At 58.7% G+C, this 115,343-nt stretch carries 95 protein-coding genes and 1 pseudogene (2 of these 96 cut by a window edge); 57 read left to right on the plus strand and 39 right to left on the minus strand.

The window, feature by feature from the left end:
• Positions 1-789: the 5' portion of a glutamine synthetase family protein gene (locus tag AWR36_RS03370; RefSeq protein ID WP_067080911.1), read on the minus strand. It extends 546 nt beyond the left edge of the window; the window shows 789 of its 1,335 coding nt (coding positions 1-789); the start codon lies at positions 787-789; its stop codon lies beyond the left edge, outside the window.
• Between the two features lie 258 nt (positions 790-1,047).
• Between AWR36_RS03370 and AWR36_RS03375 the strand changes: the two genes are divergently transcribed.
• From AWR36_RS03375 to cysB, 5 genes are all read left to right on the plus strand, one after another.
• Complete coding sequence (locus AWR36_RS03375) at positions 1,048-2,355, plus strand: NAD(P)/FAD-dependent oxidoreductase (protein ID WP_067080915.1); 1,308 nt, start codon at positions 1,048-1,050, stop codon at positions 2,353-2,355.
• A 187-nt stretch (positions 2,356-2,542) separates the two neighbouring features.
• Positions 2,543-4,882, plus strand: a complete 2,340-nt coding sequence (locus AWR36_RS03380; protein ID WP_176491088.1) for a TonB-dependent receptor — start codon at positions 2,543-2,545, stop codon at positions 4,880-4,882.
• Positions 4,883-5,025: 143 nt separating this feature from the next.
• The gene (locus AWR36_RS03385; RefSeq protein ID WP_067080921.1) at positions 5,026-5,706 is read left to right on the plus strand and encodes a TetR/AcrR family transcriptional regulator; all 681 of its coding nucleotides are present in this window, start codon (positions 5,026-5,028) and stop codon (positions 5,704-5,706) included.
• A 1-nt stretch (position 5,707) separates the two neighbouring features.
• The gene (locus tag AWR36_RS03390; RefSeq protein WP_096866608.1) at positions 5,708-6,610 is read left to right on the plus strand and encodes a 5'-nucleotidase; all 903 of its coding nucleotides are present in this window, start codon (positions 5,708-5,710) and stop codon (positions 6,608-6,610) included.
• Positions 6,611-6,764: 154 nt separating this feature from the next.
• Positions 6,765-7,736 (plus strand): HTH-type transcriptional regulator CysB, encoded by a 972-nt coding sequence (cysB, locus tag AWR36_RS03395; RefSeq protein ID WP_067080929.1) that lies wholly within the window; start codon positions 6,765-6,767, stop codon positions 7,734-7,736.
• Positions 7,737-7,823: 87 nt separating this feature from the next.
• On the opposite strand, the gene AWR36_RS03400 is transcribed toward cysB, so the two are convergent.
• From AWR36_RS03400 to ppsR, 3 genes are all read right to left on the minus strand, one after another.
• Positions 7,824-8,105 carry a hypothetical protein gene (locus tag AWR36_RS03400; protein ID WP_067080932.1) on the minus strand — a complete coding sequence of 94 codons (282 nt, stop codon included), beginning with the start codon at positions 8,103-8,105 and terminating at the stop codon, positions 7,824-7,826.
• A 151-nt stretch (positions 8,106-8,256) separates the two neighbouring features.
• Positions 8,257-9,612, minus strand: a complete 1,356-nt coding sequence (gene pabB, locus AWR36_RS03405) for an aminodeoxychorismate synthase component I (RefSeq protein WP_067080936.1) — start codon at positions 9,610-9,612, stop codon at positions 8,257-8,259.
• Between the two features lie 74 nt (positions 9,613-9,686).
• Entirely contained in the window at positions 9,687-10,514 is an 828-nt protein-coding gene (gene ppsR / locus AWR36_RS03410) for a posphoenolpyruvate synthetase regulatory kinase/phosphorylase PpsR (RefSeq protein WP_067080939.1), read from the minus strand.
• A gap of 159 nt (positions 10,515-10,673) precedes the next feature.
• On the opposite strand from ppsR, the gene ppsA reads away from it, so the two are divergent.
• From ppsA to AWR36_RS03435, 5 genes are all read left to right on the plus strand, one after another.
• Positions 10,674-13,037, plus strand: a complete 2,364-nt coding sequence (gene ppsA, locus AWR36_RS03415; RefSeq protein ID WP_082679356.1) for a phosphoenolpyruvate synthase — start codon at positions 10,674-10,676, stop codon at positions 13,035-13,037.
• Between the two features lie 384 nt (positions 13,038-13,421).
• Positions 13,422-13,979: a L,D-transpeptidase gene (locus tag AWR36_RS03420; RefSeq protein ID WP_067104455.1), complete on the plus strand. Its 558-nt coding sequence runs from the start codon at positions 13,422-13,424 to the stop codon at positions 13,977-13,979.
• Positions 13,980-14,362: 383 nt separating this feature from the next.
• Positions 14,363-14,845, plus strand: coding sequence for a ribonuclease E activity regulator RraA (gene rraA / locus AWR36_RS03425; RefSeq protein ID WP_067080943.1), 483 nt, complete (start codon positions 14,363-14,365; stop codon positions 14,843-14,845).
• 351 nt (positions 14,846-15,196) lie between these two features.
• The gene (locus tag AWR36_RS03430) at positions 15,197-17,422 is read left to right on the plus strand and encodes an acyl-CoA dehydrogenase (RefSeq protein ID WP_067080946.1); all 2,226 of its coding nucleotides are present in this window, start codon (positions 15,197-15,199) and stop codon (positions 17,420-17,422) included.
• Between the two features lie 21 nt (positions 17,423-17,443).
• The gene (locus tag AWR36_RS03435) at positions 17,444-19,684 is read left to right on the plus strand and encodes an acetyl-CoA hydrolase/transferase C-terminal domain-containing protein (protein ID WP_067080950.1); all 2,241 of its coding nucleotides are present in this window, start codon (positions 17,444-17,446) and stop codon (positions 19,682-19,684) included.
• A 277-nt stretch (positions 19,685-19,961) separates the two neighbouring features.
• On the opposite strand, the gene pta is transcribed toward AWR36_RS03435, so the two are convergent.
• The 3 genes from pta to AWR36_RS03450 all read right to left on the minus strand — a co-directional run bounded on the left by pta (position 19,962) and on the right by AWR36_RS03450 (position 25,204).
• Positions 19,962-22,094 carry a phosphate acetyltransferase gene (gene pta, locus AWR36_RS03440; protein ID WP_067080953.1) on the minus strand — a complete coding sequence of 711 codons (2,133 nt, stop codon included), beginning with the start codon at positions 22,092-22,094 and terminating at the stop codon, positions 19,962-19,964.
• A complete protein-coding gene (locus AWR36_RS03445) occupies positions 22,094-23,305 on the minus strand; it encodes an acetate kinase (RefSeq protein WP_067080956.1) in 1,212 nt (403 codons plus the stop codon). Before AWR36_RS03445 ends, pta begins: the two co-directional genes overlap by 1 nt.
• A 300-nt stretch (positions 23,306-23,605) precedes the next feature.
• Entirely contained in the window at positions 23,606-25,204 is a 1,599-nt protein-coding gene (locus AWR36_RS03450) for an isocitrate lyase (RefSeq protein ID WP_067080959.1), read from the minus strand.
• Between the two features lie 114 nt (positions 25,205-25,318).
• On the opposite strand from AWR36_RS03450, the gene AWR36_RS03455 reads away from it, so the two are divergent.
• Positions 25,319-26,254 (plus strand): LysR family transcriptional regulator, encoded by a 936-nt coding sequence (locus tag AWR36_RS03455; RefSeq protein ID WP_067080963.1) that lies wholly within the window; start codon positions 25,319-25,321, stop codon positions 26,252-26,254.
• A 140-nt stretch (positions 26,255-26,394) separates the two neighbouring features.
• Here AWR36_RS03455 and AWR36_RS03460 read toward each other — a convergent pair whose 3' ends face one another.
• A complete protein-coding gene (locus tag AWR36_RS03460; RefSeq protein WP_082679357.1) occupies positions 26,395-27,510 on the minus strand; it encodes a cyanophycinase in 1,116 nt (371 codons plus the stop codon).
• A 368-nt stretch (positions 27,511-27,878) separates the two neighbouring features.
• Here AWR36_RS03460 and AWR36_RS03465 point away from each other — a divergent pair, with 368 nt between their 5' ends.
• The gene (locus AWR36_RS03465; RefSeq protein ID WP_067080968.1) at positions 27,879-30,056 is read left to right on the plus strand and encodes a malate synthase G; all 2,178 of its coding nucleotides are present in this window, start codon (positions 27,879-27,881) and stop codon (positions 30,054-30,056) included.
• Between the two features lie 2 nt (positions 30,057-30,058).
• On the opposite strand, the gene AWR36_RS03470 is transcribed toward AWR36_RS03465, so the two are convergent.
• The 7 genes from AWR36_RS03470 to AWR36_RS03500 form a co-directional block, all read right to left on the minus strand.
• Positions 30,059-30,580, minus strand: coding sequence for a DUF7931 domain-containing protein (locus AWR36_RS03470; RefSeq protein ID WP_067080972.1), 522 nt, complete (start codon positions 30,578-30,580; stop codon positions 30,059-30,061).
• The gene (locus tag AWR36_RS03475) at positions 30,573-30,998 is read right to left on the minus strand and encodes a GNAT family N-acetyltransferase (RefSeq protein ID WP_067080976.1); all 426 of its coding nucleotides are present in this window, start codon (positions 30,996-30,998) and stop codon (positions 30,573-30,575) included. The genes AWR36_RS03470 and AWR36_RS03475 overlap by 8 nt, the downstream gene beginning before the upstream one ends.
• Positions 30,999-32,216 carry a cupin domain-containing protein gene (locus tag AWR36_RS03480; RefSeq protein ID WP_231745229.1) on the minus strand — a complete coding sequence of 406 codons (1,218 nt, stop codon included), beginning with the start codon at positions 32,214-32,216 and terminating at the stop codon, positions 30,999-31,001.
• Positions 32,217-32,318: 102 nt separating this feature from the next.
• Positions 32,319-33,692: an adenylosuccinate lyase gene (gene purB, locus AWR36_RS03485; RefSeq protein WP_067080980.1), complete on the minus strand. Its 1,374-nt coding sequence runs from the start codon at positions 33,690-33,692 to the stop codon at positions 32,319-32,321.
• Between the two features lie 16 nt (positions 33,693-33,708).
• Positions 33,709-34,344 (minus strand): high frequency lysogenization protein HflD, encoded by a 636-nt coding sequence (gene hflD, locus AWR36_RS03490; RefSeq protein ID WP_067080983.1) that lies wholly within the window; start codon positions 34,342-34,344, stop codon positions 33,709-33,711.
• Between the two features lie 42 nt (positions 34,345-34,386).
• Entirely contained in the window at positions 34,387-35,517 is a 1,131-nt protein-coding gene (gene mnmA, locus AWR36_RS03495; RefSeq protein ID WP_067080986.1) for a tRNA 2-thiouridine(34) synthase MnmA, read from the minus strand.
• Positions 35,518-35,632: 115 nt separating this feature from the next.
• Entirely contained in the window at positions 35,633-36,232 is a 600-nt protein-coding gene (locus tag AWR36_RS03500; RefSeq protein WP_067081885.1) for an rRNA large subunit pseudouridine synthase E, read from the minus strand.
• A 216-nt stretch (positions 36,233-36,448) separates the two neighbouring features.
• Here AWR36_RS03500 and icd point away from each other — a divergent pair, with 216 nt between their 5' ends.
• On the plus strand, positions 36,449-37,699 hold the full coding sequence (gene icd, locus AWR36_RS03505) for an NADP-dependent isocitrate dehydrogenase (protein ID WP_067080989.1): 1,251 nt from the start codon (positions 36,449-36,451) through the stop codon (positions 37,697-37,699).
• A gap of 247 nt (positions 37,700-37,946) precedes the next feature.
• Here the strand turns inward: icd and cspD are convergent, their stop codons facing one another.
• The gene (gene cspD / locus AWR36_RS03510; protein ID WP_067080992.1) at positions 37,947-38,234 is read right to left on the minus strand and encodes a cold shock domain-containing protein CspD; all 288 of its coding nucleotides are present in this window, start codon (positions 38,232-38,234) and stop codon (positions 37,947-37,949) included.
• Between the two features lie 309 nt (positions 38,235-38,543).
• Between cspD and clpS the strand changes: the two genes are divergently transcribed.
• Both clpS and clpA read left to right on the plus strand, forming a co-directional pair.
• Entirely contained in the window at positions 38,544-38,921 is a 378-nt protein-coding gene (gene clpS, locus AWR36_RS03515; protein ID WP_067080996.1) for an ATP-dependent Clp protease adapter ClpS, read from the plus strand.
• Positions 38,922-39,032: 111 nt separating this feature from the next.
• On the plus strand, positions 39,033-41,318 hold the full coding sequence (gene clpA, locus AWR36_RS03520) for an ATP-dependent Clp protease ATP-binding subunit ClpA (protein WP_067081000.1): 2,286 nt from the start codon (positions 39,033-39,035) through the stop codon (positions 41,316-41,318).
• A gap of 116 nt (positions 41,319-41,434) precedes the next feature.
• Here the strand turns inward: clpA and infA are convergent, their stop codons facing one another.
• From infA to trxB, 4 genes are all read right to left on the minus strand, one after another.
• The gene (gene infA, locus AWR36_RS03525; protein WP_067081888.1) at positions 41,435-41,653 is read right to left on the minus strand and encodes a translation initiation factor IF-1; all 219 of its coding nucleotides are present in this window, start codon (positions 41,651-41,653) and stop codon (positions 41,435-41,437) included.
• A 114-nt stretch (positions 41,654-41,767) separates the two neighbouring features.
• The gene (locus tag AWR36_RS03530; RefSeq protein ID WP_067081004.1) at positions 41,768-42,487 is read right to left on the minus strand and encodes an arginyltransferase; all 720 of its coding nucleotides are present in this window, start codon (positions 42,485-42,487) and stop codon (positions 41,768-41,770) included.
• Positions 42,480-43,199, minus strand: a complete 720-nt coding sequence (gene aat, locus AWR36_RS03535) for a leucyl/phenylalanyl-tRNA--protein transferase (RefSeq protein ID WP_067081007.1) — start codon at positions 43,197-43,199, stop codon at positions 42,480-42,482. The genes AWR36_RS03530 and aat overlap by 8 nt, the downstream gene beginning before the upstream one ends.
• Before the next feature lie 87 nt (positions 43,200-43,286).
• Positions 43,287-44,237, minus strand: coding sequence for a thioredoxin-disulfide reductase (gene trxB, locus AWR36_RS03540; protein WP_067081011.1), 951 nt, complete (start codon positions 44,235-44,237; stop codon positions 43,287-43,289).
• Positions 44,238-44,720: 483 nt separating this feature from the next.
• Here trxB and AWR36_RS03545 point away from each other — a divergent pair, with 483 nt between their 5' ends.
• The 7 genes from AWR36_RS03545 to AWR36_RS03575 all read left to right on the plus strand — a co-directional run bounded on the left by AWR36_RS03545 (position 44,721) and on the right by AWR36_RS03575 (position 52,682).
• The gene (locus tag AWR36_RS03545) at positions 44,721-47,063 is read left to right on the plus strand and encodes a DNA translocase FtsK (RefSeq protein ID WP_067081015.1); all 2,343 of its coding nucleotides are present in this window, start codon (positions 44,721-44,723) and stop codon (positions 47,061-47,063) included.
• Between the two features lie 78 nt (positions 47,064-47,141).
• Positions 47,142-47,753 carry an outer membrane lipoprotein chaperone LolA gene (gene lolA / locus AWR36_RS03550; protein WP_067081018.1) on the plus strand — a complete coding sequence of 204 codons (612 nt, stop codon included), beginning with the start codon at positions 47,142-47,144 and terminating at the stop codon, positions 47,751-47,753.
• Positions 47,746-49,110: a replication-associated recombination protein A gene (locus tag AWR36_RS03555; RefSeq protein WP_067081022.1), complete on the plus strand. Its 1,365-nt coding sequence runs from the start codon at positions 47,746-47,748 to the stop codon at positions 49,108-49,110. The genes lolA and AWR36_RS03555 overlap by 8 nt, the downstream gene beginning before the upstream one ends.
• 36 nt (positions 49,111-49,146) lie before the next feature.
• Complete coding sequence (gene crcB / locus AWR36_RS03560; RefSeq protein WP_067081026.1) at positions 49,147-49,521, plus strand: fluoride efflux transporter CrcB; 375 nt, start codon at positions 49,147-49,149, stop codon at positions 49,519-49,521.
• Positions 49,522-49,538: 17 nt separating this feature from the next.
• Positions 49,539-50,828 (plus strand): serine--tRNA ligase, encoded by a 1,290-nt coding sequence (gene serS, locus AWR36_RS03565; RefSeq protein WP_067081030.1) that lies wholly within the window; start codon positions 49,539-49,541, stop codon positions 50,826-50,828.
• Positions 50,829-50,969: 141 nt separating this feature from the next.
• On the plus strand, positions 50,970-52,352 hold the full coding sequence (gene cysG / locus AWR36_RS03570; RefSeq protein ID WP_067081034.1) for a siroheme synthase CysG: 1,383 nt from the start codon (positions 50,970-50,972) through the stop codon (positions 52,350-52,352).
• A 141-nt stretch (positions 52,353-52,493) separates the two neighbouring features.
• The gene (locus AWR36_RS03575) at positions 52,494-52,682 is read left to right on the plus strand and encodes a hypothetical protein (protein WP_231745230.1); all 189 of its coding nucleotides are present in this window, start codon (positions 52,494-52,496) and stop codon (positions 52,680-52,682) included.
• Between the two features lie 59 nt (positions 52,683-52,741).
• On the opposite strand, the gene AWR36_RS03580 is transcribed toward AWR36_RS03575, so the two are convergent.
• Complete coding sequence (locus tag AWR36_RS03580) at positions 52,742-55,099, minus strand: penicillin acylase family protein (protein WP_067081042.1); 2,358 nt, start codon at positions 55,097-55,099, stop codon at positions 52,742-52,744.
• Positions 55,100-55,411: 312 nt separating this feature from the next.
• Here AWR36_RS03580 and AWR36_RS03585 point away from each other — a divergent pair, with 312 nt between their 5' ends.
• The 7 genes from AWR36_RS03585 to AWR36_RS03615 all read left to right on the plus strand — a co-directional run bounded on the left by AWR36_RS03585 (position 55,412) and on the right by AWR36_RS03615 (position 65,996).
• The gene (locus AWR36_RS03585; RefSeq protein WP_231745231.1) at positions 55,412-58,012 is read left to right on the plus strand and encodes a TonB-dependent receptor; all 2,601 of its coding nucleotides are present in this window, start codon (positions 55,412-55,414) and stop codon (positions 58,010-58,012) included.
• Between the two features lie 171 nt (positions 58,013-58,183).
• Positions 58,184-59,470, plus strand: coding sequence for an ergothioneine biosynthesis protein EgtB (gene egtB / locus AWR36_RS03590; RefSeq protein WP_067081049.1), 1,287 nt, complete (start codon positions 58,184-58,186; stop codon positions 59,468-59,470).
• 2 nt (positions 59,471-59,472) lie between these two features.
• Complete coding sequence (gene egtD / locus AWR36_RS03595) at positions 59,473-60,438, plus strand: L-histidine N(alpha)-methyltransferase (protein ID WP_067081052.1); 966 nt, start codon at positions 59,473-59,475, stop codon at positions 60,436-60,438.
• Positions 60,439-60,502: 64 nt separating this feature from the next.
• The gene (locus AWR36_RS03600; RefSeq protein WP_176491089.1) at positions 60,503-61,006 is read left to right on the plus strand and encodes a DUF411 domain-containing protein; all 504 of its coding nucleotides are present in this window, start codon (positions 60,503-60,505) and stop codon (positions 61,004-61,006) included.
• 110 nt (positions 61,007-61,116) lie between these two features.
• Positions 61,117-62,118: a hydrolase gene (locus AWR36_RS03605; RefSeq protein WP_067081058.1), complete on the plus strand. Its 1,002-nt coding sequence runs from the start codon at positions 61,117-61,119 to the stop codon at positions 62,116-62,118.
• A gap of 3 nt (positions 62,119-62,121) precedes the next feature.
• Positions 62,122-63,039 carry a pirin family protein gene (locus AWR36_RS03610; protein ID WP_067081061.1) on the plus strand — a complete coding sequence of 306 codons (918 nt, stop codon included), beginning with the start codon at positions 62,122-62,124 and terminating at the stop codon, positions 63,037-63,039.
• 185 nt (positions 63,040-63,224) lie between these two features.
• Positions 63,225-65,996 (plus strand): cation-transporting P-type ATPase, encoded by a 2,772-nt coding sequence (locus AWR36_RS03615; RefSeq protein WP_067081065.1) that lies wholly within the window; start codon positions 63,225-63,227, stop codon positions 65,994-65,996.
• 307 nt (positions 65,997-66,303) lie between these two features.
• On the opposite strand, the gene AWR36_RS03620 is transcribed toward AWR36_RS03615, so the two are convergent.
• Entirely contained in the window at positions 66,304-66,852 is a 549-nt protein-coding gene (locus AWR36_RS03620; protein ID WP_067104457.1) for a GNAT family N-acetyltransferase, read from the minus strand.
• Positions 66,853-66,982: 130 nt separating this feature from the next.
• Between AWR36_RS03620 and AWR36_RS03625 the strand changes: the two genes are divergently transcribed.
• The 11 genes from AWR36_RS03625 to hypE are packed head-to-tail and all read left to right on the plus strand — an operon-like array spanning position 66,983 to position 76,991.
• Complete coding sequence (locus tag AWR36_RS03625) at positions 66,983-68,104, plus strand: 4Fe-4S dicluster domain-containing protein (protein ID WP_067081072.1); 1,122 nt, start codon at positions 66,983-66,985, stop codon at positions 68,102-68,104.
• Positions 68,101-68,583, plus strand: a complete 483-nt coding sequence (locus AWR36_RS03630) for a cyclic nucleotide-binding domain-containing protein (RefSeq protein ID WP_067081076.1) — start codon at positions 68,101-68,103, stop codon at positions 68,581-68,583. The genes AWR36_RS03625 and AWR36_RS03630 overlap by 4 nt, the downstream gene beginning before the upstream one ends.
• Complete coding sequence (locus AWR36_RS03635; protein ID WP_067081080.1) at positions 68,580-69,398, plus strand: FAD/NAD(P)-binding protein; 819 nt, start codon at positions 68,580-68,582, stop codon at positions 69,396-69,398. Before AWR36_RS03630 ends, AWR36_RS03635 begins: the two co-directional genes overlap by 4 nt.
• A 22-nt stretch (positions 69,399-69,420) precedes the next feature.
• On the plus strand, positions 69,421-70,227 hold the full coding sequence (locus AWR36_RS03640; RefSeq protein WP_067081083.1) for an NADH-quinone oxidoreductase subunit B family protein: 807 nt from the start codon (positions 69,421-69,423) through the stop codon (positions 70,225-70,227).
• Positions 70,214-71,533, plus strand: coding sequence for a Ni/Fe hydrogenase subunit alpha (locus AWR36_RS03645; protein ID WP_067081087.1), 1,320 nt, complete (start codon positions 70,214-70,216; stop codon positions 71,531-71,533). The genes AWR36_RS03640 and AWR36_RS03645 overlap by 14 nt, the downstream gene beginning before the upstream one ends.
• The gene (locus AWR36_RS03650; protein ID WP_067081092.1) at positions 71,530-72,015 is read left to right on the plus strand and encodes a hydrogenase maturation protease; all 486 of its coding nucleotides are present in this window, start codon (positions 71,530-71,532) and stop codon (positions 72,013-72,015) included. The genes AWR36_RS03645 and AWR36_RS03650 overlap by 4 nt, the downstream gene beginning before the upstream one ends.
• Positions 71,997-72,269, plus strand: coding sequence for a hydrogenase maturation nickel metallochaperone HypA (locus tag AWR36_RS03655; RefSeq protein ID WP_067081095.1), 273 nt, complete (start codon positions 71,997-71,999; stop codon positions 72,267-72,269). The genes AWR36_RS03650 and AWR36_RS03655 overlap by 19 nt, the downstream gene beginning before the upstream one ends.
• Complete coding sequence (gene hypF, locus AWR36_RS03660) at positions 72,259-74,619, plus strand: carbamoyltransferase HypF (RefSeq protein WP_067081098.1); 2,361 nt, start codon at positions 72,259-72,261, stop codon at positions 74,617-74,619. The genes AWR36_RS03655 and hypF overlap by 11 nt, the downstream gene beginning before the upstream one ends.
• The gene (locus AWR36_RS03665; RefSeq protein WP_067081101.1) at positions 74,610-74,864 is read left to right on the plus strand and encodes a HypC/HybG/HupF family hydrogenase formation chaperone; all 255 of its coding nucleotides are present in this window, start codon (positions 74,610-74,612) and stop codon (positions 74,862-74,864) included. The genes hypF and AWR36_RS03665 overlap by 10 nt, the downstream gene beginning before the upstream one ends.
• Complete coding sequence (gene hypD, locus AWR36_RS03670) at positions 74,861-75,964, plus strand: hydrogenase formation protein HypD (protein ID WP_067081108.1); 1,104 nt, start codon at positions 74,861-74,863, stop codon at positions 75,962-75,964. Before AWR36_RS03665 ends, hypD begins: the two co-directional genes overlap by 4 nt.
• Positions 75,954-76,991 carry a hydrogenase expression/formation protein HypE gene (gene hypE, locus AWR36_RS03675; RefSeq protein WP_067081112.1) on the plus strand — a complete coding sequence of 346 codons (1,038 nt, stop codon included), beginning with the start codon at positions 75,954-75,956 and terminating at the stop codon, positions 76,989-76,991. Before hypD ends, hypE begins: the two co-directional genes overlap by 11 nt.
• Here the strand turns inward: hypE and AWR36_RS03680 are convergent.
• From AWR36_RS03680 to AWR36_RS03710, 6 genes are all read right to left on the minus strand, one after another.
• Positions 76,988-77,308, minus strand: a complete 321-nt coding sequence (locus tag AWR36_RS03680) for a YidH family protein (protein ID WP_067081116.1) — start codon at positions 77,306-77,308, stop codon at positions 76,988-76,990. The two genes, hypE and AWR36_RS03680, sit on opposite strands and share 4 nt — an antisense overlap.
• A 927-nt stretch (positions 77,309-78,235) precedes the next feature.
• Positions 78,236-79,240 (minus strand): murein tripeptide/oligopeptide ABC transporter ATP binding protein OppF, encoded by a 1,005-nt coding sequence (gene oppF / locus AWR36_RS03690; protein WP_067081123.1) that lies wholly within the window; start codon positions 79,238-79,240, stop codon positions 78,236-78,238.
• Complete coding sequence (gene oppD / locus AWR36_RS03695; protein ID WP_067081126.1) at positions 79,240-80,220, minus strand: oligopeptide ABC transporter ATP-binding protein OppD; 981 nt, start codon at positions 80,218-80,220, stop codon at positions 79,240-79,242. The genes oppF and oppD overlap by 1 nt, the downstream gene beginning before the upstream one ends.
• Positions 80,221-80,230: 10 nt before the next feature.
• A complete protein-coding gene (gene oppC, locus AWR36_RS03700) occupies positions 80,231-81,139 on the minus strand; it encodes an oligopeptide ABC transporter permease OppC (protein WP_067081129.1) in 909 nt (302 codons plus the stop codon).
• A gap of 15 nt (positions 81,140-81,154) precedes the next feature.
• Entirely contained in the window at positions 81,155-82,078 is a 924-nt protein-coding gene (gene oppB, locus AWR36_RS03705; RefSeq protein WP_067081133.1) for an oligopeptide ABC transporter permease OppB, read from the minus strand.
• Between the two features lie 101 nt (positions 82,079-82,179).
• Entirely contained in the window at positions 82,180-83,727 is a 1,548-nt protein-coding gene (locus AWR36_RS03710) for a peptide ABC transporter substrate-binding protein (RefSeq protein ID WP_067104458.1), read from the minus strand.
• Positions 83,728-84,417: 690 nt separating this feature from the next.
• Between AWR36_RS03710 and AWR36_RS03715 the strand changes: the two genes are divergently transcribed.
• The 13 genes and pseudogenes from AWR36_RS03715 (at position 84,418) to zigA (ending at position 97,028) form a co-directional block, all read left to right on the plus strand.
• Positions 84,418-85,080 (plus strand): DUF3299 domain-containing protein, encoded by a 663-nt coding sequence (locus tag AWR36_RS03715; protein WP_067081148.1) that lies wholly within the window; start codon positions 84,418-84,420, stop codon positions 85,078-85,080.
• A 230-nt stretch (positions 85,081-85,310) separates the two neighbouring features.
• Complete coding sequence (locus AWR36_RS03720; RefSeq protein WP_082679364.1) at positions 85,311-86,099, plus strand: DUF1826 domain-containing protein; 789 nt, start codon at positions 85,311-85,313, stop codon at positions 86,097-86,099.
• Positions 86,100-86,126: 27 nt separating this feature from the next.
• A complete protein-coding gene (locus tag AWR36_RS03725; protein WP_067081157.1) occupies positions 86,127-88,601 on the plus strand; it encodes a TonB-dependent receptor in 2,475 nt (824 codons plus the stop codon).
• Positions 88,602-88,633: 32 nt separating this feature from the next.
• The gene (locus AWR36_RS03730) at positions 88,634-89,110 is read left to right on the plus strand and encodes a transcriptional repressor (RefSeq protein ID WP_067081160.1); all 477 of its coding nucleotides are present in this window, start codon (positions 88,634-88,636) and stop codon (positions 89,108-89,110) included.
• A gap of 8 nt (positions 89,111-89,118) precedes the next feature.
• Entirely contained in the window at positions 89,119-89,550 is a 432-nt protein-coding gene (locus tag AWR36_RS03735; RefSeq protein ID WP_067081163.1) for a MerC domain-containing protein, read from the plus strand.
• Positions 89,547-89,972: a phosphoribosyl-AMP cyclohydrolase gene (gene hisI, locus AWR36_RS03740; protein WP_067081170.1), complete on the plus strand. Its 426-nt coding sequence runs from the start codon at positions 89,547-89,549 to the stop codon at positions 89,970-89,972. Before AWR36_RS03735 ends, hisI begins: the two co-directional genes overlap by 4 nt.
• Positions 89,969-91,303 carry a dihydroorotase gene (locus AWR36_RS03745; RefSeq protein WP_067081178.1) on the plus strand — a complete coding sequence of 445 codons (1,335 nt, stop codon included), beginning with the start codon at positions 89,969-89,971 and terminating at the stop codon, positions 91,301-91,303. Before hisI ends, AWR36_RS03745 begins: the two co-directional genes overlap by 4 nt.
• 106 nt (positions 91,304-91,409) lie before the next feature.
• Complete coding sequence (folE2, locus tag AWR36_RS03750; RefSeq protein WP_067081181.1) at positions 91,410-92,315, plus strand: GTP cyclohydrolase FolE2; 906 nt, start codon at positions 91,410-91,412, stop codon at positions 92,313-92,315.
• 155 nt (positions 92,316-92,470) lie between these two features.
• Positions 92,471-92,560 (plus strand): annotated as a pseudogene (locus AWR36_RS16470) (SEC-C metal-binding domain-containing protein); the annotation flags it as partial.
• Positions 92,561-92,951: 391 nt separating this feature from the next.
• A complete protein-coding gene (gene thrS, locus AWR36_RS03760) occupies positions 92,952-94,961 on the plus strand; it encodes a threonine--tRNA ligase (RefSeq protein WP_067081184.1) in 2,010 nt (669 codons plus the stop codon).
• 115 nt (positions 94,962-95,076) lie between these two features.
• Positions 95,077-95,496 (plus strand): TraR/DksA family transcriptional regulator, encoded by a 420-nt coding sequence (locus AWR36_RS03765; RefSeq protein ID WP_231745232.1) that lies wholly within the window; start codon positions 95,077-95,079, stop codon positions 95,494-95,496.
• Positions 95,497-95,524: 28 nt separating this feature from the next.
• A complete protein-coding gene (locus tag AWR36_RS03770) occupies positions 95,525-95,755 on the plus strand; it encodes a hypothetical protein (RefSeq protein WP_067081187.1) in 231 nt (76 codons plus the stop codon).
• 79 nt (positions 95,756-95,834) lie between these two features.
• Positions 95,835-97,028, plus strand: a complete 1,194-nt coding sequence (zigA, locus tag AWR36_RS03775) for a zinc metallochaperone GTPase ZigA (RefSeq protein ID WP_067081190.1) — start codon at positions 95,835-95,837, stop codon at positions 97,026-97,028.
• 120 nt (positions 97,029-97,148) lie between these two features.
• Here zigA and AWR36_RS03780 read toward each other — a convergent pair whose 3' ends face one another.
• From AWR36_RS03780 to AWR36_RS03810, 7 genes are all read right to left on the minus strand, one after another.
• Positions 97,149-99,332 (minus strand): M3 family metallopeptidase, encoded by a 2,184-nt coding sequence (locus AWR36_RS03780; protein ID WP_067081193.1) that lies wholly within the window; start codon positions 99,330-99,332, stop codon positions 97,149-97,151.
• Positions 99,333-99,418: 86 nt separating this feature from the next.
• Positions 99,419-99,904, minus strand: coding sequence for a DUF6702 family protein (locus AWR36_RS03785; protein ID WP_067081201.1), 486 nt, complete (start codon positions 99,902-99,904; stop codon positions 99,419-99,421).
• A 6-nt stretch (positions 99,905-99,910) separates the two neighbouring features.
• The gene (locus tag AWR36_RS03790; RefSeq protein WP_231745233.1) at positions 99,911-102,358 is read right to left on the minus strand and encodes a M1 family metallopeptidase; all 2,448 of its coding nucleotides are present in this window, start codon (positions 102,356-102,358) and stop codon (positions 99,911-99,913) included.
• A 178-nt stretch (positions 102,359-102,536) separates the two neighbouring features.
• The gene (locus AWR36_RS03795; RefSeq protein WP_082679366.1) at positions 102,537-103,538 is read right to left on the minus strand and encodes a CobW family GTP-binding protein; all 1,002 of its coding nucleotides are present in this window, start codon (positions 103,536-103,538) and stop codon (positions 102,537-102,539) included.
• Positions 103,538-104,008, minus strand: a complete 471-nt coding sequence (locus tag AWR36_RS03800; RefSeq protein ID WP_067081210.1) for a Fur family transcriptional regulator — start codon at positions 104,006-104,008, stop codon at positions 103,538-103,540. Before AWR36_RS03800 ends, AWR36_RS03795 begins: the two co-directional genes overlap by 1 nt.
• A 3-nt stretch (positions 104,009-104,011) precedes the next feature.
• Positions 104,012-104,656, minus strand: coding sequence for a ZrgA family zinc uptake protein (locus AWR36_RS16475; RefSeq protein WP_082679367.1), 645 nt, complete (start codon positions 104,654-104,656; stop codon positions 104,012-104,014).
• A 302-nt stretch (positions 104,657-104,958) separates the two neighbouring features.
• The gene (locus AWR36_RS03810) at positions 104,959-105,225 is read right to left on the minus strand and encodes a hypothetical protein (protein WP_141398463.1); all 267 of its coding nucleotides are present in this window, start codon (positions 105,223-105,225) and stop codon (positions 104,959-104,961) included.
• Between the two features lie 276 nt (positions 105,226-105,501).
• Here AWR36_RS03810 and AWR36_RS03815 point away from each other — a divergent pair, with 276 nt between their 5' ends.
• Positions 105,502-106,515: a zinc-dependent alcohol dehydrogenase family protein gene (locus tag AWR36_RS03815; RefSeq protein WP_067081218.1), complete on the plus strand. Its 1,014-nt coding sequence runs from the start codon at positions 105,502-105,504 to the stop codon at positions 106,513-106,515.
• A gap of 8 nt (positions 106,516-106,523) precedes the next feature.
• Here AWR36_RS03815 and AWR36_RS03820 read toward each other — a convergent pair whose 3' ends face one another.
• From AWR36_RS03820 to glsA, 3 genes are all read right to left on the minus strand, one after another.
• Positions 106,524-107,957: an aldehyde dehydrogenase family protein gene (locus AWR36_RS03820; RefSeq protein ID WP_067081220.1), complete on the minus strand. Its 1,434-nt coding sequence runs from the start codon at positions 107,955-107,957 to the stop codon at positions 106,524-106,526.
• Between the two features lie 69 nt (positions 107,958-108,026).
• Positions 108,027-109,667 (minus strand): acetolactate synthase large subunit, encoded by a 1,641-nt coding sequence (locus AWR36_RS03825; RefSeq protein ID WP_067081221.1) that lies wholly within the window; start codon positions 109,665-109,667, stop codon positions 108,027-108,029.
• A 209-nt stretch (positions 109,668-109,876) separates the two neighbouring features.
• Entirely contained in the window at positions 109,877-110,881 is a 1,005-nt protein-coding gene (gene glsA, locus AWR36_RS03830; RefSeq protein WP_067081224.1) for a glutaminase A, read from the minus strand.
• Positions 110,882-111,131: 250 nt separating this feature from the next.
• Between glsA and AWR36_RS03835 the strand changes: the two genes are divergently transcribed.
• From AWR36_RS03835 to AWR36_RS03845, 3 genes are all read left to right on the plus strand, one after another.
• Positions 111,132-111,980 (plus strand): mechanosensitive ion channel family protein, encoded by an 849-nt coding sequence (locus tag AWR36_RS03835; protein ID WP_067081226.1) that lies wholly within the window; start codon positions 111,132-111,134, stop codon positions 111,978-111,980.
• A 138-nt stretch (positions 111,981-112,118) separates the two neighbouring features.
• On the plus strand, positions 112,119-112,712 hold the full coding sequence (locus tag AWR36_RS03840) for an FMN-dependent NADH-azoreductase (protein WP_067081228.1): 594 nt from the start codon (positions 112,119-112,121) through the stop codon (positions 112,710-112,712).
• A 223-nt stretch (positions 112,713-112,935) separates the two neighbouring features.
• Positions 112,936-113,433 (plus strand): nucleoside deaminase, encoded by a 498-nt coding sequence (locus AWR36_RS03845; RefSeq protein WP_067081230.1) that lies wholly within the window; start codon positions 112,936-112,938, stop codon positions 113,431-113,433.
• A gap of 66 nt (positions 113,434-113,499) precedes the next feature.
• Here the strand turns inward: AWR36_RS03845 and AWR36_RS03850 are convergent, their stop codons facing one another.
• Positions 113,500-115,343: the 3' portion of a TonB-dependent receptor gene (locus AWR36_RS03850; RefSeq protein ID WP_197409218.1), read on the minus strand. The gene runs 517 nt beyond the window's last position; 1,844 of the gene's 2,361 nt are visible here — the last part of the coding sequence; the start codon falls outside the window, past its right edge; its stop codon occupies positions 113,500-113,502.

The raw sequence follows: 115,343 nt of genomic DNA on the forward strand, positions 1-115,343 counted from the left end.
CTTGCTGTCCACGACGCTCTGGTGAATGTGCAGGGCGCTGCCCGGCTCCTCTTCCATGGGCTTGGCCATGAAGGTGGCGTAAATGCCATGGCGCAGGGCTGTCTCGCGAACGGTGCGCTTGAAGGTAAACACTTGGTCCGCAAGTTTCAGCGGATCACCATGCAGAAAGTTGATCTCCATCTGCGCGGTTCCGGACTCGTGGATGAGAGTGTCTACATCGAGGCCCTGGGCTTCAGAGAAGTCGTACATGTCCTCGATAATCGGCTCGTACTCATTGGCCGCATCGATGCTGTAAGACTGTCGTGTCTTCTCCGTGCGACCGGAGCGGCCTACTGGCGCTGACAGTTTTTCGTCGGGATCCAGGTTCCGCTTGACCAGGTAGAACTCCACCTCGGGCGCCACGATAGGCTTCCAGCCCATCGCTTCGTATTTTGCCAATACGAATTTCAGGATGTTGCGAGTGCTGATGGGGTGGGGCTGGCCATCCCGGGTGTAGCAATCGTGAATGATCTGGGCGGTGGGCTCATTGGCCCACGGGTTCAGGCGCACAGCGTCGGGGTCCGGAACCAGGAGCATATCGGTATCAGCCGGATCCACCAGTTCATTGTGCTCGTCGACATAGTCGCCGGTCACGGTCTGAACCAGAATGCTCTCGGGCAGCCGGCTGTCTTGGGTGAGGAACTTGTCCGTCGGGGTAAATTTGCCCCTGGCATTGCCGGACATGTCGGGCACCAGGCACTCCACCTCAGAGATGTCGTGTTCTGCGAGCCACTTTGTAATCTTGTCCATGTTACACCTTGGTCGAAGGATTCCCCCTGCTGGGGTCGTTTTAGTATACGCCCGGATCGGCAGGTCTCGCTGCAGCCAACTAACGCAGCTCAGTCTGTCCGTCAACACGACTGGACGCGGATCCGGGAGGCAATTCGGACCATGGGCCTGATTGCGGACTTTGATTATGACAAGAAACCGAATTATTATTCAATTATAAATTGAATCATTGTTCGGTTTTTGGGGTGCCCCGGAGCCATACGCAGTTGGAGAAATATGATGAGAAACGAGGGTACTGTCAGCAAGCTGGTCGGGCATACCGACTCCTACTATGCCGCCAGCGCTAATGTCGCGCCGGTCCATCCGACACTGGATGGCACCGAGGAGGCCGATGTCTGTGTGATTGGGGCAGGTTATACCGGGCTGTCCTCGGCATTGCACCTGGCTGAACGAGGCTACAAGGTCGTGGTCCTGGAGGCGGAGCGTGTGGGCTGGGGCGCTTCCGGTCGCAATGGTGGCCACGTGGGTGTGGGCCAGCGCAAGGGGCAGGAAGACCTGGAAAAGATGCTGGGTTTTGACACTGCCAAACAGCTCTGGGATATGGGTGTCGAGGCGGTGCAGCTGGTCGAGTCTTTGATCGAGAAGCACAACATCCGCTGCGACCTGAAGCGCGGCATCATGCATCTCGCTGCCAAGCGAAGCCACAACAGCGATCTGGAGCAGGAAGTGGAGATGCTCCGCGAGCGCTACGGTTACGACCAGATGCGCTATGTGGGCGAGCAGGAAGCACGCACCCTGGTGGGCTCAGAGCGCTATTTCGGTGCCCAGATTGATAGTGGTTCACTGCATCTTCACCCCCTCAACTATGCATTGGGTCTCGCCGATGCTGCCGCTGACGCGGGGGTGCAGTTCTATGAGCACAGTCGTGTAACCAGCTACCGTGGCGGTAACCCCTGCGTTGTGGAGACGGCAAAAGGGCAGGTCAGGGCAACTAACGTGGTGCTGGCTTGTAACGGTTACCTGGGCAACCTTGAGCCGCGAATGGCCGGCAAGATCATGCCCATCAACAACTTTGTCCTGGCGACAGAGCCGCTATCTGACAGTCTGGCCGAGGAGCTGATCGCCAACGACCATGCTCTCCAGGATACCCTGTTTGTGATCGACTACTGGAAGCTCTCCGGGGATAACCGGCTGATTTTCGGCGGCGGGGAAAACTATACAGCCCGATTCCCGCAGGATATTCGCAGCTTCGTGCGCAAGTACATGCTGCGTGTTTACCCGCAGTTGGCGGATACCCGGATTGACTACGGATGGGGCGGGACCCTGGCGATTACCCTCAACCGTATGCCGCATCTGGGGCGCCTGGAGCCCAATATTTACTACAGCCAGGGGTACTCGGGGCACGGTGTGCCGACGGCCACCTTCGCTGGCAAACTAATTGCAGAAGTGGTGGCGGGCACCGAGGAGCGTTTTGATATACTGGCGCAAATTCCTACACCGACCTTCCCGGGTGGCACGCTGCTCCGGTGGCCGGGACTGGTAGCGGGGATGCTGTATTACAGCCTGAAGGACAAGCTGGGAGCCTGAAACGGCCCAGCTTTGGGTGTCGGAGCGAAAGAATCCACGGAACCGAAATGAAAATTTGAATAATCATTCGGTTTGTGGGATAACGAAGATTCAAGTCTATTACTTGGGTGCTGTCATCGGCGGTATCGGATGAGCAACCCTGCATAAAAACAACACGGGGACGACCATGCCTGTAAACGAGAAAAACTTGTACACCCGAAAGCACGCCCTGGCTTCGGCCGTGGGTGCCGTAGTGATTGCTGTGAGCACTGGCGCTGGCGCCGCTCAGATTGAAGAAGTGACTGTTACCGCACAGATGCGTGCAGAATCACTTAAGGACGTGCCGATGGCGGTCAGCGCCTTCACTGGCGAGACGGTCAAGAACAGCAACCTGAGTGATTTTAAAGACCTGTTTGCCCTCACTCCGGGCGTATCCGGGGAGACCACCGACTCCTACTTTGACTCGGTGTCGGTCCGCGGCGTCAACAACAACAGTTTCGGTAGCGGCAGTGACCCGGCGCTGGGTATTTTCCTGGACGGCGTCTATCAGAGCCGCACCGGTGCTACCCCGAGCATGTATGACCTGGAACGTGTCGAGGTGGTAAAGGGCCCCCAGGGCACTTTGTTTGGTCGCAACACTGCTTCCGGCGCTATCTCCATGGTCGCCCGCAAGCCCGGTGACACCCTGGCCGGTGAGGTTTCCGTCGGTGCCGGCCAGTACGGCCGCACAGAATTTGAAGGCGGCCTGGATATGCCGCTTGGCGACGATCTCTCCGTGCGCTTCGCTGGCAAGCACTTCCAGGAGGATGGCCATGTCGAAAACCTGGCCGGTGGCCGCGACCTGGGTGCCAGTGAGCTGAATGCGATGCGCGTTACCACCGTCTATGATGGCTTCGACAACACTACTGTGACCCTGCTGGCACAGTACGAAGACCGCATCAGCGACGGTACCATCTACCGCGCTTTCGACAATGATGCCGGTTACAACTACCCGATTCCTGAAGGGGATTATGACCAGGTTTACAACGACCAGGTCGGTAAGGACGAGGCCGAGATCGCTGACGTGGTCCTGACCGTAGAGCACGAACTGGCCAGTGGCAGCACCCTGTCTTCCATTACCGGGTACAAAACCCATAACTATACGTATATCGAGGACTTCGACGGTACCGCGGAGCATATCGATACCTATGTCCGAGACCAGACCGGTGATTTCTTCAGTCAGGAACTGCGCCTGACATCCAATAATGCCGGTCCATTCAACTACGTGCTGGGCGCTTCCTATTACGAGGAAGAGGTCAACGCCTATTTCGCCGGTATCGACAACGAGGACTTCATCTGCGACGGCATCTACGCCGACGAGTGGGAAGAGGGCCTGGACAGTTTTGTTACCTGTGATGCTCTCCCGCAGGACGTGCTGGACGAAGCCTTCGGGTTTGAAGGAGATCCCTGGGAGTATGCTCCCGACAACCTCTCTATCGAGGCTGCTGATACTGTGGGCGAGTACTCCGGCTGGGGCGTGTTTGCCAACACGACCTATGACCTGACCGACTCCACCACACTGGGTCTCGGCGTTCGCTACACCGAAGATGAGAAGGTTTACAGCGTCGACTCCCCATGGCCCGATACCTGGACTGGTGGCTGGAATTACCAGGCCATGTACACCAACGGCCCGATTATCGGCGACAACACCTGGGATAACGTTTCCGGCCGTGCCACGCTGACCCAGATCTTGAGCGATGAGCTCACTGCCTACGCCAGCGTTGCTACTGGTTACAAGTCCGGCGGTTTCGACTACCTGTCTTACAACATCACTGATCCGGCCTATGGTACGACCGAGGACAGCCAGTACGAGTGGCTGGACGAGCAGGGCTACGAGGTCGATGCCAGCAATGCCGAGCCGAGCAAGTTCGATGAAGAGAACGTGCTCTCTTACGAGCTGGGCCTGAAAGCACGCCTGCTGGACAACCGCCTGGCACTGAACGCGGCTGCGTTCCAGTACACCTACGACGATCTGCAGCAGGCGTTCTTCGTCGGCGCGGCGGCGATTACCCGCAATGTGGGTGAGTCCCGGGGCCAGGGTCTTGAGCTGGATGCTCGCTGGCTGCTGACGGACAATCTGGATCTTTACCTGGGCATGGCCTGGCTGGATACCGAGTTTACCGGTGCTCCTGCGGAGTTCTGTGATTCCTGTGACGGTAACGAGATGGCGTTCTCCCCGGACTTCTCCTCCGCTGCCGTGCTGACCTACACCCGCTCTACCGGGCTGGGTGAGCTGTCTGTTTCCGGTGAGTACACCTACACCGGCGAGCAGTGGTCCGACCTGGAAAACACGGATGATGTGAAGCTGGATGCGCGCAATGTGGTCAACCTGCGTGTAGCGCTGACTGCGCCGAGCGATAGCTGGACAGCGGGAATCTACGCAGAGAACCTGACTGGCGAAGAGTATTACCACTGGGGTTACGCCGAGGCGTTGTACAACCTGCCGGCCACCAAAACGGATCCGTCTCGCGGCCGTGTGCTTGGGGTCAACCTGGATTACCGCTTCTGATTGCTCTCGGCAAAAGTTGCGAAAACCCAAAAAAAAAACCGGTGCTTTGCGCCGGTTTTTTTTGCCCCGGATTTGGCGGGTCCCGGAGCCGGCAAAGAACATAAAAGGTGATAGACTGGCGGAAACCTAGAGGGGGACGGGAGTTGACCGATACCGACCAGAAAAAGCGCAAAAGCCAACTAACGCCGCGTCGCGAGCCGGTTCAGGCCCGCGCACGCGAACGGACCCGGCAGATCCTCGATGCCACCGGCCGATTGCTGGAAGAGGTCGGCCTGGATGACCTGACGACGATCCTGATTGCCAAGGAAATCGGCGTATCCGTGGGTTCCCTGTACCACTACTTCCCCAACAAGCACGCCATCCTGTATGCCATGGGCGAACAGTGGCTGGCCAGTATGACCAAGGCCCTGGAGCAACTTGGGGAGGCTGATCTCGAGGGTATGACGCTGGAGGGCTTCACTGGTGAGCTACTGGAGCGGCTTCTTATCGTGTATCAGGAGCAGCGCGGCCTGTTACCTTTGGTCCAGGCCATGTGGGGTATCCCGGAACTGCAGGAGCTGGATGCCCGCCACGATGAGCTGGTCATCAAGCATCTCACCGGTATGTTTCACCGCCTCAATTTCCAATGCCCCCCGAACGAGATGAACCGTGTGGCGCGATTGACGCTTGAGACTTTTCACTCGATTTTCCTCGTGATCGTCAACCAGGAGGGTACCCGCGCGCGCCGCACGCGGGATGATCTGCAGCAAATGCTACTTACAATCCTGGTCCGCAATCGGGATGAGGCCAGCCCCTCCGGGCTGGATGACGTGGAGGCCCCCTGAGATGAAGCTTGCCGATAAACTGGTGATTGCCATTTCTTCACGGGCGCTGTTTGATCTGAGGGAGAGCCATCAGGTCTTTGAAGAGCAGGGGCTCGAGGCTTTTTCCGCTTACCAGATCGAGCGGGAGAACGACGTATTGCCAAAGGGGGACGCGTTCCCCCTGGTTGAGAAATTCCTGCAGATCAATCAGCGCCTTGAGGGCGAGCCCAGGGTCGAGGTCATTCTGCTCTCCCGTAACAGCGCCGACACCGGCCTGCGGGTATTCAACTCTATCGAGCACTACGGGCTCAGTATTACCCGCGCGGCTTTCTGTAATGGCGAGAGCCCGTACCGCTACATTGCGCCATTCGGCTGCGATCTCTTTCTGTCCAGTGACGGCAGCGATGTCCGCCATGCACTGGAGCAGGGCGTCGCGGCGGCGACGCTGGTGGCGGGTGGCGCGCGCCAGCGCGCAGATGACACGCTGCGGTTTGCGTTTGATGGTGACGCGGTACTGTTTTCCGATGAGGCGGAACAGATCTTCAAGCGCCAGGGGCTTGAGGCCTTCGCCGCATCAGAGCGCGCCTCGGCTCAGCAACCGCTCGGCGGGGGCCCCTTCAAGGGGTTTCTGGAGGCGCTGCAGCGGTTGCAGGCAGAGTTTGACGCGGATACCTGCCCGATTCGCACGGCGCTTGTCACCGCGCGTTCTGCCCCCGCCCACGAGCGGGTGATAAGGACCCTCAGGGCCTGGAACATCCGGTTGGACGAATCGGTCTTCCTGGGTGGGCTGCCAAAGGGCGAGTTCCTGCGCGCATTCGGGGCCGATGTTTTCTTCGATGATCAGCCCAATCACTGTGCTTCCGCAGCGGAACACGTAGCCACCGGCCACGTGCCGCACGGCATCGCCAATGAGCAGCCGGTCTAAGATCTGTCTTGTCGGCGCCGAATGCCCTTTTCCGACGGTGCCGGCACTTGGCTGGTAGAACCCGTGACTGCTATTCTCTTCTCGCATAACCTTATGGGGTTTTTATAACTGCGCGCTCAAGGCGCATCAGTCGCTGACGAGATAGGGAGAATCCATGAAGCTGCAGCAGCTCCGTTACATCTGGGAGGTGGCCCACCACGACCTCAATGTCTCGGCTACCGCACAGAGCCTGTTTACCTCCCAGCCGGGGATCAGTAAGCAGATTCGCCTACTGGAGGACGAGCTCGGGGTCGAGATTTTTGCGCGCAGCGGCAAACACCTGACGCGGGTGACGCCGGCGGGGGAGGCGATCCTGAAGACCGCCGGGGAGATTCTCAGCAAGGTTGAGAATATCAAGCAGGTCGCCCAGGAGTTCAGTAACGACCAGAAGGGCAGCCTCTCCCTCGCCACCACCCACACCCAGGCGCGCTATGCACTGCCGCCGGTGATCAAATCCTTTATCAGCCGCTATCCGGACGTTTCTCTGCATATGCACCAGGGCACGCCGATGCAGATTTCGGAAATGGCGGCTGACGGCACTGCGGATTTTGCCATTGCTACCGAGGCCCTGGAGTTGTTCAGTGACCTGGTGATGATGCCGGTTTATCGCTGGAATCGCTGCCTGCTGGTGCCCAGGGATCACCCGCTGTGCCAGGTTAGCAAACTCACCCTGGAAGATATTGCCCAGTATCCCATTGTTACCTATGTCTTCGGCTTTACCGGTCGCTCCAAACTGGACGAGGCCTTTCTCGAAAGGGGACTCTCTCCCAAGGTGGTGTTCACCGCCGCGGATGCGGACGTGATCAAAACCTATGTTCGCCTGGGCCTGGGGATCGGGATTGTCGCCGATATGGCTGTGGACGAGGCGGATGAGGACCTGGTCGCACTGGACGCGAGCAGCCTGTTCGAGTCGAGCGTCACCAAAATTGGTTTTCGCAAGGGGATATTCCTGCGCGGATTCATGTACGAGTTCATCCAGCAGTTTGCCCCCCACCTCACTCGTGAGCTGGTGGACCAGGCCGCCCACGCCTCGTCCCGGGCCGAGCTCGACGAGCTCTTTTCGGGCCTGGACCTGCCGGTGTATTGAGCTCTTCCGGTGTTGCGAAACAAGCCCTAACAGGCTGGTCTGTGCAGGGGGTTCGAATTGCGGGCTGCCGGGCTGTGGCCGCGATGGTCAGGCCGTGAGAGGGCGCAGCACCTCTTTGACGAACTTGAAGTACACGGTGTAAACCCGTGGTTCCTGTCCCTCTTCCTCCACGAGAAAAAATGGCGCGCGGGAAACCTGGTGTTCCCGGGCGAGTTCCATGCCCGCGCTGTTGCTATCCCGCTCATCGGCGATGATGGTTTCATTGATCAGCCGGAGCTGGTCATTTTCCCGCAGCTTTTCTTCCACGTCCCGGCACTTGGCGCAGGGGTTACCATCTGCAAGTACTTTTTTGACAAAGGTAATCCGCATCGTCTGTATCCATTCCTCAACTGCTGCTCCGGTGGCTCCTCCGAAATTCTGGCCACGCTGGCACGCAATTTACCAAGGCGCCAGATCAGCGTGAAATATCAATGGGGGATATTTCTATAACCAAAATGCCGGGCCTGTTGCCGGGCCCGGGTCATGGGGCAGGGGAGTGATGGAAAGTTTCAAGAGTGGAAAGGAGAAGACTCACCTTGTCGAGGCACTCCCGATATTCCCCGGCGGGATCCGAGTCAGCCACGATACCGCCGCCAGCAGCGCAGGTGAGCCGCTGGCTGTCGGCTGAGAAGGTGCGGATGGCAATGTTGGTATCCGCGCGCCCACAGCTACTCAGGTAACCGATGCTACCGCAATAGACCCCCCGGGGGCTGGACTCGAGTTCGCGAATGATCTCCATGGCCCGCCGCTTGGGAGCACCGGTGATCGACCCACCCGGGAAACAGGCCTGGAGCAGGTCGGCAAAGCCGCACTCCTCCGGCAGCTCGCCGGTGATTGTGCTCACCAGGTGATGGACGTTGGCAAAAGTTGCCAGCTCGAAAAGGTTGGGAACCCGAACGCTACCCCGCTGGCACCGCTTGCCCAGATCGTTTCGCAGCAGGTCGACGATCATCAGGTTTTCGGCCCTGTCTTTCTCGCTTTGCTGGAGCGCCGCGGCAACCCGCGCATCATCGTCGGGGTCTGAAAGGCGCCGCGCCGTGCCCTTGATCGGCTGGGTCTGCACGTGGGTTCCATCGGCGGAAATAAACCGCTCTGGTGAGAGGCTCAGAACGCTGCCGTGATTGGGGATTGCCATGTAAGCAGAAAATGGACCGGCAACGCTATTGCGCAGCGCCAGGTAGGCCTGGAACAGGTCACCCTCGTAGCCGGCGGTGAACCGCTGGGTGAAGTTGGCCTGGTAGATATCTCCGGCGTTGATGTATTCGAGCACTCGACCCACACGGTGCTCATATTCAGCGGCGGTCAGTTCGTGCAGAAAAGGCTCCTGCAGGCGAAACCGTCCTGTTCTGGGCTCGGTTTGCCAGCGCACGGCGGTAAACCGGGCCACCAGATCTGCAACCTGGACCGGTGAGGAAGCCGGATGAAAAACCAGGTGGCTTGCCTGCAGCTGGTGATCGACGATCAGCGCCCAGGTATAGAGCCCGAAGAAGCCTGCCGGCAACGGCGTTTCGCGCAGGTCTGCCGGGAGGAAATTACCCTCCATGCCCAGTTCATAGCCCGCATAGCCAATGACACCACCGCAAAACGGCAGCTGTGCATCGCTGTCTGCCGGGATCAGCTCGCACCAGAGATCGTCCAGGGCCTCGAATGGCGCTGCACTGTCGGCGGCAAGCTCCAGTGTATTGACCGGGTCGGCGCTGATAATGTCGTAACGGCCGCCGGGTGCCAGCGGTCGGCCGCTGTCCAGCCACACAGGAGCGGGCAGGTCGGCAATAGCCTGGAAGGCAGCCGGCGTATTCAGGGAATAGGGCAGGGATACGATCTGTAGCGATTTCATTCCAGTTTCGTTTACGCCTGCCGCCGGAATCGGTTCACCGGCGGCTCTCCTGTGGGGGATAAAAGGCGGCTACTTTAACCGATACGGCGCTCAATGCCAGCCTGAGACATAAGCCGCGTTGCCAGTTCTTCCACCGAGAGCTGGGTGGCATTGAGGTAGGGGATCTGGGCACGACGCAGCATCTGCTCTACCTGCCGAACCTCAAATTCGCACTGCTCCAGAGAAGCGTAGCGGCTATTGGCCCGCCGCTCCTGGCGGATGCTCATTAAACGCTCGGGATCGATGGTGAGCCCGAACAGCTTGTGGCGATAGGGGCGCAGGATCTTCGGCAGTGAGGTGGAATCCATATCCTCTTCGGTAATGGGGTAATTGGCCGCTCTGAGCCCGAATTGAAGCGCCAGGTAGAGGCAGGTCGGGGTCTTGCCTGAACGGGATACCCCAACAAGGATGACATCGGCGCGATCAAATTCCCGCACGCGGCGACCGTCATCGTTATCCATGGCAAAGTGCACTGCCTCAATACGCTCGCTATAGCGACGATCGTCGGCGATGCCGTGGGAGATGTTGACGCTCTGCGCGGGATCGCGCCCAAAAAGATTGGCCAGCGGAGTCAGGTAGCTTTCAAAGACATCCAGCATCAGGGCCGAGCTCTGGTGCAGTTGCTGGCGAATTTTATCGGAGACGATGCTCGTAATGATCACCGGTTGCAGGCCTGACTCTGTTGCGGATTGCTCGATCCGCTTCAGAACCAGCTCGACCTTTTCCGGTGAGTCCACGTAGGGAATGGTGACCTGCTCCACCTGCTGGTCTCTGAATTGGGCCAGCAGGCTGTGCCCAATCGCCTCCACTGTCAGCCCCGTTCCATCGGAGATAAAAAAGGCTGTGCGTTTGTCTTTCGCCATGGTTCGGTAGTTCCTGGTTTCCCGCCGGCATTACGGCCCCGCAGAGCCCGGTTGCGCTGTTGTAGAAAAACTACATTTTCGCCGATTTTTGCCGGGTATTTTTTACAAAATGCATCCTTATAATCAGCCACCAGATTTCCAGCAGCTGAGGGCAACTGCGTGACGAACTTCACTATCGAATTCGCACACTTGGGCATGGGTGATGTCGACAAGGTCGGCGGCAAGAATGCATCACTGGGCGAGATGATCTCTTCCCTGGCTGGTGCCGGCGTCCATGTTCCGGGTGGTTTCGCCACTACCGCCGAGGCCTTCCGTGCCTTCCTCACCCACGAAGGTCTGGAGCAGCGCATTGCCGATCGCCTGCAGACACTCGATGTTTCAGATGTTACCGCATTGGCAGCGGCGGGGCAGGAAATCCGGCAGTGGATTCTGGACACGCCGTTCCCCGAGGCCCTCGAGGCCGAGATCAGGGCTGGCTATGAAGAATTGGGCGGCGGTGAGACGGCCGTCGCGGTCCGCTCCTCCGCAACAGCCGAGGACCTGCCAGATGCCTCTTTCGCAGGACAGCAGGAGACCTTTCTGAACATCCGCGGTATAGACGCTGTACTGCAGGCGGTGAAGGAAGTGTTCGCATCGCTCTATAACGATCGCGCTATTGCCTACCGCGTGCACACCGGCTATGCGCATGCCGGTGTGGCTCTGTCCGCGGGCATCCAGCATATGGTACGCAGTGAGACTGGCGCGGCCGGTGTCATGTTCACCCTGGATACCGAAAGCGGTTTCCGCGACGTGGTGTTTATCACCTCATCCTATGGTCTCGGTGAGACCGTGGTTCAGGGCGCCGTCAATCCGGATGAATTCTACCTGTACAAGCCTGCCCTCAAGGCGGGCCGCCCGGCAATCTTGCGCCGCAACCGCGGCAGCAAGGCGATCAAGATGGTTTACGATGGCAACGGTGACTGCGGTCGCTCCGTCAAGACCGTTCCGGTGGACGAAGAGGATCGCCAGCGCTTCTCGCTCACCGACGTCGAATTGAGCAGCCTTGCTGAACAGGCCTGCAAGATCGAGGAGCACTACGGGCGCCCGATGGATATCGAATGGGCGAAAGACGGCGATACCGGCGAACTCTTTATCGTCCAGGCCCGCCCCGAAACGGTGCGTTCGCGGGATCAGGGTACAAGTCTTGAGCGGTTCCACCTGCGGGAACGGGGTGAGGTCCTCTGTGAGGGCCGTGCCATCGGCCAGCGCATCGGCGCCGGCAAGGTCCGCGTCCTGGAGTCAGTGGAAGACATGGCGAACATGGAGGACGGCGAGGTTCTGGTTACGGATATGACCGATCCAGACTGGGAGCCGGTGCTGAAAAAGGCCAGCGCCATCGTTACCAATCGGGGCGGACGAACCTGTCACGCGGCGATCATTGCCCGCGAACTGGGAATCCCCGCTGTAGTTGGCTGTGGTGATGCCACAGACAGGCTCGACACCGGTACGCCGGTAACCGTTTCCTGTGCGGAGGGTGATACCGGGTTCGTCATGGCCGGGGAGCTGAACTTCGAGCGCGAGGAGACCGAAGTCAGTGATATGCCCGACCTGCCGTTCAAGATCATGTTGAACGTGGGCAACCCGGATCGGGCCTTTGCCTTCAGCCACCTGCCAAATCAGGGGGTTGGCCTGGCGCGCCTGGAGTTCATCCTCAACCGTATGATCGGCATTCATCCAAAGGCGTTACTTGAACTTGAGCGCCTGCCGGACGATCTGCAGCAGAGTATTCGCAAGCGTATTGGCGGTTATGAATCTCCAGAGAATTTTATCGTTGAGAAGCTTGTCGAGGGTATCGCCACACTGGCTGCCGCATTTGCCCCCAACCGGGTGATCGTGCGCCTCTCCGACTTCAAGTCCAACGAATACGCACACCTGCTGGGCGGGCAACTGTACGAGCCCAGCGAAGAAAACCCGATGCTCGGCTTCCGCGGTGCCGCCCGTTATCGCTCCAAGGATTTCCGCCAGTGCTTTGCCCTGGAGTGCAAGGCACTGAAAAAGGTCCGCGACGAAGTGGGCCTGACCAATGTCGAGATCATGGTGCCGTTCGTGCGCACACCGGAGGAGGCTGCGGAGGTGGTCGAGCTGTTGGCAGCCAACGGCCTGAAGCGTGGCGAGCGTGGACTCAAAGTGATCATGATGTGTGAGCTACCGTCCAATGCCCTGTTGGCAGAGGAGTTTCTGCAGCACTTTGATGGTTTCTCCATTGGCTCAAACGACCTGACCCAGTTGACCCTGGGGCTGGACCGTGATTCCGGACTGGTTGCCGATCTGTTCGACGAACGCAATCCGGCCGTCAAGGTACTGCTGTCCCGCGCGATCCAGGCCTGTAGGAAAGCTGGCAAATACGTGGGTATTTGCGGGCAGGGCCCATCAGACCACAAGGATTTTGCCCGCTGGTTAATGGACGAAGGAATCGACAGTGTGTCCCTGAACCCGGATACAGCCGTGGACACCTGGCTCTTCCTCGCCAATCAGGAAGTCTGATCCTGCATAAAGCGGCCTCCGGGCCGCTTTTCTTTTCATCGTGTTGGTTTGGTGTAGCAAAATAGTTGCTTGTTTTTTTGCTATTTGAAGCTTCCTTCCTTCTACTTACCTTTCATTTAATTGGCTTTTACCCTAAGCAATTTTTCCATCGCTTAACCTCAGGCAGGAAAAGAACAATTCCGTCTAAGCACTTTTTCTTCTGGCAATAGAATCGAAATAGTTCTAGCGCTTTCAAGCATTTTCTCCGGTGTTATGCCGCAGCTGGAACTGAGCCCGGGGCACAGTGGATGGCAACAGGAGCAGGGATTGGTCTCGCGGTCAGATGCGTTCCCCCGTGGGCGATTTCAAGCGATTCGAGTGAGGTGAGCCATGCAAGTGATTAGAATGAATGTACAGCAATGGTATCTGGCGGCTTTGGCAGCCTGTCTTGTCGCTGCGCTTGCCACTCCAACTGCGCAAGCCAATACGAGGGGCGTCAACTGGTTTGACGACCATGCGGCTGCCAACTCATCGGGATCGCCCTCCATCCGCATCGATTTAAGCGAACAGCGGGCCTATTTTTACAAGGGCGGTCGTCTCGTCGGCGTGTCCAAGGTATCATCCGGTAAGCCTGGCTATCGCACCAGCCCAGGGCACTTCCGGGTGCTCTCAAAGCACCCCAACCACCGCTCTACGATTTACGGCAGTTTTGTTGATAAAAGAACAGGTCGAGTCGTGAAAGCGGATGTCAATACCCGTGAGGATCGTCGCCCTCCCGGTACCTACTATCGTGGAGCGAAGATGAATCACTATATCCGATTCAATGGCGGCGTGGGCCTGCATGCCTCAGGGCATGTGCCCAACTATCCGGCTTCCCATGGCTGTGTCCGCATGCCTCCGCACATGGCGCAAAAGTTTTATCGCTTTGCACGTGTCGGCACACCGGTCCGAGTCACCTGGTAAGAGACATCTGGTAAGAGCCATCTGACAGATGCTTGAGCCAATGTTCCTGCAGTGACGGCCAGCACCTGCGCCAGGAGTGATGAACCATTGCACGCCGTGCAAGCATCTCGCTCCGCCATTTATTGCCGGTATCCAGTCTCAGCCCCCTGTTGCAAAGCAGGGGGCTGTTATCATTGACTGGGTAAGCAGAGAGCACTCTGCTGTCCTGAACTTCTTTGCATGCTTTGGTCTGTAGGGCGCTCTCCATTAAAGGAGTGAATAACGACTATTTCTGGTCTTGCAGCGCGTTATCCGTAAAATCAGTAGCTCCATGCAACTTTGCGTTGCGGTAACTTTTCTTGTTCCTCAATCAGATTCCTCTTGCAGCCCAGTAAGGAGTGGCGATGATCAGCACCCCGGATCTCTGCGATGCCCATGGTGACAAGGTGCAAGTACTTGAGCCCATGATGATTAATTTCGGCGGCCGCGAGCGCTTTGGTGGCCAGGTTACCACCATCAAGTGCTTTGAAGACAATTCCCTGGTCCGTGAGCTGGTCGCGGAGCCCGGCGAGGGCAGGGTTCTGGTTGTCGATGCGGGTGGCTCGATGCGGCGCGCTTGTCTGGGCGATATGCTTGCCGAGAAAGCCTGTAACAATGGCTGGGAGGGCATCCTCATGTATGGCTGCATCCGCGATGTTGATGAGATCGGGGCATTGGATATTGGTGTGCAGGCTTTGGGCGCCCACCCGATGAAAACCGAAAAAAAGGGTATTGGTGAAAGGGATGTTCCGGTGCGTTTTGGTGGCGTGACGTTTGAGCCGGGTGCGTTCGTCTATGCCGACAATAACGGGATTATTGTTGCAGACCAGCCATTGCTCCAGGCGTAGCGGGCAAAAACTAATCCATCCAATCCGGCCAAAGGGTGCTTTGGCCCGGAGGCATCTTGCCGGCTCATTCCTCCCCGGCCCGCTACTGGCTGGCCGGGCATGGAGAGCCCTGATTACCCCTGGATGATCTTCGCGCCCCTGTTCTTGTCCTTGTCATTGCCCTTGCCTGGGCAGGGTCCCACCCTCTCATCCAATACAGTCCGATGTTGAACGTCCCGCCATTCCGCCCTGGTGTGACCGGAGCGACGACCATTGACCACCCCGGTCGCCTATTATGTGAGCTGAACGCCTTATCGGCTCGTACCCATTACTGACCCGCATTGAATTCACGCAACATCTGGAACTATCGACATGAGCGACTTGCGCAAAAAGTGGATGACCCGTCCGCTTTTGAAGCTGATCAAGAAGGTTTTGCCGCCCATTTCAGAGACAGAGCGAGAGGCCATGGAGGCCGGCGAGGTCTGGTGGGATGCACAGCTCCTTTCCGGAAAGCCGGACTGGGATCAGTTACTCAACATGGGCCCCCCGAAACTGACTGAAGAGGAACAGGCCTTTATTGATGGTCCGACCGAAAAGTTGTGCCAGATGATTGATGACTGGAAAATCAGCTTTGAGGATCGAGCCATCCCGAAGGAAGTGTGGGAATTCCTGAAGAAGGAGCGCTTCTTCGGCATCATTATCCCCAAAGAGTATGGTGGTCTCGGCTTCTCCCCGACGGCACACGCTGACATTGTCACCAAGATTTCCACCCGCAGCACCAGTGTTGGCGTGACGGTGATGGTGCCTAACTCACTGGGGCCCGGGGAGCTGTTGATGGCCCACGGCACAGACGAGCAGAAGAATTACTATCTGCCACGTCTTGCCGATGGCCGGGACATTCCCTGCTTCGGCCTGACCGGCGTGGAGGCGGGCTCTGATGCGGCTTCCATGACCGATACCGGTGTGGTTTGCTATGGCGACTACAAGGGTGAAAAGACCCTCGGAATGCGGGTCAACTGGCACAAGCGCTATATCACGCTTGGCCCGGTTGCGACCATTCTCGGTCTCGCCTTCAAACTTTATGACCCCGATCACCTCCTCGGCGACGAGGATGAGCTTGGCTTTACCGTCGCTCTGGTACCCACTGACACAGAGGGCGTGACCATTGGCCAGCGCCACCTCCCTGCCATGCAGGCTTTCCAGAACGGGCCGAACTGGGGCGAGGATGTTTTCATTCCGATGGACTGGATCATCGGCGGCCAGGAAAATGTGGGCCGCGGTTGGCATATGTTGATGAGTGCCCTGGCCGCGGGGCGGGGTATTTCCCTGCCATCCCTTTCCACTGGTGGCGCCAAGATGGCGGCCCGCCTGACCGGGGCCTATGCCCGGGTGAGAGAGCAATTCAGTATCCCCATTGGGCGCTTCGAAGGTGTGCAGCGGCGGTTGGCAGAGATCGCCGGTATCGCCTACGTGCTCGACAGTGCCCACAAGACCACGACCGGTGCACTAGACCGGGGGCACAAGCCAGCCGTGGTTTCCGCCATCATGAAAGCCCATGCAACCTATGGCCTTCGCGATGCCATCAACGATGCCATGGATATTCACGCGGGCAAGGCGATCATGGATGGTCCCCTCAACTACCTGGGTAATGTGTACCGCGCGGTACCGGTGGCGATTACGGTGGAGGGGGCCAACATCCTCACCCGAAGCCTGATGATCTTCGGCCAGGGTGCGATTCGTTGCCACCCCTATCTGCTGGATGAGATGCTGGCGGCTGAAAACCCGGATACCGAGGCCGGTGTCGACGAGCTGGACAAACTGCTTCCCCGGCACATGCTGTTCCAGATCAAGACTCTGCTCCGCGGTATCTTCCACGGCTGGACCGTGGGGATTTTCGCCAGTAGCCCCAAGGGTGTGGGTTACGCCGCAAAATACTATCGGCAGTTGAACCGTTACTCCGCCATTCTCACCCTGGCTACCGAAATTTCACTGATGTCTCTGGGCGGAGAGCTGAAGCGCAAGGAGCTGATCTCCGCTCGGCTGGGTGATGTGCTCAGTCAGCTGTACCTGTTGAGCTGCACCCTGAAGCGATTCAAGGACGATGGCTCGCCCAAGGAAGATCGGCCCTTGCTCGAATTTGCGATGCGTGCGGGGTTGCACAAGATCGAGCAGAGCCTGCTCGAGGTCTATCAGAACTTCCCGCGCCGTTTCCTCGGCCACCTGATGCACTTTCTCACTATGCCCTGGGGCCACAGTATCCACACCGCCTCGGACCGCCAGGCGCGTGCCTGTGCCGAGCTATTGATGGAGCCTTCGGAGACCCGCGACCGCCTGACCAAGGGGGTGTTCCTCGGCAACCCCGGTGATGGTGTCGATATCGTCGAACAGGCCTTCCAGAAGGTCAGTGCCAATGAGGCGGCGAGAGACAAGCTGAAGAAGGGCGGCATCCGCATGCTGAACCATGACACCATCAAGGAAGGGGTGCAGCGCAAGCTCATCAGTGAAGAGGAAGCGGAAGAGCTGCGGGACGTGGCAGACGCTGTTTATATGGCGATTCAGGTTGACTACTTCGACGACCTGGGCAAGCAGAAAGGCTGATTCCACGGGAGAGGTACACCCATGGGAAAGGGTAGGGGCGCGCAGCCCCAGCGATTCGATTGCGCGGAGGCCTGTGTCGACGCCGTCATCAAGGCGGTGGGCAGAAAAATCGTACTGGGAGTGCCCCTGGGTATTGGCAAAGCCAACCACTTCGTCAATGCCCTCTATGCCCGGGCTGCGGAAGATCCTTCCATATCACTGACTATATTTACCGCGCTTACTCTGGAGCGGCCACAAGGCAGCAGTGAAATCGAGCGCCGATTCATCCAGCCATTGCTGGATCGGCTATACAGCGAGTACATCGACCTCGCTTACACCCCTGCCAGGCGCAAGAAATTGTTGCCTCCGAACATCGAAGTCTGTGAGTTCTTCCTGCTCAGCGGGGCGTTCCTCCATAATCCGGTGGTCCAGCAGGATTACGTCAGCGCCAATTACACCCATGTACCGCGGGATTTGATGGACCGCGGTCTCAATGTCCTTGCCCAGATGGTCTCCCCGGGAGCAGATGGCGCGCGTTATAGTCTGAGTAGTAATCCGGATCTCACCCTTCCATTGCTCAAAATGGCAAGCCAGCGCAGTGACCACCAGATTTTTCTGGTGGGGGAGAGCAACCCCCAGCTGCCTTACATGCCGGGCGATTCTGAACTGCCCAGCGAAGCTTTCGACTTTGTGCTGGAAGGAGATACCTTCGAGTCGCCATTGTTCCCGGCTCCCGCGCCTCCAGTAGGGTTTACTGAGTACGCACTGGCGTTCCACATCTGCAGCCTGATCAGGGACGGGGGAACCCTGCAGGTGGGCATCGGCGCCCTCGGGGATGCGATCTGCCATGTCCTCGGTCTGCGCCAGGCACACAACAAGACCTACAGTGAAACCCTGCGGGATCTCACCTGTGATGACTCCCTGCAGTTACGCCACCGCTTACCCCTCGAGGAGCAACCATTTGAACGAGGCCTTTATGGTGCGAGTGAGATGGTACCGCCTGGCTTTCTGCACCTGCGGCGCATGGGTATCCTGACCAGGGAGGTCTATCCGGATGTTGCTGTGCAGAAGCTGCTCGACGAGGGAAAAATTACCGCAACTGTGACTGAGGAAGTGCTGCTGGCGTTACAGGAGTGCGGACGAATCAGTAGCCCTCTGACGCCGGCAGATACCGAGTTCCTGCAGCGCCTGGGTGTCATCGATCCAAGTTACTCCTGGCGGGGCCACCGGCTGTTAAGCCCTGAGGGGGAAGAGGAGGAGTGCGACCTGCACAGTGAGAGTGGTCGCCGGCGTCTATTGGGCGCTTGCGCCAACAAGAAGCTGAAAGGCGGAGTATGGCTGCACGGGGGCTTTTATCTCGGGCCCGCTTCGATGTACCAGGAGCTGCGGGAAATGGACCCCGAGGAGCTGGGCGGCATCAATATGACGGCCATCCACTATATCAACGACCTTCAAGAAGATCGGCAGCTCAAGGTCGCACAGCGCAACGAGGCCAGATTCGTCAACTCCGCCATGATGGTCACCTTAAACGGTGCGGTTATCTCCGATGGGCTGGGTGATGCGCAGGTGGTCAGTGGTGTGGGGGGGCAATATAACTTTGTCGCCCAGGCCCATGAGCTGGAGGACGGGTGCTCCATTATTGCCGTTCCGAGCACCCGCATCAGTGGCGGAGAAACCAAAAGCAACGTCGTCTGGGAATTCCCACATACCACCATTCCCCGGCACCTGCGGGATATTGTCGTCACCGAGTATGGGGTGGCAGACCTGCGCGGAAAGACGGACCGGGATGTGATGGTGGCCATGTTGGGCATCTGTGACTCCCGTTTTCAGGGAGAGCTACTCGAAAAGGCGAAGTCTGCGGGAAAAATCGAGCAGGATTACGCCATTCCCCTGGAGTTTACTGCCAACCTGCCCGATCGCGTTCGCGCCGCGTTCAGCGATCCTGAACGCCTGTCCCTGTTGCCCTATTACCCGCTCGGGACAGATTTCACCGATGAAGAGGCTTTGCTGGCTGCGGCACTGAAGCAGCTCAAGGTGCACAGTCGCAAGTGGTGGAAAATGCTCCCCCTGATCCTCTCTGGCCGTGCCGCGCGGAGGGACCAGTCACAGGACGCAGCCTACATCCATCGCTGCCTGGAGCGAATGGCATTTGAAGGGACCGATACCTTCGAGCATCGCCTGGAAGGGTATGCGGTGGCCGGGGCCCTGAAAAAATTCATCAACAGACAGAGGCCGCTGCGGGGGAATATGGCTGCAGGCGTTCAGGGCAAGACACCCGGGTAATGTGCAAGCACCGGACAAACGTCGGAGAGAGGATTTGGCACCGCTCGCCAGCGCTCGGATCCCGTGGATTCAAGAACGCCGTCCAGAGGTTTCCGACCACGCAAGGGGAGGATAAGGGGAGGATAGTGAGAGGGCCTCTCAGGGCATCGCTGCCGCTTGCGGGAATGATGGCGACTTGTAAAATCTCATGCAGTTTTCAAGCTCAGCAGTTACATGGAAGCGGGCAGGATATCCCGAGCCCTGAACAGCCACTCCTTTTCATTCGCCTGCTGGAGAGTCAAAGAGACGCTTGTATGGCCGTCAATGCGATCGTATAGACAATGTCATCCACCAGGGCGCCGCGGGAAAGATCGTTGACCGGCTTGCGCAGCCCCTGCAGCATTGGCCCGATGCTGACGAGCTCCGCACTCCGCTGTACCGCCTTGTAAGTGGTATTACCGGTGTTCAGGTCCGGGAAGATAAACACCGTCGCACGACCGGCCACCGGACTGTCTGGTGCCTTCTTCTTCGCCACATTCTCCATAATCGCTGCGTCATATTGCAGTGGACCATCGATGACCAGGTCTGGTCTGCTCTCCTGGGCAATGCGGGTGGCTTCCCGGACTTTTTCCACATCGGTCCCGGATCCGGAGCTCCCGGTTGAGTAGCTGATCATTGCCACGCGGGGCTCAATGCCAAACGCCTGGGCTGAATCCGCAGACTGTATGGCAATCGCAGCCAGCTCTTCCGCGTCGGGGTCGGGATTGATGGCACAGTCCCCATAGACCAGCACCTGATCGGGAAGCAGCATAAAAAACACTGACGAAACCAGCGGGGTACCCGGTGCTGTCTTGATCAGTTGCAGGGCAGGGCGGATGGTGTTGGCGGTGGTGTGCACGGCGCCCGAGACCAGCCCGTCCACCTCACCCTCGGCGAGCATCATGGTGCCGAGGACGACGTTGTCCTGCAGCTGTTCTTTGGCGACTACCTCCGTCAGTCCTTTCTTTTGCCGCAACGCAACCATCGGTTCGACATACTCTTCACGGACAGCCGCTGGAGCAATGATTTCCACTTTGTCGCCCAGGTGGATGCCCTGCTGTTCGGCGACCCTGTGAATATCCACGGGGTTGCCGAGTAATACCGGCTTGGCAATACCGCGTTCAGTGCAAATCAGGGCGGCACGGATGGTTCGGGGTTCGTCGCCCTCGGGTAACACGATGCGCTTGTTCGCCTGCCGGGCCAGCTCGGTGAGGTGGTATCTGAAGGCCGGCGGCGAGAGCCGTTTCGGTCTTGCAGAGGCGACGCTAAGGGATTGGACCCACTGGTGGTCCAGATGCCCGGCGATAAAGTCCTGGACACGATCGATACGCTCCCGATCGTCGGTAGGCGTCCTGGTATTGAAGTTCTGCAGGCGCATCGCCGTTTGCCAGGTATTACTCTGGACCAGGATAACCGGCAGGCCTGTTTCCAGGGCGGGGGTGCAGAGCTTGCGCACCATTGGTTCCGGATGATAGCCACCGGTCAGCAGCAGGCAGCCGATTTTCACTCCGTTCATCGCTGCCAGGCAGGCAGCAACAATTACATCGGTCCGGTCACCGGAGGTCACCAGCATCGCACCGGGATCAAAACGATAGACCATGTTGCTGAGGGAGCGGGAGCAGAAAGTAATACTGTGTAACCGGCGTGTTTCCAGCTCTCCCCGGCTGAGAACTTCTGCATTGAAATGGCGAGCGAGGTCGACAGCACGCGGCGCAAGTAGATCTGCATTCCAGGGAATGCAGCCCACGATCTTCAGCGGGCTTTTGCCGTAAAGTGAGAGAATATCCAGCTGGCTGTGGCGCTTGGTGGTATGGGTGAAGACACCGGTAATGTCGGCACCCGGGGCATCGGGCATCTCGGTTGGCGCTCCCACCTTGTTGATGATGCAGCCAACTACCTGCGAGGACTTGTCCCCGCCGAAGATGGCCTTGGCGAACTCCAGCCGCTCCCGCAACTGTTGTGTTGAGTCACGGTAGGGGCAGACCACCATCACGATTTCGGCGTCGAGCACCTTGGCAATTTCAAGGTTGAGCTGGTTGGCGAACTGGCTGTCGGTATCAGGTAACACTCCCTCGATGATCACCACATCTGCAGATTCTGTGCCTTCACGGTAGCGGGCCAGTATTTCTTCCAGCAACTCCCCGAGCTTTCCGCTGGAGATCATCGACTCCGCATGTTGAGGGCTGAAGGACTCCAGAATATCCAGGTCCGATGCCTTGCGGAGAATCTCGGTGGAGCGCTCACTGCCACCATCTACGGCCGGCGGTTCCGTTACCGGCTTGAAGAAGGTTACCCCGACTCCATTGCGCTCCAGCGCACGGATGATGCCAAGGCTAATGGACGTGATCCCGACTCTGGAGCTGAGCGGAACCAGCATGATGGTGCGGGACATCAGGTGCCTCTCCCTTCCACAAGCCTCGCCGCATCGCGTGCGATAACCCATTCCTCGTTGGTGGGAATGACCAGCGCGGGAGGGGTGCCAGCGCGACTGATGAGACCCTCTGCACCATACCGCATTTGTTCGTTTTGCTGGCTATCCAGCTCATAAGATATGGCGCCCAGCCAGTGCATTGTTCGGGCCCGTATCCAGCTGGAGTTTTCACCGATGCCGCCGGTGAACACCAGCCCGTGTACTCGCCTTAGCGGCAGCGTATAGGCGGCCACATACTTGGCCAGCCGGTAACAGAATATCTCGAGGGCGAGGAGGGCACCGCGGTGCCCATCCGTTGCTGCCTGCTCGAGTTCCCGGCAGTCATTGCTCAGCTCGGAAATGCCAAGCAGCCCACTCTCCCGGTTCAATACTTGGTTGAGTGCCTCCGGGGAATATTCCAGCGCATCACCGAGGTGGACCAGTACACCGGGGTCGATATCGCCACAGCGGGAACCCATCACAAGGCCCTCCAGTGGTGTCATGCCCATACTGGTATCCACGCTAACACCACCCTTAACCGCAGTTATTGACGCCCCGTTGCCCAGGTGAGCGGTGATGGTATTGGTCTTGGAAAGGGGGCGCTGAAGCAGTGCGGCGGCCCTCTCACTGACAAATTTATGGCTGGTGCCATGCATACCGTAGCGACGGATTTTATGTTCCCGGTAGAGCTGGTAGGGCAGTGCATAAAGGAAGGCATGCTGCGGCAGGGTCTGGTGAAAAGCCGTATCGAAAACCGCCACCTGGGGCAGCTCTGGAAAAGCCTGCTTTGCGGCCCGAATACCCGCAAGCGCTGCCGGGTTGTGCAGTGGTGCCAGGTGAGCGCATTTCTCGATCGCCTCAATGACCTGTGAGTCTATCAGTGCGGAGTCCGCGAACTCCTCACCACCATGAACCACTCGATGTCCGACGGCGACCAGTTGCCCGTGGAGTTCTGGCAGTCCCGCCAGGATCTCCTCGACGAGGACCCGGATTGCATCGCCGTGATTCGCGCCTGTGCTGAGCTGTATTTGCTCTTCATTATCCCGGATCTTCCACTCCAGGGCGGGCTCTGGCCCTCCAAGGGAGTCTGCGATACCGCTCAGGGAGGCTTCACCGGATCCGGGATCCACCACGGCGAACTTCAGCGATGAGCTGCCGGTATTGAAAATCAGAACTTGCCTGGAGTGAGCCATTTAACCCGCCGTTTTCACAGACCTATGCCCTAAGGCTAGACGGGTTTTGCTTCTTTTTGGCCTGGGCCCGTGAAAAGGGGTGAGAAGGAAAAAAAGGGCCGCGTGGCGACCCGAAAAGCGTGAAGCTGTGGGTTGCAGGGCTTGCCACCCGAAGGTGTCACGGCATCGCCGGACTGCGGGCTATCCGCTGGAAATGCCGGCAATCACCTGCACCAGGTACTTCAAGCAGTCAAACGCAAGTGCACAAAAAAGAAAGGCGGCTTGCGCCGCCTTCCTGTTCGGTGCAGTAAGAATCCCTGCTTAACCAAACTGGTTCATGGTGTTGTCTTTACCGGCTGCCTTCAGTGCAGCTTCACCGGCGAAGTACTCCTTGTGATCGTCGCCCATGTCAGAGCCGGCCATGTTCTGGTGCTTGACGCAGGCGATGCCCTGACGGATCTCCTTGCGCTGTACACCTTCCACATAACCCAGCATTCCTTTCTCACCGAAGTACTCTTTGGCCAGGTTGTCAGTAGACAGGGCCGCAGTGTGGTAGGTCGGCAGAGTGATGAGGTGGTGGAAGATACCGGCCTCACGGGAGGCATCCTGCTGGAAGGTGCGGATCTTGTCATCAGCAGCCTTGGACAGCTCGGAGTCGTCGTACTCGGCGCTCATCAGGTTGTCGCGGTCATATGCGGATACATCCTTACCTTCTTCCTTCCAGGCATCGAATACCTGCTGACGGAAATTCAGGGTCCAGTTGAAGGACGGGCTGTTGTTGTACACCAGCTTGGCGTTTGGCACCTGCTTGCGGATCTCGTCCATCATCGCACCGATCTGGCCAACATGTGGCTTCTCGGTTTCGATCCAGATCAGGTCAGCGCCGCTCTGCAGGGAGGTTACGCTGTCCAGCACGCAGCGGGCCTCTCCGGTGCCTTTGCGGAACTGGAACAGGTTGGAAGCCAAACGTTTCGGGCGCAGGAGCTTGCCTTCGCGGTTGATGATAACGTCGCCGTTGGACAGGTCGCCCGGGGCCACTTCTTCGCAATCCAGGAAGGAGTTGTACTGATCACCGAGGTCACCCGGCTCTTTGGTTACTGCGATCTGCTTGGTCAGGCCGGCGCCCAGGGAGTCGGTACGGGCAACGATCACGCCGTTTTCCACGCCCAGCTCAAGGAAGGCGTATCGAACTGCGCGAATCTTGGCCAGGAACTCTTCATGGGGAACCGTCACTTTGCCGTCCTGGTGTCCGCACTGCTTCTCATCGGAGACCTGGTTTTCAATCTGAATGCAGCAGGCACCGGCTTCGATCATTTTCTTGGCCAGCAGGTAAGTGGCTTCCGCGTTACCGAAGCCGGCATCGATGTCGGCAATGATCGGCACGATATGGGTTACATGGTTGTCGATCTTGTCGATTACGGCTTTTTCGGCCTGCTTGTCGCCGGCTTCACGGGCCGCATCCAGCTCGCGGAACAGGCCACCCAGTTCACGGGCATCCGCCTGGCGCAAGAAAGTGTAGAGCTCCTCGATCAGGCCGGAAACGGCGGTCTTTTCGTGCATGGACTGGTCGGGCAGGGGACCGAATTCGCTGCGCAGAGCGGCGACCATCCAGCCTGACAGATACAGGTAGCGACGATCAGTCTTGCCCTCGAAGTGTTTCTTGATGGAAATCATCTTCTGCTGGCCAATAAAGCCGTGCCAGCATCCCAGCGACTGGGTGTACTTGGTGCAGTCCTCATCGTAGGCCGCCATGTCTTTACGCATAATGTCGGCGGTGTACTTGGCGATATCCAGGCCGTGCTTGAACTTGTTCTGCAGGCGCATGCGGGCCACAGATTCCGGGTTGATGGCGTCCCAGCTGCTGCCGTTGGCTTTACAGAGCTTGGCCGCTTTTTCGATCTCTTGAGCGTAAGTGGACATGGCTTGTTTTCCTCGAAAAGGTTACTGCATTTATGTGTTGAGAATCCTAATGCCGATGGCATAATTTGGCTAATTTATTGCCATTATTTCCGCTATCAGTCAGATGAATGCAGTATGAACCTAGAAAGAGCCGACCTGAACCTGCTGGTCTACCTCGATGTGCTCCTGCGGGAGCGCAACGTCACCCGGGCCGCCAACTACCTCGGGCTGTCCCAGCCCGCCATGAGCAACGGCCTCAAGCGGCTGCGCGAGCTGTTTGACGACCCGCTTCTTGTTCGCACGCGGGAGGGCATGATGCCCACTGAGCGGGCCCTGGAGCTGCAGCCGATGGTGCGGGAGGCGCTGGCCTCCATTGACCGCGTGATCCAGCCGAACCGGGATTTCAAGCCCGACGAGACACGACGGACTTTCCGAATCATGGCCAGTGACTATGCGGAATCCACCCTGATCCCGCAGCTCCTGAAGCATCTCAGGGAGCAGGCTCCGGGGATCAGCCTCGACATCATGACCCCCAGCGATGTGAGCTTTGTCGATGTGGAGCAGGGCAAGGTGGATATGGTGATCAACCGCTTTGACAGCATGCCCCAGAGCTTCCACCAGGCTACGGTCTGGCGGGACAGCTTTTCCTGCGTTATGCGGGCCGATAACCCGATACTGAAGGACTACAACCTGGGCAGCTACTTGCGCGCGCAACACATCTGGGTCAGCAAAACGGGGATGGGGGTCGGGGTGGGCGTGAACCCGGAGGATGTCCAGCGCCTCGGCTGGGTGGACGAGGCCATTGGCCGTCTGGGGGAAAAACGCGATATCTCGGTCTTTACCCGGCACTACCAGGTGGCCATGCTACTCGCGGAGCAAAGTGACCTGCTCGTCACAGTGCCCACACGGTTAGCCCAGTTGGCTGAAGGCAACGCCCGTATTGTGCGTCGCGACCCCCCTCTGGATATTCCTCCGCTGGAGCTGAAGATGGCCTGGAGCCCACTACTGCAGCAGAGCGCCCCGCACCGCTGGCTGCGCCGACTGATCCTGGATATCGGGCGGCAACTCTAACGAGACAGGGTCACCGGGTAAGCGGCGCCAGCCAGGGGTGGCCGCTGCCGGTTGGGACTGATGGCGGCTGGCCGAGCGGAACCACCTGCCGTGGTCCCGCTCATTTCCTGTTGGTATCGGTCGCGTAGGGAGAGCAACCGTCAGCAACCCGTTTGGCAGTTGAAGCCGTCATATCCGCTGGTTGTGTGCCAGTCGGTGCTATTGCCCCCGGATCCGCTCCAGGCATTCAGGTCGAAGCTTCCGTTACCGTTATTGTCTCCCTGGATTTTGTAAACAGTGACGGCCTGGCCACTGTTATCCCAGACCAGTGGAGAGCCGGCACTGATCTGTTCGGGAAAACTATTGGGCCGCATGAAATAGGCTGAACCCTCTCCGTACACAGTCGCTACGCCGCTGCCGTCAATCGCCAGGAATGTGGCCTCCTCGAGACCGATTGCCCTGGCAGTCAGGGTTCCCCGGTCCTGGGCGCTGCGGGCCAGGAAGCCGAAGGTGCGTCCATGACGGGTTTCTGAACTTCGCCCTTTACCGGAGACCCGATCGAGATGGCTGTCGGTAATCACTGATGCCAGCTGTGGGTGCAGCAGAAAATCGCCATGATTGATGTCTTGCGTGTTCGAATGGTAGGGATCCTCCAGAATCTCGCGAGAAAGGACGCCGAGGTTAGCCGGGGCGTAATAAGACTGCCCGAGAATCGCCAGTCCGGCACTGGTGCCTGCTATTGGCGCTTTCTTCACATTCAAGTGGTCGTTCAGCGCATCTTCCACCTGAGTGTTTTTCCAGAAGTCCTCATACTCGTTCTGGTCCCCGCCGGCGATAAAGATGATCTCGGCATTCTGGATATAGGCTACGACTGTGGGGTCGTTGGCCGCATTACTGTCGTCGATGGAGAGTTCCGCCGCTGAGCCCAGGTCCGCACCGAAAGTGCTGCACATCCAGTCTGCCTGCCCACCGGTACCGCCGGTACGCAACACCAGGTAGTCACCGCCGGTTGCGTGGTTGACCAGCCATTGTGTCGCAGCTTGCTCGCCGGCGGCGTTTGCCTCAGCGCCACCGATCAATAATGATGCCTGGGAGACGCTGGCACTGTTGGTGGCGGTTCCGCAGGCCTGATAATACTCGTAGCTCGCACCACCGCCGTCATTACCACCGCCGCCTCCGTTGCCGCCTCCGCCGCCCTTGGGTGGTTTTGCGGAGACTTGGGTGCTGAGAAGCGCGGCCAGTAGTGCAGTCGTTAAATGCAGCTTGATTGGTTTCATCGGGATGCCTTTCTGTTTATGAATTTATTCATTCTTGAGCGGTTTCTTCCGTCTTTTAAAACGCGAAAACGCAGTACCCAGAGGCCCCAGCAAACCCATTGCTATAACTACCACTTCGGTACTACAGCAGGGCCTGTTCCCGAAGCTAGCACAGGGGAGCGGTGAGACAATGAGCGACATTGAAATAGATAGATACCGCGGAATACCCGATGACAGGCAAAATTTTGTTCGCGTGAAAGTGTCTGAATCAGTCAATATTCGCTTAATGAATGGTGGGAATAGCGCCTATAGATTGGTGTTATGATTTGCCGACGACTTAAAATCCCCGAACACAAATATCGATAACCAATTCAGCGAGAGGCTTGGATATGACGGAGCGAGTCCAAATCGGAAAACTGCAGGTAGCCGAGGTGCTGCAGCGACTGGTCAACGAGGAGATCATCCCCGGAACCGGTGTGAGTGCCGAGCATTTCTGGGCCGAATTCGAAAAGATCCTCACTGACCTGGCGCCTATCAACCGTCAGCTGCTGGAAAAGCGCGACCAGATCCAGGCCCACATCGACCAGTGGCATCGCGAGAACCCCGGCGCCTACCGCGATCTCGACCGCTACAAGGCATTCCTGCGCGAGATAGGCTACCTGCTCGACGAACCAAAGGACTTCACCGTCACTACGGAAAATGTCGACGAGGAAATTGCCACCATGGCAGGGCCGCAATTGGTGGTGCCCGTCATGAACGCCCGCTACGCGCTGAACGCAGCCAACGCACGCTGGGGCAGCCTCTACGATGCGCTCTACGGCACTGACGTAATCAGTGAAGAGGACGGGGCAGAGAAGGGCGCAGGCTATAACCCGGCTCGCGGCGCCAAGGTGATCGCCTTCGGCCGCGAGTTCCTCGATCAGGCCGCACCCCTGACAAAAGGCAGCCACACGGAAGCGGTGGAGTATCGAATCAACGGTCACCTCGTGGAAGTCCAGCTCTCAAACGGCAAGGTTGCCACCCTGAAGAGCCGCGGGCAGTTCCTGGGTTTCTGCGGGGACAACTGCAACCCGGATTCCATTCTTCTCCAGAACAACGGCCTGCGCTTCGAGATCCAGATTGACCGTGAGAGCCCGATCGGCAAAAACGACAGTGCAGGAGTCAAGGACATTCTGATGGAGGCCGCTCTCACTACCATCATGGACTGCGAGGACTCGGTGGCGGCTGTCGACGCCGAGGACAAGGCATTGGTTTATCGCAACTGGCTCGGCCTGATGAAAGGCGATCTGGAGGAGAGCCTGGATAAGGGCGGCAAGACGGTGGTGCGGAAACTGAATCCGGACCGGAGCTACGTCGATCGGGATGGCCAGACTTTCACACTGCCCGGCCGCAGCCTGATGTTTGTGCGTAATGTCGGACACCTGATGACCAATGAAGCCATCCTCGATGCCGATGGCAATGAGATTCCCGAGGGAATCATGGACGGCATGATCACCGGCCTGATCGCGCTACATGATTTGCACGGTAATGGTCCGATCAGCAATTCCCGCAGCGGCAGTGTCTACATCGTGAAGCCCAAGATGCATGGACCGGAGGAGGTAGGTTTCGCCAACACCCTGTTCAATCGTATCGAGGACGCCCTGGGAATGGAGCGCAACACCCTGAAGATGGGCATCATGGACGAGGAGCGGCGCACCACAGTGAACCTCAAGGGGTGCATCGAGGCGGCAAGGGAGCGGGTGGTGTTTATCAACACCGGTTTCCTCGATCGCACCGGTGACGAGATTCACACCTCCATGCTGGCGGGCCCGATGATCCGCAAGGGTGACATGAAACAGTCCAGCTGGATCAGTGCCTACGAGGATTGGAACGTGGATGTGGGACTGGCCACCGGGCTCAAAGGCCGCGCCCAGATCGGGAAGGGCATGTGGCCCATGCCGGACCGGATGGCGGACATGATGGAGGCGAAAATTGGCCACCCCAGGGCCGGTGCCAACACTGCCTGGGTGCCGTCGCCAACGGCCGCCACGCTTCATGCCCTGCACTATCACCAGGTGAAGGTGGCCGAGCGGCAGCAGGAACTGGCGGAGCGGAAGCCCGCGCAACTGGATGATATTTTGACCGTCCCGGTGGCAGAGAATCCTGACTGGTCTGCGGATGAGATTCAGCGGGAGCTGGACAACAACGCCCAGGGGATTCTTGGCTATGTCGTGCGCTGGGTAGAGCAGGGCGTTGGCTGCTCCAAGGTGCCGGACATCAATGATGTCGGCCTGATGGAGGACCGGGCGACGCTGCGCATTTCTTCGCAGCACATCGCGAACTGGCTCCAGCACGGCATCGTGACGCGGGAGCAGGTCACGGAAACCATGCAGCGCATGGCTGCCGTGGTGGATCGGCAGAACGCGGGAGACCCCGCTTATCGAAACATGGCACCGGATTTTGACAGCAGCGTGGCTTTCCAGGCTGCCTGTGAGCTGGTTTTCGAGGGCGCGGTGCAGCCCAACGGCTACACGGAGCCCGTTCTCCACCGCCGTCGTCGGGAGTACAAGGCGAAACAGGCAGGCTGAGCTTACACCACCAACTGGCGCAGGCTGGCGTCCCGCACTGCGAGGGGCCAGTCCTGCTCGAAAGCTTCGCGCAGCCGTTTGGTACGAACGCGATCATCGGGACAGTAGACACCGATCCACTGCTCCCGGTCCTCCCGCAGCAGGGAAATGCCATCGTCAGCGATGGCGAACTCGCTGTCCGGGGTATCCACCGTGGGTTGTAGCTTTTTGAGTTCAATGCGTGAGGTCAGGCGCTGGATCAGTGTCAGGAGCCGGTGGTGACGCTGCAGCATCGGGTCACTATCCCGGATCAGAATGCGGACCCTGGCATAGCGGCTGCGCCTGGCGAATTCGGATAATGCCTCTACCACCGGTTCCCGGTGATACAGATCCCGATCGAGGTGATGGGAGAAGAGGCAGATTTCACGCCTGGCGCGGTGACACAGGTCAATCAGTGCCCGCTCGAATGCCTCTACATCCGCCAGTCGGATACGCTCCATCTCGGTCAGGCCCACGCCATCAGTGTCGGTTCCAGTGTCAGTCAAAACGCCGCTCCATCTTGATATGGGGAATGCCCGCTTCCTCAAATTGTCCTCCAGTTACCCGGAACCCGCCTCTGGCATAAAAGCCTTCAGCATGGCACTGGGCATGGAGGTATACCCGCTTCAGGCCAACAGAACGGGCGTGGGCACAGATAGCCTCCAGGAGGCAGAGCCCCAGCCCCCGCCCCCTGAACGACGGCAGAACCGCCATGCGCCCGATTTTGCCGTCGCTGGTCATGCGACCGGTAGCGACAGGCTCGCCTTGCCGCTGAACCAGGAAGTGGGTCGCTCGGGTTTCCTGATCGTCCCACTCAATGGCCGGATCGACAGACTGCTCGCGAATGAATACGGCTTCGCGAATCTGGCGGATGGGTTTCAGGTCGCGCTCCCAGTCCGCCACCGCAATTTCAATCTCCGCCATTCAGAAGTCCTCCGGTGGGTAAATCAGTGTCCCCTGATCAACGAGGGTGTCGACCAGGCCTTTAGGGGCCGCAATATCCGGGTAGGTCTCCAGGTCCTCTGTTGAAATTGTCCTCGTGCCACAGAACTGGCGGGCAAAACCCGAATTGGTCGGCAGGGCTTCACCGTCAACGTACAGGATTTCAGGTTTTTCTGAGAAAGCACAGCGGGACGCTGGATTGAGCACCAGTGTACCGCCCTGGGCCAGTTGCTCACGCCAATCGGACGCATCGCCAGCGTCCAGGGCAACCGTCTCGGGGTATTTCGCCTCGGTCATGACGGCGCCGAGCCATTCCGCTATCTGCTCGGGCTGGTCCAGCCACGTGCGAAGCTGGTCCTGCAGGCGACGTACGGAGGCCGGGTCAATTTCGTCCGGATTGTCCGCCGGGGACAACCCCGCGTCGGTGTAGCGCAAGTGATCAGGCAGGTGCATTGCCAGCTCGGCCGCCAGGTCTTCGAGAATGTGGCGGGCTGAGGGCGCCCGAAAGCCCACCGAGATCGTGGTACAGGGGCCGTCGGCAACCCCCCAGTGGCTGTACTGTGGCGGCAGGTACAGCATGTCGCCAGGCTCAAGCAGCCAGCTGTTCTCCGCCTCAAACTCTTTCAGGATGTTGAGGCGCGTGCCCTCGATCCTGGGGCTGGAATCATCAGCCTTGGGGCCCTGATGCCAGAGTCGCTTGCCCTCCGCTTGCAGCAGGAAAACATCGTAATAGTCGAAGTGTGGTCCCACGCTACCCTGGTCCGCCGCGTAACTGATCATCACATCGTCTAGGCGCCACTCGGGGAGAAATCGGAAGAGTCGCTTGAGATCCGCGATCTCGGAAACCCACTGGTCCACCGCCTGGACCAGCAAGGTCCAGTGACTTCGGGGGAGGCCGAGAAAGTCCTCCTCGGTAAATGGTCCCTGGCGAAGCTCCCAGGGGCCCTCATTACCATGCTCCAGGACCAGCCGGGATTCCACGGCTTCCTCCAGTGCCATTCCCGCCAGCTCCTCACCGGACAGTGGCGAGACAAAATCCGGGAAGGCGTTGCGGATGAGCAGGGGCTTTTGTTGCCAGTAATTCTTGAGGAATTCCTCAATCGGCATTTCCCCCAGATGGGTAAGCGGCGTATCCATGGTATTCAGGGTGTCCGGAAGTTTGGCACGAAAGAAGTGGGCTCGGCCTTGTTGATGGTACATAACAGAGCCGGATCGAACAGTGCTCATAGTTAAGCACTACTGGCATTCGCAGGGAAGGCTGGGAGGGGGAGGGCGGCGCCGCGATTGGGCGCCGCCCCGGCATCAGATGCCCTTGGCCTGCGCTACGGCATTGCCGATATAAGAGGCCGGTGTCAGGCCGTGAAGGGTCTTCTTTGCGTCCTCAGGAATCTCAAGTCCGTCGATGAAGGTCTTCAGGGTCTCCCGGGTAATACCCTGGCCGCGGGTGAGCGCTTTCAGTTTCTCGTAGGGCTCTTCAATATTGTAACGGCGCATTACGGTCTGGATCGGCTCTGCGAGCACTTCCCATGCATTGTCCAGATCCTCGGCAAGGCGATCACGGTTGATCTCCAGCTTGCCCAGCCCCTTTAGAGTCGCCGCGTAGGCAATGACTGCATAACCGGCGCCAACGCCCATATTGCGAAGTACGGTGGAGTCGGTCAGGTCCCGTTGCCAGCGGGAGATCGGCAGCTTTGCAGCCAGGTGCTGAAATACCGCGTTGGCAAGTCCCAGGTTGCCCTCGGAGTTTTCAAAGTCGATGGGATTGACCTTGTGCGGCATCGTGGAAGAACCCACCTCGCCGGCGACTACCTTCTGCTTGAAGTAACCCAGGGAGATATAACCCCAGATATCCCGGTCGAAGTCGATCAGGATGGTATTAAAGCGAGCGATGGCATCGAACAGCTCAGCGATGTAATCGTGCGGTTCGATCTGGGTGGTGTAGGGATTCCAGCTCAGGCCCAGGGAGGTGACAAATTCTTCAGCATTTGCTGCCCAGTCTACCTCCGGGTAGGCGGAAAGGTGGGCATTGTAGTTGCCCACAGCACCGTTGATTTTGCCCAGCAGTTCGACATCGTGAATCTGCTTCACCTGGCGACGGAGGCGAGCGACCACGTTGGCGAACTCCTTGCCCACGGTGGTGGGGCTGGCAGTCTGGCCGTGCGTTCTGGAGAGCATCGGCACATCTGCAAATTTCTTTGCCAGGTCGGCAACTTCACTGATGATCTGGTTCATCGCCGGCAGCAGCACCTGGTCACGACCTGAGCGGAGCATCAGGGCATGGGACAGGTTGTTGATGTCCTCGGAAGTGCAGGCGAAATGGATGAATTCGTTCACCTCTGCCAGCTGGGCGTTGCCGCTGACTTTTTCCTTCAGGAAGTACTCGACTGCTTTTACATCGTGGTTGGTGGTCCGCTCGATCTCTTTGATGCGTTCGGCATCCTCGATGGAGAACTTGGCCACGATATCGTCGAGCACCTGGCTCGCCTCATCGTCGAACGCCGGCACTTCGGCGATTTCCGCATGTTTTGACAGCTTCTGCAGCCAGCGCACCTCGACTTCAACACGGGCACGGATCAGGCCGTACTCGCTGAAGATTTCGCGCAGCGGGGCCGTCTTGCTCTCGTAGCGGCCATCAATGGGGGACACCGCGGTAAGGGCGGATAACTCGACTGTCATGGATGTTCTCCGAAAATCAGATATTGGATGATTCTAGTTGCGCGATCAGTTCTTCGGTCGCGGCGAGTAGTTTCTTGCGTTGGAAAATGAGGTGCAGACGGCTCCCTCCAAGCTGTCGCCACAGCGTGGCAGCGCGAACGCCGGCGAAGAGCATGGTGCGAATCTGGTTCGCAATTCGCTGCTGTTGTAAATAATTGAAGTCGCCGAGCACCTGGATACGAAAGCGAAAGGTACTGAGGGTATCGCTGTAGATCGTGGCAAGGTTGGAAAACACATTCTCATGTGTGGGGGAGAAGTGCTCTGCCTGAACCTTGGCCTTTTCGAGCCTGGCGCCGATGATCGATAGCAGGTCTGTGTTTTTGCTGAGCTGTCGCTGCAAATACAAAACGGACAGCACGTAGCGCAGGCTGTCTGTGTACTCGGGATGGCGGCGCGTCTTTAACAACTGTTGCGCGACTTTCAGGCCGGGCAGCACCTTTTGTGCACCACCGAAGACATCTTCAGTGCGCGCGGGGTTCAGCTGGAAAAGGCTGTAAACCGCCGTTTCCAGCTCTTCCTGCGGGGCAGTCCCGGTTTTTGCCAGCCGCTCAACCAGTACCGCAGACTGAAATACGCCCGCTAGCGCTAATGCCTGTTCCCGCCACTTACTCAAGCTCGCTCCTTAATTCTTCGCCGGTTTTGCTGGGCGCACTGCCTAGCGATCCACTTCGACGCCTACGCCGGTGGCGCGCTCAATCACAGCGCCACCCAGGCAAACCTCCCCATCGTAAAGGACCAGTGACTGCCCGGGCGTGATGGCCCGCTGAGGCTCGTCAAAATGCACAGTAAGACCCCCGTCGCTGGCGACCTCCACCTCACAGCCCTGGTCGGGCTGCCGGTAGCGGGTTTTCGCCCTTGCCCGGAATCGCTCTCCGGGGGCTGCGCCATTGATCCAGTGTGTCTGGCTCGCTTCCAGGCCAGTGGCATAGAGCAGGGGATGGTGGGCCCCCTGGGCCACGATCAGCACGTTGCGCTCCAGATCTTTGCCCACGACATACCAGGGTGCGTCGCCTGCGCCCTTGACGCCGCCGATACCCAATCCCTGTCGCTGGCCGATGGTGTGGTACATCAGGCCCGCATGGCGCCCCATGACCTCACCTTCAGGGGTCTCGATATCACCGGGTTGTGCTGGCAGGTATTGCTCAAGGAAATCCTTGAAACGGCGCTCGCCGATAAAGCAGATACCGGTACTGTCTTTCTTGTCGTGGGTGATAAAACCATTTTCTTCGGCGATGCGGCGCACCTCGGGCTTTTCCAGCTCTCCGAGCGGAAACAGGGAGCGGGCAAACTCCGCCTCCCCAACCGCGTGCAGGAAGTAACTCTGGTCCTTGTTGTTGTCGAGCCCCTTGAGCAGATAGGTGCGACCGTCGATATCCTCTCTCCGCACGTAGTGCCCGGTGGCGATCAGGTCGGCACCGAGCATTTCCGCGTATTCGAGGAACACCTTGAACTTGATCTCCCGGTTGCACAGGATATCCGGATTCGGGGTACGCCCGGCCTTGTACTCCCCGAGGAAGTACTCAAATACATGGTCCCAGTACTCCGCGGCGAAGTTGGCAGTGTGCAATTTGATGCCAAGCCGCTCGCAAACGGCCTGGGCATCAGCCAGGTCAGCCTTGGCGGTGCAATATTCGGTGCCGTCGTCCTCATCCCAGTTTTTCATGAACAGCCCCTCCACCTCGTATCCCTGCCGGATCAGCAGCAGGGCGGCAACAGAGGAGTCGACACCGCCGGACATGCCGACGATGACGCGCTTGTCATTGGGAGCGGTGTTGGTAGCTGACATAAGATGAGTCAATTGGGATTGGTACAACGATAAAAATGGGGCGCAATTTTACCTGCGAATGACGTCGGGCACCAACTGTCACCGGAAAGCAGCGCTCGACCCATTTTCAGACTAGCTACCTGCGGCGGGCACGTGGTCGGGTGCCGCGGGGTCTTGTTGCGGTCCGGGTTGGCGAGTGAACCTCGCTGACTGAGGATTCACCGGGTTTCAGGTCGCCCAGTCGCCAGTTGCCAATCGCGACCCGGATCAGCCGCAGGGTGGGGAAGCCCACTGCCGCGGTCATCCTGCGAACCTGGCGGTTGCGGCCCTCTGTGATGGTCAGCTGTAGCCAGGATGTGGGTACAGTTTTCCGCTCGCGAACCGGTGGGTTGCGCGGCCAGGCGGGTGGTGTGGCCAGTCTGCTCGCTTTTGCCGGTGCGGTGCCGCCGTCTTTCAGCTCGACACCTGCCCGCAGTCGGGCCAGCGCCTCGTCGTCGATCCGGCCCTCAACCTGTACCCAATAGGTCTTCGGCAGCTTCTGGCGAGGGTGGCTAATCTGTTGCTGAAGCCGGCCGTCGTCTGTCAGCAGGAGCAGGCCCTCCGAGTCAAAATCGAGCCTCCCAGCCGGATAGACCCCGGGAGCATTGATAAAGTCTGCAAGGGTGGGGCGCCCGCTGCTGTCGGTAAATTGGCTTAACACGCCATAAGGCTTGTTGAGGAGGATGACTTTGCTCAAAAAGCGCTCCGAGTTGTGATGATAATCGGCAGAACTTACGCTTGCCGAACCAGTTTTCACGGCCTTTTAAAGGCCTGGGCATTGTAATTCAACTACAAAAACAGGTAGATGCTGTTATAATCCCGCCGTTTTTCCATCCCGCCCCCACTGCCTGTGGGGAGAGGGGCAGGCAATATCAGACCTAAAAAGTCACAGAGTTTTGGGAGTTTAAGCAATATGGGTCATATCCAGGTGCCGGCAGACGGCCAGAAAGTTACAGTCAATTCCGACGGTTCCCTGACCGTTCCGAATCGCCCCATCGTTCCCTTTATTGAGGGTGACGGTATCGGCGTGGATATCACCCCCGTAATGCGCAAGGTGATCGATGCAGCCGTGGAAAAAGCCTTCGGTGGTGAAAAAGCCATCTCCTGGATGGAAGTCTACTGTGGCGAAAAAGCGGCGGAGACCTACGCTGGCGACTGGTTCCCGGCAGAAACGCTGGAGGCCCTGAAAGAGTACTCCGTGGGCATCAAGGGCCCGCTGACCACTCCGGTGGGCGGTGGCTTCCGCTCCCTGAACGTGGCTCTGCGTCAGGAGCTCGACCTGTATGTATGTCAGCGCCCGGTACGCTGGTTCACCGGCGTTCCTTCCCCGGTCAAGGAGCCGAACAAGGTCGACATGGTCATTTTCCGGGAGAACTCTGAAGACATCTACGCCGGTATCGAGTGGAAAGCAGGTACTGATGAGGCCAATAAGGTCATCAAATTCCTGCAGGAAGAGATGGGCGTCAAGAAGATCCGCTTCCCCGAGAACTGCGGCATCGGCGTGAAGCCTGTATCCGAAGAGGGCACCAAGCGCCTGGTTCGCAAGGCGATCCAGTACGCAGTGGATCAGGATCGCGACTCCGTGACACTGGTGCACAAAGGCAACATCATGAAGTTTACCGAGGGTGCTTTCGCAGACTGGGGTTATGAGCTGGCCCGCGATGAGTTTGGCGCGCAGCCCCTCGACGGCGGCCCCTGGCACAGCTTCAAGAACCCGAATACCGGCAAGGAAATCGTCGTTAAAGACGTGATTGCCGATGCCATGCTGCAGCAGGTGCTGCTGCGTCCGGCCGAGTACGATGTAATCGCCACCCTGAACCTGAACGGTGACTACCTGTCCGACGCCCTGGCGGCCCAGGTTGGTGGTATCGGTATCGCTCCCGGCGCAAACATCTCTGACGAGGTAGCCCTGTTCGAGGCCACCCACGGCACCGCGCCGAAGTACGCTGGTCAGGACAAGGTCAACCCGGGCTCCCTGATCCTGTCTGCTGAAATGATGCTCCGCCACATGGGCTGGAATGAAGCGGCAGATCTGATCATCAAGGGCATGGAAGGTGCCATCGCTGCGAAGACCGTGACTTATGACTTCGAGCGCCTGATGGAAGGTGCCGAGCTGAAGTCCTGCTCCGAGTTCGGCGACGAAGTCATCAAGCACATGGCTTAATGACTGCTCGGGAGGGGTAACTCACCCGCAAAGCAAAAAGGCCCCACCGGTTGGTGGGGCCTTTTTTTTGGCTGGATGGAGCGGTCATTACCTGCTGTCTGCCGCGCCGACCACAGGGCAACCTCCTCCAGGTGTCAGGGTGTGATTGCAGGGGGGCAGGGCCGTAGAGCGCCCCTGCAAGGAGCGCCTGCCCACCTTCCGGGCGGGAAAACCGCTGAGTCCTTTGAGAGGTTGGGGCGGTGGCTGATCAGCTCAGCGCTTCTGCCTCGCGCTCCCGGCGGCTGGCCTCCTCGGCGGAGTCGGAGTCTGCGGGCTTGGAGCGGGTATCGACATCGCCAACACTGATATTGGCGGCATGATAGCCCTTGTCGCCCTTGATAATGTCGAAGGAGACCTGCTGGCCCGCCTTCAGGGTACGGTAACCCTCCATCTGGATTGCCGAGTAGTGGGCAAAAAGATCCTCTCCCCCTTCATCGGCCAGGATGAACCCATATCCCTTGGCATTATTGAACCATTTGACGGTACCGGTAGGCATGGCGAATTCCCTCTAATTGCCGGGGCGACTGCAGGCCGCCTTACAGAGACTGCTTTTATAGTTATCGATTCAGATTCCCCGACTGCGTTCCTGCCCGCGAGTGAACCTGTGGATTGCTTACAACCCTCTTGTAGCCAAGTGCTCTGAGAATGTCAAGCCATGCGCCGCCACCCTGTCGCCACCCTGTGCTGTGGCGCAAATGAGGTTACAATGTCGGCCCGCTGGGCGGGGCGTTCCCCCGGGCGGCGCGATCCCGCGTATTCGCGGATGATGTACTGCATTTCAGGTAATTCTCGATAGAGCTTCACTATGGGTAACTCTCTGGCCATTAAGCTACACTCAGCCGGATCCGACGAGGACTCCTACTCGTATGAAATGGATGGCGATCTGGCCCTGGAGGAGGCGGCTCCCAAGCTGAAGCCGCCCCCCATGTACAAGGTCGTCATGCTCAATGACGACTACACACCGATGGATTTTGTCGTCGAGACACTGGAGACCTTCTTTGGCGCTACCCGCGAGCGCGCCACTCAACTAATGTTGCAGGTGCATACACAGGGAAAAGCCATCTGTGGTGTCTATACTCGAGATATAGCGGAAACAAAGGCCGCGCAGGTCAATCAATTCGCCAGAGAGCACCAGCACCCCTTGCTGTGTGAAATCGAAGCGGACGACAGTGAGGACGATTGACTCCAGGGTCCCGTCGCTTGAAAGGATTCAGGCACACGCAAGACGCCGTCATCCGGCGCGCGCCCAAGTGGAACTGACGGGTGATTTTGGCGAATACGGTTTGAGGTTCAGATGCTCAGCAAGGATTTAGAGGTAACGCTCAATCTGGCGTTCAAGGGTGCGCGCGCCAAGCGGCACGAGTTTATGACCGTGGAGCACCTGCTGCTGGCACTTCTTGATAACGAATCTGCCGCCGATGTGCTGCATGCCTGCGGCGCCGACCTGAGCGCGCTCCGCAGGGAGCTGCTCGAGTTCGTCGACTCAACCACCCCGCTCATACCGGAAGCCGATACAGAGAGGGAGACACAACCCACCCTGGGCTTTCAGCGCGTCCTCCAGCGAGCCGTCTTCCACGTCCAGTCTTCCGGCAAGAAGGAAGTCACCGGTGCCAATGTGCTGGTGGCCATCTTCTGTGAGCAGGAAAGCCAGGCTGTTTACTATCTGAAGCAGCAGAGTGTGGCGCGTATTGATGTCGTCAACTACATCACCCATGGCATTTCCCGGGTTGGTTCCAGTGGCAATAACCACCACCACAATCCGGAGCCATCACCAGAGCAGACAGAGGAAGAGATCGGTCCCGGGGCGGAACCGGGCGGTTCTGACCCGCTGGAAAGCTACGCCACCAACCTCAACCAGGAGGCGATTCTGGGCCGGATCGATCCGCTGGTCGGACGCGCGCCGGAGGTGGAGCGGGTGACTCAGGTGCTCGCCCGTCGCCGCAAGAACAATCCGCTGCTGGTTGGCGAGTCTGGCGTGGGCAAGACCGCCATCGCCGAAGGCCTGGCGCGACGCATCGTCGATGAGGATGTCCCTGAGCCCCTGCGGCAGAGCACCATCTACTCCCTGGATCTCGGCTCGCTGCTGGCTGGCACCAAGTACCGGGGTGATTTTGAGAAAAGATTCAAGGCGCTGCTCGCTGAGCTCAAGAAGCGGGATCACGCGGTTCTGTTTATCGACGAGATTCACACCATCATTGGCGCCGGTGCCGCCTCCGGTGGTGTCATGGATGCCTCCAATTTACTCAAGCCGCTGCTTTCCAGTGGCCAGCTTCGCTGTATCGGCTCAACCACCTTCACTGAGTATCGCGGCATCTTCGAAAAGGACCGGGCACTGTCCCGCCGCTTCCAGAAAATCGATGTGAATGAGCCCAGCATCGAGGAAACCGTGCAGATCCTGCAGGGCCTGAAGAGCTGCTTCGAGGATCACCACAAGGTGCGCTATACTGATGCAGCGCTGGAGGCTGCGGCGCAGCTTTCCAGTCGCCATATCACCGAGCGCTTCCTGCCGGACAAGGCCATCGATGTGATTGATGAGGCCGGTGCTTACCAGGCCCTGCTGGAGCCGGATGATCGCAAGGACGTTATCGGAATCCACGAAATCGAGACCGTGATCGCCAAGATGGCAAGGATTCCGGCCAAGAGCGTTTCTGCGTCTGACAAAGAGCAGCTGGCCAAGCTGGATGACAACCTGCGTATGGTGGTGTTCGGTCAGGAAAAGGCGATTGGTGCACTGAGCACGGCGATCAAACTGAGCCGGGCCGGACTCGGCGCAGAGGAAAAGCCCATCGGCTCCTTCCTCTTTGCCGGGCCTACCGGTGTTGGTAAGACCGAGCTTTGCCGACAGCTGGCGAAAGTGATGGGCATTGAGCTGATTCGCTTTGATATGTCGGAGTACATGGAGCGCCACACGGTTTCCCGTCTGATCGGTGCGCCTCCGGGCTACGTAGGATTTGATCAGGGTGGACTGCTCACAGATGCAGTGACCAAACATCCCCATAGCGTTGTGTTGCTTGATGAAATCGAGAAAGCGCACCCAGAAGTGTTCAACCTGCTCCTCCAGGTGATGGACCACGGCACCCTGACCGACAACAATGGCCGCAAGGCAGACTTCCGCAACGTGATTTTGATCATGACCACCAACGCCGGCGCAGAGTTGATGAGCCGACGCTCCATCGGCTTCACCAATCAGGATCACGCCAGTGATGGTATGGAGGAGATCAAGAAAATGTTCACTCCGGAATTCCGTAACCGCCTGGACAGTATTATCCAGTTTGGCGCGCTGGATCTGGACGTGGTCAAGACGGTGGTGGACAAGTTCATCGTGGAACTGCAGTCGCAGCTCGACGACTCCCGTGTGACGCTGGATGTGGACGACGAGGCCAGGGAGTGGCTTGCTGTGCACGGCTATGACGAGAAGATGGGTGCCCGACCGATGGCGCGCCTGATACGCGACCGGTTGCGTAAACCGCTGGCTGAAGCCGTGCTATTCGGTGAGCTGGCAGAAGAGGGCGGGCGAGTCGAGGTTTGCGTGGAGAACGACGAGCTGGTGATTCGCACTGCGGTGACCGCCAGCGCCTGACTCAAAGCGGATCGCTTTCTGTAAACGACAGCTTGTGTCTAAAACGAAAAAAGCCACCCTCGAGGTGGCTTTTTGCTGTCCGGCCCGCAAACGCAAAACGCGGAGCCGGCGGCCGGTCAGCGCGCGCGGTAGGTGATGCGCCCCTTGGTCAGATCGTAGGGGGTCAGCTCTACCTTCACCTTGTCGCCGGTGAGGATGCGGATGTAGTTTTTGCGCATCTTGCCGGAGATGTGGGCGATGACCACGTGGCCGTTTTCCAGCTTCACGCGGAAAGTGGTATTTGGCAGGGTGTCGATCACCTCGCCTTCCATTTCAATGTAATCGTCTTTTGCCATGCGGCAGTAACCTTTACCAATGCTTTGTTCATACTTCCGCGCCGGCACGGCCGCGGTACGACGGGCGTGCATTTTGCACGAAAAGCCTTCACAGGGCAAAGCCTCCGTTGGCGGTCAGGAGGAGTGCAGGGACCAGCGGTTGTCACGCAGCAGCTCGGTGGGCTCGAACTCCCGCTTGTAAGCCATCTTCTGGCACTCTTCGATCCAGTAGCCGAGGTACAGGCTCGGGAGGCCCAGTCTTCGGGCCCACTCGATTTCATACAGGATGCAGTAGCTACCGAGGCTTCGGCGGGGCTCGTCAGGGTCGAAGAAAGTATAGATCGCCGAAATTCCCCCCGTGAGAACGTCGGCAACGGCCGTGGCGACCAGGCGCCCCCTGGCCCGGAACTCGATATAGCGGGTACTGCCCCAGGCCGATGTCAGGAAGTTGCGGAACTGGTCGCGACTGGGCGGGTACATCTCACCGTCGCGGTGCCGGCGTTCGATATAGCGCGCATAGAGATCGTAATGCTCGTCGGTATCGATACTGTCCACATGGAAAATGTCCAGGTCGCGGTTCCGTCTCCAGCAGCGACGCTGGCTTCGGTTCGGCACGAACAGGCTGACCGGGACCCGGGCGGGGATGCAGGCCCGGCAATTGGCGCATTGCGGGCGGTACAGGTAGGCACCGCTGCGCCGGAATCCCAGCTCTGACAGTCGGCCGTACAGCCGCTGGTCGATGGGTGTCTGAGGGTCCACAAAAACCGTGGTTGCTTCCTGTTCCGGCAAATAGCCACAGGGGTGGGGCAGGGTGGCCAGCAATCGCACGGAATCCAGCTGGGAGTAGTTACTCATGGTTCCACGTCACGCTCCAGGGCTCCGGAAATGGTGGCATGGCGATCGCGGACTTCAATTGCCGCTCGAAAGTCGCCCTGGCCACCTCCACTGCGCCGAGGCTGGTCAGGTGGGGATTGCTCACCTGGCAGTCGATCATCGGGCAGCCCCACAAGTCTAATTGCCGAACCAGGTAAGCAAAAGCGACTTTTGACGCATCCGTGACCCGGTGAAACATGGACTCGCCAAAAAACATCCTGCCGATAGCCACCCCATAGAGCCCACCTACCAGCTCCCCCTTTTGCCAGACTTCCACCGAGTGCGCGTGCCCCAGTCGATGGAGGGCGGCATAGGCACTGCCCATTTCGTCGGTGATCCAGGTCTCGTCGGTATAGGCCCGGGGGGCCCGGCAGGCGTCAACGACCCGGGAGAAAGCCCGGTCAAAGGTGACGGCGAAGTCGCCCTTTCGCAGGGTTTTGCGCAGGCTGCGCCCGATTCGATATTGCGCTGGAAAAATCACGCAGCGCGGGGAGGGGCTCCACCAGAGGATGGGCTGATCTTCGGAAAACCAAGGGAAGATACCCCGACGATAGGCGGCGAGCAGCCACTCGGGCGTCAATTGCCCGCCGATCGCCAGGAGGCCATTCGGGTCAAGCAGGGCGTTTTCAGTGTCTGGAAAGTCGATGTGGTGTTCATCGAGCAGGGTAAGCCTGCCCCCGGAGTTGCCGCTCAAAGTGCACCTCCGGGGAACCGGTTACCTAGAGGGGGGACATAACCCCGGCTAGCCTCCCCTGGGGCCACAACCGGGGGATTGGACTCTTCAGTCAGAAAGGGAGTCGAGAAAGCGCTCTGCATCCAGGGCCGCCATACATCCGGTGCCGGCAGAGGTTACCGCCTGGCGATAGATATGGTCGGAAACATCGCCGGCCGCAAACACGCCGGGAATGGAGGTCTGGGTCGCATTCCCGTCCAGTCCGCTCTGGACGATGATGTAGCCACCGTTCATCTCCAGCTGACCTTTGAAGATGTCGGTGTTCGGCTTGTGGCCAATGGCGATGAACACCCCGGAGACATCCAGCTCCCTGGTGGAGTCATCCTGGGTGCTGCGGAGGCGCACGCCGGTCACGCCATTGTCGTCGCCCAGTACCTCGTCCAGGGTCTGGTGCCAGCAAACGTTGATATTGCCGTTTTCCACCTTGTCCATCAGGCGGTCCTGCAGGATCTTCTCGGCCCGCAGCTCATCACGACGATGGATCAGGGTGACCTCACTGGCGATATTGGACAGGTACAGAGCCTCCTCAACTGCGGTGTTGCCACCGCCAACCACCGCGACTTTCTGATCGCGATAGAAGAAGCCGTCACAGGTCGCGCAGGCGCTGACCCCGCGACCCTGGAAGGCCTCTTCAGATGGCAGGCCGAGGTACTGCGCCGAGGCGCCGGTGGCGATAATCAGCGAGTCGCAGGTATAGGTTTCATTGCCCTTGAGAACGAACGGGCGCTGCTTGAGGTCAACGGAATCGATGTGATCGAAAATAATCTCGGTTTCGAAACGCTCGGCATGCTGTTGCATCTGCACCATCAGGTCCGGGCCCTGAAGATCCGCCACACCACCGGGCCAGTTCTCTACCTCGGTGGTGGTGGTCAGCTGCCCGCCCTGCTGCATGCCGGTGATCACGACAGGCTTCAGGTTGGCGCGAGCGGCATAGATCGCTGCGGTGTAACCGGCGGGGCCGGAACCCAGGATGACGAGACGGTGATGGTTATTGCTCATGAAACACTCTTCAACAAACTGATGAACACAGTGTACGCGGAAACGGCACACCCGGCCCCCGACGCTAATAATCACGGAGGACCTACGAAATCAGCGCGTATCATAGGGGATGGAAGGGGGGCGGCGAAATAGTTTGACTCTATATCCCTGATTAGAGGTGGTGTTTCGACTCCGCGGCGCTCACCGGTGATTGAAAAACGCTCACTGGCGCCAAATTCGACAAAGTTGAAGTGATCTCACAGACCTCTTTATCAAAACAACGTAACTTCTTGATTTGTATTACTATTGATCCAGTCGACCTCCATTCTGGCTGGTCTCCGCGGTAGCATTTCCGCAGGCGCTGTAGTACACAGTCGCCTATACGTTTTGCTGCAGCCACGATCGCTGCGGCGGTGAATCGCTGCTGGAAACGGGCGACAGAAAGAATAGTGGGGGAGTCCCGCGATCAACTGCGGGACCGTAAAGATAACTAGAGGTAAGCCATTGAAGGCCGACAGCGCAAGCGCTCAGAGCAGCCGGGATACCGGCGCTGAACCCGAATCCCTGATTGCCAGATTTCTCCGTGAAGGGGCCCTGATATCGCTCCTCGCTGGAGCGCTCCTGCTCGCCATCAGCCTGCTCAGCTATGACCCGCAGGACCCGGGCTGGTCTCACACGGGAATGGGCGGCGAGATTCACAATGCTATCGGGCCGACCGGTGCCTGGCTGGCGGATGTCTGCCTGTCTCTACTGGGCTGGATGGCCTACCTCTTTCCGGTCCTGATCGGATGGCGGGCTGTAGGCATCCTGCGGGATCGCAACGCTCGCTTCCACGGACCGCTGTTTGCCCTGCGGGTCGCAGGGCTGGTCGTTTTGCTGGTAACTGGTGCGGGCCTCGCAACACTCTGCTTCGCGGAGATGGATCAGCCGCTGCCATTTTCCAATGGCGGTATAGTCGGCGCCGCCCTGGCGACCTCGTCCGAGGGCAGCCTGGGCTATGTGGGAGCGACCATACTGCTGCTGGCCCTGTTCGCCATCGGGATCACAGTGTTTACCGGCCTGTCATGGTTGCGACTGGCGGATGCTATAGGCCGAAACCTGATCGGCTTTATAGGTTGGCTGGGCAACAGGATCCAGCGGGCTCGCCAGCAGCGCGCCGAGGAACGAGCCGCCCGCGAGGCGATCGTGGTACGCAAAGCGGCAGTGCTGGAAGAGAAGCAACGCACAGCCAAGCGTATTCCTCCCAAGATTGAGCCGGCGGCCCCGGCCCCGAAGCCCAGCCCCAGAGCCGCCAAGGAGAAGCAGGGAGAGTTGTTCTCCAGCGGCCCTGTGACCGGCAAGTTACCGCCCCTGGAGCTACTGGATCCGGCGGACCAGAACAAGAAGGCCGGCTTCTCCCGCGAGTCTCTCGAGGCCCTGTCCCGCCTGCTCGAACTCAAGCTAAAGGATTTCGGCGTAATCGCGGAAGTGGTATCGGTGCTGCCCGGCCCGGTTGTGACCCGCTTCGAGATCCAGCCGGCACCGGGCGTCAAGGTCAGCAAGATCAGCAACCTGGCCAAGGACCTGGCGCGGTCGCTCGCCGTGATCAGCGTGCGCGTGGTGGAGGTCATTCCCGGCAAGTCCGTGGTGGGCATTGAGATTCCGAACGAGAACCGGCAGATGGTGCGCCTGACCGAGGTGCTCTCTGCGGATGTGTACGAAAACAGCAAGTCCCGCCTGACGCTGGCGCTGGGGCACGATATCTCCGGCCAGCCGGTCGTGGCCGACCTGGCGAAGATGCCCCACCTTCTGGTTGCCGGTACTACCGGTTCCGGTAAGTCTGTAGGGATCAACGTCATGCTGTTGAGCCTGCTGTACAAGTCGACACCAGAGGAAGTCCGTCTCATCCTGGTTGACCCCAAGATGCTGGAACTCTCCGTGTACGAGGGAATTCCCCACCTGCTCACCCCGGTGATCACCGACATGAACGACGCGGCCAATGGCCTGCGCTGGTGTGTGGGGGAGATGGAGCGACGCTATAAGCTGATGGCGGCCATGGGTGTGCGCAACCTGGCGGGCCTCAACCGCAAGGTCCGTGAAGCTGAGGAGGCAGGTATCCCCCTGACCGACCCGACCTGGCAGCCGGACCCACTGTCGAGTGTGCCCGAGTCCGAGCAAACCCCACCCAACCTCAAGCCGCTGCCCGCCATTGTTGTGGTCATCGATGAATTTGCCGACATGATGATGATTGTCGGCAAGAAAGTGGAACAGTTGATTGCCCGTATTGCCCAGAAAGCCCGGGCCGCCGGGATTCACCTGCTGCTCGCCACCCAGCGGCCGTCCGTGGACGTCATCACTGGCCTGATCAAGGCGAACGTACCCACTCGCATCGCTTTCCAGGTCTCATCCAAGGTGGATTCCCGCACGATTCTCGACCAGGGCGGTGCTGAACAGCTACTCGGGCACGGCGACATGCTGTATCTGCCGCCCGGGAGCGGTGTTCCGGTTCGGGTGCACGGGGCCTTTGTCGACGACCATGAAGTGCACAAGGTGGTCGCTGACTGGTGTCGCCGGGGCGAGCCGGATTACATCGACGGCATTGTCGATGACAGCAACAACAGTATCCCGGTGCCGGGCATGCAGACCGAGGGTGCCGAGGGTGACGACCCTGAGGCGGACGCGCTTTACGACGAGGCAGTGGCCTTTGTCACCAAGTCCCGCAAAGCGTCCATCTCGTCAGTGCAGCGCCAGCTGCGTATCGGCTACAACCGGGCAGCCCGGATTATCGATGCCATGGAAGCGGCCGGTGTCGTGTCTCCCGCTGGGCACAACGGCAACCGCGAGGTGCTGGCGCCACCTCCAGCGTAGATCGGAGCCGCCCTATTCAGGCGGAGTTCACGGTCTGCCAACTAGTCTTTAGGGACAGTCCCGAAACGGAAATCAGTGATGAAAAAGTTCTTACGTAACAGCCTGCTGGCACTGGGCATGGTCTCCGCCGGCGCCCTGGCAGACGCTACCGATGACCTCAGCCGGCTGCTGCAGCCTCTGGGCTCCATTTCCGGAAAATTCCACCAGACCCTTATCGACGAGCGCGGTGAAGTGCTGCAAAAAAGCAGCGGCACCTTCTCCGTGCAGCGCCCGGGCAAGCTTCGCTGGGAAACGGGCGAGCCCTTTCCGCAGCTGCTGGTGACCAATAATCGCAAGCTGTGGTTGTACGATCCGGATCTCGAGCAGGTAACCATCCGACCGGTGGACAATCGCCTCAAGGAAACTCCGGCCCTGCTGCTCGGCGGCAAGGTGGGTGAAATCCGCAGCTCCTTTGACGTGAGCACCAAAAATGGCAGCTATCAGCTGAGCCCCAAACGCGCTGATGCGCCCTTCAAGGCAATGGAGATCCGGTTTAGCGACAGGGGCCTTCCTTCGGGCATGACGGTGCGGGATGGCATGGGCCAGACCACGAAGATTAAGTTCAGCAAGGTGAAGGCCAACCCGAAACTCTCGAACGCCCTGTTCAATTTCAAGCCACCAGCGGGGACGGACATCATTCGCGATGAGTGATCTGTTTTCCAGCGAATCGCGACACCAACCCCTCGCCGCACGCATGCGGCCCGACGCTCTGGCCCAGTATATGGGCCAGACGCATTTGCTGGGGCCGGGCAAGCCATTGCGGGAAGCGGTGGAGCGCGGACAGCTGCACTCCATGATTCTCTGGGGGCCGCCCGGTGTCGGCAAGACCACCTTTGCCCGGCTGCTGGCAAAAGAATGCGATGCCCGGTTCGCGACCCTGTCGGCAGTACTTGCGGGCGTCAAGGAGATTCGCCAGGCGGTGGCGGAGGCCCAGCAGCACAGTGCCCAGTACGGGCGCGGGACGATCCTGTTCGTCGATGAGGTCCACCGTTTCAATAAAGCGCAGCAGGACGCCTTTCTTCCCTATGTGGAAGAGGGGACGGTGACATTCGTCGGCGCCACCACAGAGAACCCCGCCTTCGAACTCAACAATGCGTTGTTGTCCCGCTGCCGGGTGTATTTGCTGAGAAACCTCTCTGAGGAAGAATTGCTGGGCCTTCTTCGCCGCGCTCTCGAGGAGGATGAGATCCTCTCCGCGCGGGAGGTTGCCATTGAAGAGGGCACGCTCGAAAAACTGGCCAGGGCGGCCGATGGCGACGCCCGCAGTGCCCTGAACCTGCTCGAAATCGCCTTTGACCTGGCCACAGAACAGGATGGGCAGTGGCGCATCGACGAATCCGTGCTGACGGAAGTCCTGAGTGCCGACGTGCGTCGTTTCGACAAGGGCGGCGATCATTTCTACGATCAGATCTCCGCATTGCACAAGGCCGTACGGGGCTCCGATCCCGATGCCGCTTTATACTGGTTCGCGCGCATGGTGGATGGCGGTTGCGACCCCCTGTACATCGCAAGGAGGGCGGTTCGCATGGCCAGCGAAGACATTGGCAATGCGGATCCCCGCGGCCTGCAGATCGCGCTCAGCGCCTGGGATGTGCAGGAGCGGCTTGGCAGTCCGGAAGGGGAACTGGCTATTGCTCAGGCCATCGCGTACCTGGCAGTGGCTCCAAAGAGTAACGCGGTTTACACCGCCTACAAGCGCGTCTTGGCCGACATCCGCAGGGAGCCGAGCTACGAGGTGCCCGTACATCTTCGCAATGCGCCCACCAAGCTGGCCAAGAGCCTCTCTCACGGTGCCGAGTACCGCTACGCGCACGATGAGCCCGATGCCTTTGCCGCTGGCGAGAATTATCTTCCGGAGCAAATCTCGACCCGGAGCTATTACCATCCGGTGCCGCGGGGCCTGGAGCTCAAGATCGGAGAGAAGCTGGACAATCTCCGCAAGCTGAACCAGGAGAGCCCGCAGCAGCGCTATTCGTCGGACAAGAACCTACAAAAAAAAGCACAGTAGCGCCCGCCGGCAAGTGCGGCGGGGCAGGGGGACACAATGCAGTGGGTCGCAATCGCTGTGGGTGGCGCTATCGGCGCAATCCTTCGCCACCTGATTACGGTCTGGAGTTACCCGGTCTTCAATGGCAAGTTCCCATTGGGCACCCTGATCGTCAACGTCACGGGCTCCTTCCTGATCGGGGTCGCCTACGTCATGATCGTCGATCGGGGGCTGCTCTCCCCGGAATGGCGCCTGCTGCTGATGACCGGCCTGTTCGGCGCCCTCACAACCTTTTCTACCTTCTCGCTGGAAAGCCTGTTGTTGTGGCACAATGACCAGCCCCTGATGGCGCTTGCCTACATTTTGATCAGCCTGGTGCTCTGCCTGGCTGCCACCGGCGCGGCCATCGCCCTGACCATGAAATATTTATAATGCGGTAACCAAGCACCATGCTCGACCCCAAACTCATTCGCACCCAGATGGACCAAGTGGCCGCGACTCTGAAGAAGCGCGGTTTTGAACTCGACACTGCCCACCTCCAGGAACTGGAGGAACGACGCAAGGAGCTGCAGGTTCGCACGGAAACCCTGCAGAGCGAGCGCAACAGCAAATCGAAGAACATTGGTCGGGCCAAGGCGCAGGGTGAAGATATTACGCCCCTGCTGAAAGAAGTGGAGTCCCTCGGCGGGCAGTTGAGTGAGGCCAAAGAGGCGCTCGGCGAGCTGCAGCAGGAACTGGACTCGATCCTGTCCGCAATCCCCAATCTGCTCGATGACGCAGTTCCGGAAGGTGAGACCGAAGATGACAATGTCGAGGTCCGCACTTGGGGCACCCCCCGCAGCTTTGACTTTGGGGTCCGCGACCATGTCGACCTGGGCGCTCAATTGAATGGCCTGGATTTCGAGGTGGCGAGCAAATTGACCGGTTCCCGCTTTGCGGTTATGACCGGCGGGGTGGCAAAACTGCATCGCGCTCTGGCGCAGTTCATGCTCGATGTCCATATCGAAGAGCATGGCTATCGCGAAGCGAATGTACCGGTTATCGTCAACAGCGATTCACTGTTCGGGACCTCGCAGCTGCCGAAGTTTGCCGAGGACCTGTTCAAGCTGGAAGACGAGCGGGACTTCTATCTGATTCCGACCGCCGAAGTACCGCTGACCAACCTGTACCGCGATGAGATCGTTGAGGACGCCGCTTCACTGCCGCACAAGTTTGTGGCCCACACCACCTGCTTCCGCTCCGAGGCGGGCTCCCATGGCCGCGATACCCGCGGCATGATCCGCCAGCACCAGTTCGAAAAGGTTGAACTGGTCTGGTTTGCCCGCCCCGAGCAATCCGAGCAGGCCCTGGAAGACCTGACCGGCCATGCAGAAACCATCCTGCAGAAACTGAATCTGCCCTATCGCACGGTAATTCTCTGCGGTGGCGATATCGGTTTCGCAGCCCGTAAAACCTATGACATTGAGGTATGGATTCCATCGCAGGATAAATACCGCGAGATTTCCTCATGTTCACTTGTCGGCGATTTCCAGGCTCGCCGGATGAAGGCTCGCTGGCGCAACCCGGACACCGGTAAACCGGAACTGCTGCACACGCTGAATGGTTCCGGTCTCGCTGTCGGTCGCACACTCATTGCGGTGCTGGAAAATTACCAGCGCGAAGACGGCAGCATCGAGATTCCGGAAGCACTGCGCCCGTACATGGGTGGCAGAGAGTTTATCAGCGCAGAAAAATCCTGAGACGGACCGGATTTCCCGCGCTAATCAATCCGTGGAAGCACTGATACAGCCGGCTGTCCCTCGCCGGGACTAGCGGCTGCTCAGTGCAGCCCGTCAGTTTTGCCTGGGCCGCCCGCGGCTAAATCATGGAGACCCCGCTCCGTGCGATACCTACCGCTCGCTTTTGATGTCCGCGATCGCCCCTGCCTGATCATCGGCGGTGGCGCTATCGCCACCCGTAAAGCCCGCCTGCTGCGCAAGGGTGGGGCACGCCTGATTGTGGTCGCACCTGAAGTCGGCGAAGAGCTCAGGGGATTGATCCGGGAAAGCGGCGGCCAGCTGTTCCAGACACGTTACCGGGAGGAGTTTCTCGCTGCCGGTGAGCTGGTTATCGCTGCCACCTCCGATTCGTCGGTAAACGCACAGGTATCCCGGGATGCACAGGCTCGGCGTCTGCCGATCAACGCTGTGGATGCCCCGGCTCTCTGCACATTCACCTTCCCTTCGATCGTTGAACGCGGTCCTATCTCCATCGGCATCAGTAGCGGTGGAGCGGCGCCGGTACTCGCGCGCGGCATTCGCGCGCAGCTGGAGGCTCTGTTGTCGCCGAGACTTGGTGAACTCGCCAACCTCGCGGCAGGAATGCGCGATGCGGTCAAAAAGGCCATGCCGGAAAGCGCGAGACGCGGCTTCTGGGAGTGGGTGTTTTCCGGCCCCGTTGCCGCGGAGGTGGAAGCGGGCAGGGTGAGGGAGGGGGAGCGCGTGCTGGCCGATGCCCTGGGACGACCCGATACGGTTTCCTCAGGTCGGGGTGAAGTCTACCTGGTAGGCGGGGGTCCCGGAGATCCCGACCTACTGACTTTTCGCGCGCTGCGGTTGATGCAGCGGGCAGATGTGGTGCTCTACGATCGACTTGTCTCAGACCAGGTGCTGGAGCTGGTGCGTCGCGATGCAGAGCGCATTTATGTTGGCAAGAAAAAGCAATTTCACTCTGTACCCCAGGACGATATCAATCAACGCCTTGTCGATCTGGCCCTGGAGGGCAAAAAAGTACTGCGCCTGAAGGGGGGCGATCCGTTTATTTTCGGCCGCGGCGGTGAGGAGATCGACCGGCTCGCTGACGCGGGAGTACCATTTCAGGTTGTGCCCGGTATTACCGCTGCTTCCGGGTGTGCCAGCTACGCCGGAATCCCGCTCACCCATCGGGATCACGCCCAATCAGTGCGGTTTATTACCGGTCACCTGAAGGAAGGGGAGCTTCATCTGCCCTGGAGTGAACTGGCCAGTCCGGGCCAGACCCTGGTCTTTTATATGGGGCTCACCGGTCTGGCGACGATCTGCCGGGAATTGGCAGAGCATGGCCTCCCGGCTTCGACGCCGGCCGCACTGGTAGAAAAAGGGACTACCCGCGAGCAACGCGTGGTCGTGGGCGACTTGACTTCACTGCCACAGCTCGCTGAAGAGAAATCTGTCGAGGCGCCGGCACTGACGATCGTTGGCGGGGTAGTTGACCTGCACAGAAAGTTGAGCTGGTTTAAACCCTGACTTTGCCGCCGCTCACCGCCAGGTCCGCATCTATACTGCATTGGAAGCGAGAAAGCGGTGTGGATTATGTGGCTGGCCTGGATCCGGTTTTATTGCACACTTTTAGTGCGCACTTTCCTCCCCAGGGAAAGTGAAATCTGCGTGCCAGATCCCGAGGACTCTCACACCCGGCGTTATACCCGCCGCTATCGTCACAAACAGGGCTGGGTGAAGAGACTCTGGATCGTCGCAGGGGTCTTGATGCTGTGCTTCCCGCTACTGCCTGTCGTGTTGCCCCTGGGGCTTTTCACTTCTTTCATCTCCTTCGCCATTCTCGACGAGACCGCGTGAAAGACCCGCAGACGTTGAAAGTCAGGCGGCTGCTGGCGCGGCAAGCCGCGCCGCTGCCATCAGTGCAACGTCAAGCGAAAAGCTGCGGACTGCTCTTTTAGCGGGGAGGGGCGCCCCTCAACCCAGTCTTTATGCCCGTTTGCGAAAAACGGGGAGAGTGGGTGAGCGCTCTGGCCGGTGGCCATATGGAAGATTGCGGCATCCGTCCTGCCTGGTGAGACCACCATACGCTGCGACGCCCCGTGGGTGGGGGACTGGAAGCGGGGCATATGGGTGTCTCCGTGCAGCTGATCCCCGGGCATGGCAGTGAACCAGTTCACCAGGTCCACCGCCTTGCCCAGCGGATGCTGGATGCGGGCCGTGTTTTGCACCCCCCATGTCTGCTCCTTCAGGGGCAGGCCAGCCTCGGCCATCTCCGCCAGTACCGCATCGAGCGCAGCCAGCTTGAGGGACTGCCAGGACTCAAAGTCCGGATTCAGCAGGTGTGCGGGCTCACGGGTTGTCATTTCCCAGAGGCTGTACTCGAACTGGCGCTTGGTCGGACCGAAGGAAAAGTCCGGCTGGAAGCGGCGCATGTAAGTCAGGATGGGCGCGGTGGTGAGCTCCATGAACTTGAGCCGGTAATTGCGCACAATGCGGTAACCAACGGAATCGGACGACGCGCGACCACCCCAGTTGGCAACCTGCTGATAAACATCCCGGTACTCTTCCACACCCTCAAGCGTGTTCAGCAGCTCGGCCTGCCAGCGGCCCAGAAAGACCGCTTTATCATCCAGCTGCAGGTCGAGAAGATCCTGCTCGGTAAAACTGTCTCGCGCCATCAGCCCATCGCGGATCTGTTGCTGCCGGGCCCCCAGGGCGTAACCATGGTCGCCCATCACGCGCAGAAACTCACCATCCATAGTGCGGGCATTGGCGGTCCAGATCCGGTGGGAGGGCGGGTTGTAAATTTGCGGATGCTCGTCAGGGGACAGGTACCCGTCCCAGAAAGCATCGCCGTCTGCCCAGGACACGGAGCGGTCGCCGGCCAGCCCCACACGGCGGGGAACGGGGCCACCCACGGTCCAGCCGATGTTACCGGCCTTGTCCCCCACCACCAGGTTCTGGTGCGGGATACCGAGTTGCGGACCCAGGTCCAGCGCTGCCCGGGCACTGGTGACGCCCTCCATGCGCAGCAGGTTCAGGTTGGCACCGCGAATATCGTGGGCAACCCAGCGATAGGCGAGGGGAGTGCCGCGGTGGTTTTCCGCCACTACCGGCCCCCAAATGGTTTTGCGGACTTCTATCACCTCGGCAGCGGCATCCTTCACCTCAAGCTGCTCTGAGGCCACTTCAAACGCTCGCCAGCCATCCGGGGTTCGGTAACTGCTGCCATCTTCACTGACCTCCAGCGGAATCAGGTCGCCCCAATCGGCCGTGGTATTGGTGAAGCCCCAGGCGACCAGACCGTTGCTGCCCACAACGGCAATGGGACCGCCGGGGAGGGTGGCACCGCGCATCACCCGCGACGTGCCGGGGATCGTCCAGCCTGCCCGATACCAGATATTGGGTACGTTGAGGCCAAGGTGCATGTCGTCCGCGAGAATGGCTCCGCCGTGGTCGGTGAGCGCACCGCCAACCACCCAGTTGTTGCTACCGTAGATCTTGTCGTCGCTCTCAGTGCGTTGGTAAACCAGAGAGTCCCCTTCATTCAGCAGCGAGGCGATGCTGGTGCTGGGCAGGGAGACCGGGTCTCGGGCTTCGCCGACCAGCGGCGCATCCCACTGGCCACCGTCCGGAAAGTAAAACTGGTAAAGGTCGGCGGGAAGCAGGTCCGCGAGCGCGGTGTCGCGCAGCTCGAACTTGCCGATGGGACTCTGCAGGGTCAGGTACATGCTGAAGATGGTCAGCAGGCTGTCTTCCTCGGTCCAGGGTTCAGGTTTGGTGCCGAGCAGCGTGTATTCCCACGGCGCAGCGTCCAGCTGCTGCAAACCAAGATTCACTCCAGCCACATAACGGCTGAGCACCTGGCGATGGGGTTCCGGCATTGCGGCAACGTTGCGTGCAGCCCGGGCCCGGAACTGGTGAACGCGCACCTTGCGGTCGTGCTTGAGAGCGGCGGGGCCCACCAGTGCAGACAGTTCACCGGCTGAATTGCGGCGCAACAGGTCCATCTGGAAGTAGCGCTCCTGCGCATGAAGGAAGCCGAGGGCAAACGCGATATCGGAGCGATTGCCGGCCTCAATCAGTGGGATGCCCTGAGAGTCCCGGGCAATTTGCACCGGTGCTGAGACGACGCCAGTGTCCAGTTTCCCCTCGAGAATGGGCAGGCTCTGGCGGAGCCAAAGCCACGAGACCGCAACGAGCAGGGCCACAAGCGCCAGTAGCCCAATCAGGATGCGGACCGCAATGCGGCCGGTGAACAGGTTGCGTGACATAACGGTTTCCAACGCTAAGTGCTTAATTTTTATAGAAATCACATCAGGTAGATGGCGCATATTAACAAGTGCCACCGGTACTAAATAGTTACTCGCGGACAAAGCGCAGTCACAGAAAATCATTTAAAGAGGAATCTAATGCCAGTAAAGTGCACCCAAACCCTCGGGATACGAACAGAACTGACTAGTCAGGAGAAAAAAGTCATAACAGGCTTTTAAAACGGAAATTTGCGCCGTAATATGGCGCGGAATAACAAAAAGAACCCGAGAACATCACGCTTTTCTGATAACAACAAACGCGAGGACGCGATGATGCACAACGCCGATCAGACCGGTAAAAACCGGCAGTTCAGCCTGTCCGCACTCTCCGGAGCCATTGCCATTGCCACCGCCGTCAGCGGCACCGCCTATGCGGCGGAAATCGAGGAAGTGGTGGTAACTGCGCAGAAGCGCGCGGAGAACCTGCAGGACGTTCCCATTGCCATTTCTGCCTTTACCGGTGAGAACATGGAAGCGATGGGCGTAGAAAACCTCACCGACCTGGGTAAATTCACCCCGGGCGTTGAGATGAACAACGATACTCCGCTGCAGCCGACCTACAGCATCCGCGGTATCCAGACTGGCGACTTCACTGTGGGTTCCGACCCCGCCGTTGCAGTCTACGTGGACGGTGTATACACCGGCCGTGGCGCTGGCGCTGAAGTTCCGCTGGCCGATATCGAGCGAGTGGAAGTGCTTAAAGGCCCGCAGGGCACCCTGTTTGGCCGTAACGCCACCGGTGGTGCGATCCACATCATCACCAAGAAGCCGCAGGCGGATGACACCACCGAGATCAGCCTGACTGCCGGCAACTATGGCCGCCAGTCCACCGATCTGCTGCTCAACAAGCAGCTGGCGGACAACGTTTACGGCCGTATGACCGTATCCAACAACCGTCGCGATGGCTGGGCCGATAACCTGGCCGGTGGCTTCAATGTTGGCGACCAGGACACCCAGACCTACCGCGTCTCCCTGCTGTGGGAGCCGAGCGCCAATACTGAAGTACTGTGGCGCGCCAACTATGGCGTGATGGACCAGGGCAGCGCACTGCGCTCCTCCATCGTCCCGACCCTGCAAGCCCTCGACGGTGGCAGCGATGTGTTCGGCGACTACGCCCTGGACACCCCCACCATCGAAGACCGTGATGCCTTTGGCACGTCCCTGACCGTCACCAGCGATTTCGAGGATTTCACCTTCACTTCCATCACCTCCTACAGCGGCTTCGACGCCTACCTGCAGCAGGATGAGGATGGTACCTCGCTGGCCGATTACAAGTTCGGCTCTGCCAACTTCGACGACCAGACCCAGTTCTCCCAGGAATTCCGCCTGAACGGTGCCTCGGACACCTTCAAGTGGACTCTTGGTGCCTCCTACTCCCAGGAGAAACTGGAGCACCTGACTGAGGCTTACTTTACCTCAGGCTCCCTCGAGTCCTTTGCCGTTTACGAGGGGTTGAAGAGCAACTCTGCCGCTTTCGGCATTCCCCAGGACGTATTTGACTCCCTGACTCAGACTCAGCAGGAAGACCTCGCTGTTCAGACCCGTCAGGGCATGATTCAGGCTGGCCTCGAAGGCTCCGCAGTATCCGGCTTTGTTTACCAGCTGCTTGCCGGATCTGGCCAGTTGGACCAGGCATTGAATCTGGGCGCCTTTGGGCTGACTGGACTGACGGCTTCACAGAACCTGAATCCGCAGGACATGATTGCGCAGCTGATGCGCGGCATTCAGCCGTGGGTGGCTGCGGACGTTGCCTGGGACGAAAACGTTCTCAATACCGGCGACTATCGCTCTGCCGCAATTTACGGTGACGCGACCTGGAGCCTGACCGACCGTATGGACCTCACCGTTGGCGCGCGCTACACCGCCGACGAGAAAGACTTCACCATCGAGACCGCTTACCAGAACATCCTGCCGCTGACGCTGGGCGGTCCGGTAGAGCTGGTTAACCTCCCGGATGGCTATCCGGTTCAGGGCACCATCTTGCTCCCGACCGTAGACTCCGGCATTCCGCTGGGTCTGGCGTTCTTCAACAACGGTCAGCCGATGCTGGACTCCGACCTGAGTGACAGCTGGAGCGACATTTCCGGTCGAATCGTGCTGGATTACCGCTGGAACGACGACGTGATGACGTTCGTTTCCCTGGCTGATGGCTTCAAGGCCGGCGGTTTCAACTCCCTGAACTTCGGTCCGGGTGTTGAGGCGTCCTTCGATCAGGAAGACGTGGTCAACCTCGAAATCGGTATGAAGAGCAGCCTGTTCGACAACCGTGTGCGGCTGAACACCTCCGTATTCGCCTACGAATACAACAACCTGCAGGAACTGGACCTGGTTGGTACTCCAATCCCCAGCTACAACCTGCGTAACTCCGATGCCGAGGGCACCGGTGCCGAGGTGGAAGTACAGTGGGCCGCGACCGACAACCTGTTCATTGCCGGTAACTACTCCTATCTGGACACCGAGTTCACCCGCTTTGGTTACATCGAGGCGATCGGTGAGACAGCTGAAGACGCCGCAGAGCGCGTTGGACAGCCGCGTGTCTCCACTCCGGAGAACAAGTTCAACCTGATGGCCGAGTACACTGTACCCATGGCCTCCGGCGCTGACCTGGTCTTCCGTGGCGACTACAACTGGACCGACGAGCGCATCGGCTCTATCTCTGACCCGACTCGCATTATCGAGGACTACCAGCTGCTGAACCTGCGTACAGCCTGGAACAGCGCCTCTGACCGTTATTCTGCGGCCCTGTGGGTGCAGAATGCGACTGACGAGGAAATCGCCGGTGGTTACGGTGGTACTGGCGCGGCAATCGGTGCCAGCCCGGGTTGGCGCTACATGCCTCGCATGTACGGTGCGGACTTCACCGTACGCTTCTGATTGTCAGTCACGACAAGCAGAACGAAAAAGGCCGGCTTTTGCCGGCCTTTTTCGTGCCAACGACAAACATGAAAAACCAGGCGCCAGATCGCACTTTTCCTCTGGCAAAATCATAGGATTGCCGCCAAAACTGCGTATGATAATTTGAAGTCTGACGCGGAATTTATAGGCATGACACTCCCGGCGCCTGAGGTATCCAGCGAACTCCAGTCTCACCTCCTCAGCCGCTATCGAAGGATTCGCGCCGAAACGGAGTCACTGGCCGACCCGCTCTCGGCCGAGGATATGCAGCTCCAGTCAATGCCGGACGCGAGCCCCACCAAATGGCATCTGGCTCATACCAGCTGGTTCTTTGAAACCTTTATTCTGCGCAATACCCTGCCGGGATACCGGGTGTTCAGCCCCGGCTACCACGAGATCTTCAATTCCTATTACAACTCATTGGGGCAACCATTCAGTCGGCCGCAGCGTGGGCTGCTTTCCCGCCCCTCGGTGGACGAAATCTTTGAATATCGGCGCGCTGTAGACCAGGCCATGAGCCGGCTACTGGATTGCGGTGCAGTCAACGAGGTGCTGCAGGGCCTGGTGGTGCTGGGACTCAACCATGAGCAGCAGCACCAGGAGCTCCTGCTGACCGACATCAAGCACGCACTTTCCATCAATCCGGCACTGCCCGCTTACCAGGAGGCAAGCGGCGACGAAGAAGAGCGAGCCGAGGCAGCCCCTCTGCGCTGGATTGAGGTGGAAGGCGGGATTCACAGCATCGGCAGCGAGGGCGAAGAGTTCAGCTTTGACAATGAAGGCCCCTCCCACCGGCAGCTGCTGCCAGCTTTTCGTATTGCCTCACGACTGGTGACCAACGGGGAGTTTCGCGAGTTCATTGATGATGGCGGCTATCACCAACCGCGCCTTTGGCTGTCCGATGGCTGGGCCTGGGTCAACGAAAACCGGGCACAACATCCACTCTACTGGCGGGAAAGGGAAGGGGAGTGGTACCAGTTTACCCTCGCCGGGTTGACCCCCCTGGTCGATAGCGAGCCGGCACATCACCTGAACTTCTTTGAAGCGGATGCCTTCGCCACCTGGGCGGGACACCGCTTGCCAACTGAATTTGAGTGGGAAGTTGCAGCCTATCAACTCCGCACCCCCGACCAGCTGGCAACAGCCAATCTACTGGAAAAGCGCAACTGGCGACCTCTTGCATCACGGGGGGAAAGTCAGCTCCTTGGAGATACCTGGGAATGGACTTCAAGCGCCTACCGGCCTTACCCCGGGTTTCGGGCCAGCGCGGATGCAGTTGGCGAATACAACGGCAAATTCATGTGTAACCAGATGGTTTTGCGGGGCGGCTCCTGCATAACCCCGTCCGATCACATACGCATCAGCTATCGGAACTTTTTTTACCCGCACCAGAGCTGGCAGTTTAGCGGTGTGCGCCTGGCAGGAGACGTTTTGTGAATATGGCAGTACAGCCGCCCAGCAGCGGTACAAAAACCGGTACTGAGACGTTTCTCCGGGATGTCATTGATGGTCTCAGTCGTCCCCAGAAGACCCTGCCCTGCAAATACCTCTATGACGAGGCGGGCTCACAGTTGTTCGAGGAGATCTGTGAACTCAAGGATTACTATGTAACCCGAACCGAGGCCGGCATCTTTGCCCACAGCATTAAAGAGATGGCAGAGGCCATCGGGCCAGGGGCTCTGATCATTGAGCCGGGCGCCGGTAACTGTGAGAAAGTCGAGCCGCTTCTGACACAGCTGGACTCCCCAGCAGGGTATATGCCGATGGATATTTCGCCGGAAATACTGCTTTCGGCACGTCGGCGAATCCAGGCACGCTTGCCGGGGCTAAAAATCCACGCCGGCATCGGAGATTTCACGAAAGAGATGGTCTGGGACGAGCTCCCGGCGCTTGAGGCGCATCGCCGGGTAATCTTTTTCCCCGGCTCAACCATTGGTAACTTTGATCCGGAACAGGCCAGCACATTACTGCATCGTTTTGCCAGCCGGCTGGGGCAGGGAGATGCCGTATTGATCGGTACAGACCTCGACAAGGATCCTATCGTGCTGGAGCGGGCCTACAACGACAGCGAGCAGGTCACGGCCCGCTTTAACAAGAACCTGCTCTCCCGAATAAACGTGGAGCTGGATGCGGATTTTGATTTATCCAGATTCTCACACCGTTCCTTTTACCATCCGCTGAGGCGCCGTGTGGAAATGCATCTGGTCAGTCTTGCAGCCCAGACAGTACGGGTTTCGGGCGAGGACTTTCATTTCCGTGAGGGGGAAACCATTCACACCGAAAACAGCCACAAGTACACCCTTTCAGGCTTTGAGAAATTATTGCGCAAAGCCGGCTTCTCCCCGCTCAGGCACTGGAGCGATTCGAGTGACTACTATGCGATCCATTTTGCGGAAGTACGCTGAGCTCTCCTCGGGCCCGGGAAATCGCGCCTTAACAGTGCTAATCGGCCTCGTGATTTGTCTCAGTGTGAGCAGTGCGCTGAACGCGGCTGATGACAGCGAGACTTATGAATCTGAGAGCGGCGAAGCGAGCTTTACTGAAGAAGACATCACAGTCTACAAGCACCGCTTCTGTTTCTGCTGCAAAGACTGGATCGAGCATCTGCAGCACGCCGGCATGAGCCCGGCAGTTGTCAATCGCGGCGATATGGGCGTCATCAAGTCCCAGTGGGCGATCCCCCAGGGCTTTGGCAGCTGCCATACGGCGGTGTGGCGGGATCGGTATGTATTTGAGGGGCATGTGCCGGCGCGCATCATCCGCAAGTTCCTCGCTAACCCGCCGGAGGATGCCATCGGCCTGTCTGTGCCCGGAATGCCCGAGGGCAGCCCGGGTATGTATGATGGAGGCGAGTTCGAGCCATACAACGTATACCTGTTGCTGCCTGGAGGGGACTATCGCTTCTACGCCCGAATTACCCGCGCGGAAGATGGAGAGAGCTCCGAGTCGCCAAAGCACTCCAGCTCCGAATAGGCCAGTTATCAGCACCATCGGAAGCGATTGATCCAGAATACCTGGCGCCGGCTTTTCATTTTCTCTAACCAGCGCTATCGTGTCCCGCCCCTTCAGCCAGATCCGCAACGATGTCAGAGCAGTTTATTCCCGCTACAGGACTCGGCAACTGCCACCTGCAGACGCTTTTCCCGAGAATGCATCGCCCCACGCCCTGGATCAACACGCAGGTCCACTGGTTCGAAACTGATGACGGGGACCGGCTCGCGGTGCATACGCCAAAGCCCCTTTTCAATTCGGTGAAGCATCCACTGGTGCTGTTACTCCATGGCCTCGAAGGTTCTGTTTCCTCTTCCTACATCCAGGGCCAGATGCAGCAGTTACTCAGCAGCGGGTTTCAGGTTGCGGTCATGCACTTTCGCGGCTGCGGAGGTATTCCCAATCGACTCCCCAGGGCATACCACAGCGGTGACAGTGACGATCCACGCTGGCTTGCGAAAAAGCTGCAGCACCTGTATCCAGACACCCCGCTCCTCGCAGTGGGCTACTCCCTCGGCGGTAACGTGCTACTCAAATGGCTTGCCGAAGATGGCGAGCAAAGCTCACTGCTGGCCGGCGTAGCCGTGTCAGCGCCGATGGATCTGCACGCCTGTAGCCGGCGTATCAACACCGGTTTATCCCGTGTATACCAGCGCCACCTGCTGCAAAGCCTGAGGAAGAGCCTGGAAAAGAAGGGCGAGGATCCGCACTTGAAGGCAGCGCTTCCGGACCTCCAGGATCGGCAATTATTTGCGGACTTCCGCCGCTTCGACGATGCCTTCACTGCTCCCCTTCACGGCTTCAGGGACGTGGATGACTATTATACCCGGGCATCCAGCAAGCCCCTGCTGCGTGACATCCGGCGGCCAACCCTGATTATTCACGCCGAAGACGACCCGTTTATCTGTCCCTCGGCCATTCCCAGCCCACGGCAAGTCAGTGATACAGTCGAATTGGCGATCAGCCGCCAGGGCGGGCACGTTGGCTTTATCTCCGGTAGCTTCTGGCAGCCTCGATATTGGCTGGAAGAGCGGATACCGGCTTTCCTTGTGGGTCAGTTGAAGCAACCGACCGCCGATCTGAAGGAGGATTAAAACGTGAGCAACTTGACCCTTGAGGTGGAGCTGGAGTGCCAGGTTGTCCAGGGCTGTGAAGCCGTGGACAAAATCATCGAGCCCCGCGAGCGGGATCTCGGTGGCTTCTCCGTCCGGCGTGTGCTGCCGTCGCACCAGCAGAGGATGGTGGGGCCCTGGATATTCTTTGATCACATGGGCCCGGCCGACTTTCCCGCGGGGCAGGGCATCAACGTGCGCCCCCATCCCCACATCAACATTGCCACGGTTACCTATCTTTTCGAGGGTGAAATCCTGCACCGGGACTCACTGGGCAGCCTTCAGCCCATCCGGCCCGGCGATATCAACCTGATGGTGGCCGGTGCCGGTATCGTTCACTCTGAAAGAGAGCGGGACGAGGTGCGCAGCTTGCCGCATCCGCTGCACGGCCTGCAGCTATGGCTCGCCCTGCCAGAGCGCGACGAGGAGTGCCTGCCTGAATTCCACCACTATCCCTCCGCAGATATTCCCACCATCGATGTGGAAGGCGTGCAGGTCCGCGTAATGATGGGGTCCGCTTTCGGCGTGACCTCACCGGTAAAGACCTTCGCCAAAACCCTCTATGTAGAGGCGCATCTGCAGGCCGGGCAGAGGCTCACTATCCCCCCTGCGGAAGAAAGGGCCATCTATGTGGCCAGTGGAGAACTTCGCGCACGTGACAACCACATCCCCGAATTCGGTATGGCGGTCCTCAAGGATGCAGAGGGAGTCGAAATAGAGGCGGTGCAACCAAGCCGGATTGCCATTATCGGTGGCGAGCATATCGTGGAGCGGCATATCGAGTGGAACTTTGTATCCAGTCGCCGTGAACGGATAGATCAGGCAGTCGAAGACTGGAAGAGTGGCCATTTTGCCAAGGTGCCCGGTGACGAGCAGGAGTTTATCCCCTTTCCTGGCAGCTGAGAGGAAGCTCGCGCTGATCAGAAGCCCAATTCCATTGGTCGCCGGCCGAAGCTTCCAGATACTCAACATTGGCAGAGCAGCTGATGCGTACTCTTCCGGTCGAGGGGCTGTTTGCCGCCGGGCAATTTTCGCAACCAAAGCAAGCCGGTTGTACGATGTCGCTATTCTGAAAATGAGATTGAGCGATGCAAATCGATAAAAGTCATCCAGAATCCAGGATTTGCACTGAAAGAAACTGGCACGTTTTCTCAATTAGCGAGGTGCTGTCCGAAGTCGAGTCGACGCATGAGGGGATCAGCCCAGAGGAAGCGGCGGCGCGACTGGAGACCCATGGACCTAACCGCTTGCCGGCGCCGCCCCGGGCTGGACTGCTGCGGCGCTTTTTCACGCACTTTGACAATATTCTGATCTATGTGCTGCTGGGTGCGGGAGTTATTACCAGCCTGCTTCAACACTGGGTGGATACTGCGGTAATCCTCGCTGTGGTTGTGGTCAATGCAATCATTGGCTTCGCGCAGGAGGGCAAAGCGGAAAAAGCGATGGATGCCATTCGGCATATGCTGGCACCGTGGGCTGCAGTGATGCGCGGCAACCAGCGCTATTCCGTGGAGAGCGAAAAGCTTGTACCCGGTGATATCGTGCTTCTGGAGTCCGGCGACAAGGTGCCCGCAGACCTTCGCTTGCTGAAGACCCACGGCCTGCAAATTCAGGAGGCGATCCTGACCGGTGAATCCGTTCCGGTAGAAAAACACACCGATCCCGTTGACGCCGCCACCGCGCTCGGCGACCGAACCTGCCTGGCCTTCAGCGGCACCACTGTTACGAGCGGGCAGGGCATGGGTGTGGTAGTCGCTACCGGCGCGCAGACCGAAATTGGCCGCATCAGCGGATTGCTCGCCGAGGTAGAGACCCTGACGACGCCATTGGTCGAACAGATGGGGACATTCGCCAGGTGGCTCGCCTTCCTTATTCTGGCAGTTGCCGCTCTGATTTTCGCCTTCGGGTTATTCATTCTCCAGCACGAATTCTCCGAGCTGTTTATGGCAATCGTGGGCCTCTCGGTAGCGGCCATACCGGAGGGCCTGCCCGCTGTCCTTACCATCACTCTCGCCGTTGGCGTGCAAGCCATGGCACGGCGCAACGCCATCGTCCGGCGCCTGCCCGCCATCGAAACACTCGGATCCGTGTCGGTGATCTGCACCGACAAGACCGGAACCCTCACGCGCAACGAGATGAGCATCGCATCGGTGATCATGCAAGGGGACCAATATGTCATCGAGGGGGATGGTTACGAGCCGCTGGGGGCGATAACGCTCGAGGGCAGACCGGTATCCATCGCAGATCATCCGTCTTTGCTGGAACTTGCGCGTGTTGCGACCCTGTGTAACGACGCCGAACTCAGGAAGCAGGAAGAGTCGTGGATTGTAGAAGGCGACCCCATGGAGGGAGCGCTGCTTGCCTTCGCCGCAAAGACCGGCATGGATGGCGGCGAAGCGCGTAATCAATGGACCCGTACCGACATCATACCCTTCGACGCCAAGCACAAGTTCATGGCCACCCTGAACCACGACCATGAAAACCATGCCCTGATCGCGGTCAAGGGCGCGCCGGAACAGATTCTGGCGATGTGCGAGAGCAGCCTCTCCTCAACCGGGGATAGCGCACCACTGGATGAGCCTGAGTGGCGGGAGCTTGTGGAGAGCCTTGCGGCAAAGGGCCAGCGCGTGCTGGCGCTGGCTACCAAACCGGTACAGCCAGAACATACCGTACTGGAGCAATCCGACCTGGGGAATGCGCTGACCCTTTTAGGCCTTGTGGGCCTGATCGATCCTCCCCGCCAGGAGACGATTGCTGCGGTGGAGGAATGCGTGGGAGCCGGCATCCGGGTGAAGATGATCACCGGTGACCATAGTGCAACCGCCAGGGCCATCGGACAGCAGATTGGCTTGCAAAACACCGAAAAAGCGCTGACCGGTGTGGATATCGATAACCTGGATGATGCTGCTCTGGCACAGGAAGTACTGGATGTCGATATTTTCGCTCGCACCAGTCCCGAGCATAAACTGCGCCTGGTGACTGCGCTGCAGGCCCATGACATGACCGTGGCAATGACCGGGGATGGCGTCAACGATGCCCCCGCACTCAAGCGTGCAGATGTCGGTATTGCCATGGGAAGAAAGGGCAGCGAGGCAGCCAAGGAGGCGTCTGAGCTGGTTCTTGCGGACGATAACTTCGCTTCGATCAACGCCGCCGTGCGTGAGGGAAGAACGGTTTATGACAATATCAAGAAGGTGATCAGCTGGACCCTGCCGACCAACGCCGGGGAGGCTTCAACAATTATCGTGGCGCTCCTTTTCGGGATGGTGCTACCAATCACGCCCATCCAGATTCTGTGGGTAAACCTGATTACCGCAGTTACCCTGGGTATCGCACTCGCTTTCGAGCCCACCGAGGAAAACACGATGCGCCGTCCACCCCGGCCCCGCGGCCAGCCGCTGCTAACGGGTGTGCTGATATGGCATATCGTACTGGTGAGCTTCCTGTTCCTTTGCGGCGTATTCGGGGTCTACACCTACGCTATCGATCGAGAATACTCCCTGGACCTGGCACGCACTATGGCGATGAATGCACTGGTGGTAATGGAAATATTCCACCTGTTCTTTATCCGCAATATGTATGGTACTTCCCTGACATGGAAAGCGGTGCGCGGCACCAGGGTCGTCTGGTTGGCAGTACTTGTGGTTACTGCGGGCCAATTCGCCATCACCTACCTGCCGCCCCTGCAGCGAATCTTCACCACCGAATCCGTATCACTGTTGGATGGGGCGCTTATCATCGGTATAGGCGTCGCACTGTTTGTGATCATCGAGATCGAGAAACAGGTGCGGATACGCCTCACCCAACCCGGGGGAAAAGATGGTTCTCATCAGGGGGCAGGTGTTGAAATGCAGGGTTGAGCTTCGGGAATCACGCCAGGTGAGCGCCCTCCCGTGAACGATTGCAGCGATTTTCGAACTTTCGATCGTGGACGCTGTTGTGGCGCATGACCGCTCGAGGCGGTTTGCGCAGACTTTCAGGTTTGGCCGGTAGTGCTGCGCGCCCTACGAACCCTGCCTTCCTACTTCATTTGCATAATTTTCTCGATGATTCACAGGAACGCGTCGAGAATCAGGCTGAAGGTGCCATCGAGGGGAGCGAGTGGGGCAGGCAGTTCAGACTGCCCAGAGATCGCGCGGGGTACACCACAGCGAGAATCCTTGCACCTCAGCCTGCACTCAACTGCATGGAGTAGATGACCTGGGTGGCGTCGCCCGGGTCGGTGTGACACTCCCAGCCCATATTGCGGGCAACTTCCTGCAATTTGTGGTTTTCCGCCGAGTCGATGGAGTAAAGGCGGGAAATTCCCCGGGCCCGCGCCGACTCAATCAACCGATTGATCAACAGTGTGCCAAGCCCAGCCTTCTGCCAGTCATCCGCGACGACCACGGCGCACTCGGCGGCTTTCCCATCTGCATCCAGGGCATAGCGGGAGACGCCAACCTCCTTTTCCTTCGAGTCATCCTCAACGATTGCGATAAAAGCTTCCCGCTGATCGTGATCGATGTCAGTCAGCTGTTCGAGCATTTTCTGACTGGGCTTGCCGACGCCCCCGAGGAAGCGGAAATGCCGGGACTCGGGCGATAGAGCATTGATGAACTCCCGCTCCAGCTCCAGATCACTCCTGTCCATGGGACGAATGGTTACCGTGCTTCCGTTCCGAAGCTTTTCCGTCACTGCCCGTGTCAGTGCTTCATGATGTTCCTGTTGGGACATTGTCACCAGTCTCCTCTCAACCCGGCTGTCGCTTCCTACACTCAGCCTAAATAATAGATGTCTGAGCTTGCGAACAGCCAACCAGACAGATTCATTTACGCGCACGATTGCGCCGGCAGGACGCTCCAACATGGCCAAATTCGTACTGCAGGCAGAGGATCTGGATTTACTCATTCAGGCCATACGCGCCGACGGTTACCAGGTGCTCGGGCCTGTAATTCGGGACCAGGCCATTGCCTATGGCGCGGTGGAAAAGGCCGACGACCTGCCCAGGGGCTGGACCGACGAGCAGGAGAAAGGCCACTACCGCCTCAGGCGTCGCAACGACGACGCCTACTTCGGCTACGCCGCGAGCCCCCAGTCCTGGAAGCAGTATCTGCAACTGCCACGGCGACAGGTCTGGCAGGCGCGCAAAAGCGATCTGGGGATCCAGGTGAGGGAGGTTGTCGATGAGGCGCCGGCGGTAGCGTTTCTCGGAGTGCGAAGCTGTGAACTCCATGCCATCGCCATTCAGGACCGCGTTTTTGTCGATGCGCACTACCGCAACGACAGTTACGTAAACCGGCGTGCTGAGATCTTCACCGTGGCAGTGAATTGCACCTCCGCCGCTGCAACCTGCTTCTGCACCTCCATGCACACCGGCCCGTCAGTGACCCTGCCCAGTGATCTGGCCATGACCGAGGTGATCACCGACGGTGAACACTACTTCCTTGTCGGCAGCGATTCTTACCGGGGCCGGCAGATACTGAAACAACTGCCAGTCAGGCCGGCGACGGCGGAAAACCTGCAGATGGCGGACAAAGCCATTCAGGCTGCCGTGCAGCAGATGGAGGATGGACCGCGCCATTTTGACAGCTCTGATCTCAAGGAGCTGCTTTACCGCAACTTGGACAGCCCCGCCTGGGATGAAGTCGCCGAACGCTGCCTTTCCTGCGCCAACTGCACCATGGCTTGCCCCACCTGCTTCTGCTCTACGGTGGAGGACAGCACGGATCTTGAGGGGGCTGAGGCAGAACGCTGGGAGCGCTGGGATTCCTGCTTTACCGGTGAGTTCAGTCACCTCAGCGGGGGGGCGGTGAGGCCCGATACCCGGTCCCGCTACCGACAGTGGATGACCCACAAGCTGGCGTCCTGGTACGACCAGTTTGGCTCCTCCGGCTGCGTGGGCTGCGGGCGCTGTATCACCTGGTGCCCCGTGGGCATCGATCTTACCGAACAGGTGTCCCGCATCAGGGAGCTCGAGGAGCCATGAAAACCATCGCCGAACTCCTCGCCGAGCATGCTTTCTTTCAGGGCCTGCCAGAGCAGGATCGAGACTTTATTGCCGGCTGCGGGGAAAACCGGGTCTATCGCGAGGGGGAATACCTGGCGCGGGAGGGTGCTCCAGCCGACTACTTTTTCCTGATTCGCACCGGTCGCGTCGCTGTAGAGACGTTTCTCCCCAACCATGGCGCCCTGTGCCTGCAAACCCTGAATGGTGGCGATATCTTCGGCTGGTCCTGGCTGTTCCCCCCTTACCAGTGGACATTTGACGCCCGCGCACTGGAAACCGTCCACTCCATTCGCCTCGATGGCAGATGTCTGCGCGAAAAGTGCGAATCTGAGCCGGCACTGGGCTTCGAATTGCTCAAACGTTTTGCCCGCATCACCACCGATCGACTGAGGGAGACGCGGATACAGCTTCTCGACCTGTACGGAGACGGGCCGCCCCGGGCGCAGGGGACCACGTGATTCCGGCAATTTATCGCATCGACCGGCGCCTCATCGAGCATCCCGGCGCCTTCACCCTGCACCTGTCCGCGACTGGGGCTCTGCCATTGCAGCCTTTCGAACCCGGGCAATTCAATATGCTCTACGCGTTTGGAGCCGGCGAGGTAGCAATTTCCCTGAGTGGCCGCCAGAGAGAGACCGAGGGACAAATCGCCCACACCATCTATACCCGTGGCGCGGTCACTGCGGCGCTCGGGCGGCTTCGGGAGGGCGATCAGCTGGGTGTCAGGGGGCCATTTGGTCAGGGGTGGCCCCTGGGCGAGGCCGAGGGCAAGGAGCTGCTCGTCATCGCCGGAGGCCTGGGGCTGGCCCCGCTGCGACCGGTGATTTACCACCTGCTGGGGCAAGCCAGGGCCAGTTTGATTCCGCGATTCCAGCTCTTTTATGGCGCACGCCGGCCCGGGGAAATGCTCTATGTGCCGGAACTGCAGGCCTGGAGTCGGCAAATGGACGTCACACTGAGCGTGGATCACGCGGATTCTGCCTGGAGCGATCACGTCGGCGTCATCACCAAGCCCCTGAGTGCTGCAGAATTCGATGCCGAGAACTGCGTAGCTTTCCTCTGTGGCCCGGAGCTCATGATGCGATTTTCAATCCAGGTGCTGCTGGAGAGGGGCGTTTCTCCAGAGTCGATCTATATCTCCATGGAGCGGAACATGAAGTGTGGCACCGGTCTCTGCGGCCACTGCCAGTGGGGCCCGAACTTCGTCTGCAAGGATGGCCCTGTCTTTCGCTACGCCGATGTGCGCCACTGGCTTGGCATCCGGTCGCTGTAATGCATGCAAACGGGGAGGTGAAATGAAAAAGGCGAAACTGGCCGTTTGGAAATTCACCTCCTGTGACGGCTGCCAGCTGAGCCTGCTCGATTGCGAGGATGAGTTGCTCCAGCTTGCTGAGGTCGTCGACATCGCCTATTTCAAGGAAGCCTCCAGTCGGGAGGTGGCGGGCCCCTACGATCTCTCCCTGGTCGAGGGCTCGATTACCACGGCTGACGAGAAGCAGAGGATCCGCGAGGTGCGGCGCCAGTCCCGGGCCCTTGTCACCATTGGCGCCTGCGCGACCGCCGGTGGAATCCAGGCGCTGCGAAACTTTGCCGATGTCGAGGAATTTATGGCGGTGGTTTACGCCCAGCCGGAAACGATCGCGACCCTGGAAACATCGACGCCCATCAGCGCCCATGTAGCGGTGGACTTCGAGCTGCAGGGATGCCCCATCAACAAGCGCCAGCTCCTGGAGGTGATCAGCGCATTACTCCACCAGAGACCGCCCCAGGTCCCGGCACATTCCGTCTGCATCGAGTGCAAACTGCGGGGCAATGTCTGTGTCTGGGTGGCCCGTGGCACCCCCTGTATGGGGCCGGTTACCCATGCCGGTTGCGGTGCGCTTTGCCCCTCATACGACCGCGGCTGCTACGGTTGCTATGGCCCCAAAGAGAATCCCAATACCGAGTCACTTTGTGACTGGTGGCAAGGTGAGCTGGAGGCGGACAGGGTCACCGTGATAGAGAACCTGCGCAATTTTAATGCCGGCGCCCCGGCATTCGAGCGGGAAAGCCGGCGCCAGCTGGGCGGAGCAGGGCAGGAGCAAAGTGATGACCCAGAGTAAAACCATCAAGGTTGACTACCTGGCACGGGTAGAGGGGGAGGGCGCGCTCTACATCCGCTATGACGACGGCGGCGTTCACGACGTCAAATTGAAGATTTTCGAGCCACCGCGATTCTTCGAGGCCTTCCTTCGCGGTCGTGACTTTATGGAGGCTCCGGATATCACTGCCCGTATCTGCGGCATCTGCCCGGTGGCCTACCAGATGAGCGCCCTACACGCGATGGAAAATGCGCTGGGACTGGCGCCGACACCAGAATTACGCACGCTGCGTCGGTTAATTTACTGCGGCGAGTGGATCGAAAGCCACGTGCTGCACATTTACATGCTGCACGCACCGGATTTCCTCGGCTACAGCAGCGCGGTGGAAATGGCCCGCGACCATCCCCAGGTCGTACACGACGGCCTGCAGATCAAGAAAGCGGGCAATGCAATTGTCCGATTACTCGGTGGGCGGGAAGTACACCCGATCAATATTCGTGTTGGGGGGTTCTACCGACTGCCGGAAGCGCAACAGCTGGCCGAGTTGCGCGACCAATTACAGGCAGCCAGAAGCCTGGCCACAAAAATGGTGCACTGGGCTGCCTCCCTTCCCACTCCCGCATTCGAACGCTCAGACGCAGAACGGTACGAATTCGTTGCCCTGACACATCCGGATGAGTACCCCATGAATGAGGGGCGGATCACATCAACCCACGGGCTCGATATCAGCGCGCGGGAATACGACCAGCATTTTCGCGAGGAACAGGTACCCCACACCAATGCCCTGCACAGTTTTCTCCGCGCACGCGGCCCCTACATGGTCGGCCCCATGGCCCGCTACAACCTCAACTATGCCAGGTTATCACCACTGACCAGGCAGGTGGCTGAAGCGGCGAGTTTCCCCCCTTTCTGTGCCAACCCGTTTCAGAGCATTGTTGTGCGCAGTCTCGAGGTGCTCCATGCCTTCGATGAGGCAATCGACATCATTGATCATTATCGCGCGCCACAGGAGCCTTATCTGGAAGCGGAAGCACGCTCAGCGACCGGCTATGCGGCCACGGAGGCGCCGCGCGGGCTGCTCTACCATCGCTATAGCCTGGACCCAAGGGGCAAGATTACCGACGCCAAGATCGTGCCACCAACGTCACAGAACCAGAAGACCATTGAGGATGACCTGCGAAAGCTGCTGCCCAAGTACCTGCATCTTCCCGAGGGCGAGCTGCAGGCCCGATGTGAACAGGCCATCCGCAATTATGATCCCTGCATCTCCTGCGCCACGCATTTCCTCAAACTCCACCTGGAAAAAGCCGGGGAGGATCCGCCGTGACAGCATCCGCCATCATCAGTCTCGGCAGCCGCTATCGCGGGGATGACGCAGTGGGACCCCATATCCTCGACAGCCTCAGGGCGCAACGCCTGAGCCTTCCCTGCTGTATCGAGAACGGCGGCGATATGCCGCAGCTGCTGGAGGACTGGAAAGATCGCCGGGTAACCCTGCTGGATGCGGTGATGAGTGCGGAACACCCGCCAGGCACCGTCCTGCGCCTCAATGGCCTGACTGAGGAAGTCCCGCCCAGCCTGTGCAAAACCTCCAGCCATGGGCTCAATCTTGGCGAGGCCCTCGGGCTCGCCAGGATTCTGGATAGGCTGCCCCGCCAGCTGAGCGTCTATGCTGTGTGCGGCTGTAAATTCGATATCGGCGCCCCGCTTTCCGAAACCGTAAGAGCGGCCGCCGATCGCATCACCCAGGAACTCCTGACCCAACTTGCAATGGAAGAGGGTGGCTCCTCATGCATGAGCAATCGCTGATCAACGACCTGGTCGAAAAAATCCAGGAACTTTCCAATGCCCAACAAGGCAAACTTGTCCTTGCGAAGCTGCGACTCGGCGCACTCGCGCACATTTCACCAGACCACTTGCGGGAACATTTCGATCACGCCACTGCGGGCACAGCGCTGGAGGGCTTGCGCCTGGAGATTGAAGAGCTGCCTGATATCAGTCATCCGTTTGCCCAGGACATCATCCTCGAAAGCCTGGAATTCGACCGCAGCCGTGAAAGCTGAACGCTGGCAGCTTGATATCAGCGGGCTGGTACAGGGAGTCGGATTTCGCCCGCATGTCCTGAGACTGGCGCGGGAATTCGGGCTTACTGGTTGGGTAGCGAACAACAGCCAGGGCGTCCAGGTCGAGATTCAGGGTCCCGGGGCAACCCTCGGCAGCTTCGTGCAAAGAATCCGGCAAGAGAGGCCACCACTTTCCCGGATCGACGCACTTCAGATCAGCAAGCTGAGCCTTCAGGAAGAGGGCGCTTTCAGTATTCGCCAGAGCGACGATCATTGTGAAAGAAAGAATGCAGCGGCGACGCTGCTCCCCGACCTGGCTCCCTGCGAGGCCTGCCTGAGGGAGATGACTGACCCCGGGGATCGACGCTTCCAGTATCCATTCACCAACTGCACACACTGTGGCCCCCGCTTCAGCATCGTCGAGCAACTGCCCTATGACCGGGCCAATACCAGCATGAAAGCATTCCCCATGTGCAGTGAATGCGAGCGGGAATACAGGGATACCGGGGATCGCCGCTTCCATGCTGAACCCAATGCCTGCGGCACCTGCGGGCCCAAGCTGCAACTGCTGGACCGCCAGGGCAAATCCATTGTTACCGGTCGCGGCGCAATCACAGAGACCGCTGCAGCCATTCTCGACGGCGCTATCGTGGCGATGAAAAGTGTCGGCGGATTCCAGCTATTGACCGATGCCACCAATGCGAAAGCAGTGCGCCGGCTGCGCCAGCGCAAACAGCGACCGGCGAAACCCCTGGCATTGCTGTACCCGGATCTCGAGACCCTGCGAAAGGACTGCCGGCTAAATAGACTGGAGCAGAGCCTGCTCCTTAACCAGGCGCGCCCGATTGTGCTGCTGGCTGCACGACGCAACCCCGGCAACAGAATCACTGCCGAAGTGGCGCCGGGCAATCCCAATCTCGGCGCCATGCTGCCTTGCTCTGGCCTGCATCATCTGCTGATGGCCGCTGTTAACACGCCTCTGGTCGCCACTAGCGGCAATCTCGCTGGGGAGCCCATCTGCACGGATAACGCTGAAGCACTCGAGCGGCTCAACCACATCGCTGACTACTTTCTGGTGCACGACAGAGCGATTGTCCGACCGCTGGATGACTCGGTTGCACGCGTGCTCCGGGGCCAACGGGTGCTTCTGCGCCGGGCCCGCGGTTACGCGCCGCTTCCGATCTCCATCGCCGGCGGCTCAGCCGGCGGACTACATCTGTTGGCCACCGGCGGTGACCTCAAAAATACGGTCGCAGCATCATGCGGCGAGCAGGTGTTTGTCAGTCAACATATCGGCGACCTGCAGAGCCGGCGATCCCGAGCGCTCTTTGAACAGTCCATTACAGACTTGGGCCAATATTACCGTTTAAAGCCCGATCACATTCTCTGTGACCAGCATCCGGGCTATGCCTCAACACGCTGGGCAACGGAACACGCATTGCCCCATAAGATGATCCAGCACCATGTCGCCCACTTCTTTTCAGTCATGGCGGAACACAATTACCGCGGCAGGGCGCTGGGCATCTGCTGGGACGGCACAGGCTATGGAGAGACCGAAGGCAGCAAGGTTGCAGGTTCAGATCTGAGCGTTGAAATTCGCGGTAGCGAATTCCTGACCTGGGATGGCGCCGGCAAGGTTGAGCGAACCGGTGCGTTGCGACCCTTCCCCCTGGTCGGTGGCGAACGCGCCATTCGCGAGCCAAGACGTTGTGCCGCGGGCCTGCTTTACACCGCTATGGGCACTGGGGCGTTTGGGCATCCCGCCCTTCGCAACCTGTTCCTGCCGGAGGAGCTGCGTGTGATCGAGCAGATGCTAAGACGCCAGGTCAATACGCCGGCCTGTAGTAGTGCAGGGCGCCTTTTTGATGCGGTGGCAGCACTGTTGGGCTTGGCGACCGAAAACACCTTCGAGGGGCAGGCCGCCATGGCGGTTGAATTCTCGGCCCGGGAATCATCCCGGCGCGGGCATTTTCCATTTACGATGGAGCGGCAAGAGGGGTTACTGCGGGTGGACTGGCAACCGATGCTGGTGGAGCTGCTACACGAGCTGGAGCAGGGGGTTGCTCCGGCTGATATCGCGGCGGCTTTTCAGAACACCCTGGTCGAGATGATCGTTACCACCGCCACCGAGGCCAGTTGCAAGCAGGTGTTTTTGTCCGGCGGTGTTTTTCAGAACCGCATCCTGACTGAAACTGCGGCAGAAGCCCTTGAGGCCAGGGGTTTTGTGGTGCACTGCCACCGGGATTTCCCGCCCAATGATGGCGGTATCGCGCTGGGGCAGATTTACTATGCCCATGCCATGGGAATTTGTGACCGCTCGGCAGAGGAGGGCGCCACACAATGTGTCTAGGAGTTCCCGGTCGTATCGAGACCATCCTCGATACCACCCCTCTGGAGCGTAGTGCACGGGTCAGTTTTGGCGGCATTCGCCGCGAGATCAATCTCTGCTATGTACCTGAGGCAGAGGTGGGGGACTATGTCATTGTTCATGTCGGCTTCGCAATCAGTCGCGTGCGCGAGGAACAGGCGCGGCAGATCTTTCAAGAGCTCGAGCGCCTGGCAGAGCTGGAGCATTCGCGGGGCAAAAGCGAATGAAATACCTCGATGAATACCGCCAGCGCGCCAGTATCGAGCAGCTGGCAGCTGAAATCACCAGGATCACCAGCAAGCCATGGAGAATCATGGAGGTATGCGGCGGGCAGACCCACGCCATCGTCAAGTTTGGCCTGCAGCAGTTTTTACCCGATGATATCGAACTGATTCACGGGCCGGGCTGCCCCGTGTGTGTCACCTCGCTGGAGATGATCGACCGGGCCATCGCCATTGCGTCCCGCCCGGATGTCATCCTCTGCTCCTTCGGCGACATGCTGCGGGTTCCCGGTACCGAGCGCGACCTGCTCAGCGTCAAAGCCGCCGGCGGCGATATCCGCACGCTGTACTCGCCACTGCACGCACTGACTGTAGCGGAACAAAATCCGGACCGGCAAATCGTGTTGTTTGCCATCGGTTTTGAAACCACTGCCCCGGCCCATGCCTTGACGGTGCGGCTCGCCCGTGAGCGCGGACTCGAGAACTTTTCCCTGTTGGTTTCGCACTTTCTGGTGCCGCCAGCCATTGAAACAATATGCGCCTCTGGCGCGTCCAGGGTCCAGGGCTTCCTGGCAGCAGGGCATGTCTGCACCATCACCGGCTACAAACACTATCAGCCGCTGGCAGATCACTATCGCGTGCCCATCGTGGTAACCGGATTCGAACCGCTGGATATTCTGGAGGGAATACTGATGTGTGTCCGGCAGCTGGAGCAGGGTTGCCACCGAATCGAAAACCAATACTCCCGCGCCGTTGCCCCCGATGGCAACCATACCGCGCGGGCAATGCTGGAGGAGGTCTTCACCATCAGTGACCAGCAGTGGCGAGGCGTGGGACAGATCGCCAACAGCGGGCTCGAATTGAGCGCCGCATATGCGGACTTTGACGCGCAAAAGAGGTTCTCACTGCCGGCTTCAGCGCACCAGGACACCTCCGGCTGTATCAGTGGCGCCATTATGCAAGGGTTGCAGAAACCCGCGGACTGCCCGCACTTTGGTGATCGCTGCCGTCCGGAGCACCCCCTGGGGGCACCCATGGTCTCTTCCGAGGGCGCTTGTGCCGCCTATTTCCGTTACTGCGCACGGAGCACCGCCAATGAACACTGATTGCCCCATGCCCGTCACCCAGGATGAAGCTATCCGGCTCGGTCACGGCAGTGGGGGCGTAATGATGCAGCACCTGTTGCGGGACGTCGTTTTTCCCCATATCGCCAATCAGTGGACCAGCCAGGGGCACGATAGCGCGACACTCGCGATCGGGAACAGCAAGGTCGTCTTCACAACAGACTCCTTCGTAGTATCGCCGCTTTTTTTTCCCGGTGGAGACATTGGTGAGCTGGCCGTCTATGGCACCGTCAATGATCTCGCCATGAGCGGCGCCCGCCCCCTGTATCTGAGCTGCAGCCTCATTCTGGAAGAGGGGCTGTCGCTGTCAGTGCTTGAACGGGTAATGCAATCGATGGCGCGGGCCGCAGCCGTTACAGGCGTTCAGCTCGTGACCGGCGATACCAAGGTGGTGGAACGAGGGAAGGGCGATGGCCTGTTTATCAATACATCGGGTATTGGCCTTATCGAGCATTCTCTCGAGATCGCGCCTCAGAGAATCGACAGCGGGGACTCCATTATTCTCTCAGGTGATGTAGGTCGACACGGAATGGCGATCATGGCCTCGCGGGAGGGCCTCGAATTTGAGATGCCACTGGCCAGTGATTGTGCGCCATTGCAGTCACCGGTGCTGGAACTGCTGGCAGCCGGAGTTGAAGTGCATTGCTTGCGTGATCTCACCAGGGGTGGCCTGGCAACCGCACTGGTGGAGCTGGCTGAGAGCTCGGGTAGGGAACTAGCCGTGCAGGAAGCGGCAGTCCCGGTTACAGAATCAGTACAAGGGGCATGTGAGCTGCTCGGCCTGGACCCATTTTACGTGGCGAATGAAGGCCGCTTTGTGGCATTCGTTCCGCGGGAGCAGGCGGCTCTTGCCCTGGCAGCCCTGGCAAAGAATCCGCTCACCCGCGGCAGTGCGGTCATCGGTAACGTCACTGAGGGCACCCACGCCCAGGTCATTCTGCAAAATAGTCTGGGGAGCGAGCGGCTGCTCGACCGCCTGCCGGGAGAGATGCTGCCACGGATCTGCTAAATCAGGTGCCGGGCAAAAAAGACAATTAGCGCGAACAGGCTGAACAGCAAGCCAACCAACAGCAAGTCGACTGATCTGGCTTCATCGACCAGACCGGCGTCCCGATCGATCTGCCATCGCTGCCTCCGCATACGCAAGTAGGAGAGCAGGATGACAAACCCTCCGGCCACCACCAGCGCCACCTCGGACCAATAGGATGGAGGCTGGCCGCTGATGCGCCCGGCAGCGAGGCCAAATCCCACCACCGCAATGGCCGTTCGCACCCAGGCCAGGAAAGTGCGCTCATTGGCGGCATGTTCAGTGAAGTGAGTCGCCATCGACGCCTCTAGAGCCAGATTTGCCGCCCGGAACAGCCCGGGCGAGCAATGGGGGCCGAGAGGGGCACAGTCCTGAAGCCAGGGCCCGCATCGGGTCCGAGATTACGTAAATATATGATTTAACATAATCTATATTATGCGAACTTCATATTAGGACAGGGTGGCTGTGAACGCGTGCCCAGTGCACACGGCGGAGCTGGCACCTGCGCCTCTATACGCAGCTGTGCGGGATCTTGCCCGACTAGTTCTTCAGCGCCTCTATCGGGCCGTGATCATCGCAATGCCCATTGTGAACATGATGCAGGCGTCCATCGACGATGTAGTCGGTATGGTCCCCATGTGGGACCGCCTCATGCCCACAATTGGGCCCGTGAACGTGGTCCCCGCAGCTGTGGACGGGCTGGCAACCGTCGGGATTCACGTCACTGACTTCAATAACATGGCCGTCGCAGTGATCTCCATGCGGGTAATGGAGCTCTCCGTCGATCAAGTAGTCCGTATGGTCGCCGTGGCGCACGACGGTGTGTCCGCAACCAACGCCGTGCTCGTGGTCTGGGTGAGATTGGGGATTCGGGCATGCCATTGCTTTGTCCAAGTCCTGTCGGCTTCTGATGGTGCCACTTATCCTAGTACACCGTTCGACAACCCGCAGGGTTGCTGGTCAAGCCGGCCGATACCCGCTTCGCTATTCAGCTTCACAACACAGGGAACAGGTGAAGGCTTCATAACGCGATGTTGTCTGCCGCCTGAGTGGTGTCAGCAGCAGACATCCGCGCCTCCAGGGGAAATTACTGCAAACTTTGAACTGGTTGCACGAAACAAAGCACTGCCATGAACCACCCAAGCGCCCTACCCCTTTGCCATCAGAGCGCCTGACCGTCCTTGTGGCCGAGCCGCATGCCGACGCTCAACCTGGCAGGACGAATTCTATGTTAGTAGTTCTGCAGTTCGAAGGCAGGCACTCTGGTGATCTTGATCGCCCTCCAGCACCGGCACCTGCTGTGCGCATTCTGGGATTGCATGGGGGCAGCGGGTACGGAACACACAGCCCTCCGGCGGGTTGACCGGAGAGGGTAGCTCACCCTCAAGCAATTGAATCTGCTTGTTCTTTTCCTTGTGGGGGTCAGGAATTGGAACTGCAGACATCAAGGCTTGGGTATAAGGGTGCCTGGGTGCAGCGAACAGCTTCTCGGTCGTACCCACTTCAACGGCATTGCCCAGGTACATGACCACAACGCGGTCGGAAATGTGCTTGACCACAGAAAGGTCATGGGCAATAAAAATCAAAGACAGGTTCATTTCCCGCTGCAGCTGCTTCAGCAGGTTGACCACTTGCGCCTGGATGGAGACGTCCAGCGCGGAAACCGGTTCATCGCAGATGATGAGCTTGGGTTCCAGTATCAGGGCGCGGGCAATACCGATGCGCTGGCACTGCCCACCGGAAAACTCATGGGGGTACCGGTTCACCAGGTTGGGTAACAGCCCCACTTTCTTCATCATGGCCTGGACGCGCTCGGTCACATCATGTTTGGCGATATCCGGACGCAAGGTACGTAACGGTTCTGCAATAATATCCCCGATGGTCATACGTGGATTCAGGGATGCCAGGGGATCCTGGAAAATCATCTGAATGTCTTTGCGGGTGGCGCGCAGGGATTTTTCATCCAGCCCGGTGAGGTCCTGCCCCAGCCAGAGCACGTTGCCGTCAGTGGCCTTGATCAGGCCGATAATGGCCCGCGCCAGGGTCGATTTGCCACAGCCAGACTCGCCCACAACCCCGAGGGTTTCGCCAGCATAGAGTTTCAGATCCACACCATTGACGGCTTTCAGGCTCGCCGGCTTACTCCAGGGCCAGGCATTTTCCTTTTTGATGGAAAAGTGCACCTTCAGGTCCTGCACATCCAGCAACAATTCTTTTTCGGTCGTAGTCATTAGCTGGCCTCCAGAATCTCAGTCACATCGGCGTGGCAGGCACGCATACGCTCCCCATCAAAAGTCTCAAGCGCTGGCGCTTCAGAACGACAGCGCTCCTGGACCCGATGGCAGCGTTCCTGGAACGGACAGCCAACCGGAAGATTCAACAGGTTGGGAGGATTGCCCGGAATGGTAGGCAGTGCGCCCTCTTCGGTGTCCAGACGCGGAATGGCCTTGAGCAATCCTTCACTGTAGGGATGGGTGGGCCGGTAAAATATATCATCCGCGCTGCCGTATTCCATGGTCCGCCCGGCATACATGACCAGAACCTTGTCACAGGCCCCGGCAACCACACCGAGGTCGTGGGTAATCATGATGATGGCAGTATTGAAATCGCGCTGCAGCTCATTCAGTAGCGTCAGGATCTGTGCTTGTACCGTCACATCCAGCGCTGTTGTGGGTTCGTCGGCAATCAGCAATTCCGGGCGGCACAGCAGAGCCATGGCAATCATCACGCGCTGGCGCATTCCGCCGGAGAACTCATGCGGGTACATGTTCAGTCGCTTTTGTGCCTCCGGAATTTTGACCGCGTCCAGCATCCTCACGGATTCTGCCAGCGCGGCTTTCTTGCCGATCCCCTTGTGCTTGACCAGAACTTCCGCCAGTTGATTGCCCACGGTCATATACGGGTTCAGGGATGTCATGGGATCCTGAAAAATCATCGCGATTTTTTCCGCGCGAATTTTATTCAGCTCGCGCTCCCGCAACCCCAGGATCTCCTGCCCCTTGAACTGCGCACTGCCGCTGACACGCCCGTTCTTGGCCAACAATCCCATCATGGAGAATACCGTCTGGGTTTTGCCAGAACCGGATTCCCCCACGATGCCCAGTGTCTCACCCGCGTTCAGGGTGAAATTCAAATCGTTGACGGCAGTGACCGACCCTTCTGGTGTAGAGAATTCCACGCGCAGATCTTTAACATTCAATAAATTACTCATGGGTACCCCTCTAGCGATCTTTCGGGTCCAGCGCATCGCGCAGGCCGTCGCCGATAAAATTGAAACAGAACAAGGTCGTGACCATAAAGGCCGCTGGCACAGCCAATTGCCACAGGGCAATCTCCATAGTCTGTGCGCCTTCGTTCATCAGGGAGCCCCAGGAGGTCATCGGTTCTTGCACACCCAGTCCAAGAAAGCTGAGGAAGGATTCAAACAGGATCATTTGCGGCACCAACAGGGTTGCGTACACGGCCACAATCCCAAGGACATTGGGGACGATATGGCGCGTGATCATCGCCCATTTGGACACGCCGTAAACCGTGGCTGCCTCGACAAACTCCTTGCTTTTGATGCTGAGTGTCTGCCCCCGCACAATCCGCGCCATATCCAGCCAGCTGACCGCACCAATGGCGATAAAGATCAGCAGGATGTTACGGCCAAAGAAGGTCACCAGCAGGATCACAAAGAACATGAACGGAAATGAGTACAGAATTTCCAATGTACGCATCATCACGCGGTCAGTACGGCCACCGATAAAACCGGCAGCGGCACCGTAGAGGGTGCCGATCAGGACCGCCACAACGGCACCCATCACACCGACCATCAGAGAGATACGCCCACCCATTGCAGAGCGCACAAATAAGTCCCGGCCGAGTGAGTCGGTCCCGAAGTAGTGACCGGAGGCAAATGAAGGTGCGGCATGCATTGCGCCCCAATCGACTTCGTCATAGGCGAACTGACTGAGCATGGGCCCGACAAAAACAAACATTGTGACAAAGCCGAGAATAACCAAGCTGGTGAGTGCGGCCCTGTTATTGAAAAACCGACGGCGGGCGTCGTCCCACAGGCTGCGGCCCTTGACTTCAAGTTGTTCGGAAAAACTTTCAACCGCTTCTTTATTGGCTGTAGTGGATAACATCTGGTAAGCCTCGAATTATGAGTAGCGGATTTTGGGGTCAACTACGGCGTAGAGAATATCCACGATCGCATTGAAGGTAATGGTCAGGGCACCTACCAGAATGGTCAGCCCCAGGACCATGGAGTAGTCACGATTGAGGGCGCCGTTGACAAACAGCTGGCCGATCCCGGGCAGCCCGAAGATGGTTTCGATCACCACAGAGCCGGTAATGATGCCCACAAGGGCCGGCCCCAGGTAGGAGAGCACGGGAAGAATCGCCGGCCGCAACGCGTGGCGCACAATGATGTAGGGCATGGAGAGCCCCTTGGCCTTGGCGGTGCGTATGAAGTTGGAACTCAGCACTTCAATCATGCTGCCGCGCATGATCCGGGAGATGGAAGCGATGTAGTACAGCGACATGCCGAGTACCGGCAATATCACATACTGGGTCGCGCCATTGTGCCAACCCCCGGCGGGCAGCCACTCCAGCCAGATTGCAAATATCAGCACAAGCAGCGGCGCGAGAACGAAGCTGGGAATCACCACTCCTGCCATGGCACTGGTCATGATGGTGTAATCAAGCCAGGTGTTCTGGCGCAGTGCAGCGATGGTGCCAAAGCAGACACCACAGGTTACCGCGACGATAAAGGCGAACAGGCCGATTTTGACCGAGACCGGCAGCGCCTGGGCAACCAGCTCATTGACACTGAAATCCTTGTACTTGAAGGAAGGCCCCAGGTCACCCTGCAGCAGGCTTCCCAGGTAATTGAAATATTGTTCGTGTACCGGTTTATTGAACCCGTACTTGGCTTCGATATTTGCCATTACCTCTGGCGTCATGGCAACTTCGGCGGTAAATGGATTGCCGGGTGCAAAGCGCATCAGGAAGAAGGAGACGGTAATCAGAATAAACAGTGTGGGAATGGCTTCCAGCACACGCTTGGCGATAAATCTCAGCATACGCAAATTCTTTTATAGCTTTTGTTTGCAACTTACTTGTTCTGAAGCGCTTCCGTAACGAAAAAATGCCCGGAGCCCCCAGTGAGGGTCCGGGCTTACTGTCAGTGTTCGATAATCCACATATCCTTGGAGTAGTAGTTATCTAGTGGATCGGCCGCGTAGCCGCCAACGTGGGGCTTGACCATGTGCTGGATCACGTACTGATAAATCGGTGCGATCGGCATATCCCTGGCCAGAATCTCTTCAGCCTGCGCGTAGTATTCTGCACGCTTGGCCACATCCAGTTCTCTCGCACTTTTTTTGAACAGTTCGTCATAGCTGGAATTGCTGTACTTGGCGTAGTTACTGCCACCGCCTGTCAGCAGCAGCTTCAGCATGGTGGATGGTTCATTGTAGTCACCAATCCATCCGGCACGGGCAACGTCAAAATCAGTGTTGGCCCGAGTATCCAGGTAGGTCTTCCACTCCTGATTCTCCAGCGTTACGTCGACAAAACCGAAAGCTTGCTTCCACATAGCGGTAACCGCTACAGCGACTTTCTTGTGGTTGTCATTGGTGTTGTAAAGCAAGTTGAATTTGAGTGGATTCTGCTCACTGTAGCCAGCTTCCGTGAGCAGCTCCCTGGCAGTGGTCACGCGTTCATTCTGGGTCATCTGGCTCCACTCAGTGAGAGGAGGCTCAAAGCCCTTGACTATGCTCGGGGTCAGGTGAAACGCAGGTTCCTCTCCACGCCCCATCACCTTGTAAGCCATAATTTCGCGGTCGATGGCATAGGCCAGGGCCCTACGGACGCGGGCATCGTCAAATGGCGGACGCGTCGTGTTGAACTCGTAGTAATAGGTACCAATATAGGGCGTGGTTTTCACTTCATCGCCACGCTCTTCTCTCAGGCGGCCGATATGCTCGATGGGAATGGAATAGGCAAAGTCGATCTCGCCCGCTTCGTAGCGTTTCAACTCCGCATTGGGAGAGGCGATCGGCAGGTTGCGCACCTTCTGCAGTTTTACATTGGCGGCATCCCAGTAGAGTTCATTTTTTACGTATTCGATACGTTCATTCACCACCCACTCGGTCAGCTTGAAGGCGCCGTTGCCGACAAAGTTCCCTACCCGGGTCCATTGGTCGCCGTGCTTCTCGACAGTGGCCTGATGCACCGGCGAGGTGGAGGCGTGCACCAACATGGCAACAAAGTAAGGTACCGGCGCTTCCAGGGACACCTTGAGGGTGTGCGGGTCCAGGGCCTCTACCCCGAGGGATTCCGGCGGCCGGGTGCCATCGCTAATTTCCTTGGCATTCTTTAACTTCCCAGCCACCAGGTACCAGGCGTAAGGAGACGCGGTTGCAGGGTCCAACAGGCGGCGCCAGGAGTAGACAAAATCACCAGCTGTGACCGGATCACCGTTCGACCATTTGGCGTCTTTGTGCAGCTTGAAGATGTAGTGCTGGTTATCTGCAGTCTCCCAGCTTTCAGCAACTCCCGGGCGTACGCCACCGTCGGGGGCGGCAATGACCAGTGTTTCCAAAAGGTCCCGCAGCAGCGCGGACTCAACGGTACCGGAGATCTTGTGGGGGTCGAGGGATTCCGGCTCCGAGCCACCGCCCCGCACCAGGGTCTGGTCTGCGGCAAGCTTGGTCGGGTCAAGCTGCACAGCGGCTTGCTTGTTGGCGCCGGGCTCGGAAGGGGCACCGCACCCGACGAGCGAGAAAATGGCCGCAACGACGAGGCCAAGGTACCAGGTGCGGCTAGGACTATGGGGAAGATTGCAAAGCATTATTATTTACCCGATGGTTCTTTTGGAACTTCACTCTGTTGTCATCTTTGTTGAAGAGACCAGAGTCTCGCTTAGAATTTATACAGCAGCTCTTCTGAAAAGGTTCACACGTACGTTCGCACATACGCTCGAAAGTACCGCTCGTGGTACGAAATTACCACACCAGGCCATCCAAGGGGATATCGACAATTCCAGCGCCATGCACCGGTGCGCCCTGCTGTAGCTTCAGGCAGGCAATGTGGGAACTTGCTGCCGCCTCAAATTCATGGACCCGGCCTACCCCGTTGATTGCAGTGGTGACGATGTTCGCGCTCGAACAACCGCTGCACCGACAGCCTGCACAGCAATGCTGATACTCCCAATCCGACTGCAATACCCATGCACTATGGCATACCTGCCAGTGAGGTATGGTCAGGCCGACAGGAGCGGCGCGGGCGCTGCAACCGACCGGCATCACGATCGCAGTCAGGTTTCCGGGCCCCACATTCCCCGTTCCTGAGGCAGTTCCTTCACGTCGAAATAGACTGTACGATACAACATATCGCAATGCACATAGTTTGAAACGCCATGCTCCCTGACACCCTGAAGATCTGCCGCCCACTGTTGCTGACCATGCTGCTCGCGGCCGCTGTGAGCAGTGGCTGCAGCGAGGCTGAAAAGGCTGGTGAGGCAACCGCAGAGCAGGCGGTAAACCCTTCCGCCACTGAACCGGCGGAACAGCAATCCGATGCCGCGACGGTGGAATACCGGGAGGTCCAATGGGAAGAGCTGATTCCCAAAGACGACCTGGACGCCCTGTTGAACCCGCCGGACTACCTCGCGAACATCGTCGAGGGCTCAGAGCAAGACATCATGCCGGCAGGCCCCGCGAGCGGGAGCGAGGTTGGGTCGACCATGGACCGTTACCAGCAGGCGATGATCTCTACCAAAATCAAGCCGGAGTTCGACCGCCAACAGGTCCGCATCCCGGGCTTTGTGGTCCCCCTAGAGTTTGACGACAACCAGACTATCACCAGCTTCCTGCTGGTGCCCTTCTTCGGCGCCTGCATTCACCTCCCCCCACCGCCGCCTAACCAGGTGGTTTACGCAGAGTTCCCGGAGGGGTTTCAGGTAAACGCACTCTACGACCCCTTCTATATAGAAGGTGAATTGCGCACCCTCCTCGAGGAGACGGCCCAGGGAACAGCGGCTTACAGCATGAAAGTGAAAAGAGTCTACCCGTACGACTAATGCGTGGCGCGAGCCCCCGGCAGCACAGGCGCTGGCCGGGCCTGCCGCTAGCTCGAGTACCAGCCTCTCGCCTGCGCCGCCCCACCAACAAACCTCTCTGCACAAGTCCAGCGGGACAGCCCCCCACCCAGGACCCCGAAGAACGCCCACGCGTCCGCACCTGCCCGCCACCCCCCGGCAGTTGTCACAGTCCCTCACGCGCAGTATGATACGTTATATCATCGCGTCAGATGAGGGCATGTTTGTGCCCCGTAACGGAGGAGCCCGTGAGCAATATCAGCGTCCCCCAAAGAGCAACCGGAGCCGCACTAGTGCAGGCTCAGGAGCCAACGCGGCCGGCACCCGCGCCGGCCGACACGACACCCTCGCAAAAGGCTCCCATAGTCCGGCGGGCCGCGTTTGCCGGCACTCCGGAAATCCTCGCTGACCTCTGCAGGGACTCCGTCAACCTGGCAGTCTGGCAACGCCGGCTGAGCCAGGAGCTTATTGCGGAGTGCCAGGGCTTCATGCAGAAGCCGGGGTTCAACAGCCACCGATTGGTGGTGCCTGCGGCCATGGCCGACGACCTTACAGATCTGCTACCGAGCCTCGAAGACTTTCCGCTTTTGCGGGCCGATATCGAATTGCTGGCGGACATGTTCACTTGCCTGTTTGACATCAGTGCCATCGGCCTGAGGCTGACTCCGCTGACAGACACCATGTGCCCGAAATTCCATGTCGACCGCGTGCCCTGCCGGCTGATCACCACCTACGTCGGCCCCGGTACTGAATGGCTTGCCAACGACTGCCTGGACCGCAGCAAGCTGGGTGCCGGCAGCACCGGGCTGAGCGATGCGGAAAGCGGCCTCTACCCCACGACACAACCCGTCCAGTCACTGGCGCCCGGTGATGTGGCTTTGCTCAAGGGGGAACTCTGGGAAGGCAACGAGGGGGCCGGTCTTGTCCATCGCTCTCCCGCCGTCCCGGCCGGCCAACGGCGACTCATTCTCACTTTTGACTTTGCATCCAGCGACCTCTGACATCCAATAATCCAACAGGGAAAGTCAATGAAAAAGACAGCGCTCTCACTCGCCTTGATGACCATGTCGGGGCTGGCTCATGCGGTATCAGGCCAGGTCACCGACGCGTCCGGCAAACCCATTAGCGGTGCAGCGGTAGAGGTTACCGGCAGCCAGTTGCAGGCCCGCACGGATGAGCAGGGCCGCTTTGTTCTCGACGCCACAAATGCGACTGCGAGCGAGCTGCATATCAATGCACCCGGCTATAGCCACAAGACTGTGCTTGTGAATGGCGCCGAGATGGACACCTTGCAAATCACCCTGCGCCGCTCGGCGATTGAGCAGATTGACGTCACCGCCACACCTCTCCACACCTCCACCATGGAGTCCGCACTGCCGGTGACCGTACTGGCCGGTGATAATCTGCGCAGCAAGCAGGCGGCCACCCTCGGTGAGACCCTGAAGAACGAAGTCGGCGTCCACTCCACCTACTTCGGGCCGGTAGCCAGCAGCCCGGTGATCCGCGGCCTGAGCGGCCCACGGGTTCTGATCACCCAGAATAGCCTGGATGTCAGCGACGCTTCCCGCGTCGGCCCGGACCATGTGGTGGCCACTGAGGCACTGACCGCAGAGCAGATCGAAATCCTGCGGGGGCCCGCCACGCTGTTCTATGGCTCTGGCGCCATCGGTGGTGTTGTCAATGTGGTAGATGACCGTGTGCCATCTTCCAGCGAGGCCAAGGGTGCGTTTCAGGTCGGCCACAACACCGTAAACAACGAGGAAGATGCTTCCTTTGCCTATACCGGCGGTGGCGAACAGTTTGCATTCCACGTGGACGGTTTCACCCGCAAGGGAGACAACTACGAGATCCCAGGCGTCGCTGAGCTGGAAATGGATCACGATCACGAGGGCGAAGAGGGCCACGAGCACGAAGAACAACAAGAGCAATCCGCAGGCATACTCGAGAACAGCGCCTCGGAGAGCCAGGGCTTTAACCTCGGCGGCAGCTGGCTGCTGGACAACGGCTATATCGGCCTCGCCTACGGGCGCCTGGAGCGGCTTAACGGCATTCCGGGCCACAGCCATGCCCATGGTGACGAGCATGGAGAAGAGCATGAAGGCGAACTGGCGGAGGAGTCCGGGGCGCATGAGCACGACGAGGAAGTACTCTCCGACCTGAAACAGGATCGCTGGCAACTGATCAGTGAATTGAGCCTGGACAATACCCTGTTGAGCGGCGTCAACACCCGTATTGGTTACACAGACTACGAACACGTCGAGATCGAAAACAACGAGACCGGCACCCTGTTCCAGAACGAAACCGTTCAAGCCCGCGTCGACCTGCTGCTGCAGGAAGTGGCCGGCTGGCGCGGTGCCCTCTCTCTTGAAGGCAAGACAAGTGATTTCGCCGCTGTGGGCGAGGAGGCGTTCACCTCCCCGAGCCGGACCGACACCCTGGCCGTGGCCCTGATGCAGGAAAAACGTGTTGGCGATTTCCTGTGGCAAGTGGGCGGCCGCGTGGAAAAGGTCAGCATCGAGGCCGATCCCATCGAGTGGGAATCCCATGACCACAGCGAAGAACACAAAGGCGAGGAGCACGAGCACGAGGAATCAGCGCTGCTTGAATTCGATACGCTTGACTTCACCCCGTATAGCGTTTCCGCCGGCGTAGTCTGGGATTTCGCCGCCGATTACAATGCCGGACTGTCCCTGACCCACGCGCAGCGGGCCCCCAGCGCATCTGAGCTGTTCTCTTACGGCCCTCACATTGGCACCGGCAGTTTTGAAGTGGGCGCCTTGTTCGATCTGCACGTAACGGACGAGCCACACTTCGACTACAGCAACAGTGCTGAAGAGGAGATATCCAACAATATTGACCTGAGCCTGCGCAAGCACTCAGGCGATATCGGCTGGGTAGTCAACCTGTTCTACAACGAGGTAGGAAACTTCTACTACGAACGCGATACCGGCTTCAGCAGCGAGGAATTCGGCGGTCACGATCATGAAGAACATGCCGAAGGGGAAGCGCACGCAGAGGGCGAAGAACACGAACATTCGCACGATCACGGCGCACTGCCCGTCTATGTATTCGAGCAGGCGGATAGTGTGCTGTACGGCATGGAGGCTCAACTCGCGTGGCAAATCTCCGACCCCCTGACCGTGACGTTGTGGGGCGATAGCATTCGCGGCAAGCTGAAGGATGGTGGCGACCTGCCCCGCATTCCACCAGTACGCCTCGGCGGGCGACTGACCTACGCTCAGAATGGCTGGGAAGCCGGGTTCGGTGTCTCCCACTACTTTGAGCAGGACAAAGTCGCAGAGCTGGAAACCTCCACTGACGGCTACACACTGCTGGACGCCGAGCTGGGCTATACAATCCCGAGTGCCTTCGGTGACATGACTGTCTTCCTCAAAGGCAACAACCTCACCGATGAAGAAGCACGTGTCCATGCATCCTTCCTGAAAGACCGCGCACCCCTCCCGGGCCGCGGCTTCAGCCTGGGCATGCGCGGAACTTTCTAGCAGTAGGCAGTAACGGGGGCCCCACGGAACTGATGAGCGATGTAGAAATCATCATGCAACGCGCAGAACAGCTGTGCAATGCCCGTGGGGTGCGCTTGACGCCCAGAAGAAGACTGGTTTTGAACGGACTGGTCCAGTCAGAAAAGGCTGTATCGGCTTATGAACTGGTGAGTTTTTGCAAGGAGCGGTACGAAGAAAACATACCGGCCATGTCGGTGTACCGCATCCTGGACTTTCTGGAAAAGCACCACCTGGCCCACAAGCTCAAGCTGAGCAACAAGTACCTGGTTCGGGAGGGATTCGGCCAAAATACCGAAGATTCCCTGCTTCTTATCTGCGAAAAGTGCGGCAATGCCCAGGAAACAGCAATCGAGGCAGGGGTCATTGCTGACCTGCACCAAACCGTAATGCAAGCGGGTTTCAACCTGATCAACCCCAAGCTGGAAATCAACTGCCTTTGTGGCCATTGCACCACACAGGCACCCGAACAACATACTCCAACAAAGTAGGAGCCACCTTGAAGAGAACACAAGCAGTAACAGACAAGTTGGCCATTGGCCTGTCCGCCATGTGTACCCTGCACTGTCTGGCGCTCCCGCTAATCCTTGCACTGGTGCCAAGCCTGGCGGCATTGCAGCTGGATAATGAGGCCTTCCATGTCTGGATGGTAGTGGCCGTGATACCTACCAGCATTTATGCATTGACCATGGGGTGCAAGCAGCACAAACGCTACCGCGTGCTTTTACTTGGTGTCGCAGGCCTTACCCTGCTAGCCGCGGCGGTTGTTTTGGGTGAGCAAACCGGGGAACTGGGCGAGAAAATTCTAACAGTTTCGGGAGCGAGCCTGGTTGCGCTCGGCCACCTTTGGAATTTTCGGTTGTGCAGAAAGCCTTCCAACTGCGCCTGCCCTGAATCCAACACCGATAAATCCAAGGCTGTAGCTGGATGATACGCGACTATTTCATTGGGCTGGAGGACCACCCCAACGACTCTCCCGTGGAGCTCTCCAATGTCATCGATCAACTGGCATTTGATGACCAGGGGCTGATTCCAGTGATCACCCAGGATGCGCACAGCAAAGTCATGCTCATGTTCGCCTGGATGAATAGAGAGGCCCTGCTGGAAACCATTGAAAGCCAGCGTATGACTTACTGGTCTCGCAGCCGACAGAAATTGTGGGTCAAGGGCGAGACCAGTGGCCACACACAATCCCTGATTTCCATGTCATTCGATTGCGATGGCGACGCCATCCTGTGCCAGGTAGAGCAGCAAGGAGCGGCCTGTCATACAGGCAGGCAATCATGCTTTTATTTGCAGGTAGATGCAGAGCAGAAAAAGGTCTGGATAACCGGGGAACCTGAATCCACATGATGACGACACTGATCAAGAATGCGCGCCTGGTGAATGAGGGAGAAGTTCTAGAGACTGATCTCCGCATTGTAGGAGACCGCATTGATAAAATCGCCACAGAGATAGCAGCAACGTCAAACGACAAGATTATCGATGCAGCCGGCTGCCATCTGCTACCCGGGATGATCGACGATCAGGTACATTTCCGTGAGCCCGGCTTGACCCATAAAGGCAACATCGCCAGCGAGTCCCGCGCAGCAGTAGCTGGAGGAATTACCAGCTACATGGAAATGCCCAACGTCAACCCGGCCACCACGACGATTGAGGCACTCGAGAAGAAGTTTGCCATTGCCTCCAGGAGCTCTGCAGCCAACTTTTCCTTTTACCTGGGCGCAACCGAAGACAACCTAGAGCAAATCAAGCTGCTCGACCCGGCGAAACATTGCGGTGTAAAAGTATTCATGGGCGCTTCCACCGGCGATCTTTTGGTCGAACACCCCGAAGCGCTGGATGCTATTTTCCGGGAGTCACCGACCCTGATTGTCACGCACTGCGAAAGCAGTCCGATCATCCGCCAAAACCGCGAGGCACTTCTGCGCTCAAGATCGGTATTGACCATCGAGGACCACCCGAGGCTACGCGATACCAATGCCTGCTTTGCCTCTTCTTCCTACGCAGTGGGGCTCGCCAAAAAATACGGGAGCGAGCTACACGTATTGCATATCACCACGGAGAAGGAGCTGGAACTTTTTGAAGCGGGACCGGTACAGAGTAAGCAGATTACGGCAGAGGCCTGCGTTCATCATCTGTGGTTTACCGATCAGGACTACCCGCGGCTCGGCAACCTGATCAAGTGCAACCCTTCGATCAAAGGCCAGCGCGATCGCGACGCCTTGATACAAGCGTTAGATACGAACCAGATCGATATCGTTGCCACCGACCACGCGCCCCACACCTGGGAAGAAAAGCAGGTTGACTATGAGCAAGCTCCCGCCGGTCTGCCTCTGGTCCAACATGCGCTTTTGAGCATGCTTGAACACGTCAAGCAGGAGCGACTCAGCTTGACACAAGTGGTCGAAAAGACGGCCCATAATCCTGCGCTTCGCTACGGGGTGGTCGACAGGGGGTTCGTTCGTGAAGGCTACTTCGCCGATCTGGTGCTTGTCGACAACGAGGCTTCTACCACAGTGACCCATGAGAACAGCTTATACAATTGCGGCTGGTCTCCCTTCGCTGGCCAGGTGTTTTCCTCGAAAATTATCGGAACCTGGGTCAATGGCCAAATGGTGTACGACACTGACGGTATTGCAGCTGGTGAAATGCCAGCTATGCGTCTTGACTTCGCCCGATAATGACACTCCGATAAACAACCCGGCCTCACTTCGACACAGAAGTCTGCCAGTGATCCACTGACGGGCACTGGGTATTATTGAAACTATAGCTTCAGGCACGATTTAAATGCAGTATTCCGGATCTCTCCCTGATATCGCCAAAACCCAGATTGAAACTGGCACATATCCATTGCAATGGGTCGGCATGGAAGGCATTGCCGCACCAATTAACATTGCGACAGCCAAAGATCAGCAGCAGGTTGTCGCCGCCAAGGCGAATGTTTACGTGAGTCTGGACGATGCTGCCGAGAAAGGCATTCATATGTCGCGACTTCATGCCATTCTCAACGAGCTTTCCACCACAGCCTGCGATAAGGATGGGCTCGGCAAAGTGCTGAAAAAAATGGTCAACTCCCAGGCCGGAATCAGCCAGGGTGCAAGGATTGAGCTGGCATTCGACTTGCTGCTGCCGAAGCCATCCCTGCTCAGCAACGAGACCGGCTATCAAACCTATCCCATTGAAATTTGTGGCCAACTTCAGAGTGGTCAGTACGACTACGAACTGAAATTATCCGTGCCCTATTCCAGCACCTGCCCTTGCTCTGCTGCTCTGTCACGCCAGCTGCTGGCAAATGCCATCGACAGCGCCTTTGCTACATCCAGCATTGATAAGCAGACACTGTTGACGTGGGTGCAAGCACACAGCATTGCCACCCCGCACAGTCAACGCTCTTATGCCTACCTGAACCTCAGCCTCGGTGATAACCCCTTGCCATTTCTTCCCCCCCTTATCTTCGGGATTGAAGAAGCGATCGGCACTCCCGTGCAAACGATGGTTAAGCGCAGTGACGAACAGGAGTTCGCACGCCTGAATGCGGACAACCTTATGTTCTGTGAGGACGCCGCGCGGCGGATCAAAGCCATGCTGGAGCAATCGACATGGATAAAGGATTACTGGTTCAAGGTTGAACACCAGGAGAGCCTGCACGCACACGATGCAGTAGTTATCGATCGGAAATTCCCGGCAAGATAATCAAAGCCACTTTCATAAGTTCGCACCCAGCGGCCACAGATACCAGATGTGAAATTCCAATGCCTCAAGAGACTGATCAGAGCCTGAACAGGCAAACCCAGAACGATGACAGCTGTTGCAGCAATGAGAGCTGTTGCCCCAGCCAGAGCCCCATCACCAGAATCGGGCCCAAAGTCGGGCGGAACGACCCCTGCCCATGTGGCAATGGCCGAAAGTTCAAAAAGTGTTGCGGAAAGAACATGTAGTGATCACGATTTCGGTGAAAATATCGCACCCCCTTATCTTCCGGGGCTCACCCATCAAGAAAGTAAACACCCGGTGATTCGCTGACTGTAGAGAAACCGGAGGCGACTTTTCTTCGCGGCATGCGCAGCATGGATGGCTTGATTCCCCCGAGATGTTTCATGTGGCAACCCGCCGATGCTTCCCGAGGCCTAACTGGAAAGCATCAGCAGGTCATCACCCGCATCAGCGATCTCTTCCGAGTTGATAGCCTCCGCAAAACTATTACCCCGAGCAAAGCGATAAGAATCTGGCCAATGCATTGGAAGTGCGCCACTTCCCTGCTACACGCACAGTGCGCTATTGAAGCGTGGAAGAACAAGAAATTTCGACTCTCGCAAGGAATTCTGAACCATGTCATCCCCCACTGAGAACCAAAAACCGTCCACCATTGCCGTAACGCTCCCTGACGGGTCACAGCGTGTGTTCCCACAGCCCACTTCCATCATGGAGGTCGCCACCGCTATTGGCCCCGGATTGGCCAAAAATACGCTGGCCGGGAGAGTAGACGGCAAGCTGGCAGATGCCGTCGATCGCGTCGAACAGGATGCAGCAGTGCAGATCATCACACCAAGGGATGATGAGGGACTGGAGATTATCCGTCACTCTTGCGCACACCTGGTTGGACATGCGGTGAAACAGCTTTACCCGACCGCAAAGATGGTTATTGGCCCTGTTATTGATGAAGGCTTCTACTATGACATCGCCTACGAGCGCCCCTTCACCCATGAAGACCTGGCGGCCATTGAGCAGCGAATGCGTGAGCTGATCGCCACGGACTATGATGTCATCAAACGCGTACTGCCTCGTGAGGAGGTCATTCGCATCTTCCAGGAGCGGGGTGAAGAATACAAACTGCGCCTGATCGAAGACATGCCTGAAGAGCAAAAGATGGGTATGTATTTTCATGAGGAGTACGTGGACATGTGCCGCGGCCCCCATGTCCCGAACACACGCTTCCTGAAACACTTCAAGCTGACCAAGCTTTCAGGCGCCTATTGGCGCGGCGACGCAAAAAACGAGCAACTCCAACGCATCTATGGCACGGCCTGGGCCGACAAAAACCAGCTCAAGTCTTACCTCCAGCGTGTCGAGGAGGCGGAAGAACGCGACCACCGCAAGCTGGGCCGCGAGCTGGATCTATTCCATTTCCATGACGATGCACCTGGCGCTGTGTTCTGGCACCCGAAGGGCTGGGCGGTGTTCCAGCAACTGATCGCGTACATGCGCCGCCGCCAGCAGGATGCCGGCTACGTAGAAATGAACTCACCCGATGTGATGGATCGCACCCTGTGGGAGATTTCCGGCCACTGGCAGAACTATCGCGATCATATGTTTACCACGGAGACCGAGGATGGCCGGGCACTGGCGCTCAAGCCAATGAACTGTCCTGGCAGCGTATTGCTCTACCGGCACGGCCTCAAGAGCTATCGTGACCTGCCCATCCGCATGTGCGAATTCGGCAAAGTACACCGGTACGAACCTTCGGGGGCTTTGCACGGATTACTGCGTGTGCGCCACTTCACCCAGGATGATGCGCATATCTACTGCACCCCTGAGCAGATGGACGACGAATGCCGCGAGATAGTGGACCTGGTCCTGCAGATCTATCGGCAGTTTGGATTTGAAGATGTCCGCATCAAACTTTCCACTCGCCCGGAGAACCGCATGGGTGACGATGCCACCTGGGATCTGCTCGAGGGCGCACTGGTCCGCTCACAGGAAAGCATGGGGCTGGGCTACCAGGTTAATCCCGGTGAGGGGGCGTTCTATGGCCCGAAGCTCGAATTCGTACTGCGCGACGCGATTGGCCGCGACTGGCAATGTGGCACCCTGCAGGTAGACATGAATCTGCCCGAACGCTTCGGTATCGAATATGTCGCGGAAGACGGCGCGCGCAAGCGCCCCGTCCTGCTGCACCGTGCCCTGTTTGGATCACTGGAACGTTTCACAGGCATCCTGATCGAGCACCACGCAGGGAAACTACCCACCTGGCTCGCCCCCGTGCAGGCCGTGGTCCTGTCGATCACCGAAGATCACGCCAGTTATGTGCAGGACGTGGTACGACTGTTGCGCGGTGCCGGGCTCCGGACCGAGTCCGACATACGCAATGAAAAGATCGGCTACAAGATCCGGGAGCAAACCCTGCAGCGCGTACCCTTCCTGCTGGTAGCGGGCGCCCGTGAGCGCGACACAGGAACTATCGCCATTCGCACCCGCGAAGGACAGGACCTGGGCACGCTGCCCCTCGAGCAGGCCCTGGAGCGCCTGTCGCAGGAGGCACAGGCGCCGGATGAAGCCGAGCGCGCGGAGGTGCAGAAGCGCTTGCGTGCCCGGTTCCAGGGACTGGCCCAGGAGCAATAAGAAGAGCAATAAAAAGACCAAGGCAGTGCGCAATATGCGCGCTGCTTCTCCCCTTGCGTGATACAATATATCATTCGCGATGCAAAATAATCATCAGCAGTGACGGATCGCTCCCATGCCACCAATCACCGAACAGGAATTGCTGCAAATGCCAGCGGCTGACTACATGAACGAGCAGCAACTGGACTTTTTCAAACACCGACTGCAGCAACTCCATGAAGAAACGGCCGCCGAGGTCGCGGCCGCCCGCGAGGCTGTTGCCACAACAGACCTGGCTGCGGCCGACGAGCTGGACAGGGCCGCCGCCGAAGAAGAGAACCGCCAACGCTTGCGCTTTGCCGAGCGTAAATACTACTTGCTGCGGAAAATTCAACGATCCCTGGACAAGATCGAGGACGGCAGCTACGGCTACTGCGAGATCAGTGGCGACCCGATCGGGCTCCAGCGGCTACTGCTTCGTCCGACGGCCGAGCTCTCCTTTGAGGAAAAGTCCCGCCAGGAGCAGAAAGAAAAGAGCTTCCGGAAAAACCGATAGCCTTCACCAACACCATAGAGTGAGCCGAATGGAAATGTCATTTATCCCGCAGAACTATGAGGAATGGCGGCACTGCATTACCATCACCTGCGGACAAGAACTGACCGAAGCATTTATCAATAGCCGGATTCAGGCGCTTCAGAATAAATCAGACTACATGACCAAGCGGTTTGTAGAGCTTTATGGCGAAGCGCAGAGGCAGCGAACACTTGACTGGTTTGTGCGCGCGAGTGAAGAACTGAAGCATCCGAGCCACTGAAAACGAGACATTCCCGCGTGACAAACTTCCGTTGCGCAGACAAGCATCAAGAAACAGCCAATTGTTGGAGAAACTCACAATGACCGCGCGGCTGCCCGTTACAGTACTGTCCGGCTTTCTTGGAGCCGGAAAGACTACCCTGCTCAACCAGATCCTCAACAACCGCGCCGACTTACGGGTAGCGGTCATCGTAAATGACATGAGCGAGGTCAATATTGACGCAGCGCTTGTAAACAACGAAGTTCACCTGAACCGCACGGAAGAAAAGCTGGTGGAGATGAGTAACGGTTGTATCTGCTGCACCCTGCGGGAAGACCTGCTGGTAGAAGTGACCAAGCTCGCAAAGGAGGACCGCTTCGATTGCCTCGTTATTGAGTCGACCGGGATATCAGAGCCCCTGCCGGTGGCAGAGACCTTCACTTTTGCCGACGAAGACGGACAGAGCCTGTCTGAAGTCGCAAAACTGGACACCATGGTCACCGTAGTCGACGGTGCCAACTTTCTGAAGGATTACCACGCAGCTGAGTCCCTCAAGGAGGCCGGTGAATACCTTGGCGATGAAGATGAGCGGAATGTCGCCGATTTATTGGTTGACCAGATCGAGTTTTGCGACATTTTGCTGATCAGCAAGGTCGACCTGATCACCAGCCAGCAGCTGGAAGAGCTACAAGCCGCACTTCGCAGCCTCAACCCCCGCGCAGAAATCCTGCCGATGGAAAAAGGCAATGTGCCCATCGAAAAAGTCTTGATGACCGGAAAGTTTGATTTCGAGCAGGCACAACTGGCACCGGGCTGGCTGAAAGAGATGCGCGGAGAGCACACGCCAGAAACAGAGGAATACGGCATTAGTAGCTTTGCCTACCGCGCCCGCCGCCCATTCCATCCGCAGCGGCTGTTTGACTTCTTCAATGACCCCCAGTTGAGCGGACGACTGCTGCGCTCCAAGGGTTACTTTTGGCTGGCCAGTCGGCCGCATTATGCTGGTACCTGGAGCCAGGCCGGCGGTATTGCCCAGCACGGCGCGGCCGGCTATTTCTGGGCAGCAGTACCTCGGGATGAATGGCCGCAAGACACCGAACAGCAACAATACATCCTCGATAACTGGGTGGAGCCGTTCGGCGATCGCCGCCAGGAGCTGGTGTTTATTGGACAGAATCTCCCTGAGGAGTGGATTCGGAAACGATTGGATGAATGCCTGCTCAGCGACCATGAAATGGACGCAGGTGAGATCGTCTGGCGGACACTCCCCGACCCCTTCCCTGCCTGGGACTGAAATCCATAGCAGCTCTGATTCCCCTCGAAATTTTCGTCGATAAAAAAAGCGGGCCTGAGGCCCGCTTTTTTATTCAGGATCAATCCGGGCAGCGCATCCTTGCGCTCCCGCTGCGGAACATCAACCTTTTGGGTTGAGTCCGCGACGTTCCAGCAGAGCCTCAGTGGTAGGCTCCTGGCCACGGAACTTGACGTAAGACTCCATGGGCGGGCGGGAATTCCCCGTTTCCAGGATGTTCTTGCGGTACCAGTCACCGTTCTTGCGCGTCAGACCACCACGCTCACGAATGTACGCGAAAGCATCGGCAGCCAGAATTTCACTCCACATGTAGGCGTAATAACCGGCAGAGTAGCCGCCACCAATGGAGTGGGCAAAATAGGTGGACTTGTAGCGCGGCGGTACTGCCGGCAGATCAACCCCGTGCTTTTTCAGTGCCGCAGCCTCAAACTTCTCGACATCTTGAAGCTCAGCATCACCAGGCAGTGAGTGCCATTCCATATCCAGCAGTGCGGCAGACATATACTCCAGGGTATCAAAGCCCATATTGAAGTTTTTCGCTTTCTGCACTTTTTCAAGCAGTTCCGCAGGAATCGGCTCGCCGGTCTTGTAATGGTAGGCATAGTTTTCAAGCACCTCCGGCAGACCGGCCCAGTCCTCCTCAAACGTAGACGGGAACTCTACGTAATCACGGGATGTGTTTGTTCCTGCAAGGCTCGGATAGCGGACATCGGAGAACATGCCATGCAGGCCGTGGCCCAGCTCGTGGAACATGGTGGTGACATGGTCATAGCTAACCAGGGTCGGTTCGCCTTCCGGGCCTTTGGGAATGTTCATCACATTCACGACTACCGGCTTCTGTTCGAGCAGGCCGGACTGCCCCACAAAGGAACTCATCCAGGCACCACCACGCTTGCCTTCACGAGCAAAGTAGTCCGCGTAGAAAATCGCCAGGCTCTTGCCATCGTGGTCGAACAGCTCATACGCCTGCACGTCGGGGTGGTAGACCGGCAGATCAGGGCGCTCTTCAAAGCGGATACCATACAGACGGTTCATGGTATAGAAGAGACCGTCGTTCAATACACGATTGAACTCAAAGTACTCACGTACCTCTTGCTCATTGAGGTCGTACTTATCCTGGCGGACTTTTTCTGCATAGTATGCCCAGTCCCAGGGCTGTGCTTCGAAGTCACCACCTTCCCGCTCGATCATGGCCTGAATAGCGGCCTGCTCGGCTTTGGTATTGCTGATTACAGCTGGCACCATCGAGCTCAGCATATTCATCACCGCTTCAGGCTTTTCCGCCATGGTGTTGGTCAGCTGATACTCTGCCCAGTTGTCGTAGCCCAGCAGATCTGCTTTTTGAGCGCGGATTTGAACAAGGCGCTGGACAACCGGGCGGTTATCCAGCTCACCGGATGTACCGCGATTGGCAGAAGCTTCCCAGATGCGCTGGCGCAGTTCCCGGTTCTTCAGCGACGCGAGCACCGGCTGACGTGTGGTGTTGGTGATGCTGATCAGGTATTTCCCTTCATGGCCAGCTTCCGCCGCAGCTGCAGCGGCGGACTTGATCGCGCTGTCGGACATGCCGTCGAGTTCTTGTTTGTCGTCGACAACAACGGCGATTTCCTTGGTGATCTTGAGCAGGTTCTGGCTGAACTGTGTGGTCAGGCTGGAGTGCTCTTCATTCAGGGCACGGAGGGTATCTTTCTGCTCGGCAGTGAGTTTGGCACCGGCCTTTACGAACCGATCGTAATACACCTCCAGCAGGCGATCGGATTCCGGGTCCAGCTCCAGTGCGACGCGCTGATCATAGAGGGACGCGACGCGGGAAAAGAGCTGGTCATTGAGGTAGATGCTGTCCCAGTGCGCTGCAAGCTTGGGAGCCAGCTCACTTTGCAGGGCCCGGCGCGCTTCGTTGCTGTCGGTACCGGCAAGATTGAAGAAAACACGGGATACCCGGGTCAGCAATGATCCGGATTTTTCCATCGCCACGATCGTGTTGTTGAAACTGGCAAGCTCAGGGTTGCCGGCGATCGCCTGGACTTCCTGCAGATGTTCCGCCATGCCCTGCTCAAATGCCGGCTGAAAATGCTCATCGCGGATCTTGCTGAAATCCGGAGCCTGGTATTGCAGCGAACTTTGCTGGAGCAGTGGATTGTCTTGCTTTGCGGGGGCAGCTGGATCGGTAGCCAGCTGCGCACCTTGCGCATCAGTGGCGTTTTCAATCTTGTTTGCAGCTGAGTCAGGGGACTCAGAACAAGCAGTGATCGCAACAATTGCCAGAGCGAGCACGGATTTGCGCATGTGATTCTCCAGTGTGTGTCAGTATTTTCAGCTAATGCCGGGGCACATCGCCCTGGAATCAGAAAGTTGGCCCACAATGGGCCTTTTTAAAATTTCAGCGCTTGCCATTTGTCGTTGCGATCAAACACCAGTGATCGCACTGGGCCAAGCCCCTCGACATTGATCTGGTTGACCTGATCGGGCCATCGGTCCTGCAGGGCGTCGAAAGCGAACCACAATTCAGTGACATTCTGCGGCTGCGGCAGTTCCTGGTAGACCCAGATAAACTTGCCGTCTACCTCCTGCCCCACCGCGGTTAGCGTCAGGGGTTCACCTTTGGCCAACCCCATACTGAAGTGCGCCATGACATAGCGGCCAAACTGTTCCTGGGCAACCCGATCCTCAGAAAGATGCACCTGCTCGCCGACGAGCTCACTCAGCGCGTGCTCGGCGTCGTGCACATAAAACCGGTGCATGATCTCAACGTTGCCAGTGCGATCGTTGAACAGCACTCGGGTAATGGCGCTTTTCATCTGGTGGGCCTGTGCAGTACAGGCCACCAGCAACATTAGAACGACGAATAGCTTACGCATGTTCAATTACTTCTTGTGAAAGCCGGGCTTGGGCTCTGCCTCCGCAGTCGTGATGTCGTGCATGATGTCACGGTATACCGGATCCGTCCGCTTCTCATCCTTGAACACTTCCATGCGTGACTTAATGATGCGACGCGGGTAGTGGTTGTTCTCGTTGTCGACATCAGCGGTCTCCCAGCGGGGATCCACAACCACCTGAACCAGCTCCTTTTCAGTCACGATCAACTTGGATACTGCTTCCGGCGATCGGCGCCAGATCTCGGCGGGGATGTAGCGGTCTTCTACGCTGCCGTCCTCAAATGTCAGCTGCAGCAGAATAGGCATGACCAGTCCGCCCAGGTTGGAGAAGTCCATAACATAGTAGTTTTTGTCTTCATCCAGAGCGCGCTTCAGTACATCGCGCTCCCAAGGCTCCAGATCTTCCAACATTTGCGCATACTCATTGCGCTCTTTGTTGGTGACAGTAAAGCGATCATTGGTATCGTAAAAATCGCGAATATCTTGATTTTTTTCCACCCAGGTTTTATTGCCAGCGTCCAGCTCGCGCTTTACGAAAAGCGACTGGGGCTTGTCGGCCTCTTCCTTACGGCGGCGTTCGAAATCAATATCCGGGTTCAAGGTGTCGAGGCGCAGCTGCCACACCTTGTCGAGACTGATATCTACATGATCGGTAGTGTAAAACCAGCCACGCCAGAACCAGTCCAGGTCCACACCACTCGCCTCTTCCATGGTACGGAAGAAGTCGGCCGGAGTCGGGCGCTTGTACTGCCAGCGGGTAGCATATTCCTTGAAGGCAAAATCAAACAGCTCGCGGCCCAGGATCACCTCCCGCAGGATGTTCAGTGCGGCTGCGGGCTTGGCGTAAGCGTTGGGCCCAAGGCGCAGCACGGAATCGGACTGAGTCATGATTGGCACCTGGATATCGGACTTCATGTAGTCAACGATATCGCGCGGCTCAACACCCCAGGGCATCTCTGGATCCCACTCGCGGCCTGCGACGCCATCGAGGAAACTGTTGAGGCCCTCGTCCATCCAGGTCCACTGGCGTTCGTCGGAGTTGACGATCATGGGGAAATAGATATGCCCGATCTCATGAATTACCACACCGATCAGAAAGCGTTTTTCCGCCTGGGTCCAGGTACGGCTGCCGTCTTCATGCAGGGTGGTACGCGGGCCATTGAAAGTGATCATCGGATACTCCATGCCACCCACAGGACCGTTGACGCTCTGGGCGACCGGGTACGGATAGTCAAAGGAGAAACGCGAGTAAACTTCCATGGTGTGGATGACGGACTCGGTAGAGTATTTTTTCCACAGCTCACCGCCTTCTTTAGGGTAGAAAGACATCGCCATTACCTCAGGCATGATATCTCCACCCTGCTGGTAACCGCGGGCATCCCACATGAATTTACGCGATGAGGCCCATGCGAAGTCGCGCACCTTATCAGCCTTGAATTGCCAGGTTTTGGTCTTGCTGGTGCCTTCTTTCTCGTTTTCCAGAGCTTCAGCTTCAGTCACGATAAAAACCGGGCGTTCTGCGGTACGAGCCTGCTCCAGACGCTCGCGTTGGCTCTCCGAGAGCACTTCCCAGGGGTTCTGGAGGCTGCCGGTTGCCGACACAATGTGGTCAGCGGGCACCGTCAGGTTGACCTCGTAGTTTCCGAACTCCAGTGTAAACTCACCTCGGCCCAAGAACTCTTTGTTGCTCCAGGCCTCGTAGTCGGTATAGGCGTGCAGGCGCGGGAACCACTGGGCCAGCAGGAAGATGTCGTTGCCGCCTTTGCGGGCATCATCGGGGAAATGCTCATAGCCGGAGCGCGCCGACACAGCATCCTCCTCCACGATATTGAATGCAAAATCCATGCTGAAGGTGACCTGCTCGCCCGGCTTGAGCGGCTGTGCCAGGTCTACCCGCATGTTGGTCCCTACCACGGTTGCACGCAGTGTATTGCCCTCGGCATCCTTCAGGTTGCTGATGGTATAACCCACCTCGTTATCCGCCAGCCACTGCTGACGGCGCAACTCGCCGAACGTAATACCTGCGGGCGCCTCGTCGGAGACATTGCGGGTACCCGGGCCACGGTTACCGAGCCCACCGAACGTGAGCGTCCGTTCCGCCATGGAGTCCAGGCGGAAACGGTTCTGGTCCAGCTGGAACCAGAGGTACTTCAGGGTATCGGGAGAGTTGTTGGTATAGCGGATGCTCTGACTGGCACTGAGGGCACGCTTGTTTTCGTCCAGCCGCGCGTCAATGCGGTAATCTACCTGCTGTTGCCAGTAGGCATGTCCGGGCTCGCCGGCAGCATTGCGGTATACGTTAGGCGTGGGGAGGAGCTCTTCAAGCTGGCGAAACTTGTCACCAGTGACGTTCAGCGGATCCGCGGCCTGGGACTGGGCAACGCAGGTCATGGCAAGAAGCGCCGCTACCAGGCGGCCGGGAAAATTCAACATCATTACCAACTTCTGATTACAGACGAATGATGTTACATAGTATCATTGAACGACTGGCGCGCAAACTATCCCGTGATAGCCTCATCGCATCAGACCAACCGTTCATCCCGTCGACCAGAAAACGAGCGGAACAGTTTCCCCCAGACCGCTGGAGACGCGACCGACCAGGAGCAGCAAAGAGCTAACCCCTGGTCAACAAGCCCAGCCAGTCCGCCTCCAGACCGGCCCAATCCCGGCGCTCCGGATCGATCACTTCGACACGACTCTCCAGCGCATCATCCAGCTCCAGGACACTCAAAACAGAATCCGCTTTATTGAAGCCAAACACCCCTTCATCTGTGATGAATATTCCCTTGAGCCGCTCTACGGCGCTGCCGGTAATCAGCGCAAGCAGCTGCTTGTAGTCGAACACAAATACGGGGCTGAAGCGCCAGCCACAGCTGTGATAGCCCTCACCACTGCTCTCGGACCGCAAGTAGCCACACTCCGGCAGCGGCTCATCCTCCACTACTGGCGGCGGATGCCGGTGCCCAGCACTCCGGGGTGGGGGCAGGAAGGCGCTGGAAGCGCCCAGCCAGTCAGGGTCAACCCGCCCCCGCACCACCGATTGCAACGGCTTCTCCGCCCCGCCCGGCAGGAAAGAGAGATATCGACGGAGGTTTTCGAGGTCATCAGGGCCGTACAGATCGGATTTGTTTGCCACCACCAGATCCGCGACCTCCAGCTGCTGACGGAAGGTATCACTGCTGAGGTAGCGCTCATCGGAGATTTTGCGGGCATCCACCAGCGTCAGAGTGGCGTGGAGGTCCAGCACGCCCGACTGAACTGATTCGGCCAGAGTCTCAAGCACCTCACGGGGGTGGCCCAGGCCTGTGGGCTCAATCAACAACCTGTGAGGCCGGGCTTTTACCAGCAGCTGGTTCAGCGCGATCTGCATCGGCAGGCCCGCGGTACAGCACATGCAGCCACCCGGCACTTCCCGGACAAACAGACCGCCATCCTGCTGGGAGCCAAAGAGCCCGCCGTCGATGCCAATCTCACCGAATTCGTTAACCAGTACCGCCCAGCGCTCGTCGCGAGGCTTGCTCTCCAGAAGGTGGCGGATTGCAGTGGTCTTGCCAACCCCGAGAAACCCGGTGATAACATTCACCGGTACTGCGCGGATCTCTTCCCTCTTCTGCACTAAGCAGCACTCCGCTCTGCACAGTCTTCACACAGGCAATCAAGCTCCAGTTGCGATGTCTGCAAGAAGAAACCCGCACTTTCGACGGTATCGCGTAGGGTGGCAATCACCTCGGGCTTGATACCGATTTCCCTCACTTTGCTGCAGCGGCCGCAAATCAGAAACTGGGGCGTTTGATGACGATGATCACAGGCGATATGGGCGCAGGCGAGGTACTTGTTTTCCGAATTCAGCTTATGGGCCAGGTTTTCTTCAGCCAGGAAATCCAGCATCCGATAAACAGACATCGCCGGAATGGACTCACCGAACTCCTCTTTGTAGCACTCCACAATCTCATACGCCGACAGCGGCTTTCTGGAGCGTAAAAGGATAGTCAGGACATTCCTGCGCTTATCGGTCAGGCGTGCGCCGGTGGAGCGGCAGGCATCTTCCGCAGCGCTCAGGGTTCGCTTCAACTGGGATGCATTCATGGCTTAATTCAACTGCAGTGCATTTTTTTGTGCGGTGAGCGACACAGCCCCCTGGCGATCGGAGGTAAGCCACTGCACAGCGATTTTGTGAATACCCGGGAAGCTCGAAAACAGGTCCACGTCGATACTGTCGAGCCGCGCCAGATTATCACACTGGAAGCGGTAGCTGGCATTGAAGCTAGCGTGCCCAGCATGATCGACTTGATGTGTGTGACCTGCATGCTCGGCATGCTCGGTGTGATCCGCGTGACCCGTGTGCTCGGCGTGACCCGTGTGCTCGGCGTGCTCGGAGTGATCTGCGTGCTCGGCATGACCTCCCTGCTCAGCATGGCCTCTGTGCGTCGCTGGACTGTGCGGCGCCTGAACCTGCGCCTCCTCAAGGCCACAATTGGTGCCATTGAACCTCAGGTGACGCTGAATCGCTTCCAGCTGCTGTGAGGCCAACTCCAGCGCTCGTCTTCCCCGGGAATCTTGTGGCGCATGCTCAAACCCAACCAGGTTGACTGCCGGAGACTCGAACTCGACGTGGAGATACTCGCCAACCGCGGCAAGAGTGAGAGTTGCCTCGCCGTGCACATGAGGGGCATGCTGCCCGGACGCCACTGTAGATAGAAGAAGAGAGGAAAAGAGCAACAACTTCGGCTTCATAGTCACTTTATATGCACCTACCTTGATGTTTGCCGAGTTCCGGCATCCGCAACCACTAGCCAGTGCAGGGTCGCGGCCCCGGCCTCAAGATGTTACATCATATCATTCGCATCAAAAGACAAGCAATGCAGACAAATCAATGACCGAGAGGACTCAGAGCGCGGCTTCGGCTCCGCTATAGCGGCAGGCCAGTACGCCCGGGGTGGTGAACGACTGGACAGCACTGCCCGGGCAACCAGAATCCGGTCAAGGGACCAGAGCAGCGACTGGATGCTGCACCTGGCCCCCGCGGAAAGAACGGATCAAACGTCGTCGATATCCATCTGGCCATCCAGGCCCTGAACACGGCGAACCAGTGAAGGCTTGACGATGCGGTGCAGGCAGTGGTCACGGACTATCGCAGTCAGCCCCTTTGTTGTGTACAGCGTGGCCATATAAGCCCTGATCCAGCTGCGCGCCTCGGCTTCGGAGGTGAAATCTGCGCAAACAAGCTGCCAGAGAAACGCATCCAGGCTGATAGAAACCCGCCTGGCGTCTGCATTTCTGCCGTCAATGATCACTGAGGCCATGCCCGATACCCGCCACATAAATATTTATGGGCAGTCTACATAAATATTTATGCGGGGCAACCTCAATCATTTACGCGACCATGTAGCATAAATATTTATGGTGAGAGGATTCCTCCCCGGCAATCAGAACCAGAAAAAACGTCTTGCTCTCCGGCCTCACGTCGCATGTACGTACTGATCTGCCCGCCCAACGAGAAACCCGCACCACAGCGTGAAGCTCCGACACCTAAACTTGGGGCTCAAGGTAGCTTCGCAACTGACCCGAGAGCCCGAGCGATGAAAGCATTTGTAGTCTCCGCCCCCGGGGGCCTCGACAAGCTGACAATAAAGACCCTTGCCAACCCCGGAGACCCGCCCCCGGGGCAGATCAGGGTGGCCATCCATGCGACCTCACTCAACTTCCACGATTACCTCGTGGCTGCCGGCCAGATACCCACTGACGATGACCGGGTGCTGATGTCAGATGGTGCCGGTGTGGTGGAGGCTGTCGGAGAGGGTGTTACGGAGTTCGCCCCCGGGGATCACGTGGTTTCCTGCTTCTTTCCCCAATGGATTGATGGCGCGCCCTTCCCTGCCGTCGCTAACTTTGCCGGCACCCCTGGCGATGGCATGGACGGTTATGCCCTGACCCACGCAGTCCGGGATGCAGGCGCATTTACACATGCGCCTTTGGGCTGGAGCCACAGTGAGTCGGCAACCATCACCACGGCCGGCCTGACCGCCTGGCGGGGACTGGTGGCAGATGGCAACCTCAAGGCTGGCGACACCGTGCTGCTACTGGGCACAGGGGGCGTTTCCATTGCGGCGCTGCAGATCGCCAAGGCGATGGGGGCGTCGGTCATCATCACCTCCTCATCGAACGACAAACTCGAACGTGCGCGGGCGCTGGGGGCCGATTGCACCATCAATTACCGACAAGAAGAGAACTGGGGCGAAAAGGTCTGTGACATCACCAATGGCCGAGGCGTCGACCATGTCGTTGAAGTAGGCGGCCCGGGCACACTGGCGCAGTCGATCAACGCCGTGCGTGTTGGCGGGCATATCGCCCTGATCGGTGTGCTCACCGGCATGGCCGGCGAGATCCCAACCGCCACCCTGATGGCCAAGCAGGCGCAACTTCGGGGGCTGATTGTCGGGAGCCGCCGCATGCAACAGGAGTACATTGCCGCGCTGAACCAGACCGGTATTCGCCCGGTTATCCACCAGACTTTCGGCTTTGATGAACTGCCGGATGCCTTCCGCTTACAGGAGAGCGGCGGGCACTTCGGGAAAATCTGTGTGGAGTGGTGAGCGCCCCCTCAAGCCCGGGGCGTGCGAATTACCATCAATCGCTCCTCGGTCATGTCGGCAATTGCCCAGCGAACACCTTCCCGACCGAGACCTGAGTCCTTCACACCCCCGTAGGGCATATTGTCCACGCGCCAGCTTGGCACGTCGCCAACGATGACGCCGCCAACGTGCAGCTCGTCCCAAGCTTGCTGGGCGCGATAGAGGTCGCGGGTAAAGACACCCGCCTGCAAGCCAAAAGCACTGTCGTTGACCTCGACCAGCACTGCCTCAAAATCATCAAATGATTCCAGTACAGCCACCGGCCCGAAGGCCTCCTCTTCAATCACCGCACAGCCCTTGGGGACATTTTCCAGCAGGGTTGGATCCAGCATGGCGCCATTGCGCTCACCACCACAGAGCAGTGCGGCCCCCTGCTCTACGGCGTCATTAATCCAGCCGTGGAGGCGCCTCGCTTCCCCCTCGGAGATCATCGGGCCGATAAACGTGCTCTCATCGCTGGGGTCGCCCTTCTGTAACTGCTCCGTGCGCTCCACCAGCCGTCGCTTCAGTTCGTTATAGATTTTTGTATGGCCATAAATGCGCTGTACGCCGATACAGCTCTGGCCCGACTGGTAAAAGGCACCGAAAATCAGGCGCTCGACGGCATCATCGAGATCCGCATCCTCATCCACCACACAGGCGGCGTTGCCACCCAGCTCGAGCACCACCTTCTTGCGCCCTGCACGGGCCTTCAGGTCCCAGCCCACTGCTGGCGAGCCGGTAAAGCTGAGCAACTTGAAACGGTCGTCAACGGTAAACAGGTCGGCGCCCTCGCGGTGGCACGGCAGGACCGAGAAAGCGCCTTTCGGCAGGTCGGTTTCAGCCAGGACTTCGGCAATGATCAGTGCACCGATGGGTGTACGGCTGGCCGGCTTGAGCACAAATGGGCAACCTGCAGCAATCGCCGGGGCCACTTTGTGTGCTGCCAGATTGAGAGGGAAATTGAATGGGGAAATAAACGAGCAGGCACCCACCGGCACCCGCTTCACGAACCCCCGGTAACCGCGGGCGCGAGCAGATATCTCGAGGTTGAGCACCTCTCCGTCAATGCGCACAGCCTCCTCAGCGGCCACCCGGAAGGTATCGATCAGGCGAGAGACTTCACCGCGGGAGTCCTTGATCGGCTTGCCAGCCTCGATACAGAGCGCCTCGGCCAGTTCTTCAAAGCGCTCTTCAAAGCGTTTGACACAGTGATTAAGCACAGCTTGCCGCTCATAGGGTGGCATCTTCGCCAACGGTTTTTCGGCTTTTACCGCCCAGTCGATTGCCTCGTCGATCACGGCGGTATCGGCCATGGCCACACGCGTGGCTACCTCACCGGAGTACTTGTCGGTGACTTGCAGATCGGTATTGGCATAGACAGCCTCGTTGGCGAGATAGTAGGGGTAAGTTTCCCGCAGCACGGTGCTCTCCTTGATTACCGTTAGTGATCGTTAGTTGTCGAGCTTCGCCTCTAAAGGTCGGCCGGAAGGTCAGAGCTTGCGCGAGAGCTCGCGTATTTCGCGGTTGAGGATGCGATCGTTGTCGCTGTAATTCACCGGCACGTCGATCAGATGCACGCCGCCTTCGGAAAAGCATTTTTCGACCAGAGGTTTCAGCTCTGCCGTGGCACTGACCCGATGCCCCTGGGCACCATACGCCCGGGCGTAGGCGACAAAATCCGGGTTGCCGAAGTCCAGGCCGAAGTCGTGATATTCCATCTGGGATTGCTTCCACTTGATCATGCCGTAAGCGTCATCGCGCAGCAGCAGGATCACCAGGTCCTGCTGCAGGCGCACAGCAGTTTCCAGCTCCTGGGAATTCATCATGAAACCCCCATCCCCACAGATCGCCATCACCTTGCGGTCCGGGTACACCAGCTTGGCAGCCATGGCCGACGGCACCCCGGCACCCATGGTGGCCAGCGCATTATCCAGCAGCACCGAATTGGGTGAGTGGGCCGGGTAATTTCGCGCAAACCAGATTTTATACATGCCGTTGTCCAGGGCGATGATCCCGTCCCTGGGCATGGCGTCGCGAACCTCCTTGACCACACGCTGGGGGCGAATGGGGAAGCTGTCGTCACCACAGCCCTCGGTGATATGTTTTCTCAGGGCATCGCGGATGCGATGCGCATCGGTAAAGCTCCAGTGTTGCTGTGGCTCCAGTCGCTCCTTGAGCTGCCACAGGCTGTTGGCAATATCACCAACCACCTCGATCTGCGGGAAATAGACCGGATCCACCTGGGCGGAGTTGAAGTTGATGTGCACCACCTCTGCGCCGCCGGGGCGCATAAAGAACGGCGGCTTCTCAACCACGTCGTGGCCGACGTTGATGATGAGATCTGCCTGGTCGATGGCCCGGTGGACAAAATCCCCGTCTGAAAGGGCGGTGTTGCCAATAAAATGCGGGCCGGACTCGTCGACGACGCCTTTGCCCATTTGCGTGGTGATGGCGGGAATGCCAAGTTTGGCGACAAACTCCCGCAGCATTTTCGATGTCAGCTTGCGGTTGGCGCCGGCACCGATCAGCAGTAACGGTTTGCGTGCCGCGGCGATGGCCTCCGCAGCCTGGCGGATGGCTTTCTCTTCTGCGATGGGGCGGCGGGTGTAGCTGGGTTCCAGCACGGGCATGGTGGAGTGCTCGCGAGCTATGTCCTCGGGCAGCTCCAGATGTGCCGCCCCCGGGCGCTCCTCCTCCGCCAGGCGGAAAGCTTCACGGACATGGGCGGGAACATTGTCACCACTGACAATGGTGCGGGTGAACTTGGTCAGGGGCTGCATCATGTCGACGACATCGATGATCTGGAACTGCCCCTGCTTGGAGCTTTTAATCGGCTTCTGCCCGGTCACCATCACCATCGGCATAGCACCCAGCTGCGCGTAGGCGGCCGCCGTCACCAGGTTGGTGGCGCCCGGCCCAAGGGTCGACAGGCAAACACCGGAATGCCCCGTCAAGCGGCCGTAGGTGGCAGCCATGAAGCCCGCCGCCTGTTCATGGCGCGTGATGACGAGCTTGATCTTTGAGCCGCGCAGGGACTCGAGCAAATCCAGGTTTTCTTCTCCCGGAATGGCGAATACGTACTCGACGCCTTCTGCTTCCAGTGCACGCACGAACAAATCAGATGCTTTCATTAATAGCTACCCCACCCTCTCTGGTTATCTTGCCCGCGGCATTTTCGTGATTTCCTGACACCTACTCATTGTCGCCTTGCACAGATGAAACGCAAGCATCGACCACCGAGGGGTGAGAGCGTGCACTTCTTACACATTCGAATGATGAGGAGCGTCAACAGGAGACAAAAGCAAAAGATACGGAATATCAGGCTGCCGCAACTTCGACCTTAACGAATCGGCTTGGATGCAAACAGGCTCAGGGCCAGGCGCTCGGAAAGGTAGCGTGTCACCTGTAGGCCCCTCACGCTGTTGCCGGCCTCGTCCAGGGGCGGCGCAAAAGTCGCCAAGCCGCCTTTGCCGGGAACCACCGTAATCAGCCCGCCACTCACACCGCTCTTGCCGGGCAGGCCCGTTTCAAATAGCCACTCCCCACTGAGCTCATAGAGTCCGGCCGTGGCCAACACTGCCAGCACCCGCTTGCTGACGACGGCATCGACCACCCGCTCACCGGTGATGGGATTGACGCCACCACTGGCCAGGGTGGCGCTCATTACCGAGAGATCCTGCGCTGTGATGTTAATAGAGCACTGACGGGTATATACATCCGTGGATTCCAGCCCATCGAAGTAGAGCCGCTGATAGCCCTCGAGCAACTTGGCGATGCCGCGGTTGCGCAGGTTCGTCGCCGCTTCAGAGCGGTACGCCTCCTCATTGATTGACAATTGCCGGCCGGCAAATCGCGACAGTCCGTCCAGAATAAACTGCCACTTTCGATCAGCCGTCTCGCCGGGCACCAGACTGGTAGTGGCGATGGCGCCGGCATTGACCATGGGGTTGGTCAGCCGCTCACGGCTGAGTTCCAGTGCTATCACTGAGTCAAATGGCATTCCGGTGGCATTGACGCCCAGCTTGCATCTCGCCTGCTCAAGCCCGACGGCCTGGCACACCAGGGCAAATACGAATGGTTTGGAGACACTCTGTATGGTGAAAACGTGTTTCGCGTCGCCAACCGCGTAAAGTTCGCCGTCGATGCCAGCCAGGCAAACCGCAAAAAGGTCCCTGGGCACAGACGCGAGCACGGGAATGTAGTCTGCCACCCTGCCCTCATCCCCGTTTCGAAACCGTGTATAAGCGTCCTGCAGCATCTGCTGGATCGTATCCCTCGCCGGCAGCCGCCCGGTTGAAACAACCGCATCATGGGTTCGGGCTTCAGAGGGCAAGGGTTCATGCATGGCTGGGCATCCTGCAAGGACCGACTAAACGGGCTCGTGTTGGCGTCATTTCGAGTGTAGTTGAGTGCCGAAGTCAGCCCGCCGGGCGCGGCGGCGACCGTTCGCGGCCGCGCTGCGTCACCTTCGCAGAGCCCGCCCCTGTCTATTCTTCTATTAGTGCGAATGAGTGGTGCGTTGTCGCCCGGAGAGTCCCTATAATTGGCGCCCTTTTCTCTCTGGCGGACCGCGATGCGGACACGGTAGTCACCCCATGTTGGAACAGATCCTGGATAACAAACTGATCCTCTCGGCCCTGATGATTGCCGGGATTCTCTTGCTGCGCCTGTTGCTGACGTTGCTCTTTGCCCGCATCAGCCGCTGGCCAAAGCAGGACCGTCGTCGCCGCATCAATACCGTCCACAACATCTGCAACCTGCTGATCGTGATCGGCCTGGTCGGCATCTGGGTATCGGAGCTCAGGGAGTTTGCACTCTCTATTGCGGCATTCTCCGTTGCCATTGTGCTGGCGCTGCGGGAGCTGGTGCAGAGCCTGGTGGGCAAGCTGTACCAGGCCAGCATGCGCTCGTTTCAGGTGGGTGACTGGGTCATGGTCGGCGAGCAGTTCGGTGAGGTGATCGACAGCGACTGGCTCAGCACCACCCTGCTCGAAATCGACCCTCATGGGCTCGGCAGTGGCTATACCGGCATCACGCTGTACATCCCCAACAACGTCTTCTTTACCAAGCCGGTGAAGAACCTCAATTTCATGCGTCGCTACATCGAGCATTCTTTCTCCATTACCCGCGAGAACAAGGGCGGTAATCCGTTTGCCGCCAAGGCGTTCCTGGAAGAACGTATCCGCGAGCACAGCGAGGCCTTTCACGATGTGGCGGTGCGCTATTGCCAGATGATCGAGCACCGCACCGGGGTCGAACTGGTGGGCACCGACCCCAAGGTGAGTTTTACCACCAATGAGCTGGGTCACGATGTGGTCACGATTACGATGTTTTGCCCGCGGGAGGAGGCCCACGAGATTGAGCAGCGGGTGACAGAGGATTTCTACAATTTCTGGTACTCGGGCCCGCAAAGTGTGGCCAGCGACGAAACCGGCACCCATTGAAGGCCGGTTGATCGTGGGCCGCACACCCTAAAGCTGTCGAAATATTCGCAGAATACAGCCTTATTTTTCCAACTTTTTATCGAATTAAGCGGTGCTTTAATGCCTTTCATCGACCCACTATCCCGATGGAGGCATTCAATGCGCAAGTTACTGCAACTCAACAGCAGCCTGTTTCAAGGCGGCGGCCAATCCAGCCAGCTCGGTGACGCCTATGTCGAGCGCTGGCTGCAGGACAACCCCCAAGGGCAGGTCAACCGCCGGGATCTTGCTGCCGAACCAGTCCCACACCTGAACCTGGCCCGCTTCCAGGCTTTCACGACCCCGGAGCCAGAGCGCACACCGGAGCAACGCGAGGTGGCGGCCTATTCAGACCGGCTGATTGCGGAACTGCAGGAGGCGGACGTCATTGTGCTCGGTATCCCGATGTACAACTTCAGCGTCCCGTCCACTCTCAGCAGTTACTTCGATCACGTGGCCCGCGCCGGTATTACTTTCCGCTACACACCCGAGGGTCCGGAAGGACTGCTGGCTAATAAAAAGGCCGTGGTGTTCATTACCCGCGGTGGCATTTACGGTGAAGATCACGCCCAGAGCGCCTATGTGCGTCAGTTCCTTGGCTTTATCGGCATCCAGGATGTGGAAATCATTCACGCCGAGGGGCTGGCTGTTGGCGAGGAGTCGAAGCAGCAGGCACTGGACTCCGCCAGAGAACAGATCGCCAAGGTGGCGTAACGCAAGCCCCAACTTTGGTGCCAACCCCGGCCCTGACCACGCTCCGTCAAAGCGTTAGGAGCCGGGGGCTTTCGCTCCGGAGTGCCCCCACCACCAACCACCTGCCGCATCTTCCCACCGGGCTGAGCCCGTTGCTGTTCGCCGCGCCAACACCACAGGCAGCACCGCACCGGGCGCTACCCTGTTAATGCCGGCAATCACAAAACCCACAGGATACTGTGCCATGGCGGATCAGCCCGAGAGCGCGAGGCGCGCAGCAGAACATAGCAGGCTTCTGGCCAGGGCGGTTTCACTCGCCCAACGCAGTGTTACCGAGGAAGGCGGGCGACCCTTTGGGGCTGTGCTGGTGAGAGACGGGCAGATATTGGCGGAAGCCGTCAACACGATTCACCGCAGTGGTGACGTAACCGCCCATGCGGAAATCGAGGCACTGCGGGCAGCGACAACGGCCGCAGGAAACCCCCGGCTTGAGGGCGCAACCATGTATGCCAGCGGGCACCCCTGCCCCATGTGCCTGGCGGCGATGTACCTGAGCGGCGTAACTTCCGTGTATTACGCCCTCTCCCAGGAAGATGCGGAACCCTACGAACTCTCGACCGAGGGGATTTACCAGGAACTGGCCAGCCCACCCGCCGCACGCCAAATCCACATGCAGCATATTCATGTCCCCGCCGGCGACGAACTGTATTCCTCCTGGCACAAAGGAAAGAAGAGCCCCTGAGCAGCGCCTCACATCGACACTGCCCCGGGCGAAATTCGCATTCGCTACCGTGATGACCCGAGGCGATTACAGCTGATAGGTCAGACTCAGGTCCCAGTAACGTGGCAACTCCGGGAATACCAGAGTGGAACCGAAGTATCCCCCCTCAAAGACCGGCGCCCAGTTCTCCTCATCCGTCAGGTTGAAAATATCCAGGCGAAGGCTCGTTCTCTGATCGGCAAATTGATAGCGGACATTGCTGTTCAGGGTGAACTGGGCAGGAATCTCGACCGTTTGCAGGTAATCCAACGGATAACTGCCTGTTGCTACCAGGCTGGCGCCCGCCGACCAGTGTTCGCTGAACTGATAGCCTAAAGCCGCCGAGCCACTCAGGCGCGGAATACCCTGCAGCCGGGCGTTAGAGGCCGGGAAGGCGGTGAAATTCGGTGCTCCCACCCCGGTGCCGACGACGATATCCGGGCGGGAATCATCAAAGGCATCGAGTACCTGGCGGGAATCCTGGAAGGCGGCGGAGTCGTCAAAGCGGGCATCGAGGTAACTGGCACCGGCATTGGCCCACAACCGCTCGCCGCGATACTGCAGCTGCATTTCCACCCCGCGGGTGCGGATGCCGGAGTTACTGCCGTCCCGATTGCGCAGGCTGCGGGTCTGATCGAAAACGGCAGCGTCCCAGTACCAGGCTGATCCGGCGGGAGCGTATTTGTAACCCACCTCCAGTAACTCATTCTCCGTGGCAAAGTTGAGGGGATTGATGGTGTTATCGCCGCCGAGGCTATTACCGCCGCCAAGGCTGTTGGAGGTGGACTCCTGATAGGCCAGCGTGGCATACGCCATACCGGCATCACCGGGCTGGTACTGCAGGCTCAGGTTTCCGGACTTGAGGAAGTCGTGATGTTTATCTTCCGCTGCAGCGACACCCTGCGGCGCCAGGGGATCGCGGGCCTCAACCCGATACCAGTCGCCACGCACGCCGGCGGTGACGAGCCAGCTTTCGGCCACTGGCTGCCGATGCTCGAGGAAGATACCGGTCTGCAGGCTGGTGGAGTCGGTGGTGTCCGACAGGTTGAAATCGCCGGCACCATCGCCATCCAGGTCGTACTGGCCGCCGGGAGAAACATACAAACCGGGGCGCAATTCCACCAACCGTGCTTTCTGGGCATCAGTAAGCGGGATACGGCGATTGCTGAGGGGGCCGGTCAGATCGATTGGCAGATCGGCCTCGGTGGTGAACTGGCTGTACCCGAGCACATCGTTATAGCGCAGGCCGATTCCAGCCACCGTATTTTCCAGGTGCCACTCGCTGCGGTTTTCGAAAGTGTTGGCGCCGTCAATGATCTCGACAAAACTGTTCTGGGCAACCTCTTCCCGATTCAGGTGCTCAAAATAGGTGCGATTCACAAATCGCACCGAATCTGCGAGGGCTGTCTCGTAAGTGGAATGCAGCAGCAGGGTGTCCGCGCCATTGATATCCCGAGGGTCGGTCAGCACGCGGCTGCGATCAATACTTACCAACCCGGTCGGGGTGACCACCGCACCGGCACCCGGCACAGTCGAACCATCGGGGCGTACCCCCTGCCCCTGAACGTAGAGCCCGTCGTCGATCAGGGCCTGGGTCGGACGGTTGATACCGGCGTTATCGGTCCAGCTGACGTCGTAATACTCCAGGGACAGGTTCCACTCTGCATCCCCGGAAGGTTTCAGGCGATAGGCAGCGAACAGGTTGTTACTGTCGAGGCCGCTGAAATCGTAGAAGCTGCCCTCGTTACGATGTTCCAGGCTGACACGGACCGCACTGCGGGACGGATCCAGTACAGAGGAGTAATCCAGCTGCGACCGATAGCGGTCCCACTGCCCTGCGCGCAGATCCGCGCTACCGGTAGAACGTTCCAGGCTCGGCCGCTTGGGCTCCA

This window comes from Microbulbifer flavimaris (assembly GCF_001641755.2).
In the GTDB taxonomy this organism is placed as follows: Bacteria; Pseudomonadota; Gammaproteobacteria; order Pseudomonadales; family Cellvibrionaceae; genus Microbulbifer; species Microbulbifer flavimaris.

Coding starts and splice junctions, on each gene's coding strand:
- AWR36_RS03375 (WP_067080915.1), top strand. CDS start 1,048: ATGAGAAACGAGGGTACTGTCAGCAAGCTGGTCGGGCATACCGACTCC.
- AWR36_RS03390 (WP_096866608.1), top strand. CDS start 5,708: ATGAAGCTTGCCGATAAACTGGTGATTGCCATTTCTTCACGGGCGCTG.
- cysB (WP_067080929.1), top strand. CDS start 6,765: ATGAAGCTGCAGCAGCTCCGTTACATCTGGGAGGTGGCCCACCACGAC.
- AWR36_RS03400 (WP_067080932.1), bottom strand. CDS start 8,105: ATGCGGATTACCTTTGTCAAAAAAGTACTTGCAGATGGTAACCCCTGC.
- pabB (WP_067080936.1), bottom strand. CDS start 9,612: ATGAAATCGCTACAGATCGTATCCCTGCCCTATTCCCTGAATACGCCG.
- ppsR (WP_067080939.1), bottom strand. CDS start 10,514: ATGGCGAAAGACAAACGCACAGCCTTTTTTATCTCCGATGGAACGGGG.
- AWR36_RS03420 (WP_067104455.1), top strand. CDS start 13,422: ATGAATGTACAGCAATGGTATCTGGCGGCTTTGGCAGCCTGTCTTGTC.
- rraA (WP_067080943.1), top strand. CDS start 14,363: ATGATCAGCACCCCGGATCTCTGCGATGCCCATGGTGACAAGGTGCAA.
- AWR36_RS03430 (WP_067080946.1), top strand. CDS start 15,197: ATGAGCGACTTGCGCAAAAAGTGGATGACCCGTCCGCTTTTGAAGCTG.
- AWR36_RS03435 (WP_067080950.1), top strand. CDS start 17,444: ATGGGAAAGGGTAGGGGCGCGCAGCCCCAGCGATTCGATTGCGCGGAG.
- pta (WP_067080953.1), bottom strand. CDS start 22,094: ATGTCCCGCACCATCATGCTGGTTCCGCTCAGCTCCAGAGTCGGGATC.
- AWR36_RS03445 (WP_067080956.1), bottom strand. CDS start 23,305: ATGGCTCACTCCAGGCAAGTTCTGATTTTCAATACCGGCAGCTCATCG.
- AWR36_RS03450 (WP_067080959.1), bottom strand. CDS start 25,204: ATGTCCACTTACGCTCAAGAGATCGAAAAAGCGGCCAAGCTCTGTAAA.
- AWR36_RS03455 (WP_067080963.1), top strand. CDS start 25,319: ATGAACCTAGAAAGAGCCGACCTGAACCTGCTGGTCTACCTCGATGTG.
- AWR36_RS03460 (WP_082679357.1), bottom strand. CDS start 27,510: ATGAAACCAATCAAGCTGCATTTAACGACTGCACTACTGGCCGCGCTT.
- AWR36_RS03465 (WP_067080968.1), top strand. CDS start 27,879: ATGACGGAGCGAGTCCAAATCGGAAAACTGCAGGTAGCCGAGGTGCTG.
- AWR36_RS03475 (WP_067080976.1), bottom strand. CDS start 30,998: ATGGCGGAGATTGAAATTGCGGTGGCGGACTGGGAGCGCGACCTGAAA.
- AWR36_RS03480 (WP_231745229.1), bottom strand. CDS start 32,216: ATGTACCATCAACAAGGCCGAGCCCACTTCTTTCGTGCCAAACTTCCG.
- purB (WP_067080980.1), bottom strand. CDS start 33,692: ATGACAGTCGAGTTATCCGCCCTTACCGCGGTGTCCCCCATTGATGGC.
- mnmA (WP_067080986.1), bottom strand. CDS start 35,517: ATGTCAGCTACCAACACCGCTCCCAATGACAAGCGCGTCATCGTCGGC.
- icd (WP_067080989.1), top strand. CDS start 36,449: ATGGGTCATATCCAGGTGCCGGCAGACGGCCAGAAAGTTACAGTCAAT.
- cspD (WP_067080992.1), bottom strand. CDS start 38,234: ATGCCTACCGGTACCGTCAAATGGTTCAATAATGCCAAGGGATATGGG.
- clpS (WP_067080996.1), top strand. CDS start 38,544: ATGGGTAACTCTCTGGCCATTAAGCTACACTCAGCCGGATCCGACGAG.
- clpA (WP_067081000.1), top strand. CDS start 39,033: ATGCTCAGCAAGGATTTAGAGGTAACGCTCAATCTGGCGTTCAAGGGT.
- infA (WP_067081888.1), bottom strand. CDS start 41,653: ATGGCAAAAGACGATTACATTGAAATGGAAGGCGAGGTGATCGACACC.
- AWR36_RS03530 (WP_067081004.1), bottom strand. CDS start 42,487: ATGAGTAACTACTCCCAGCTGGATTCCGTGCGATTGCTGGCCACCCTG.
- trxB (WP_067081011.1), bottom strand. CDS start 44,237: ATGAGCAATAACCATCACCGTCTCGTCATCCTGGGTTCCGGCCCCGCC.
- lolA (WP_067081018.1), top strand. CDS start 47,142: ATGAAAAAGTTCTTACGTAACAGCCTGCTGGCACTGGGCATGGTCTCC.
- AWR36_RS03555 (WP_067081022.1), top strand. CDS start 47,746: ATGAGTGATCTGTTTTCCAGCGAATCGCGACACCAACCCCTCGCCGCA.
- crcB (WP_067081026.1), top strand. CDS start 49,147: ATGCAGTGGGTCGCAATCGCTGTGGGTGGCGCTATCGGCGCAATCCTT.
- serS (WP_067081030.1), top strand. CDS start 49,539: ATGCTCGACCCCAAACTCATTCGCACCCAGATGGACCAAGTGGCCGCG.
- AWR36_RS03580 (WP_067081042.1), bottom strand. CDS start 55,099: ATGTCACGCAACCTGTTCACCGGCCGCATTGCGGTCCGCATCCTGATT.
- AWR36_RS03585 (WP_231745231.1), top strand. CDS start 55,412: ATGCACAACGCCGATCAGACCGGTAAAAACCGGCAGTTCAGCCTGTCC.
- egtB (WP_067081049.1), top strand. CDS start 58,184: ATGACACTCCCGGCGCCTGAGGTATCCAGCGAACTCCAGTCTCACCTC.
- egtD (WP_067081052.1), top strand. CDS start 59,473: ATGGCAGTACAGCCGCCCAGCAGCGGTACAAAAACCGGTACTGAGACG.
- AWR36_RS03605 (WP_067081058.1), top strand. CDS start 61,117: ATGTCAGAGCAGTTTATTCCCGCTACAGGACTCGGCAACTGCCACCTG.
- AWR36_RS03615 (WP_067081065.1), top strand. CDS start 63,225: ATGCAAATCGATAAAAGTCATCCAGAATCCAGGATTTGCACTGAAAGA.
- AWR36_RS03620 (WP_067104457.1), bottom strand. CDS start 66,852: ATGTCCCAACAGGAACATCATGAAGCACTGACACGGGCAGTGACGGAA.
- AWR36_RS03625 (WP_067081072.1), top strand. CDS start 66,983: ATGGCCAAATTCGTACTGCAGGCAGAGGATCTGGATTTACTCATTCAG.
- AWR36_RS03630 (WP_067081076.1), top strand. CDS start 68,101: ATGAAAACCATCGCCGAACTCCTCGCCGAGCATGCTTTCTTTCAGGGC.
- AWR36_RS03640 (WP_067081083.1), top strand. CDS start 69,421: ATGAAAAAGGCGAAACTGGCCGTTTGGAAATTCACCTCCTGTGACGGC.
- AWR36_RS03645 (WP_067081087.1), top strand. CDS start 70,214: ATGACCCAGAGTAAAACCATCAAGGTTGACTACCTGGCACGGGTAGAG.
- AWR36_RS03655 (WP_067081095.1), top strand. CDS start 71,997: ATGCATGAGCAATCGCTGATCAACGACCTGGTCGAAAAAATCCAGGAA.
- AWR36_RS03665 (WP_067081101.1), top strand. CDS start 74,610: ATGTGTCTAGGAGTTCCCGGTCGTATCGAGACCATCCTCGATACCACC.
- hypD (WP_067081108.1), top strand. CDS start 74,861: ATGAAATACCTCGATGAATACCGCCAGCGCGCCAGTATCGAGCAGCTG.
- hypE (WP_067081112.1), top strand. CDS start 75,954: ATGAACACTGATTGCCCCATGCCCGTCACCCAGGATGAAGCTATCCGG.
- AWR36_RS03680 (WP_067081116.1), bottom strand. CDS start 77,308: ATGGCGACTCACTTCACTGAACATGCCGCCAATGAGCGCACTTTCCTG.
- oppF (WP_067081123.1), bottom strand. CDS start 79,240: ATGACTACGACCGAAAAAGAATTGTTGCTGGATGTGCAGGACCTGAAG.
- oppD (WP_067081126.1), bottom strand. CDS start 80,220: ATGAGTAATTTATTGAATGTTAAAGATCTGCGCGTGGAATTCTCTACA.
- oppC (WP_067081129.1), bottom strand. CDS start 81,139: ATGTTATCCACTACAGCCAATAAAGAAGCGGTTGAAAGTTTTTCCGAA.
- oppB (WP_067081133.1), bottom strand. CDS start 82,078: ATGCTGAGATTTATCGCCAAGCGTGTGCTGGAAGCCATTCCCACACTG.
- AWR36_RS03715 (WP_067081148.1), top strand. CDS start 84,418: ATGCTCCCTGACACCCTGAAGATCTGCCGCCCACTGTTGCTGACCATG.
- AWR36_RS03720 (WP_082679364.1), top strand. CDS start 85,311: ATGAGGGCATGTTTGTGCCCCGTAACGGAGGAGCCCGTGAGCAATATC.
- AWR36_RS03725 (WP_067081157.1), top strand. CDS start 86,127: ATGAAAAAGACAGCGCTCTCACTCGCCTTGATGACCATGTCGGGGCTG.
- AWR36_RS03730 (WP_067081160.1), top strand. CDS start 88,634: ATGAGCGATGTAGAAATCATCATGCAACGCGCAGAACAGCTGTGCAAT.
- hisI (WP_067081170.1), top strand. CDS start 89,547: ATGATACGCGACTATTTCATTGGGCTGGAGGACCACCCCAACGACTCT.
- AWR36_RS03745 (WP_067081178.1), top strand. CDS start 89,969: ATGATGACGACACTGATCAAGAATGCGCGCCTGGTGAATGAGGGAGAA.
- folE2 (WP_067081181.1), top strand. CDS start 91,410: ATGCAGTATTCCGGATCTCTCCCTGATATCGCCAAAACCCAGATTGAA.
- thrS (WP_067081184.1), top strand. CDS start 92,952: ATGTCATCCCCCACTGAGAACCAAAAACCGTCCACCATTGCCGTAACG.
- AWR36_RS03765 (WP_231745232.1), top strand. CDS start 95,077: ATGCCACCAATCACCGAACAGGAATTGCTGCAAATGCCAGCGGCTGAC.
- AWR36_RS03770 (WP_067081187.1), top strand. CDS start 95,525: ATGGAAATGTCATTTATCCCGCAGAACTATGAGGAATGGCGGCACTGC.
- zigA (WP_067081190.1), top strand. CDS start 95,835: ATGACCGCGCGGCTGCCCGTTACAGTACTGTCCGGCTTTCTTGGAGCC.
- AWR36_RS03780 (WP_067081193.1), bottom strand. CDS start 99,332: ATGCGCAAATCCGTGCTCGCTCTGGCAATTGTTGCGATCACTGCTTGT.
- AWR36_RS03785 (WP_067081201.1), bottom strand. CDS start 99,904: ATGCGTAAGCTATTCGTCGTTCTAATGTTGCTGGTGGCCTGTACTGCA.
- AWR36_RS03790 (WP_231745233.1), bottom strand. CDS start 102,358: ATGATGTTGAATTTTCCCGGCCGCCTGGTAGCGGCGCTTCTTGCCATG.
- AWR36_RS03800 (WP_067081210.1), bottom strand. CDS start 104,008: ATGAATGCATCCCAGTTGAAGCGAACCCTGAGCGCTGCGGAAGATGCC.
- AWR36_RS16475 (WP_082679367.1), bottom strand. CDS start 104,656: ATGAAGCCGAAGTTGTTGCTCTTTTCCTCTCTTCTTCTATCTACAGTG.
- AWR36_RS03810 (WP_141398463.1), bottom strand. CDS start 105,225: ATGGCCTCAGTGATCATTGACGGCAGAAATGCAGACGCCAGGCGGGTT.
- AWR36_RS03815 (WP_067081218.1), top strand. CDS start 105,502: ATGAAAGCATTTGTAGTCTCCGCCCCCGGGGGCCTCGACAAGCTGACA.
- AWR36_RS03825 (WP_067081221.1), bottom strand. CDS start 109,667: ATGAAAGCATCTGATTTGTTCGTGCGTGCACTGGAAGCAGAAGGCGTC.
- glsA (WP_067081224.1), bottom strand. CDS start 110,881: ATGCATGAACCCTTGCCCTCTGAAGCCCGAACCCATGATGCGGTTGTT.
- AWR36_RS03835 (WP_067081226.1), top strand. CDS start 111,132: ATGTTGGAACAGATCCTGGATAACAAACTGATCCTCTCGGCCCTGATG.
- AWR36_RS03840 (WP_067081228.1), top strand. CDS start 112,119: ATGCGCAAGTTACTGCAACTCAACAGCAGCCTGTTTCAAGGCGGCGGC.
- AWR36_RS03845 (WP_067081230.1), top strand. CDS start 112,936: ATGGCGGATCAGCCCGAGAGCGCGAGGCGCGCAGCAGAACATAGCAGG.